Here is a 115,343-nt window from a genome sequence, read left to right as displayed (position 1 = left end):
AGGTTTTTCGTAAGTGGTCAAATTTGGCAATACATCCAGGTGCAAGAATAAAGTGCATGATATCCCCCGTCCATTGGCATTTTTTTTTGCGTGATCAGTCAAAATCCTTTTTTGTATAGTTAATCTTACTTCGTAATTGTATAAATGCAATGTTATTTGATTATTTTTTACTAAATTATTTTAATTTGTTGAAAGATTTTATTATATTTAACAATTAACTTATTGAAATGATGCATTTTTTCAGAATTATGATACTTTTAACCTAATGACTCTAGTTTATTGTGCGTTTTGGGCAGTGCATAGGAGTGTAACTTGGATGAGGCGAAGCCATAATATGGGTTCTGGTAGCTGTAAAAATTCCTAGGTTGTGCTTTACTTCACCCCAGGCTGCATTTTTCAGGACTGATAAGGTGAATGAATTGATAAATGATGAAAAAAAAGTGGGGTTTATGGAAAGGCTGAAACATTTGTTTCTACTTCTTCGTGTATCCCACTGGGCCAAAGCAGTCTTTGTGATGCTGGGATTTTGTTATACACCTACTCCTGGATATTTTATCCCTGCCTTACTTGCATCTTTGGCATTTTGTCTAATCTCCAGTGCGGTATACATTTATAACGACATTGAGGACAGAACGGAAGACAGCTTGCATCCTCACAAGCGCCATAGGCCTTTAGCAAGTGAGAAAGTTTCTGTAACTGAAGCAATTTTTATGTTGTTTTTATTACTTGTGACCGGACTTACTTTGGGATGGCTGATTTCTAAAAAATTGGCAATTATTCTCTGTGTCTATCTGGTTATTAATGTCGCATACAACCACTTGTTCAAATTGATTCCTGTTGTTGATGTGCTTTGTATTGCTGCAGGATTTATGCTGCGGGTATTAGCGGGTACTTTGGGTATTGGGTTATCTATTTCTTCCTGGTTAATTGTTGCAGCAACCTTATTAAGTCTGTTTATCGCTTTAAACAAACGGCGAATGGAAATGCAATTGGGTTTAAAACATGCGACACGACAGGTTTTGAAAAAATATAATCCGTTGGTACTCCAGTGGCTGATTGTAGCAATTGGATTTTCCAGTTTTATTACTTACGTTTTCTATATTATTTATGCCCGGGACGAATCTTTTTATTTTATGTTAACCGTCCCATTTGCTGCAATTGCATTGTGGCGCTTTGCCTGGCTGGCTACCCAGGATATTGAAAATGACGATCCTGTAATTGTATTTTTAAGTGATCGGCTGTCACGAATTAATTTATGGTGTTTTGTAGTGCTGACCTTTATGGCTTTAGCCCAATGAAATTCGGTTTCCGATGGTATGACAGTTTTTTAATTCTATTGCTTTTTTACCTGTTTGTTTTGCAAATACAAGCAATCTGGCCGTTCACCATCGATGATATGTTCATTTCCTTAAGGTATGCCAAACATTGGGCTGCTGGTAAGGGTATTTTATGGAATCTGCAAGCTCCTCCGGTAGAAGGGTATTCCAATTTTAGTTTTGTTGTACTAGGAGCATTAACGCTTCTTCTTAATGGAAATCCGGTAGTTTTCCTCAAAATGGCCGGAATAGCCGGCCTGTTTTTTACCTGTCGTTTTATTTATCTCATAAGTCGTTTTTGGTTTACCCCGCGTGAATCCCTTTTGCCCTGTGTGGGATTATTGCTCTATAAAGGGCAAATTATTTGGGCAGCCAGTGGTTTGGAAACAACAGTATACGAAGCGCTTTTATGTGGTGCTGTATACTATTGTCTCAGGGGAATGGGATATGGTCTTTTCCCTGCGTCACGGGGAACTTCAATAACCCGTTATTTCATCTTTTCAGGGATTTTTCTTGCTTTTGCGGGCCTGACACGCCCTGAAGCGCCTGCCTTTATGATTTTATTTTTAATCCTAATCTACTGGGACAGGCCCACAGAGAATTTAAGACACTATCGAAATAGTGTGCTGCTTTTTTGCTTCATGCTCCTGTTATTCTATGGTCCCTATTTTTTGTGGCGTCTTTATTATTTTGGATTTTTGTTTCCCAATTCGGTCTATTGCAAAGGGGTAGCCAAAACATTTACTTTCACTTTGGATCTTGCTTATCTTAAAATGATTTGGCCGTTAGCTTTTTTAGCCTTACCTGCCTGCCTGCAATCTGAAGACAAAAAACCTTATTTCTTATGGCTTCCCAGCGTTTTATATCTCATTTTGTTAGTCAATTCAGATCCGGTAGTAGCTTTTGAAAATCGACTTTTTTTACCTGCATTTGCTTTGCTTCTTCCCTTGGTGGTGCAAGGTATTCGGCTGTTTTTATATGGGGTGTGGCCAAGAAAGAATCTTCATTTTTCTTTATTTTTTTATTTGAGTTCTTTGCTTGTTTTGCTTCTTATAATTCCTAAAATGAGTCTGGCAGACTATCGCTACTTTAGTCAAAATCCTGTTCGAGGTGAGTTATTGCGCAATAAAGTAGTGGCTTGGTTAAATAGAAATACTTCTCCGGACGATTGGGTGGTTTTAGCAGATAGCGGGTTGATTCCTTACTCCAGCAATTTGAATTTTATTGATTCTTATTGTTTAAATAACTTAGCAATGGCCCACTATTCCACGAAAGATATGTATGTAGAATTCTGTGAGGCGATTTGGCAAAAAAAGCCGGCAGTTATCATTTTAACATCACTTATTAAACAGGGAAAAATAATCTATACGCCCAGTGATGCTTGTTTAAAAGAAAAATTGCACCAATACAACTATCAATTAAGGGCGACCTATGTGAGTAATAATCCCGACTCGATTTATCGTTATGAAATATATGAGGATCCAATTATTCTTCCAGCAAAAAAGAGGGAGTTTTAAATTAAGGATTTTCCTGGTGTTTATGATTTTTGATGTGATATACGCAAAATTTAGTGTACTATTTCGCTAGTAATAATAATGAGTGAAGGAAGATTCGCGTATGATACAAAAGATATCAGTATTTTTTCAAAAACTACATAAAAAATTACCCGTTCTTTTGTGCGATTTTCTTTCAATCCCCGTCGCTTGGTATATCGCCTATTGGTTGCGATACAATATGCAGCCCTTTCCGAAGATGTTAACTTCGACTCAATCTATTACGGGCCTAAGCATGTTAACGGCAATTCAGGTTTGCTGTTTCTTTTATTTTAAAACCTACCGTGGTTTATGGCGCTTTTTTTCCTTAAACGATGTAGTAAGAATATTAAAAGCCACCTTTACTGCCACAATATTAGGAATTCCTGTTTTATATCTCATGTCAATTCTGCATGAGGTTCCACGTTCTGTATTCCCCTTATACTGTATGATCCTTACTACAATTCTTTGTAGCACCAGGATGTTACGCAGGCTCTACTGGGACAAGCAAGCTAAAGGGACCAAAACTAATGAAATAAAACGGGTGCTTATCATTGGTGCAGGTATGGCGGGTGAAAGCCTTGCACGGGATTTAAAGCGCTCAAATCAATACATACCTGTAGGTTTTATTGATGATAACCTCACTAAACGTGGTTTGGAAGTTCATGGAGTACGTGTCTTAGGTACCACCAGTCAAATTGCCAAGTGCGTATCTGATTATTTAATCGATTTGATTTTCATTGCTATTCCTTCCGCCAGTTCTTCAGTGATGCGCCGGATTGTAACCTGTTGTGAAGAAAGTAATACACCCTATAGTACTCTTCCAAGCCTTAATGCTTTAGCCTCCGGAAGAGTGGAAGTTAATGCACTTAGACCTGTTAATATAGAAGACTTGCTTGGCAGAGACCAAATTAGCCTGGAGTGGGATAAGGTAACAGCGGGAATAACTGGCAAGCGCGTGCTGGTTACGGGCGGGGGAGGTTCCATTGGATCAGAGCTCTGCCGACAAATTTTAGCCCTTAAACCCAATAGCCTGGCTATTATTGAAAGCAGTGAATTTAATTTGTATCAAATTGAAATGGAGCTCAAACAAAACTTTCCTGATGTTTCTATAGAATTCATGTTGATGAATGTTACTGACGAAGTCGCCATAAACCATTTCTTTGTAAGTTTTCAACCTGAAATTGTTTTCCATGCGGCAGCATACAAGCACGTACCTCTTTTGGAAAACCAAATCCGTGTAGCCGTGATGAATAATGTACTTGGAACTCAAATTGTTGCAAAAGCGAGTGTGTCTGTTAACGTCGCAAAATTTATTTTGATTTCTACGGATAAAGCGGTAAATCCTACCAATATTATGGGAACCACCAAACGTGTGGCTGAAATATATTGCCAGAATCTTGATGGTAGGGCCAAAACCCAATTCATCACCGTACGTTTTGGAAACGTTTTGGGATCTGCGGGAAGTGTAGTTCCTTTATTCCAAAAGCAGTTACAAAACGGCGGCCCAATAAAGGTAACCCATCCTGAAATGCAACGGTATTTTATGACCATACCGGAAGCTTGCCAGCTAATTTTGCAAGCTATGGTGAATGGAAAGGGCGGGGAAATTTTTGTTCTGGATATGGGTGAACCCGTTAAAATAAGCTATCTGGCAGAGCAAATGATACGGCTGGCTGGAAAAGAGCCTGGAAAGGATATCATGATTGAATTTACCGGCTTACGCCCCGGAGAAAAATTATTTGAAGAGTTGTTCCACGAATCAGAACAATTAGCGCCAACAGAGCATGAAAAGTTATTTAAGGCAAAATTCCGAGAACTGAATTGGGACGAACTAATTCAAACCATGCGTTTGTTGCACACAGCATGTGAAGAGCATCAGGATGACGAATTATTGATTTTATTAAAAAGCTTGGTACCCGAATTAAATACCACTAACGCGTTATCCATATATTAGGAGGGCGACAAGTCCTCTCAAGCCTACGTGGTTAAAAAGTTTAGTGCCCACATATAATGCATTTCCTATATACCAAGGGCGGGCGATAATTCTCCCAACCCCACCGCATACGTGCCGCGACTTGTTCGCGGCATCTCCTAAGAGGGTTAAATTAAACCTAAACATGTCCATATAATCAGCGCCACTTAAGTGATATCATCCTATTGAGTCCAATATACTCAAAAACAAGGAAGAAAGATGGAATCATTTTACGTCTATATCATGGCAAGCAGGCAGAATGGTACATTGTATGCTGGTTCAACGTCAGAATTAATCAAACGCGTCTGGAAGCATAAAAATAACATAATTCCAGGATTTACAGCTACCTACAACGTCCATAAACTGGTTTATTATGAAGTTCACGAAACCTATTCAGAAGCTGCTCGACGTGAAAAACGTTTAAAAATTGGTGCCGACAATGGAAGTTAAATTTAATTGAGGAGCTTAATCCGGCATGGCGCGACTTATATAATGAAATTTGCTGTTAATTAAGAGCAGCAGCTGGATGCCGCGAACAAGTCGCGGCACGTAGGCGTTGGGGATTAGTAGTAGTTATCTCGGGTATCAAATGTTCATACTTCATAAACGGTGAGGATGACTTGTCAACACGCCCGATGGATATAAAAAATTTATAGTTTAAAAAAGAGGGTACGGAATGATTGTTTCTTTCGATGACTTTGCCAAAATTGATTTACGTTCAGGGACTGTAGTTAAAGTTGAGGAGTTTCCGCGTGCAAGAAAGCCCGCCTATAAAGTTTGGGTGGATTTTGGAAAAGAGATAGGCATATTACAAACCTCTGCCCAGGTTACCGTCCATTATACTCCGGAAACTTTACTAGGCCGTTCTGTAGTGGGGTGTGTTAACTTGGGGGAAAAAAATATTGCCGGCTTTACTTCTCAATTTCTGCTAGTTGGCTTTGCTGATGATAATGGAGCGATATGCCTCGTTACAACAGATCCCAAAGTACCCAACGGCCAGAAGCTGCATTAATTCCAAATCATTGACAGGTATATTGTTCTACTAACGCTGGCGGAGACTCTCATCGAGTGTTTGAGCTCCGCCATTACTCCAGTAACAGATTAAACTGGAGGAAAGAGGTCTTGAAACTTGACCCGGGTCTTCAAATGAAGCGCTTTTCTTCTGTTCTTCGATAAATCAAATATCTTATAGATGATGATGGGAACCACAAAGCTCACCATTCCTATATAGAAAGCCAGTTTGTAGGTAGGATCTTTATTCAATACCAGGAAGAATAGAGCAATACACATAAGGATAATTGCTAAAATTCCGGTATAAGGTGAATACGGGGTTACGTAGCGAAGATTTGCTGTAGTATACCCAGCTTGATACAGCCTGTTTCTAAATCTAATTTGTGATGTACACAAAGAAATCCAGGCCAATGTTCCAGTAAACCCAGATACCAGAAGCAGGGCGATATAAAGTTGCGTCTGTCCGAAAAAGTAACCTACGCCTAAAAGAATCCAAATGGTAATCAGGGTAGCTATAACTGCATTTTGCGGCACTGAATTATGGTTGAATTTGGCAAAAGTATGAGGTGCCATGCCATCCCGCGCCAAAGCGTTGAGGGCGCGTACCGTGCCATAAAAGCCAGAGTTTGCACATGATAATGTAGCGCTTAGGGTTACAAAACTGGTTACAGCACCAGCCCATTTCAAGTTATAAAAGTTCAGCGCATCCGCAAACACGGAGTTGGATAAACCTGCTTTTTGCCAGGGAAAAATCAATACCAGGCAAAATACGGGAATGATATAGATGAAGAGAATTCTTAAGGTCACATTTCGGATTGCATGCGGGATCATTCGTGCAGGATTTTCAGATTCCCCGGCAGCAAGACCAATAATTTCAGAACCTTGATAATTTACTAATAACAGCACCATAGCGGTCAAGAGGGACATGGTACCATTAGGAAGCAGGCCTCCGTCACCAAAGATGTATTTGGAACCAATAAACCCACCCGATTCAGAACTCTGGATAAGACCAAAGAAAATCAAAATAGCTAAAATAACAAAACCTAATAAAGCTAAAATCTTGATTAAAGCAAGCCAAAATTCGATTTCACCAAAAGTATCGACTTTGGCAAGGTTAATGTAGGTGATAAGAAAACCAAAACAAACAGCCCATACATAGCCATTTACTCCGGTAAACATTTCCATGATTATCCCCCCTGCAACACATTCCGCAGGGATATACGCCACCCAACTGATCCAGTACGACCATCCGACGCCGCACGCAACCGAGGGAGAGATGAAATCAGCGGTATACGTCACAAAGGAACCTGAAATAGGAATGGCCACAGCAAGTTCGCCCATGCACAGCATGGTTAAAAAAATAATCAAGCCGCCTAGTATGTAGGCTAGAAACACGGCAGGACCAACAAGATTTATTACTTCCCCTGTGCCTAAAAAATAACCCGAGCCGATAATACCCCCCAAGGCAATAAGTTGCACATGACGGTCTTTCAATCTTCGACTATAACCACTGTCTTTTATGGGCTTATCTGCTTCTATCTTGCTCTTATTCACGGACTGTTTGGTTCTCACAGGTTGTCATATTTTTGGGTGACGCTATGTTATATTCATCTTTAATAATTTAAAACTAAATTTTTCCTATTTACAGTAAATTTTTTCCTAAATTAAGATAAAAAATGAATCAGGACGCCATTATAAATCATTTTTTATCTATTTGAATATTTTTTTGATAAATTAGTGAAATTTATTACAGCGCATGCAGTGGCTTTATTGAATAACCAAAATTCAAACTGCTAAAAGAAAATCTATCCGTCTGCTATTTTGTAAACTAATAGCCATAAAATACTTCAGACAATGAACCCGAAAGTTGCATCATCACTTAACTTAAGTATACTTTTCAATAAGCCGCTGTAGCTCAGCCGGTAGAGCAGTTGATTCGTAATCAAAAGGTCGTGTGTTCGATTCACATCAGCGGCATTGTAGAATCAAGTGGTTACGATAATTAATTTAAAAAATAAAATATTAATGGGTACTTTGATGGGTACTTTATTCAGCTATATCCCAAATTAAAATGTGGATCTTTCCCAATTAAGGGCGCGGTGCAGAGCACCTTATGATGCATCTTTGTAATTTTCAAAATTTCTTAGACCATAAGCGCCGTTCATATATTGCGCTACTTTCTTTTATTATTTATATAAATATTTTATAATTATATAAAAACTTTATAATAAAATTCATGAAGAAAATTTATTATTGCTCAAGCAGCCAGAAGGACATTGGTACCTTTCCTAACAAATCAAAACAACGTATTGCGCGATTGCTTGATATGTTAGCAGAAGGTTTGAAGTTACAGCCAAATGACTTTAAATATATGGAGACAGTAGGGACAGGGGTCTATGAACTTAGAGTAAAAATAGATAAACAGAATTATCGTGTTTTTTACGTAGCTAAATTTGAAGAAGCCATTTATGTATTGCACGCATTTGTTAAAAAATCACAAGAAACACCGCAACAAGATATTGATAAAGCTAAGGAGCGTTATAACACTCTTTTGCGCCATCGAAAAGGAGAGCGATAATCATGGATAATGATGAATTTTTTGAAGGCTCAGGAAATACATTTAAAGACGTTGGCTGTGATGAGATTGAAGCTAAAAATCTACAATTTCGATCCCATTTAATGACCATATTAGTTCGTTACATACAAGAAAAAGGCTTCACACAAAAAGATGCGGCAAAGCAATTACATGTTTCACAACCACGGATTAGTAATCTATTACATGGAAAAATTGATTTATTTAGCGTCGGTATGTTACTCGATATGATGGAGCATGCTGGGTTTCAAATTTACAAAAAATTTGAGGGGATTACAAAAACAAAAAAATCAGAAAATCCAGACTGTTTAAGCGTTGTATCTCAAGCATTTATTATAGCAACAAACGAAATTATAGATATTTTCCACACATATCCAGCTCGCGTAACACTAAATACAGAGTTTTCTATGATCATGATGAAGATCTATCAAAATTTTATGCTAGACATTCTACCTGGAGCCCAATTACTCATAGATAAGAAAAAAATTTATAGCTTTTCTATAATTTGCCGTTCAGTATTTGACATTATTATTCAACTTAAATGGATTTTAAGTTTACCAGAGAATGAAAAAGATAAAGCTATTGAACGCTTTTTAAATTTTGAAGGTTTAGGGCTTAAAACCAATGGAAAAGTAACAAATAATTGGCAGAAAGTTATAGATCCAGATTACACTTCAAGAAAAATTGCCCAAGATATCGGACTAGATAGAGAAATAATGTCTTTGCCACTAGCAGAATCTTATAATATAAAGGATAAAAAAATATCAAAAATAGATTTAACTACGTTTGATTATCTATCTAAAGTAGTTCATTGGAACCCAACTATTATCAATAAACTAATAGGATATAATTCTGATCTGAAACTTGGTCATACATCTGAGTATTTAAGGATGGCAATAATTTCATCTGGAACATTTATTAGTTGTGCAATAATTTTTACAGAATTGTTTGTTGAGAGTTTTTTCAATCAAGAAACTGAGAATGTAAAAAATAAAACAAATCAAATACAAAGAAAATTCCAACAGTTTCTTACAAAGCTATAAAGCTAGACATTTATACTTTGGAATTGCTACAGAAAAAATTAATTTCACGTTTGAAGTTATTTAATTTTTCTATTTAAATAGATTGCACAAGCAATTATTTTGCATTCTATTATTTGATTATTAATCTGAATATTTGCCCAATCTTCATTTAAAGCAATTAATTCAAAGGATTGTTCTGTTTGGGAAACAGATATTTGCCTGTATTTACGAATTATTATTTCGTCTTCATTTCCCATTTTTGCTGCGACAAAATCTCCTGGGTTGAGTTTTGCATTAGGATTAAAAATTAAAATATCATTTACTCTGAACTCAGGCTCCATACTATTGTCTTTAATTTGCAATGCAAAAGCATTTTCATCTATCGGATTTGCTACATCGGGACTGACAGGTACAAAAGTTATTTTTTCGGGATGAAGTTCGTTTTTAATTTTTTGGATATTAAATACCGGATCGCATGCTTGTTTGTAGTCCAGTAATGGTATTAATGTCCCAATTCCAGAGTTTCTATTTATTTCTCCATCTCGATTATCTGATAATCCCATCAGAAAAGCAGGGGACACTTCCAAAGCTTTTGCTAACTGCGTAATTTCTTCTGGGCCAGGAGTTCTTTCTCCACGTTCATAATTGTTGATTCGGGAAATATTTAAATTTTCGGTTAATTCCGCCAATGCTTTTCTGGTCAGACCTTTGGTTGTCCGTTCTTGTTTTATCCGTTGTCCAATTTTTTCTTTGACGTTCATATCTTTACCAAGCCTTCCAATTTTTGAGAAATAAACAATTAGCAGATATTGACAGAAGTTCAATGCATGTTAAATTATACTCCTTTTGAGCTAAAATGCTCTTTATGAGTATTTGTAAGTAATCCATCGTTTAAAAGATAACACAATAAGAGCTTTATGACGATAGAATGGGGCGAAATGGGTAAAATGGATTTTATTATAGATCATCAACTATACTTTGATCCTCATCAAATAGTTAAAAGTCAGAGTTTTTCACGAGATCAGCTATATGGTTTAGTCTGTGTGAGTGTTTTTACTATTCAGTCTGAAGGGATGTATTTAATTTTAAAATGCCAATTAGCGACAAGGCATTATTCCGTCCAAAATAAAGCCGCCATAAACCCGCCACAGAAAGCCACCATAAACCCGCGCGAGGAATTCCTTGTAAATACTGGCTTATCTGAGTTTGAGCCATTAAAAGCCGACATAGGCGAATCTCAAAAAGCCGCCATACCTCATAAAGATAATATTTATATTTGTTTATTATTGCAATTCGAAAAATTTTTGCTGCTTTATCCTGAGAAAAATTCCTATTTAGCATGGAACGCTTTTTAGCTTCTAAATCCTGACAATTCATTATTCAAAAAAATCTTCAACACATTAACACCGGAAATTCAAAACATTGAAGAAAAACAAGTAAATGATATTTGGTTGGGAAGATGAAGTGACCCCGAATCAAAACCAGGAGAAGAAATATGCAGAGAATAGGCAAAGTACTCGAATTGGGTCAACAAAAGAGATTTTCTGAAATCAATGTGAAGTAGATACTGAACCAACAAAAACAATGTCATTTCATTCATGTAATGCCAATAGTCAAGCCAAGGGCATGGATGATTTTTCTCAAAGCTCGCAGCTCTATGGCTATATCTGGTGAACGCTGTTTAAACAATGATGCATTTTGGTGAATTTCGGTGAATTGGTGGTGAATGAGTGGTGAAGAACCAATCTCTAATGCAGTAGGGTAAAGGATTATTCTTTCACCACTTGCTTCACCATGTGTTCACCGTCATTTTTTGCTTTTAATTTGCAAAATAAATTAAAAAATAGTTATTAATCATATAGATATGATGCATATTTTTGTGATGCGATAGGTGTGTGTGTGTATTGTATTCTAAATTCATTTTTCCTGGAGATAGAGATTTTTAATCTGTATGGGAAGTTCTGATCTGAATATTTCTAGAGCGCAATGCAATTGCGTGAATGTGATTGACAATTTATCAAAAATAATTGCATTCATTTGTTGATTGTTAATACTCGTTATGATTTAATAAGTACTCGAAACGAGTAATTAATTGGATTGAGTGAGTATACAGGAGTAACCATGAGAGGACATCAATTTAAACAGCAAATATTGTTCATCAGGGATGTTGAGCAAATTATTGGCCGAAACAGACTGACGCTACGGAGATGGTGGGCAACTGGAAAATTCCCTAAGCCTGTGAAGTTGAATAATAGTGTACTATCTTGGCACTATGATGTTATTGAGCAATGGATACATCAAAATCTTTATTTGAACAATTAATTTACTATTCAACTTTCTGTGGCCTATGAACAAATACAGTCATACTCATCAAACTCATTCACCGAGACGCCCCATCTTTTATTCCTCTAATGTTTCCATCTGTGCTAGTGCTTTAATGCGGCGTTGCTCACAATGGATACTATTAATCACTCCATCACTTCCAATAGGTTCAATGCCGAGTTCGGTTAATGAACGAATTAGATCTTGCATAATGGACTTTTTATTCAAAACAAATGTAGAGGCAAAACATCTCCAAAATTTCCATCCAGCACGTTCAAGGATTCTTTGCCGATTCATATCGTCTTCCCACTTCGACGCATCATGGTACCGATCCCCATCACACTCGATTGCTAATCGGGTGTCATTATGACCTTCTACTACCATGTCCAATCGGTAATTTCCGACTTTCACTTGTGGTATAACTCGATAACCACGTTCAACGAGTAAATCATAGATTTCCATTTCGAAACCTGACTCACAGAGTTCACGAAGATTTTTTACTTTTATTTCATCCTGAGCAAAAGGCGAATTAAAATGCTCAATCAAACCACGCCGTAAACGATCCACGGTACTTAAATCCTGGAGTTCAACACTTCGCACCAAATACATTCGATCACGAGCTCTAGAGGCAGCTACATTAAATCGTTGAGCATATGAGTCACGCGTATCGGCTTTAACGTTTTCCCGGGTAGCAACCATTGATAAAAACATAATATTTCGTTCTTTACCTTGGAAGGTGAGAGCATCCCCACAAGTGATTTGGTGATTTGTTATTTTATCGGGTGAGATCTTTTGTTGAATTAGTTCCCAAATTTTTCGTGCTTGTTCATTACCTAACAACGAAACTACACCAATTGTCCTGTTTGCCATGTTTGGGTCGTCACAGATTCTACTTATCTCATCAACAATAAATTTTGCCTCTGCAATATTTTCCTTATTATTACGAAATCCATCCTCAATAATAATATCTACTAATGGTGGATCTAGCCGTTCTGATTTTGTTGGTAATCGTAATGGTTTGAGTTCATGGTTGTAAAATTCACGTTTTGAATATTCAATAATAGGAGTTACACAACGAAAATGCTCACGTAACATAACTTGTGAATCAGCAAAAACAACTTTACACAAATCATAGATTGATCGCTCAGGTGACATGGCTTGTCTATATATTTCAACTTGATTTGTTAAAAACTGAACCATTAAATTATTTATCTTTTCTTCTTCTAGACCAACGCCATCAGGTGAAACTTGTTTATCATCACCAACAACAAGTAATTTATTTGCACGAAGAATAGCCGGAAGTGCGCTCAAATCTGATTGGGAGGCTTCGTCAATAATAACGAGATCAAAACATCCAAGTTCAGGAGGTAATGATTCAGAAATTCTATAATGAGGCATTATCCAGCATGGTATTGCTTTATTGGTTAGTGCTGCTGCATTTTTAGCATCACGTCGATAACGAATTGCTCTTTTACCTGTTCCTTTTCCTATTTTTGAAATTGCCGATTGAAATGCCTGTAAAGCAGCTCTAATGTCTGGTGTTGCATTCTTGGATAATTTTAACCATGTACGTTTAGCTACAGTATCTTGATAGGTTTTTGCTAACTCCCTTTCAATCTCATGTCTTTGAGACGTTAACTTTTTAAACTCATCAAAGTGATTAATTGAATGAAAGTAATTTGCTAAACGGCGAAGGCGCCAAGCTTGTTGCCAATCATCAGGAAGTAAATGATCTATTGTACCCTCTAATGGATTTTCCTGGAGCTTTTGTGCCCATTGAGTAGCGCCAGATTGCGATATTAAATCAGTTATGGATTGTACGTCATCAAAAGCAGGTTTAAGATTTTGAATACGTCGTAATTCTTCAATCAAGCTCGTCCATTGGTTTTGTAGTTCAATATCGTTAAGCGATGGATCACCCAATGTTTCAGAAAGAAATGTTCTGATGGCATTTGAAATTGGACCATCAAAGTCCAATGTACTTTTGAGGATATTTTCTCTATCGAACCATGCTTTCGATGAGTGATAGTAATTTATATTTTTTTCAAAAAAATCTACTAACTCAAGCAAACGATGATCATTTTCAAAAAGATCATTATATAAGTAGTTTTGTAATAATGAAGCTGACTGTTCTAAAATCTCTGATTCAAGCTCCTTACTCTTTTTAATTGCAAAATAAATATCCAGATCTTCTTTTATCAGTTTTAAAGAGTTAGCTTGCTCTTCATTAACTAATGTGAAGATTGACATTCCTGTAACAATTGAATTCCATCTCAAAATCAGTTCATTAGTTCGGTTACAAAATAAAACATAACGGTATACATATAGCCATTCTTCTTTGGTCTTGGCTGGTTTATTTAAAATGAAAATCTCATCAATTTTTTTAATTAATGATCGTTTAGTTAATATCCCACTTATACCAAACGGTTGCTTATCTTGGCTTTTATTGGCAATTGCTTGAATAACGTCCTCGGTTAATTGAAGATCTTTGGGTATTGAAAGAGGTTTTTCTAAAAAAGAATTTTTTTCAATACGTAATTCATTAACGTCAGCAGAAATTTTTTCGATAATATCTATTATTTGAGCTGTATCTGTACTTTTCAAAGAAAGGGCTAATGATTTAACCCAAGATTTATTTGCAGCTTCAATCTGCTTTCTTAGGTTTTGCAACTCATAAATGCACTGCAGAACGGATTCAATTACTGAAATATCTGTTGATATGTCTACAAACTGAAGAGAGCTGTCAGAAAAAACCTCTTCTTTCAGCGTCTTATTTTTTAATAATTTGGTATGTAAATTTAAAATGGTATTAAGTTTCGGAATTTGTTCAAGATTAGGTAATGATTTATTAAGATAAATAAGATCTGTTTGTAATTTACGCCGAGCTTCTCTCAAGTGAACTATGTCAGTATTATCGAACCTTGGTTTATTTTCATCTCCTATGGTAATTAAATCGTCAAGCCAATTAAATTCTCCATCTGCTTCAGCTATTTCCTGTGCAGCTTTTTCAGGGCGAATTTCTTGACCATCCATATAGATAGACTGAATATTATTTATAGCCCAATTTGAAATTGATCGATCAACCCATGCTAATTGAGCATGGAGTTTATCAATAAATAGCTCGTCATTTCGAATTTCACTTTCTAATTCAACACGATTAATAGTTTGTAGCTCTTGAGCAATTTTAGAAATCGCAAACTCAAACTGTTTCATTCCGTCTTGTTCATTAGTTAAGAGTGAAATAGCAAGAGGTTGTATTGAGGGAGGTAATTTTTCTTTCAATACAGATAGGGCTGGTTCTTTCATCGATGTAACAAGTACACGTTTACCATTCGCCATATAATGAGCAATAATATTTGCAATAGTATGTGTCTTACCTGTACCCGGAGGACCTTGCACAACAACTCCATTTGAATGTTCTAGTTTTTGAACTATTTTTACTTGTTCTTCATTAAAAGGAAGAGGAAAAAATAATTCTGTAACATCCGCACTTTCTGAGTTTGAGGAATAACTGATGCTTGATAAGCCTCGAAAGTTAGTAAGCTTTATCTCTCGATGCTCATTTAAAGGCTCAGTGATAATTTCTTTGATAATGCTTGTTATTTCGGGGTTCGTTTCATCTTTAAATTGTTTTTTGAAATTTTCTAAGTCTTGAATATAAAGACTCTTACTACGAGGTCTGGCAAATAAAATCCATGTATCAGTAACTTTTAATTCTTCACTAGCCTCGGGTAGTTTGCGATCATCTTCTTTGGTTTGGTCCGGCCAATAAACACCTTTAGAATCCAAATGTGTAACTGCTAATTGTAACTGTGGTTCATATGAAAGTCGTTCAAATGGCGATAAGTCTTGAGATTGCTGTGAAATCATATCATTGTATGCTTTCTGAAAGTCAGTTACCCCTAGATTATCTATAGACATATACACATCAATTTCAAACACTGGCTCGACAGATCGCCTTGGACGAATTTCAATGGACATATCTTTTTGATTTAATGAAATTTCAGCCGACTGAGTAATTAGAGGATATCTAATATTGAATTCTGTTCTTTTCCATATACCAAGTCCAATTCCCCATACTAATTCAATTTGTGTATCGGTAATTGCTCCTTCAAGTTGTTGTTTCAGTGTAAAAAGCTCAGAATATAATTTGATTGTAAGTCTACGTTTTTTTTCTTCGGTTGACCAAATAGTCCATTGATTTTTAAGGTAATTTTGAAAGAGAGTTTCTATAGTATCGCGATCTTCATATTCAGATAAAAGAATTATATTCTGTTGTTTTTGTGAATTCTCAGTAACAGGATCGATAGAGTCATAAATTTTATCTGACTCAACAGCTTTTTTTAACTGAGGTTCTGTTTCAACTTTATTCGATAAATCTAACCATACGATTAATCGATCATCTTCCGGTATTGGTGGTGATGTTTCGGTTAATCTTTCAATTCGTAACCATACCTCATCTTGATCGTCTTCACTTGTGTCGAAATGAACTCCTGGTAAAGAAATTAATTCATGCTCGAAACGTTGGAATATTGCATGCTTACTGACATCTTTGATTGGGTTAAGTTTTAAACGAGCAGATTGCTGAGCAAACTCAATAAGAGATAAAAAGCGTTCCTGTTCTTTAGTTCTAGTTAGTTGTTGAATAGACTCATCGACATCCGCATTGGAGTAATTTTGCATTAATGACCTCAAATCTTTAGCTCGTTTGTTTTATCTTGGATGTTGATTAAACAACATCAAACCCATAGAAATTCTTATCACACAATTCCATAGTATTTTTAGAAGTTATGTGTGTTTTGATCTAAATTTGATCGAGTGCGCAATATTACATCAATGATGTGTTTAATTCCATCTATACGAAATGCATAAGTTGCTCATATGGAATGGTTACTAAGAGTAATAATTTGAGCTTTTTATCAGGTATCATATTGTATATAAAGATAAAGATTTGCTCAGGCCCCTATATGTCAGCCTAATTGAGTATATAAAAAAATAATTTTTATTATCTTAAAATACCTATTCGTTTCAAATTTATATTATAATTTGAATATCAGCAGATGATATCTTTGGATTTTTAATGAAGGATGTAGGACTAGAAACATTACTTGCATTAGATGGTACAGAATACACAGAGGAAAATGGCTATTGGTATAAAATCGAGGCTTTTTTAATTGAGCCAACTGAAGAGCGGCCTCACGGTATTAGATATAATTTAACTCTTCATGATAATCACAATCAGCGGATTTTAGGTTTTGATAACGCACATGGAATTAAAGTTAAGGGAAGTGGTCGGTACTCTGGACGTATTATAAAGTATGATCATGTTCATACATCAATAAGTGATAAGGGAACTCCTTATGAGTTTGAGAGTGCTGAGCAACTTCTAAAAGACTTTTTTAAAGAAGTGAATTCAATTATTCAACTATTGAATAATGGAGATAAAAAATGAAAACACTACAAGTTGGTATTATGTCACGAGAGAAATTTCAAAGTCGTACTATTGAAATTGCTGCTGGACGTTATATTCCCAAAAAAAATGAACCAAAGATTTGGTTTAGCTCTATCAAATCACTTTGTGAAGTATTAAATGAAAACAATATGAGGCTATTAAAAATAATTGATGAGTTAAAGCCTGAGTCAATTAAAGAGCTTGCTATCTTAAGTGAGCGTGAGCCAGGTAATTTGAGTCGTACATTAAATACAATGGCACGTTATGGAATTATTGAAATGAAGAAGATTGGTAAAAATTCTAAACCAATTGCTAAGGCTTTAAATTTTAATATTCAATATAGTGTGGCAGGATAGAATTATATCTTTTTTGCTTTCCCTGCAATTAGCTCATAGAGGTCTGATCAATGTTGACAATTAGTCCACTATCTTTTAATTGTTTCAATTGTTCCTGAAAACTAAGAGCGGGATTGAGGTATTTTATTTTTGTTTTATTGGTCGTAGCGCACATATAAAAAAACCGCCAAGGTTACGCAAGAGCCGAAGCTCTCTAGGCGTGGCGGTTATGTTATCTAAATTATGCATTCTTTATCACAGTTTTGTAAAGCGGCCGTGACTTCAGAATTGTGTCCAATACATTCTTGAATGCATATAGCCCATTTCTCAAGAGCTTCTTTTCTCTGAGGTAGCATTTCATTTTTATTATAGGTTGCCATAATTTTCGGCATCTTATGCCCTAAACATTTTTCAATTACAACTGGATCTACATGTAAAGACTCACCCAATTGTGTGGCAAAAGTACGACGTAGATCATGAGCAGTCCACTCAGGTATCCCAACTCGCGTTTGAATTCTTCTGATTGCTCTAGGAAGGGCATGTTTATCAAGAGGTTGATCCTCAATCAAACCAGGTAAGACAAAAGATGAAGTAGTCACACTTTTCAATTCTTCAAATATTGATTTAGTTAAATTTGTTAAATGAATTTTAACTGTTACTGCACCTTTGGTATGTTCTGGAGGAATTGTCCATAGTGAATTGGCAAAATCAATATTTTTCCACTGCGCTAGTCGGATTTCTGCAGTTCTAACTCCAGTAAGGATTATTATTTTGATCGCATTTTTTGTTTGTAAAGACATATGGCATAAATCACTGTTTAAAAAATGCCAAATTTTGTTTATTTCATCTAGGGTTAGATAACGTTCTCGAGGTTTTTCAGGCCCACCGATATCACGCGCACGTATATGGGTAGCAGGGTTTTGTTGCATTCTACCTCGGCTTACAGCGTAATTAAATAACTGTTTTAATGTACTCAAGATCCGATTAGCAAGAATAGGGGCGCCACGTTTAACGATAATATCCAAAGCCATTGAAATGTCTAATGGTTGTATTTTTTCCAATTCTAAATCGCCAAGAAGGGGAATGATATCGGCCTCAATTTGATATTTAATTTGGAGTGGCTGCTTACGGTTTTTTTCAACATAATTCTCATACCAGGACGTTACAAGCTTTGCGACGGTATACTTTTCTCTATTTAGTTCCTGCTCTATAAGTAGTTTTGGATTAGTTCCAGTGCGGCGTATTTCTCTTAACTCACCAAAGCGTTTTCTGGCTTCAGCGAGTCCCATGTTAGGATAATGGCCAAAGATAATATAATCTTTCTTATTATTTATCTTATAGCGATAGATCCAGCTTTTTGTTCCGGCTGGATAAATTAAAATACCAAACCCTCCACCTTCAAATTTTTCAACTCTTTTCTCTTGAGGTTTTAGTCTCTTAATAAAGGTGTCTGTAAAGTTAGTCATGAATAGTCCTAATTAATATTCAATGGGTACTTTAGTGGGTGCTTTTTTCTGTTCTTACATGAAAATAATGATAACTCTTTGATACTGATAATAACGATAAAGTTATTTACTAGCAAGGGTTTGTGAGGGGTTTTGAGTTTTTTTAATACTAGTTGATATCAATAAAAAATTGTTTCGTAATCAAAAGGTCGTGTGTTCGATTCACATCAGCGGCATAGTAAAATCAATAGCTTATGCCATTAAAACGTAATTTTTGAATAATTAAAAATTAAAACGCCGTTCCACCATCAAAATCAAAGGTGGAACGGCTGGTACAATTAGAACAGCTGACCAGCAAGCGTAGGTCAGGCGCTTCGCACGACACTCCCTTTTCTTCATTAGACACTAAAATCAAAACGGTTACATACACTGTCTTTACCGAATCTAATCAATCAAATATGAGTTAATGGCATGTCGGGCGAAGCGCCCGACCTACGCTTACTGTTTTTACTGATTAAATTTAAGAGAGGGAATTAAAACAGGGTGCAACTTGGCTGGGGTGGGGATAGCTGGTTTTCAAGCAAAGAAGCACATTGATTTATCAAGCGTAAAATCATCTGTGCTCTACTTTCGGTAGAGGTAAAGCTAAAAAAGCGTAAATTACAGCCAGATGTATTATCCAAGGCATGTTTCATGCCTGCTTTGAAATCTTGCATCATCCCTGTAACAGTTTCATTAAAATAACAAGTTTTGATGTTTTTTTCTGGGTTTGTGCCAGTAAGGAAAGCCAGCATATCACCTACATCGTCTTTGATCTTATCAATGTCTTTTTCTGAAATAGAGGTTCTTAGTGTATCACTCTCATCATTAGAAGTAATCAAATAGGAAACTGCCAATACTGAACTCTCTAGTACGTCGGGTTCGCGTGGAAGTGTAAATTCAACTTGGTTATGGTTGGTATAGAAATACAGCACTTCATATAATTGTAATAATAAGATACCGATACTGGCCTCTTTTTCCTTTGGATCTGATATTTTAGGCAATTCATCAAGCGCAAATACAGTTATAAGGTGTATTATTTTTAGGGGGTTTACTGAGTCAAAGTGTATAGTTCTTGTCATTAGGTAGTCTTTGAATGACTCTTGCGCTTCATTTTTGGTTAATTTTCTATCAGCTTCCAGAAAGCGTTTGCATACTAACATGCCGTGATGATTAGTAAAACTAAGCAAATATTGAAGTATTTCATTCGGTAAATTATCAAAAGGATTTATAGAGTCGGATGTTAGCATTGTAGTCGTTTTCATTTAGTTCATCGTTCAGGAAGTGTTACAGATTTCAGTGGAAAATACTACCATGGTGAATAGTAATTGTACATTCATTTCATGATAGCAAGCGCAGGCACGGTCCTTAAAATCAAACAAAATTTTTATTAAAAGCTTGCTTTTAAGGACGCCAAGCTCTCATTAGAGTTTTTGCAACAAGAGCAGGATAAAGTCTGAAAAAATCGTCTGTCCGCTCACAGGTTAGCATTCAAATTGATCTAATAATTCGACCTGTTCGTTAAGATTTATCATCAGATTTTGCCAATATACAGGCTTATTAAACCATGGAAAACTCGAAGGGAATGCGGGATCGGCCCAGCGTTTTGCGATCCATCCCGAATAATGCAGCATACGTAGTGTACGTAATGGTTCGATTAAATGGCGTTCACGCGGGTTAAAGTCATGAAATTTACAATAACCTTGTAAGATCTTATCCAGTTGCACATCCATTTGTTTTGGTTCACCTGAAAGTAACATCCAAATATCCTGTATCGCAGGGCCCATGAGACAATCGTCTAAGTCAACGATATGAGGACCTGATTCGCTCCATAATACATTTCCTGCATGACAATCGCCGTGCAAGCGGATTTGATCAATATCACCTATAGACTTAAATATCTGATTTACTTTCTGTAATGCTGTTTCAACTGTTTTGCAAAAATTAGATGTTAAGTAATCAGGAATAAAACTTTGTTCAATGAGAAGTTTGTAGGGATCATGGCCATAACTTTGGGGATTTAATTGGATGCGATGGTGAAATGACTGGCATGCACTAACTCTATGTAAGCGCCCTATAAAGCGCCCCATCCATTCTAGTTGTTCGCTATTATCCAATTCTAGTGCGTGGCCGCTGCGCCTAGGAAAGAGTGCGAATCTGAAATCATGATGATGGTGTAAGGTTCGGTCGTTTATAATTAGGGGGGCAATAATGGGAATTTCATGTTGTACTAATTCAAGTGAGAATTGATGTTCTTCTAAAATAGCTGCTGAACACCAGCGATTCGGTCTATAAAATTTAGCAATGAGGGGCTCAGCATCTTCAATTCCTATTTGATAAACGCGGTTTTCATAGCTGTTGAGTGCGATTAGGCTGCCTGTGCAAAGAACCCCCGTGCTTTCAATTGCATCCAAAATGGTATTGGGATCGAGTTGCGCATAGGGGGTTTGATTTTCGTGATTCAAGTGCAAATTCTCTGATAGATAAGTATAGAGATGTATTATACAGATTGTATTGCAGCAAGCGTAGGTCAACAGCTTGAGAGATTATCAAGAAATACTCTTTTCCTGTTAATTGATTTACCAATGGGTTACACGCTTTTCATAGAAAACATGAGCCCATAAAATGATGAAATAACGGACCAAGAAATTTGTGAATCTGCCTATATAAAACTTTTTTTCGGTATTTCGGTACACATACAAAATGATATTTGCAGTCCATTTAGAGTGGCTTAACTCATCGTACGATGATAGTACCATTGGTTAACTCCTGTGTAACCGTCAAGTCCACAGGTGTATTCTGGCACCGTCATTAAATCTAAAGGCATAACCTTCGAAGTCTCACTGGTTAATCCAGTGACTTACCTGTCATAAAGGCTAAAATGCCGAAAATATGGCTATCAATTTCTTCAGCCACCCATTCTTTGATGAAATTTTATAGCCTTTATAAAGGGGAACTATATCTATAGATTTATTTTTCTTAGTAGTTATTGTACCGATCAATTGATTTTCGGCATCGATATTAATTATTTTCGTTTGAAAATAGCCCTTGATATAAATTTCTCCCCCTGCTTGACGCCTGTATTCTAAATGACGATAACGTTTATCATAGGTCGGGCGAAGCGTTCGACCTACGCTTGCTAATATGGACTATAATTATCAATTCATATTTATATGCAGTGTTTGTAAACAGTAAAGATGTCCTCGACAATTCTCTCAGAAAGGTGAATATATGGCATTTATAGAGGCATTTGTAGAAGAAATAGTTCCTGTGGCACAACAACGTCTTGTTACCATCAGAAATGATGCTCCCTTACTGGAAGCTGCTAAGTTTCTTGATGGCCGACACATCAATCTTGTTGTGGTTTGCGACAAGGGAGGGGCAATGGTTGGTATTATTACTCGGACAGATGTTGTTCGTATGATGGCTATTTGTCAGGGTTGTAATTGTACTGTTCCTGTTGCATCGGTGATGACCAAAGAGGTTGTCTATTGCCTCCCAACCTATCGGCTGCGTGATGTATGGATGACTATGAAGGAGCAAAATCTATTGCATGTTCCTATCGTAGATGAAAAGTTTAAACCCATTGGTGTAATAAACGCGCGTGATGCGCTTTTGGTTCTTATGGAAAAAGCAGAGATAGAGAGCTCTTTATTACGTGATTACATCATGAACGTTGGATATCGATGATTTGATTCTATCCGCTGTGAAGGTTAAAAAAAACATTATCGACATGCTGGACAAAGAATGGTTCAAGCGAATAAAGTTATGAAGTGGCCTCGATCAAGCTCATATTCCATCTATAAGGATACCCACAAACGCTAACGGAGTCTGCCTACAATAGAACACACGCGGTTTCGCCCCGAATTTTTTGCTTGATACAATGCTTTATCAGCTTCATCTAAGAATTCTTCTACTGTAGAATGTGTAACGTTCGAAATATATGCTCCTATTGAAATGGTGTAGTTAATCTTTTGTCCAGAGGGCATGTCTAAATGATTATTTTCTGCGAGAGAGCGAAGCTTTTCCGCAGCCTCAAGCGTATTTTTCTCCGAAACATTAGGTAAAATAATAGCAAATTCCTCGCCGCCAATTCGACCAACCAAATCAGTACTCCGTAAATCCCTCCGCAAAAGTGTGCTAAAATGCTGTAAAACTAAGTCACCTATTTTATGTCCGTGCATGTCATTTACTTTCTTAAAATAATCAATGTCTACCATCAAAATAGCTATATTGTATTTCATACGTCTAGCACGTTTAAATTCTAACTCACCTTGCTCAATAAAATATCTTCTGTTATTTAAACCTGTCAGAGCATCTTGATTAGCATGTTGTTCTAATTTGGCTACCAAGGATTTTTGCTGGGTTATATCCATAATTTGCGCAATGAAGTATTTTACTTTTTGATTTGTATCATGCACTACGGAACCTGTTAATAAAATCCAAATAATGTGGCCGTCTTTATGATAGTATCTTTTTTCTAATTGATAACTACTGAGCGTTCCATCCAATAATTTCTTCACGTACTCCAGATCGGTCTGGAGATCATCAGGATGGGTAATGTCTATGAATGTTTTTTTCGACAGTTCCTCCGATGTATATCCTACAAGCTGACATAGTCCCTTATTGACCTGTACAAAACGGCCGTCAATGTCAACAATTGCCATCCCTATAGCAGCAGCTTCAAATACAGAATGAAAACGTTCTTCAGATTCTCGCAGTACATCCTCTCGAACTTTTCGTTCAGTAATATCGGTTGATATACCGCACAAGCCATATATCTTATGGTCATTGCCTTCTTCATATAGCGGGGTTTTTACCTCCCAAAAGACACGAGGATGCCCATCGCTATCTGTGGAGTGAATTTCTTCTTGCGTGGTGATTTGCTGGTAAAATACCCTGTTATCAATCTCATGCAATCGTTTGACGGTGGCCTCAGGAAAGAAATGATTATCATCCAAATTCGCCAGTTCTGATTCAGAACATTTAAACAGGCTAAGCGTTGGTTTGTTAGCATAGATATAGCGATGATTGAGGTCTTTCATATACACATATACTGGGATATAATCTAGAGCATCGGACAAACGTTTTGCGTTTGATAAGGCCGCTCTCATCTTTTTTCGTGCTAATCTGAAATATTCCCCCACTAACGAAAAAATAGCCCCATTAACACAAAAGTAAATAAGCGTTACAATGGAAGTATGTTCGTCAATGTAAACAGGTTCAGCAAAACTAGAATAATATAAAAACAAACAACTAAAAAATGTTGCAAATATTCCTAGAAAAAAACCGCCCCATAAAGCAGGGAGCATCACTGCGAGATAAAAAGGTCCAAACCCTAAAAAAATAGAATAAAAATTCCATGCTAAGATGCGGACTAATCCGAAAATAATAACCAGAATGCTTGTTAAAATAAGCTTGACAATTATATTTGCATCCGAAAATTGTTTCAAATTGCTTCCTATCGCAAAGGTGATACCCATATGGTAAATCTAACACAAAATTACAGGTATGCTAGAATGGCCAGATAATGAGCCTACATTGTTCGAGGAAGATCCGAATGGTTCTTCATTCTTTTAGGAATTACGGGATTCAATAGCTATACAAAATACTCCGATGATTCTCTTATTTGTTATAACAAATACAGGGCATTCAATGTTTATTTAAATAGGTTAATGCATGGGCAAAGTACTATTTTGCCTCAATGCTCTGGTTAACGTTGAATAAAAATGATGATGAATTTCCAAAGTAATCTGCACTGCCAAATTGGCGGTATCCTTGATTTGTTTCCCGACTTATAACTTCAGCCATAAGGGGTAGAATCAAGGTGACTTATCACAAGAATCAAATTACGGTTTTTCTGAACTGCTCAGGATCATCAGATGTAGCAAACATAGTCCGGGCTTTGCCGGGACTATGCTTGCTTTGACCTCTAATGCTTTTAAACGGTCTTTAAAATTGACAAGAACATAGCGCAACCAAATACTCTGAACGCCGCTAGGAAAAATAAAAAACATTTTGTTTACGAAGCTCGTTGCTCATGCGTTGCTAACCCTGGGCCGGAATGTTATCGCGTATTCCTTGACAGCTAGTTCCATCGATTCATCTACCATTTTTGAGATTATGTTTCTTAAGCTTTGATAGAATAAAGTCTCAATACCCCCGATTTAACTGCTGACTTATGGCGATAAAATGTATCTCTGGATAAGCCCATTACTTTACATGCTTTGAAACATTTCCTAATTCTTCAGCAAGGTTTAATAGGCTAACTTTATGTTTAATGGTTTTAACTGTATTATCTATCATGAGCGTTTTCCTCTTGGTTTTGTTTAAAGTTCGCACCTTCTATCAACCGGAAACTCTCACTTTTTCAAGTAAATGTGTCAGATTAAGTCGAAACTAATTCAACTTAAATGGAATAATTTATCTACAGTCCCTATTAATACTAAACTGTTTTTTTCAACTAATGGAAATACAAATGATTTCATATCTTTATTTAATAAATCAGGATCATAATTTAATTTATATTTTTATTAGAGGCGTATTATTATTTATTTTATGTACTCTTTTACTTCGATTTGGTAATCATCGTTTTAAATTAAATAATTCTTTTGATCTTGTAATCGTAGTTATTTTAGGTGGTTTAATCAGTAGAGGAATAACTGGATCAGCTACTTTGATTTCTACTTTGGTTGCTTTAATTTCTTTAATCTTGATGCATAAAACCATAGCAATATGTTGTCGAAAATATCCATCAGTTGAAAATTTTTTTAAAGGAAATCATTTTATACTTATAAAGGATGGTATTTTACAAAAGAAAAATTTAAAAAAATTGAACATAACCGAAAAAGATATACTTGAGCAATTACGTCAACAATTGAATCTTTCCTCTTATAAAGGAGTTAAGGTTTCATATTTAGAACGAACAGGTCATATTTCCTTTGTAATAGAGAAGTAATAACCGCAAAATTAAAAAGTTTAATAATTTCCAATTTAATTCTCTTTATTGCTCTCTATCAAGATGGGGTTTTAACTAGGGCGGTCTAATTATTCTTTGTGGTACTGATACCTGGTATAAAAGGATAGTAATCTTATTATGGAGAAGTGAATTTTGTTTTTCTCATTACATGTAAATTACATTGTGTAAATATTTTCCTCTGTAAAGAGTAAACCCGTATTATCGCTTTATAAACTCTGCCAAAGCAATTCAGTTATTGAATCCCTCTCTGACTATGTGGATTATAGATGTAGTTAAATCATAATTAAATTGAACTTTAATAGAATGGACATTGCTAACTTGTTCTATACCTTAATTGTAACAGTTATTTATTATGATTTGGGTAAATTGCAAAGAGATTAATCGAAATTGGTTTATTTTTTCTGCTTGTTTTACAAATTGCAAGATGAGGAGCATTTTCCGTCAAAAAATTTCCGCGTAGTATTATAAACAAATTTTGAATGAAGCTTTTTTCATGGATTTAACTTGAACCAATTTAAATAAGAACGAATTAGATTAATATCCATAATGACAACCTAAATTTTAAAAGAGAAAGGCAAATGATAATATGATTATTTTTACAATCCTGTTTTTTGAGTTGCCTCTTTAATTAGGAGCTCCAATGCAACGAATCACAGTGTTTAAAATCTGTTTAATTTTTCTGAGCCTCAGCAATTTTGAAGCTCATGCTGAGTCTACACTTCAATCGGGGAATATTCGTACTCGGGAGTGTAAAGACATTCGCATTCCAAGTGCAAAAAAAATACAAATCAGTAATGAAGGAACTCTTTTTCATTTTAAATTTACCCTTCCTTCCTGTGGGCATGCTTCATATCAAGATCTATATCCTACAGCGTATATCGTACAACAACTTGTTGAGGATTTTTATAAAAGTAAAACGGTTAAACTTACTGTAATCCAAGATCCGCCATCTCAGCCACTAGCCAAAGACACTTTTCTTCTTGAGGTAGAGCAATCACTTTTTGACGATAGTTTTGCTTTTAGAGAGGAGGTGCAGCTTGTTTATGCCCATAATCACATCCATATGGTTAACCAAGCTCACATTATTCCCGACAGTGTGATTAAAGCGTCAGAACCCTACCAATTCTTGCGTGATATACAATGGAAAAATGATTGTCAACAAGAATCAGCAGGCTGGTGCTACACCTGGGATGGATATTTCTCAATAACTTGGGAATGGGATGGCAGTCAAAATATAGAGGAAATGAAGCACTATGTAATCCAAAACATTTTGCCCCAAGCTTTTGAAGAAAGTTACCTTAGATATGAACGATACATCTATGAAATAGCTAACGCCTTAAGATAAGTGAAAATAAAAATATTCGAATACATAAATAGGGCGAGTAAACAAAAAAGCGTACCTGACTGTAATCAATCAGAGTACGCTTGCAAGCCGGATTAAGATGAGTCACTTAAGGCTTGTAACAAATAAAATATACTATACAGGGTTTAGTTTCTTTTTTTATTTGCCTTTAACAAAAAATGTTTGGTTCATTATCAGGTAATGATCCATTTTGCGATGACGGATCATGGGGGCTATACCCTGTGAATAATGAGTCTACCTTTCTCTTGAAAAAACCCAAATTGTTGACAAAACGCCGATAACTCTGACTCATATCTTCAATGTATTGAGCCATGCGAATGGTATTTGCCAGTTGGAATTTGACTTTAGGATGGATGGCTTCACTGGCATTAACCTGTTGTAACACATCCATTAAATCTTCAGTGGATAATTCTTTTTGGAAATCTCTTAATGCCAAAAGCCCTTTACGTACTCGCATTAAATAGCGAGTTGGCTCACCCGCTTCAAGCGCTTTTTGGATATGCTTTGTTAGCAGGAGATCAAAGCTGGTATCAAACAGCTTGTTTTTTATAGCCGCTTGGGGAATGTCGGCCAAGACGCTCGCTAATTGATTTAATTCTACCTCATTGGGGGGTTGCAAAGACATTTCACCAAAATCATATAAACCCAATTGATGATTCTGATGGCGCAATTGATTACCATGGCGGTCGGAATCAAAACAACCACCCTGAAGTATGTTAATGAGCTCCATCGTGATGATTGCTTTAGCAATCGCTCGGCGAATTTCCTTGTCTTCAGGAGTTTGGTTAGGAAGCTCATTAAATTCGGTTCCATAAATACGTTCAATGAATCGATAGCCTTCGCCGCTTTTAATCAAATGAGCTGGAATTATGGTAAAAGTATGTGGTTTATCATCAACGCTCACTGTGATGGAACGAGCGTATAGCTCGGCTGCAATCAGGTTTTGCTGCTCACTTAACTTTCTGTCCATTTCAACTTTCGACAGTTCTCTGGCTTCTTTGATAATCGATAGAATACTCTCCCGAATGGGTTCCATATCAACATGCGAGCAAGACTCAATGGTCTTTTGCAAATGCATAAAACCTTCTTGCGCATTTTTTGCTGCATTTTCACGCAACATCAATAGCACTACATCCTGTCCATTTTCTAACTCTGCTTCAAGAGCCAGGTTATAGGAGGCCGAGCCTAAAAGAGCGCCGACACGTTTAATCATTTTGCGATCGTCACGTGAAACCACCTCGCGCAAGAGCCGCCACAATTGCCAACGATGAGGTGGGTTCGCCCGTCCCTTCAAGTGATCCAGATCGCGGCGAATAGGCTCAGGTGTATTCGGATGACTATGAACTGCCTGAGCCAGTTTGATATAGGCCGGTCCCATGTGCTCACATAGCATGGCTAGTTTTTTACCCGCACTGGGTGATTGCCTAGCCCCATTCGATTGATTGGTGGCTACTAACATTCCTGCTAATAAATGGCTGCGAATGTATTTATCCGCTGAACCCAGATAAGCTTTCAACAAGGCATAAGCAAAATTTTCTTCTTTATCTGTTTCGGCATGCGGGAATAATTTATGGGCAACGTAGGAAAAGGCTTCTTTGTAGGCATGTTCCATTTCAGCAGCTGTTTTTACTTTGTTGGCAGGAATAAGCAAGTGATCCACAATAACCGCTCGCTCTTCCAGGCTTACATCCCAGAATTGCGCGTAAAAAGTCCTTAACATGAGCGTAATAGTTCTGGACTGTTTATTTTCGCTTTCGGCCATATTACCACTGTAGCCTAACAGGGCTGCCAGGCTGTTTATTTTATGATGGCTTAATAAATAACTGGAAAATCTATCTGTTGTTTGACGACTGATAGGAGAAGAAATAAATTCCAAAAATTCCTGTATGTCGTTTTTGTCTTCGCTCAGCTTCCGAGAGGCCGCGGCCAGGCTACTAATAGAGAAATCGATCTTTTCTTGTTGATTAGTAGATAGATATTTATCTGGCTCTAACAAAATACCTAAATGTTCAGTCACTTCCCACTGAGATTCGATGGCATTGGCTAATCGCGACAGCATTAATGTGACATCTCTTTTTGCCATATTTTTATACAGATGATTAATCACAGCTATCATCTTTTCTTTATATTCCTGAGATTGGTCATCCTGACCGTATTTATCTCTTAGGTCTTTGACTAATTGTTCAATGGCTTCATTACGTAGAGAAATATAGCTAATAGGGAGACTGATTGCATTTTCTACAAAGAGAAGCTCTTCCAATGCCTGAATACGCTCATCGGGATCTGATATCTCTTTTATCCGTTCGATAACCAGCCGAGCAAAATGCTCTTGCACCTCTGGGGAGGGAAAGAGCAGTTGTGAATCAAACATACGATAAATAAGAATTAAATCATTCGCTGTTAAATGGTTGGTTCCAGTGGCTTCTTGCGGTAAATTCCAGAGGAATGATTTGAATATGTCGGCACGATCAACAGGATTACTCACATACTGCATAGCAAGTTTGAGTAAGGCCATTGTCTCTTTGGTTAATATCTCATAATTTCCATACTCTTTGATATGTTCTTGAAAAAAGATAGGTGCAATAGAATAGACCCGCGTCCCATCATCCACATTTCTATTAGTTAAAGGGAGTAACTGTTCCAAACAATCAAGACTGAATGAGTCAAAAGGCAAGCGAAAAATCTGAATAAATGCCCGAGGCGGAATTTCATAAAAATCCATTGAGCTAGCATTAAGAAATTTTAGTTGTTCTTCCGTGGTAAATAAATCAAATTTTTTGTCCTGAAATTGCTGATTAATAACAAATTGAACATAGGGAGCGTTATAATGTAATTTGGATTTTATTTCATTTGAAGCCTGTAGCAAGTGCTCCAGATCTCGTTTATCTTCTCGTCCCAGGAAAAAGCTTTTTACAACGGCTTTCTCCTCTGGAGTCCCATTGATGGCTATATTTGTAAATTCAGTCAGCAAAAATTGAATGGCTAGATTGTCAACATTGCGAGCATTATCTTCTGAAGGTTTGATTAATACGGGCCAGTTCAAATCATAATATTGTTTCAATTTATCTTCAAAAGAGACCTCACTAAAAAACATCTCGAAATTGACGTTAAAATTCTTAGTCACCTTATCAGATAAAAATGTCAATATAGCGTCACAATAATAACCACTGTAGGAATCAAGCTCTGGGGGCAATGTAGTAATTGGTTTGGTTTCATCATAATTAAGGATGAAAGACAATAGTTTTTTGTCAGGCAATAAAGACCATACGTTTTGATCACGAGTTACGCCGAGGTGCCATAATGTCTCGGCAATAATAGAACTCTCATCTTTTTGTGCCCATTCAAGATGACTCGACCAAGGCACTTCAGCAACATTATTCTGCGGTGCAAAAGTATTCCACTTAATATGTTCACCAATAATTGAACCAAAAAATCGTTCGTTTCCGACAGGCATGCGCTGATGGATTGCTTCAAATTGATAGGTATGAACTCTTGCTCGCCCCTGGGGATGTTTAATATGATCGGTGAGGGTTTTTTGTAACGCTTTGAGTGACTCTGCTGCCTCTTTCGCCTCCTCAAAGCTTTTTGCTTTAACAAACGCTTCAAATGCATCGTTTAAGACCCTGAAAGGTCCAAGTGGAGGGAGTTGGACGTTACTCTTCAAATAGTTTCGACCAGTAAAATGTTGATGGACAAGAGCCAGATAAATTTGTTCAAAAGCTGGAATTCGTAGCTCAAAAGCACGTTCAATCAATTCTTCCGCTGCTTTTTTCACTTCCGCATTCTTCAAATTAATATCCATCGCATACAAAATCTGACAGAAATCCCGAACCTTAATTCCAACACTAGAGACTATTTCATAGGGTAATAACTCAACGGTTAGCTCTGCTAATTTGGATTCTAAAAACTTGAGTTTCGCTACAGTATTCTTGCATGCATCACATTTTTTTTTAAAGAAAATTTCTCGTTGAATCGGGGCGACAGCTTTTAAAATAGTATTTGGCAAAGACGTGTGTTGTTTTTCATTGCGTTCATTTTCTTTGATAGCCAGCAAGGTTAACAAATTTTTAATACGTTGATGATAATCGGCTAATCCCGCTTGTTGAGAATCATAAACCAAATAAGATGGATGGACATTACTAACATCCCATTTATGTTGCTCTTGAAAGTTAATGCTTTTTCTTAAGTAACTAATACCTGCTGGTATATTATGGCATTGTTCAATCGTTAGTTTATCGAGTTTGAATTGTTCACTGGCTGAAATTTCATAATAAATTCCAACACCTTCGTGTTTTATGTAAAGTAGCTCATTGGCTAAAGCGAACTCTAATTCTTCAACCGTATAAACGCCATTTTGCATTTGCTTAAGAAAATCGCTGTGAATGACGATCGCGGGTTTAGAAAATCCGGCCAGCGATTTAACCAATTTATCGCCTGTCGTTGTAATAAAGAGTTCAATGGATCCTTCGAAATTGGCGGGGCGTAATTTATTAATCAGTTCAGTAAGAAATGCCTTGGTTTCTTCCAATTCGACTCCATCTAACGAATACAACTGATGTTCTTCCATCAGCAATGCTCTCCGTCTCTCTATGTCGTCGTTCCCTGTCATCTGATAATATTTATTCGCGTCCCGGATTGTAGAGCGTAGGTAATAATCAGCATCTGTAAATGGGATGGATTTCCATGTTGCCCCTTTCGGATAGGAAATATAAAAATAAGGTAAAGAATGATAGTCCTCTGTAAAACAGGCTATCCTATTCCATGGGTCAAAAAGGATTCCCCCCCATTGGCTGATGTCATTGAGAGGACTATCGGGATTGCGGTCAATGACCAAAAACGTATGCCCATCTGTAGGGTTGCCCTCATCATCAAAGTAATCAATACTAATTTTCTCAACGCGGATATCACTGTCAATTAAATATTCATCATATAATCGTTTAAGGGCAATGGCGGCATGTTCCTCACAAAAACCCGTACTGACTTCTGGTCTATCAAAATATTCGGCGATGGCAAATATATTTGATTTTTGGATTGTTTGTATAACCTTTTTATCACTCATTCCTTGAAAAAGCAGAGCGTTTTCACGGTTAAATTGCTTTTGAAAGGCATCTCGATGTTCAGCCAATTCAAGGGTTTTTTTAAACCGATAAGCTAATTCTTTATCGGTAATCGTTAATTCTTTTCCTTGGCATAAAATTTGGATGAGATCATCGGCATTTTTTTCAAGATAGTCATCTATTTCAGTGACGTTAATATCACTGCTTCCTCTTCCCAGCAGTTTTTTTGCTCTTGCAATTTTTTCACATAAAATTGAAGACTGTTTGAGAATAATTTGCTTGAACTCTTGCCTCTGATTCTTGGTTAGATTGTGCGGCGATTTTACCTGGTTCTCGAGACAAAATTCCTTAAAACGCTCATTAATAAACTCAAAAATATAGTACTCGATTTGCTTTTGTCTTACATAGCTTTCATGCGCCTCAGATTTCCTATCATGGGCTTCAAGATATTCCATTTCGTATATGCATGCTTCTAATTGCTCATCTTCCGGGGTATTTGCCCGTCGAGCCTCCTCATACGCTTTTATTTTGCTGCGCTCAATCTGTTCAAATTCTTCATATCGATTCGCTGCCAAAGGAATTTTTTGATTAATTGAAGCGTTAATCTCAATGCATTTGTTTAATAATTTTTTTCTCAGCTCTTTATCTTTCATGTGAATTCCCACACATTGCATTTCATCTTATGAACCTAACTTAATGCATGTTTAAATCTTTTTGCTACGCTATTGATACTGTTGTTATTTGAAAGAATGTTACACACACTATATGAAAAAATGACTTTGCAGAAACAGCAACTTCTTCAAACGACAGCTAGCTATACTGTCTTAGGTAATGTACGTGACTCTCAGCCAGGTGAGACTTAGCTAATCACAGACAAAGTGAAGGTTTGGGGGTCGGGAGGAGTAGTAGCTATTCGAAAGATGTCAATAACTTCCAAAGTTGGAAATTGCAATAAATGTCTTCCTCGAGAAGAAAGAGTAATGCTGTTCTCTATGTTCCGCTCATACATTTTTGTTTTTGAAGCTTCAATTTGTGTCCTCTTTTTAAAAACCAGCTCAGGATTAACGGTACTCATTCCTAAGTTGTTAGAAGCTGAATCTAAAGTCTGGAAAAATAAAATAGGCATGCAAATAACATTTTATACGAGCATTGTGTGTAATTATTGCACTATTGGATTAATTTTACAATAGAAGAAAAAACTTTTTTAAATTTTAAAAGATGCCTGGAAGCTTTAATGTCGTTTGATTACATATCTTGAACTCTTAACCAATTATCATCACTAGTTTATAAGGTGTTTCTTCTTTGAATTTTCTCCAAGCACGCTGGGACTCTCGAGTTATCGCCAGAACTTCTATAGAATTAGATGCGGCAAGTGTTATGTGATTCTTTCTGTTCTGTATCATCACAGATATTTTGCCTACGTTTCATTTGTGTAAAAGAGATATCAAGAATCCCAGCAGAATTATGATAATTTTTTTGTGCTTTCAGAGATGGTTTTCTACGGGGTAATTCTAAATCGTCCTTTGATAATATCTTGTTATTATAGGGTAAGTGAAATTCTCCATGGCTTTTAACTTCTACCTTTGTTCCAGGAACGATAAATGCAGCAAATTTGCTTATTTTTTCTTTTATTTTTTTAGTGACTATAAAAATATAATTAGTATAAAGTTTATTAAGAGTGTACCGGATATTCGCTGAAATAATCGAGGTAGGTAAAGTTGCGCGAGGATTGCCTTCAACAGAGTAAGAATTGATCAAATGGGACCAATAACGAGAGCTATAATTTAATTTATTAAAATAAAAGGGGAGAAATTTTTTAAATTCTTTACTGCTATGAAACATGAACCATCCCTTATTTGCGTCGAGGAAGTGGTAATTTTTATTATCATCTTTATAAAAACCCATGGTGTGTCCTGAAGCACCTAACAATGATAATTGAAAAATTTCCTTGGTGTTTTGCTTGGTTAAAGAAATTAATTTATTAGCAATTTCTTTGGTGTTTTTATGGAAACGTAATCCCTGGATGCTGAGCTTCCAAACAGGTTGAGCAGAAAATTTGTGTGCAATTTTACCCTCCCACAAGCGAGAACCATATAAATCCTGTAAACTGCAAATTCTTTCCGTTAATGGAGCGAGGTGATTTGCATCTGAAAAAAAACGCCGTACTTGTAGGGTGACTGGTTTAAAAGGTGGTTTTTGTGGATTAATTCCAAACGGGTTTTTTCCATTAATCAAGCAAAGAGCCCATTCCGTAATATATCCAGAGCATTCCCCTTGTGAATTACCACATCGGATATCTTTGGATTGTTGAATTGGCAAAATTAAGACTCCACCCATAAGGTGAATTTCTTGCAGCATTTTATCAGCGCTCTGAGCTGCCTTATAATTAAATGCTCTTGTTCGGGATTGAATATTTTTTTGTTTATTAATGACTTCAAATATTAAGTTTCTGACTTTAATCAATTTTAACTGATAAAACCCTTGAGAGGTGCTTTTTATTTCAGCATCTAATTGCTCATAAATTTTATGATAATAATCGGGTAATGACACATCAAAAGATTTTCTTAATTGCTTTAATTTTTTTTCAACAAATAGATTTTTTGCGGAATAGTAGGGAATTGTTCTTTTTAAGTTCTCTAATTCAATGATGGCTCTATAAATACTCATTGTATCTTTATTTTTGACATCTTATTTTCGAATTTTAAACAAACGTTGAATAAAAACAAGTGTATTCCTCCTTTATTACAAGCGGGATTTTAACGTTAACAGTTAGCAACTTGAATTAATATTTCACTGAGGCTCACCTTCTAATAAGAGCGACTTTTACATTCCTGGGTTCTTCTGCCGGTAGCGTGGCTCGTTTGCTTACAAACGAGATTTAAACCTTAATGGGTCGTTCAACAATAGAAGAATTTTTTATTCTTAGATAATCATACAACATGAAGTTGCTCTGTTTGTACGCTCTTCTTCATTATCTCCATTATCTTCTCTATCCATAGCAATCAAGTGGTTCAATTCATTACTCAATTCTTGGGGGAGATTTGCTGGATCCAATTTGTATTTTTTCACTGCAAATAAGGATTGGCTCAATAAAGAAGAGGAGTAATTGGTGTTCCATACTAAAAATTGTTCCGGGGTCCATTTACCAAATGTATCACCGGTGGGTATTTGTGGAGGAACAAAATGCGGGTCAAGCTCCATGTAATACTCAAAAAATAGATTTAATGTATTGGGAAAGCACGGGGTAATGTAGAATCGGCCCTTGGCAGCGCGCTCAATGACGGGGATTGCAAATTTTAGTGCGTCCTGGGGGGATAATTCCTTATTATTTCTTAATGCCATGTTATAACCCACAAACCAATAATTGCTTTCACCCGTGAATTTGTTATAAATATCTTCCCCGACCGTTTGAGGGGTTATATTACCGTATTTGGAGCTTTGCAGGGTTATTGCCATATTCAGGGTGCCGATAATGATTTTTTCCAAGCTGAGGTCTGTATATTTTCCGGGTTCTTCCAATAGGGAAATAGCTACACCTAATGTCTGATCCTCAACTGTTCCCCCATAGTTACTGGTTCTCATATCAAGCAGGAGTGCTTCAATGAATTTTGGATAATATTTCTGTTCTAACTGATATAAAAAAATTAAAGACATTTTTACTGTTTAATGACGCAAAACGGGATGAGATCATATTATTTTAAAACCAAATAGTCAATTATTTATCCTTTTTGATTGCTCAGCGACCCAATACTGAGAGTCCTCAGAGGCAAGCAAGTGTTCCCATTTAATTGGAACGAGATTATTTTTAAACGATTTAGAGTAATGCTAGACAAGTGAAAAATAAAATAAACATTACAAGTAAATATTTCTTGAGTTAACCGGGTTGTAACTGAAGTTTCTTCCAGACCTTATAAACTTAAAAAACAAACTTAGACGAAATCCCTCATTCATTCGGCACTTTATAGCGACTCCGTGCTAAAAAACACGCGGCCTGATTTATCCACCCATCATAGGCTTAAGATGAGCCTCTTGTCGTTCTGCAAGCTGCGCTTCGAGATTGAGTAATTCCTTTGTTCTTAGTGCCAGGAATGTCTGCATTGCGGCCAAATCCATTTCGAGTAATTCCGCTTTAGCAACCGGAGTTCCTGCTCTAAAACTTTCCGCACCATTTTTGAATCCCTTACAGATCGCCACCTCTGAACCTAATCCGGAATCCTTGCCGTACCAATCGAGATATTTTTCTTCTGTGAAATAACAATAGAATTGGGGTTTGCAGTCGATTCTGTCTTCAAACTTCGGTGAAGGAGAAAAAGGTTCACTGCTGCAATATGCTTTGGCAATGCACATCGGCAGTAATTTTTGGGCTCCACCAACTCCTTCTACAAATAGTTTATTAATATGATTACTACTATCCCAATTTGCAAGAAATCCCCCAACCCTTCGATAATAATTCACTTGAAGTTGCAACTGATGAATGAGGGTAGATTCAAGATCAAAGTGGGTTTCTCCGGTGGTTATTTGTCCATTTAGACTGTAGGAAACACCTTGTTGGCGTAACCTGTTATATTGATCCAATAAAAGTTCCAGAATTTCTTTACCTTCTTCGTTTGCAGGGATGCACTCTATAATTAATGTCCACATGTGTTTGTCAAAAGCCCAAAGTGCATATTCAAAACCGCTAATTGCAAAAAAAGTTCGACCAGAGCAATCAGTCACTTCATTTCTATGGAAAAGTAAACGGATATTTCTCTCAAGTGCGGCCCTAACAGAATGGTAGTCTCCACGCACTACAAAATCTAAAAAGGTCGCTTTATCGAGTTCATATTGTAATAATTCTTTCTGTTCCTTGGAGCTTCTATAAAAATTGAATAAATCTAATTTAGGTAATTTATTAGTTACATTAACCCACATTTCAGTGGGTAAACTGCTGCTTTCAGTACTTTCTATAAGAGGGTATTTTTCTTTCATTTGAGTTTCCAACAATGACTACAAGGTTTAACTCAGGGGTTGTCAAAAATCAGGATATTAATCGAAATAAAATCAGGAATCTACTCCTGGTAGCGTCGTTTTAAAAAGGAGCAAATCACTTGAAGTGGGAGAGTACGCTTCGATTTATTGCTAAACTCAATTCGATAACTAGTACTTATGAGTATTAACCCATCGATGAGCTAATAAAAAAGCTTTATCTGTTACAGATAAGCATTAGTGTTAATCACATCGAAGGACTAGGAAAAGGAATTCTCCTTAATTGGATAAATAAAGCACTTTTTATTTAAATAGACATTGCCTTTAGCCTTTTTACCCTTTCCGCAGTCAATGGATGCGTTGAGAACAAGTTCGCCAACTTTGCGCCATTTAACGGATTAATAATAAACATATGTGCGGTAGATGGATGCGTTTCTGCTTGAGCAAAATATTGCTGCTGGCTAGCGTGTTCAATTTTTAATAAAGCGCTGGCAAGCCATTGGGGATTGCCACAAATACGGGCGCCACCGGCGTCTGCTTCGAATTCCCTGGAGCGAGAGATTGCCATTTGAATCAATCCTGCTGCCAGAGGAGCGAATATCATCATTATCATTCCAACAACAGGATGAACACCTTCTTCGTTTGATTTTTGCCCAAACATGGAAAACCACATGAACATATTAGCAATTCCACTAATTGCTCCCGCGATTGTCGCACTCACTACACTAATTAAGGTGTCATGATGAAGGACGTGAGCCAGTTCATGGGCTAAAACTCCACTTAACTCCTCTTTAGTTAATTGATCTAATAAGCCAGTAGTTACTGCTACACTGGCATTCTCGGGGTTTCTCCCGGTGGCAAATGCATTTGGAGCAGGATTATTGATCAAATAAACTTTGGGTGTTGGAATTCCTGCCCGATAGGCAAGATCTGATACAATCTTGTAAACAAAATTATTGCTAGTCAGCGGTTCAGCCCTATACATCCGCAAAACAAGAGCATCTGAGTACCAATAAGCTGAAAAATTCATAATCCCGGCAAATATTAATGCAATCAACATTCCTGTAGAGCCACCAAGCAATGCGCCGATAACTACAAGCAATGCAGTGAGTGATGCCAATAAAATAAAAGTTTTTAAATTATTCATCATGTTCAACTTACCCATTTTTGAATCATTCTTGATGAGTATAATGAGGTCAAATATTTATACTTCAAGTCTGTTAAAAATCATAAAGAATCATTAGTAGTACTATTTTTTAAGCAAAAAGTTAAACCAGGCAGCGGATAAAAATAAATAATTAAAATACTTCGAGTCAAGACTGTTTTTTTATTATTTATTTGTATAACATAGCTACGTCTTAATTCTTTTTAAATATCCCTTCTCTGTGGATATCTATTTTTCGCTGAAATGAATTCCCAATCCTTAAATTTATAAGAATCCCATATTTTATGGGCTAATATCTTTTTTAAATTCCGAATATCTTATTTAAGTTATTCACAATTTCTGTGGATAAGTCTGTTTATAGTCTGTCAAATTTCTTGTGGGATTTAGAAGTTATTTGGATGATTCATCCTTTAACAAGGTGTTTTTTCTTCCAGATTACATCCAATATCAAAAGCAGATCAGATGTTTGCACCGGGTAAAAGAGTTTGGGGAGGATGGTATGCGATGCCTATGTACTATTTTTGTTCTTTTAAAATTGATTTAGGTAAAAAAATACCAGTAAATATTTAAACTATAATTATCCTATTGGTGTTTTAATTTTTCAATCGGTATAAAATTATGACTCACGAAAAAACGGATCAATTAGAAAGTTCCTTAATCTCTCAAATTGGCTATTACACCCCAGCTTCCAAAAATAACCCTGCTGTAAATCAAAAAGCTTATGACAGACAATTTGTACAGCAACGTCTGGATGAAGATGGGATAGAGCGCTTACATAAGAATACTAAGAATAATGAAGACCAGCATCGAGCGAAGGTTGCTAAGTATAAGTTAGACCATGGAATGCCTGGGGAGCCAGGTAGCGATGATTCAACTTTTTTTAGAAGGGAATTCGTAAAGCTTATGGCTGCTAAAAATGCTGTAAAAGAGGGGAACTTTGAGGGTGACCCCGAGATCCGCAAAACAAATCCTGAAAAAGCAACAATCAGAATGGAAGATTTTCTTGGTAAAGAATATACCCGCTTATATCAATTAGCACTCGAAGAGGAGATGAATAGCGAAGAATACATGAATGCCGTGTTTCGGGCATCTACCTCTCATTTTGAAGGAGAGAAATGGACAGAACGTCCAGTTGTTGTGGTTGCAGGACCTTCTGGTAGTGGAAAATCTTTTGCTGCCAAGGCCGCAGTTGAGAAAGCAGTTAAACTTCTCCCCAAAATAGAGGGTGATGCTTCTGGAAACGATGTGGTAGCTATTGATGGCGGTGTTGCTCGCGAAGTTTCCCAAATGAGAAAGTTAGTTATTCAAGTTGCTAATAATAAAGGTTATTCTGGTATTTCTAATTTACATTCACAAAGCAGTATCTTAGAAAATGTCAAGGAGAGGATGCGGGATACTCTTTTAGCTGCCCCCTCAAAGAATGGTACGGCTCCTTTACTTGGTGTGGTCATTCCAGAAACCTTTTCTAGCCATCTTAATCCTGTAGGAGGGCCCAAGCTACTTAAGGACATTAACAAATTGCCCGATACGCGGGCTGTATTCTGCCGAGTAGATGGCGAACATCCTGGTCTATTTAAAAAAATTGTTTCTTTTATGGGCTCAAGGCGAGCATGGAAAACAGATGATTTCGATAAGAAAATAACATTGGATTTAAATAATACCAAGATAACAGAATCCAAAGCCTATGGTGCAGGTGGTTTTAAATTCGGACAATTGGGATCAAAACTTGCGGAAAAATGGTTTAAAAGTCATGGACGTGATAATTTGAGCATGGTTATTACTAATGATCTTATTCTCAAAAAAGAAGATCCCCCCAAGTCCAATAAATGGGTAGATGCAGAACAAAATGATAAAGGGGCCGTTTTAATTTCCAAGCGAGTATTTGAGAAGTGGGAAATTGCGCAAGAAATTTTGAGTGAGGAACAAAAGAAAGCCCCCCCAATGACACTGGAAGTTTTCATCAGCGAATTTCCAATTTCCTCCCTAATCAATACTTCGGCAGAATTGGATTTAGCCATAGCCAAGGAAGAAATTCGGCAACGCATAGCAGTAGTGTCTAAAGAGTTGGAAATTGCCAATCAAAAATATATGGGAAATCATCCGAAGAAAGAAAAATTACAAGAAAAATTGGAGCGGTTAAGTATCATTATTGGGAATATGGAAATAGTGGATGGAAAAGATATTAAAGATATAGCGGATTTAAGGGTACAGCTGTTAGGTGAAATCAAAGAAATGGAGAAGCATGGGGACTTTGGCTTTTTTAGCAAAACAAAGAAAGCATTGAGTCATGCCCTTAAGGCCCTGGACAAGTTATCTAACGAATTAAAAGACGCCAAGAAAACCAACATGGAAGAATTCCAAACTTACAAACAGGCGATGCAGCAAGTTAGACCTCCACCATCATCTGATATGAAGCATACAGAAGATGCAACGATAAGCCCGCAATTATAACTTGGCTCTTTACCTGCAAGTGGTGTTGTAAGCGAACTTATAAAATCAGAAAGTTATTCCCGGCTTGCAAGGCAGGGTGCCGGTTTTATTTCTTTTTTTGGATAAATACTTGGAGAGAGTCAAGCAGGGATTGGAGTTGCACAGGGATACCCTTGGAGGTGACCGATTTTTTAAAAAATGAAGCTGCGCTGCGCGCATCATCACTATCCAACACGATAAAATCGATAACTTTATTCTCTGAATCTATTAAGGTATATAAATAAAAGGTGTTGCCCGAATCTCTAACCGTATATTTTTTTATTTTCCAATTACCTTCGACTGGATTCGCAATCCATTTATTATAATTTTTAATTAAAAAAGAGGGATTATTGACTATATAATTTATCAATATATTCGATAGTTTGATACTTACCCCTCGCTCTATTGCCAACTGCTCCAGATTCTCTTTGGTTAACGGGAATGCCTGGTTCCATCTTACTAATGGGAGAAGAATATTTTTAATGTAGATGGGCCGCATGAGCATGAATAAAGGAATACCTAGATTAAATAAAAAAGCTTTGGGCCAGGTGTATAGTTTAATCAATGGCATAAGCCTGAGCTCCCGTTTTTGATTTAAACTATATAAGTTTAATGCATTTTTATCAGGATAAGGTGTCTTTCTACCTATTGCTCCTATAGAAAAAGGGGATTAATTTAGATTAAGCTTGTTTATAAGCATTTATTTTGCAGAACAAGGATTTAATCGGGACTCAATTAAACTGTCCAATGTGGAGGTATAATGGCCATAAATTTTATTAATTTTACACCATACCCCTAAATGGAGTTTATTGACCAGTCCTATCAGTAGGAGAGCTGAGTGCGATGAAGCGACGAATTGCAAGAGAATTCGGTATGGACAGGGTGATTCTATTTTTATTTCTGGGATTTTGGCTGACTTTTTCTACCCATGTGTTTGCTAAAACCACGGTAGAAGTAGTCGATACGGATCCGCCTGGAAATGTAGTTACCTTGAGTAAAAACCAGAACTTTTATCTCCACTTGCACTACCAGTCCGACCAACCCGTTAAAATTTGGGTCAAACCTTATTTTCAGGGTAAAGTGGTGTCTGCAGGGAGCAATCCCTCCCGTGTCTACCCACCCGGCAGTGGAGGGGCACTTGGCTGGTTTTTCCTGTTCAATCCCGGGGAGCAGGTAGACGAGGTTAGAATTCTTGCAGGGGATGGTTCTTTAGGAGAAACTCCTGTTGTCGCGACGTACCCCGTACAAGTCACTGGCAGCGACCAACAAAATACAGTTCATATCAAGCCTGATTGGGTAACACAATTGAGTGCACTTGATGCTGCGGCGCAAAAACAAAATTATACAAGACAGATGAATACGCCACTATCTTTTGGCGACAGGATGCTAGCCTTTATTTTCATGCTCAGTATGTTCGCACTTGGTATTCTGGGAATTATTACACCCTTACTGGGTTTATGGAGATGGGAGGGGGGGTGGCGTATTGCTGCGTTTGTTCCTGCAGCACTGATGGCATTTGTGGTGTTGCGACTTGTCATCGATATCTCAGCAGATCCTTCTTCACACAATTTATGGCCATTTGAGATCCTGGAGACCGGGGCGCTTAGTGTGGCTATTATGGTTGCTTTGACGGTATTAAGAAAAATCACCAGGGCAGGGGGGGTGTCATGATGCCGCACTGGCTCAGCGTATTATTCCTGCTATTAACCGGTGTGTGTCTATTAGTGGTTGCATATCACGGGTACCGTGTCGGAGAACTTCGGGGGGGTACAAACCTATGGTGTGGTGTCTATCGACCCACACGTAAGGATAATCCACTTATTTTTTACTTTTTTCTGATTTTATATTTCAGTGCCGGTATGTCTTTGTGCCTATGGGGATTGCTCTCGCTGTTAGGTATGGCTCCTGATATCAAATTCCGCTAACAGCAAAAGTAGCGTTTTAATGGGCGTCTGTTGATTCACGCGAAGATTAAAGAGTTCACCAATCAGTATTGTCATTTTACTCCTTGGTAATCAGTTTGTTTTTTTTAGCGGATAGCAAAATGGACAAACGATCGTAATGATGCACTTCAAAGGCATTATTTTTTTTAAGAGAGGGATTGGGATCAAATTCTCCGTTAACAAGGGTTATTTTTTTTTGAGTAGAACAGATAGTGTGTGATGAATTATACAGACGCTTTATCTGTTTGCTTTTACGAAGCGACTCTGCAGCCCTTATAAAAATACGTGTTAGTTTCTTGGCGAGCTGTTCTTCATCATTTAGATCCTTTTCAAGATTTTTCTTTTTTTCTTGCAGCCACCAGCTTTGAAAAGATTCTTTGCCATGTATTTTTTCAAATTGGTTTAATAGCTTATAAGCAATCACAAAAACGTGTCGTAGCGATGCTGACTGAACGTCCAGGGAGCCAAGGGAATTTAAAGAGCAAAAGAGTATCCAGGCCTCCTGCATTTTTTGATAGGGAATGGCTTCTTCAAAAAACGGCATGTCTCTTTTTGTTTTCAAGGCATCTATTAATTCCAGCAAAAAGGAAAGAGAATCGTCAGGCCTGTGGGGGCCATTATAAAAATTATTATCCCAGGCTTTGGAGGATTGAGTATAATCATAATTATAAAAAATAAGCGTTCGCTTATCTGCTTTTAATAAAACATTGTAAGGTGGGTTCCATTTCTTTATTTCCTCTGATTCCAGTAGTGCGGCTTCCAAGGGGGTATCGCATTCCATGGTTTCAATCTCCCAAACCTGTGCCAACATTTCGAGTTTACGCCTGTCCCTATTTTTAATTCCTCGAAAATAAGAGTTTACCCGGGTTTTTAACGAGGTGGCTTTGCCAATATATAAAACGGATCTATCCTGGGCTAACATGCGATAAATGCCTGGTTTAGACGAAATTTCAAGTCTTGTCAGGCGGTTGATGTTGTATTCATAACAAGAAGGCTTTGGCAGGGCCTTTTGGGTAAGCCATTGAGAAAGGGTTTTATAATCGGTTACCTCCTGTGACCTCAGTAAGGGTATTAGCGCTTGCCATATACTGCGAGTCATTTTGATGTGGGAGAAGATTTCATTTTTTGGGGTATTCTCAAGTTTTAAATAACCCGCCATGGCTTTTAAGTTATGACTGGGAAGATTGGGGAGTAAACGTTTTGCTATTTTTTGAGAGCAAAAAAGTTGAAAATTTAATTGTTCTGTTTGCGTGTGCTCTTGATAAAAATGTTTTAAAAAACTGTACTCAAACTGAGCGTAATGGGCAATAACAATGGGATTAGCACCCAGTTTTTTTAAAGTTTTTTGCAATTTATTGAAAATAACCCGTGGATCCATACTTTTAATAAGATCAGTCTCGGAAAGCTGAAGCATTTTTCTTATTTTGTTGGGTATTTCCTCATCCAGTTTCAAGGTCCATTTTTCAATTTTTGATTCAATCTTGCCGGGATCAAAGATACTCCAACCGATTTGCAGCAAACGGCCAGTACTGGGATGCATTCCTGTGGTTTGGCAGTCAATAATTAAAATTTTTCTTTGAGCTAATTCACCCATCTGCGAACTATGTGGAGGAAAACTTAGGATAGAGGGGAGATTTAAGTACATCTGGGTCTTAAAGTCAAAAACAATATGGATGCATTCCCATGTTGGGCTGTTATTTTTCTGGGCTCCAAAATAAAGACACATCATTTAATATGGATTTGGAAATGAGTTCTTGGGGATTCTCAACAAACCAGTCTTTAGGCATGCATTGGCTATAGGTTTCATGAAGAAAACGATTATCCAGCAAGACAATTAATCCGCGGTCATTTTCTGTACGAATCACTCTGCCTGCGGCTTGAATTGCTTTAGCCATGGCAGGATAGATGTAGGCGTATTCTTTTCCTGCCTGATAATGAGTTTCGTAATATTCTTTCCTCCGTTCCCGTTCCCAGTCAAAAACAGGGAGGGGAGGGCCTATAATGAAGGCGCCAATGGCTAAGTCCCCCACATAATCAATACCTTCGGCAAACATTCCTCCCTGTACTGCAAAGAACAAATGGTGTTTTTCCCTTTGTTGAAGTTTCTGCAGTAGAAATTTTGCATCAAAAGGGGACATTACCCGTTCCTGGCGTAAAAGGTGAAAAGTGGGTGGTACTTTAATTTGGTGAAAAACCTGTTCCAGGAATTCAAAACTTGGAAAAAAAACAAAGTAATTTCCTGGCTTTACTGAGACGATTCGGGTGATTACTTCATTTATTTTTACAATATTGGACTTACGGTCTTTGAACTTTGTCGAAACTTGAGGAATGAGAAGTAACTTGCGGTTTTGCGGTGCAAACGGTGAGGCGAACTCTTCCGTATGTAAGTCTGGAGTATTTAGCCCAATTAATTGGCTGTAATAGTTAAAAGGCTTTAGGGTCGCTGAAAAGCCAATCACTTGCTGAAAATTAAGATAGTGTTCTTTTAGAAAACGAGACGCATCACAACAGCTGATTTTTAAAAGATTCCGTTGGGGGTGGAAGAAAATAAAAAACTCCTCATATCCTTGATTCACAAATTCAAGCGCGGCAGTAAACTCAGACCAATAGTTGCATAATTTTAAAATAGGGTCATTTTCCTCAATAACTAAGTCAGACTCCAAATAACTACTCAGGAATTGATTGAGTTGTTCTTCCTGTTGTTTTAGGTCGTGGACAGAAATTTGGGCAAGATGAGGATGAGCTATGCCAGGCAAGGCAGATTGGTGAATGAGGTCGATGCATTGGTTGATTATTTTTATTAATTTTTTTTGAAAAATGTGGGGATATTTATGCAAAGCATTTAAATAAAATTCAAAAAATGAAACGTTAAGTTCGGGGGAAAAATAATCCATACTGCGGCTGGGTAAATTATGGATTTCATCAATGACCAAATTAGGCCTTTCAGTTTCTCCAAGAGCAATTGCGGCTACGCGGGAATTGGCATGCGTAGTTGAAAAAACATAATTATAATCACCTATCACTACATCGGCAAAGGGGACGCAAGCCATTTGCAACTCGTAGGGACAAACAAAATAGGATCTGGCAAGCTCCTTAAAAAAGGATGCTTCTAAATTATTTTTTTTCCGGGCTTTTGCTAATAAATCATGCTCAGTACATTTTGTATAATGATTTTGGGCAAACTCACATTGTTTGCTGGTGCACACAGGTTCTTTTTTCATGCACAATTTTTTTTTCGAGGTAAGCACTAATGATTTAAAAGCGGCCCCTTTGGATTGAAGGAGGGTTACTGTGTTTACAGCTATTTGATGTTGGGTATTTTTAGGCGTGATGTAAATCGTTTTTTGTCCCCTGCTTAAGGACTCTTTTAATGCGGGATAAAGAATACCCATGGTTTTACCTAGGCCTGTAGGCGCTTGAATAAGCATCGGCTTTTTTTGCTTCATGGCACTATCTACCGCTCTCATTAATTCCTTTTGCTGAGGCCTTGGTTGCTCAAATGGAAAAATAAGCCTGGTACTGTGTTTTTGACGACGCTTCACCCTTCGCTTAGCATCTTTAATCTCCTCTACCAGTTCACCTAGACGCGTGTCTAGCCAGGTTTCAAAGCGCTCGATGTTTAAATCCAAAGGCAGCGGATAAGCTTTATGGTTACGCAAGGAAATAATCATTAAATTTAATTGCGGAAGGGTTTGTGTTTTTAACCAATGGATATAGCCATAGGTTTGCAGTTGCAACCAGTAGGGATGGGTAAAGTAATGATCGGCCAGCACGTCAATTAATTTTTGGGGGTCAAAAGCTGTTTTAATTTCCTCAATCCGCAAGGATTCACCCTGGTACACTCCATCCATACGGCCTGTAAGATGAAACAGGTGGCGTTTAAAGGAAATTGAATGCTGGATTATCACTTCTGATGCATAGTCAGGGTGTTCCAGATGTTGTTTGGCCTGAAACTTTTGATGGGCCTTTATCGCCAATTTGGGTGCGGGGCCAAAGCCTGAATAGGTATCGATACTGCCGATTCGGGGAGAGGGAAGGGCTAAATCAGTAATTGAGAAAGGATACTTCTTCATGAACCAGAAAATGAGTGCGTGAGATTAATAAAAAAACTGCCTTATAGAAAAATAAATCATAGCATAAGGAATAAATTTGCTCAAAAAATTTCTCTTTTGACTATAATATAATTGGATGCCACAAGGAATTCTCATGTTTTATCGTTTATTACTCTATTATTTTCGTCTTAAACTGATTCGTATTCTTTTTGAGTTACTCATGAATCATCAAAAGGTGCAAAAGTCACCCAGGGCAATGCAGCTTTTAAGCGTTTTGGAGTCATTCATTACCCAATACGTTTTTAAAAAAGGCCCTAAAAAAATATAAAGATCGGTGCATCGATTTTTTCAGTTGCCTGATTCATATTTTTTCCAAGTGAGTTTTTTTTGCCCTGCTATACTTTTGATATGGTTACTGACCATTATCAAGTATGTCTTCTGAAAAGTTTGAACCTGTTAACCTATATGACTGCGGTAATCATTGGGGAGAAACTCCCGAACGATTGCACAAGACAGCAAAACAGTTTGTTGGTCAAGAAACGTGGTTTGAAACACAAATAGACCATGTCATTGGATTAAATGGAGATGAACCCGGAAAGGGACCTGGCTTAATTCTGGATGAAGAACAAGACATTCACATGGTTTGGACCGCGGGGCTTACTGGATGTATGGGATTAGCCATCCTTGGCAAGAATCCGGAAACTGGTAAGACAGAGGTATTTTTTACACATGCCAGACAATATGAAAAACCCGATGCGACCACTGATCCTGAAAATCCTATGTCTATGGCGCGGGAGTTCGTGAGATCACACGAGGAAATTCGCGTTTTCTGGGGAACTGATTTTTATAAAGGGTGTACTCCCAAGGAAGGGCAAGCTGCCCGTCAGGAAGCCCAAAGAAAATTAAGTACTCAACTGGGATGTTGGGTAAGGGATAATGATTGTGTGGTTGCAAGTGATTTAACCTTTTTTCCTAAGGTAGGACTCATGTTACCGGACAAGCCGCAAACCGCTTATAAAGAGTTAATCAAGGATAAGGATTTACCTGCGAAAATAGCTTTCTCTGAAAGCAAAAAACTGGATAAATTTATTCCCGATCCTGAAGTGGAAAGCAAAATTCGATTACATTTATCAACAATAAAAGCCGCAAGAAACAAATGGGCTCGCTGGGTTCATTTGGATTCAGTAAGAGAGTTGAAAATAATTGCTTTAACTCATATTGTAGAGGCTTATAAAGTAGGTAATTACGATGTTTTAAGGCATTATGCCCAACATGCGCATAACCAAACCTCTCCTTTCGCTGATCCTGATGCGAAAAGTGTATGGCGCTCGCAAGAAGGCACTACACGTAAACTTGCCGAGATGGCACACAAAAGTGCTTATGAGATAATAAGTGCTATGGGACAGAATGGTTGCGGCTTAAATAAAGATGGCGAGCCCATTGCTAGCTATCGTCACTATCAACCCAGTCCCAAGTTAGACCCTCTTCGAATATAGGAAAAATTTGCCTGCCTGGGTGTACCAAGAGGAGGGTTCATTTAAACGTTGACTGTTCTGGATAAAATTTCAAAAGACTTAAGGATTTGCTCCGGAGTATGAATAGCGGTTATAAAAAAACGTAACCGAGCTGAGTTTTCAGGCACCGCGGGATAAATGATGGGTTTTACATTGATTCCCTGATTAAAACATTCCCTTGATGCCCGGATACATTTTTGTGAGTCTCCCAAAATGATGGGTAAAATGGGAGTCTGCTCATTTAATCCTATATTAAAACCATACTGCAGTGCGGTCTCTCTTGCTAATTGGCTCAATTCATGCAAGCGGTGAATTCTCGCAGGCTCCCTCGCCATGATTTTTATGGACGATAATGCTGCCGCTGTATTAGCAGGTGAAAGTCCTACGGAAAATACAAATCCTGGACAGGTATATTTTAAGTATTCAATCAACTCCTTTTTTCCAGCAATATATCCACCACAACTTGCAAAAGATTTGCTTAAAGTTCCCATCCAAATTTCTACGTCAATAGGATCTATGTCATAATGTTCACTAATACCTTTTCCACTTTTTCCAAGAACACCCATAGAATGGGCCTCATCGATCATCAGCCAGGCTGCGTGGCGGTTTTTTACGTTAATAAAATGCTTAAGAGGCGCGATGTCTCCATCCATGCTATAGACCCCTTCGATAATGATTAGAACTCTCTTATAAAACCCGCGATCTCTGGTTAAAATAGTTTCAACTGCTTCCCAATCATTGTGAGGGAAAGTCATGCGTGTTGCTTGGGAGTAAACCGCACCTAATACAAGGCTGTTATGTGCAAGCTCATCATGCAAAATCAGGTCATCAGGTCCATAAAGATGGGCAATGGTCATCACATTGGTCGCATGGCCGCTCGTAAAAACAAGAGCATCTTCAACCCCTAGCAATGCTGCTAATTCATTCTCCAGTTCCTGATGAATAATTTTTTGTCCTGATACAAGCCGGCTTGCAGACACAGAAGTTCCATATTTTCTGGTTGCCTCACAACTTGCAGAAATGACCTCGGGATGGGAAGCTAAGCCAAGATAATTATAGGAAGTGAAATTTATGTATTCTTTCCCGTCGATGAGACAGGTATTTTCAGATGTGCCTTGCTGAGCATCAAAAAAAATATTATCTCCTAATTGTGCTTGCATGTTTTTCAAATGGAGATAGGGGGGATAGTTTTTAAAATCGGTATCACTTCTTGCGGTTGTTTCTATTTTCTTTTGCTTTGGGTTGGAAAAATTCTTGAGTTTATTTAAGTCAGGTTTTACTTGTAGTTCATTAACACACTCCAAAAGATAATGTGCTAATTCCCTAATATTCTCAAAGTTAATGATGAGTTCATTATCAATTTGAATTTGAAATCCATCTTCAATGTCTGCAATAAAATGTTGGATATGTAACGAATCAAATCCAAAATTTATTAATGGGGAGGTGATATCAATATTCTCTTTAGGCTGGTTTAGAATATTGGCTATATTATTTTGCAAGAAATCTTCAATTTCACCAATGGTTAAGGGCTCTTTACTCATCATAATTACATTTTCCTGATTGCCATAGGTATAAAGGGTTTAATCCATTATCGGCCACCAATTTTTTTATGATGTTTCTTCTTAATTTGCCACTGGTGGTTTTAGGGATTTTCTTCGGTGGTATTAATGCAATGAAATGGGGGCTTAACCCAAAGCCTGAGCTAATATTGGCTTTTATTGTATTTGCAATCTCCTCAAGTTCATGGGGTGGGAAAAGTTGCCTGACTTCGGCCACTATTGCCAATTGTTCCGAATCATTGCCATTTATTGAAACTGCAGCGATACAACCCGTTTTTAAACGAGGGTCTAAAGAGCCGATAAAGAGTTCAATATCATACGGATAGTGATTTTTGCCGTTGATTATGATGAGCTCTTTTATTCTTCCGGTAATGTATAAATTACCTTGATGCAAAAATCCCAAATCTCCAGTTCTAAGATATTTTGTTTTATCCGCTTCTTTTAAATCTGCATGAAAAGCGTCCCGGGTTGCTTCATCATTTTCCCAGTAACCTGATGTTACACTGGGTCCATGGAGCCATATTTCTCCGATTTCACCCTCCGCACATATTCTAAAAGGAGGTTTGGAGACTATAAGTGTAGGTACCATCGGCTTCCCGCATCCAACCAGGACACTGGTTTTATTTTCTCTCCCATCAGATAACACAATTTTATTTTGATGTAAGGAGTCCATATCGACATGTAACAAGTGTGGGTTTTCGTTTTCTTTTTTGTTTCCACTTACAAAAACAGTGGATTCAGCCAAACCATAAATGGGATAGAAAGAATGTTTTTGAAATCCATACTTACTGAATTTGTTATAGAAATGATTTAAAGTTTTATGATGAATGTATTCCGCTCCATTATAAGCAACTCTCCAGGAATGCAATTTTAAATTATCTTCGATTAATTGTTCGTCAATTCTTTTTTCGCAAATTTCATATGCAAAATTGGGTCCGCCACTGATATTTGCTTCAAAATCAGAAATAGCTTTCAGCCATAAATAGGGATGTCTCAGGAATGAAATAGGGGACATCATAAAGATAGAAAAGTCGGCATACACAGGGAATAATAAATTTCCTATCAATCCCATATCATGATAGGGAGGTAACCATGAAACCATACGTTCATGGCTTGTTTCACCTATCGTTTCATAAACAAGGCTTAAATTATCCAGCAGGTTTCCATGTCTTACAATGACACCTTTAGGCATGGACGTTGACCCCGAGGTATATTGTAAATAGCACATGTCGCTACTTTTAAATGATTGAGGTTTATAAAATTCAGCCCTGTCAGCTGAAGCTTTATTGATATCAATCCAGCGAAAGTTTTCAAAATCCCACTCCATTAATTCATTTATCTTTCCGGAGAATTTACTTACAAATTTTTGAATCAGGGGAATAGAGGCTAAATTTTTAATAAATCCCAGTTTTTTAATTTTCTGGGTAATTTCTGTGTTGGACAAAATAATCGAGGGTTTCGAGTTATTAATTATGGCTTGTAATTTTTCAACAGTGCTTTTATCAAATGGGGGATATGCAGGTACTGCAAGTACTCCGGAAAATAAACATGCCCAAAAGGTGATGATATAATCAATTCCGGGTGAGAAAATAAGTAAAACACGCTCTCCTGGTTTACTGTATTCCTGAATTAATGCGGCTATAGCATGAATTTTTTGTTGAAGCTCGCCATAAGTAAGGCATTCGCTATTCTCAAAAAAACCTGTTGCCGAAAAATAATATAATGGATCTGACGGTTTTTCACGACAACGCTCCGAGAACAGATCCACCACATTGTCAAATTTTTTCCTTGTACTCATAAGAACAGCCGAACAATTTTTGTATCTAAATATCTATCTTAGTAGTGTAGTAGCTTTTTTAAAATGTACAAAAAATAAACCGATCGTAAATATTTAAATGGTAATTTATCTTAACGACACAATAAGAATTAAAAATTGTCAATTTGTTTGAGTTTTGCTAATTAACCATCTATAGTTATAAAATCCTTATTTAATTGGAACGACTCACCAAGTCCTCTTAGTTGTGATTATGAACCAGCCCGAATTGCATTTGTACCGTGATTTAACCAATTCGGAAAAGCGATACAGCCAAGCCATAGTGTGGATACCTTTATTAGTAACACTGTTTAGTATCATTTCCGGGATATTATTCGACATCAGCCTAGGAACATTAATATTATTTTTGCTCTGTTACAGCGCTACGGTGTTAGGGGTGACGGTTGGGTTTCATCGACTGCTCACTCATCATTCGTTCAAAGCAAAGCGGGCGGTTAAGATTGTGTTTGCGTGTTTGGGATGTATGGCGTATGAAGGTCCCCCATTTTTTTGGATAGCAGCCCACCGCAGACATCATAAATATACAGAAACGGAATTTGATCCCCACTCACCTGTTTCACCAAAAAAAGGGGCTTGGTACAGTTTTTATCACGCGCATATGGGATGGATGTCTCAACATACCTTAGAGAACTGGCGATTTTATTTGGGTGATTTGCTTCATGACCGCGATTTACGGCTTATAAATAGATATTACGCTTTAATCGCTTTAAGTGGAATAATTATTCCAGGACTTATCAATGGATTGATGTACATGAGCTGGTACGCTTTCTGGGAAGGAGTCATTGTTTGTGGATTTGTAAGAATCTGTTTCCAACAACATGTCACCTGGTCCATTAATTCTGTTTGCCATATTTGGGGTAGAACAGACTTTAAAACACAGGATAACAGTAAAAATAACTGGATTTTGGCATTCCTTGCATATGGAGAAGGTTGGCATAATGGTCATCATGCTTTTCCAAGTTCCGCCAAGCATGGATTAAAAAAAGGACAAATTGATATCTCTTACCTGCTAATCTCTTTATTAGCGCGAGTGGGGTTAGTTCACGCAATCAAGATACCTACAGACGAACAAATAAAACAAAAATCCCTGAAAGAATAGGGCTTCTCATTTTTTTTATACTGCATCAATAATAGTTTTGAGTTCCTGAGATTAATTAACGCTTATCCCTTGCTTGCATGTTAACTGGTTTCCCAAGCCCCATTTATCTGTAACCCCTTAAAATTATTGATTTTCAAGGGGGTTTTCGCATAAAAGAAAATCAAAAAGAAATGTAATTGCGCAAATTGCGTATGTAATTTAATTCCCCTTAAAGGGATTGCGTGTATCATTGGAAATGAATAAAGCTTCTTGAAGCATATTCTGGTACAGCAATGACTCTGTCATAAAACAGAGAAGGAGATTAAATGATAACTTTTAATAAAATGACCATCGCTTTAGCCGCAACAACCCTCTATCTGGCTAATTTTTCTGCTACCGCCGCAGATCAAAATCACCTCAATATTTTTTTAGTTTCAGATCCACATGTGGACATAACAAAGCGGCAAGCGACTCATATCAATCCTCTTCCAGGAACTTCAGAGGAATTGGATCAAAAAAGTTTTAAAACCCTAATCGCTAAAATTGGAGAGCAAATTGATTTACGCCAGGACATGAATCAGACATTGATATTGCTCGGCGACTTACCCGCTCATAATGCGTACAGCCGTAAAACAACCCGGGACAATATTAATTTGGTTCTTGAACAACTGAATGAAAAGATAAACCCCACTCCGTATTATTATGTTTTCGGAAATAATGATTCCCTGCAAAGAGATTACGGTCCGTTTACTTACAACACTGAATCTGTCTCTGACTTGTTCAAAGCTATAACAGGAAACGGGGATGGATTTCTTTCAACAGGGCTAAAATGCCCTTTTTATGAAGCCTCATGTATCAATAATGAGAGTACTCAATACGGTTACTATTCTGCATATTTAGGTAACCACCTCAAACTTATTTCGCTAAACAGTGTAGTATTTGTATCAAGACCGGGATTTTCACCTTCACGTGAGGGGGCTGCGGAAGAGTTGCAGTGGTTAGAAAAAGAGCTAAAATCAAGCAAAGCAAATCATGAAAGCGTGCTATTAGCCATGCATGTTCCCCCACAAAGCTGGGAAACCACTTATAAAGACTCTTTCCAAAAAATTATAAAATCTTATCCAGAAATTGTAATTGGTATGTTTGCAGCACATACTCACTTTGATGAAATCCATGCAATTAAAGTGGGAAGTTATGTAATTCCAATTGTATATTCGGCTTCCATTGGTTCAGATCATGGTAATGCTTCCTCTTTTAAAACACTCAATGTGTCAAGGGCAAATGAACAGGCTCCATGGAAATTAAAAGACTACATAACCTACAATTTCATTGGTGATACTGCTGCAAAGAGTCAACTCACCCCATATTATGATTTTAATCAAACCTTTTGTTCGGGAACGACTACATCTGTAGGGAGTTGTCTGAAGAAACATATTGATAATAATAAATTTGATTCTGCCGCCAGTACGTTAATGAGTAAGCATTATACAGCGGGTAATCCAAATAATAGTGTCAAAATTGATCCGTCCTCAAAGTGGCTCATGATTATAAAGTAATAATTCAAAAAACTTCGCGAGAGCTATAAATTGAACAACTGCCTTGACCAAGGCAGTTGCTTTTTAATGTGAAGAATGCATTTTCTGGAAACAAAGAGCAGCTTAGTTAACATATGAGGTAATGGGTGGGGTAGTCCATAAAGCGCATTGTGGTGCTGGAATTTCATACGCTGTTACCACATTGTCAACAATACTGTTGAGAATGGCTTTTTTTGTATTTAACGAATCTTTGGTGACAGTACAAACTACATCTTTTTGAGAGATATAAACAGTACAGCCTCCTTCGTCCGCCGCATTGCGGGTATAATCCACATCTCTTGTAGTCATTTTATAAACTTTTTTCAATAGTGCTTCGGAAGTTAACTCGACACTGAATGGGTTGGCTACATGGAACTCACCCCAGTTAGCTATTCCAAAAGCTGCAGTATTTACCAAATCAGGAATGCCATTTACATCCAAATTAATGGTGCTTGTATAATCTGGAGGAACAGGCAGATTAAGTAAGCCGAAATGAAAATCTGAGGCTAAAACCTTACTGAATTCGGTTGTAAATATAGAGGCTTGCGCACTTGGATCATTACGATAAGCGGATTTGGTACTTTCAAATACGAACCAAAGATGATTATAGCTATTAGTACACAATTGAACATCAGAATAGGATAGCTGATGTGTGAACCCTGATTGGCATACCGACAAGAAACATGTTGCTGCAACTAAATGTTTTAACATGAATAAACTCCCTTTTATTTTATTAAACTAATTAATATATCTTAAGTTTATTGTCTAATCTATAACAAGATGTAAAATGAGAATCATTTAATTGCATTTTATGACTGGACACCCTATTTAGCTTTTAATTTTATTAGCTAATCCTCTTGTATTTCTTGCAGTTTTTCCTGTTTTCCAAGGTCACGGACAAATTTTTCCAGGATGCGGTTGGGTGAGATATTTGCTGCGATTGACTGTCCAAAATAAAATCTCCATGTTATTATATGCATCCAACTGATGTATAATTCGACTTTTATTTTATAGAGAGGACATAAATTATGTTTTTAAAGAAGTTCCCAGAAAACTTACTCATTAAAAAAATTAAAATTAGCGGTCCTTTTATTAGTGTTTATGTTCCTGAAGACGAATTAGAAAATTTTCAACAAAAATATCATGGTCTGATAAAGCGATATTCCGTTTTATCAATCGGTGAAGGGTTGATGCATGATTATGCTCATTATACTCATAACAAGAATCTCTCTTTCTTTACGGGAAAAAAATCAGACGAGAAGAATGAACATTTCCATTTTATTTTACCTGCAATAGCCAATGAGGCGAACTTAAATACCTTTCTAAGTTTTTTTGATGATAAAGACCTAAGTTATGAACAAAAGCAAGCCCTCTTAAAAGAATTTAGGGAGTATTCCACTACCCCGTCTCTAAAGACATCTTTGGAGCAAATCAATTCTTATAAGTACACTCTATCTGCCTTGCTCTATGAAGATCCTTACCTCACAAAAATAATGCCCTTATTCTCTGAATTTGTTCGCAAGCTGGAGCCTTATTTGGGTGATAATCCCGATGAGCCTGTGAATATTGATCCATCGATCAAACTTAAGGTGGGTGGCCATCAAGTATCTGCCCGTGACGCAGATCTTAATTTAACTCTTTTTATTAACCATATCGAAATTTTGTCCTCTCTATCTGATATCATTGAAAAATTAGAAAAACAAGGGAAAGAAGCAGTCTCTTCCGATACCATAAATAAATTAAACCAACTTTTTGAGTCTGCATCGAAAAAGCCACTCCCTAATTTTAGTGCAGCACCTTATCTCTTCAATGAAATGGTGGCGCATTTTCCATTTTTAGATGGAAATTTAAATAATTTATATCTAATGTTGAAACAACAATTAGAGAGTACGTTAGAAACAGACCAACTGGTTTTTAACCCACAAGTCATTAATCTTCCTTCTGAGGATATTGCCTATACCCAGGCAATATTTTTCTTAAGTAAACAAGGAAACATAGGACTTCAAATCATGGATACTATGGCGCGTTTACAAGAAGGCAAAAAGAGTTTAAACCCTTATTGGATTAATAGCGGTAGCAAACTGCAGGGCATCGTGAATGCTGTATTAAGTCTCGAAAAGACTGGAGATGATCTTAAGCAAATGGCTCTGGATCCCCACTCCGAGCTCTATTTGGCCCTCAATAAGCAACGGCTATTACCCTTAACTTTCTTAGGCAGCTTCGCTGTTAATAAATCCAAAACCCTGATAAAAGTGGAAGATGAAATCACTCATTCCCCCACCTGCTCATGAGACGGTTGTTATTCTAATTAATATAAAATAGGGACAACTTGGGTGGAGGCATTATATACTGCCTCTTCCCATTTTTTAAAAATCTCTAACACAGCGAACTGCTTCTGCGGTTGATTTCGTAAGTCCCAGTTGACTGGACGAATTTGAAAAGTTCTGCATCCAGCCAGAAGAAGTATTAAACTGGGTTGAACTCCAGAAAAACCCATTTAAACATCCTGTTTGTGCACATCCTATAAGGGACGGCAAATTTTCCACAATATTGGGGGTTCCTGCGGTACACCCTGAACCATTTGAAGCGGGCCCCATTTGACAAATTGCGGGTAAATACCAATTTTGGTAACAGGTTCCAGTGACGCAAGGGGAGTTTCCTGAAGAGTCAATAGTATAGTCCGAACAGAGGCCGGCTGCATAATTTGTACTTGTTACACCCGCTTGAGGGGATAATGTCACAGAAATAGCCACAGTATTTGCGTCACCCTCTGTGATACTGGTTGCTCCTGTCAGAACACAGGACCCTGCTTGACACACATCGCTGGAATCCCAGGGAATGGTGAACAAAGGCGCATTATTGGTTAATGCTACCTCAGTTCCGCCCACACTGGTATCAATTGCTGTAGTATCATTAAGGGAAAAGACATAACCTTGCTGATAAATACTTCCAAATTCCAATACATCCAGTGCTATGTTTAATGTATTGGTATTTGTTCCCTTGAGGGTCATTGTCATGGTGGCCGATGATGCTGTTGCCCCAGGAGTTATTGTCAGAGTACAGGTTCCAGTGGGTAACATGGTTCCGCAATTTGCAGGACTAATTGTGGTCCCAGTGGGAAGAGAAGGGGCTATAGAATAAGTGATGTTAAATGCTGTCTCCGACCCATAATTGGTAATAGTAATCTGTCTGGCATTCCCGCTTTTGGCCAAGGCCATGGAGGAGGCAGTTGTAGACAGGGTGGTAGTTAGAGGGGCATCAACAGCAATTGTCGCCGTAACCTGGTTGGTATTACTCCCTTGTATTGGAATAGCTTGCGCAGCATGGGCGCTATTTCCCGGAGTAAAGATCAATTGGCATGAGCTGCCAGGGTAAATGCTGGTACACTGACTGGCATCTTGTGTGACATCAGCCCAGCTCACGGGTAATGTAGCCTGAACATTGAGGGCAGTAACAAGCAATGATGCATTTGTAATTGTTACGTTTTTGGATATTCCGCTTGAAGCTGTCAGCGTCAAACTTGTGGGGCTTACATTTATAGTGGTAGTTGAGGGAGCGTCAACCGAAAGGGTGGCAGTAATTTGCGTGGTGTTACTTCCTTGTATAGGAACATTTTGTGCACTATGGGTGGTATTTCCCGGAGTAAATATCAATTGGCATGAGCGGCCAGGAGCAATACTGGTACACTGACTCGCATCTTGAGTTACATCAGACCAACTTGGAGGCAATGAGGCTTTGACATTCTCCGCGGTCACATTCGCGGAGGTATTTTTTATAGTTAAATTTCCTGGAACTCCGCTGGTTGCCGTGAGTGCCAAACTTGATGGAGTAACGGTAAGGGGGGCGGCCGTGGAAGCATTAACAGAAATTGCGGCAGTAACTTGTAGGGTATTGTTTCCTTTTATTTGAATGGTTTGGAGGCTATGTGTTGAATTGCCCGGGGTAAAAATAAGCTGGCACGAATGACCAGGGGCAATGCTTGTGCACTGGCTGGCATCCTGGGTCACATCAGCCCAATTTTGGGGCAAGGTAGCCTTGACATTGAGCGCGGTAACACTGGTTGATGAGTTTGTTATCTTTAAACTACCAGACATTCCACTCCCGGCAGTCAAGAGCAAACTTGTCGGACTAACCTTAATACCAGCTATGTTTTGGCTCAATTTGGTAATATTCAAGCTATTGCCTGGGCTTGGTTGATAACACTGCATGGAATTTCCGGCTTGACATACCACGGGACCTCCGGAAACATTTCCAGGTAAAAGAGCTCCTTTTACCAATAAAGCCAGGGTGCAGGATTTTTTATAGACCAGTGTAAATGGATTAGGGCAAGTTGTGCCAGAAATTACTTGAGTAATCCCGATAACAGGCTTCATATACAAAGTGTGGGTACGACGGGATTGGTTAGTAACACGATATTTAATTATTGCCGTATCAGTGTTGGAAAGTGAAACAGTAGGCGGAGCGCTTGGATCGGATATAAATGTCCACAGTGGCTTACCTGCCTGAACTGAAGTAGTCAGCAGAAGTACTATTGAACTGAGAGTAATCCAGCAGATATTTTTTATTTTCATCAATTATCCCTATGAAAAATGATTAAAATTATTTGATTTTCCAATACGAGAAAATCATTCCGGGAATGAAATGTTTTTGGAGTGTGAGTTTTTTGAAAATGAAATTTTTAAATCATCATATCAAAGCCCTGGTGGGAGTTCAATGGAATTAAATCAATAAAATCAAAAGCTTAATTTAAATAAAATCCGTGGAAATAAGTGCAAATAATGAAATATCGACAGCGAAAATGCGGCAAATTTATGAACCAGTAGGGTGATTTAGCTGAAATAATTGTGCTTGTTTTTCTAATAATTGATCCATTACGGAATCTATGCCATTCTCTGAGGCTTCTACAAGTAAAGCAGAGAAATCTGCTTTATAAAGACGATTTAGATTATGCACAACCCTATCCCGGGAATGCCTTTGTTCTCTTAGTTCAGATTCGTCCAAGGCTTTAAGACAGGCCTGCATTTCAATGGAGGGATTAATGTATTTAATACCTTCCTTGATCAGACTTCGAGTTATAAGCTGAAACATCTCATATTTCATCGCCTCTTTATACAGGGGATCGGCACCGACCTTACTACAGCTTTGCAATAAGGCCAGCAAGTAATTGGCAGTTAAATGAATATCTTCTTGTAGGTATAAGTCAATCACCGTATCAATATCATTACAAAAGCTTATAATCCCTTTGAGTATATTATTATTTTCAGGCTTACTAAAGTCTGCCCATCTTGAAAAACTGTCTATTTGGGCGTGCAGGGAAGTCAGTACTTTTTTTATCCATTTTAGCTCGTAGGCATCAATTTCTTTTTGCCTGCCGGTATTATCGATAGTTAAAAGTACCTTGCTATGGGGGCGTTGATGTTCTCTACCCATACCTTTCTCAGAGGTTTCTCTATGGGTTAGAAATAGGGTGTTTGTGCCTTTGGGTTTTTCAAATTGCTCATGCAGTACATATTTATTTGCAATTACATCGACATATAATCTATGTTCCAAAAGAAGCTTTTGTTGTAATTCCTTTGCAAATCCCAGACCTTCGCATACACACAGCACAAGGGTAAGGCGAGGTTTTATCAGGGGGTCCTTTAATGCCGGATCCACCAATAGTTTCCTAAAATATTGGGCCACATCATCCAGCTTATATATTTTGGGTTCCCCTGATTGGCGATCAAGTACGCAATCGGTTAACTCTTCCCGCCCATGGGCAGAGAAATAGATTTTTGTTCTATTTGTTATTGACCCAGGAAAAAACTTAGGATCGTTCATAGTTTTCAGATCACTTCCATCAGCTATTTTCACTAAAGTGACAGGAGTATCGTGGATTATAAGCTCATCGATCGTTGCAGTAATTTGGTCTTGAGTCAAATTGATGTAAATGAGTTTGTCATAATTGGAATACATGGAGAACAGGCCTTCAGATTTATATCCATAATTAATTATAAGCTTTAAATGACAAAAAAAATCCAAGGTGATCATGTTGCAGCCTTAACTAGGGAGAATTGATGCAAAAATATGCTAAAATGAAAGCATAATATACTCTATGGTCAAATTATGTTGAGTAAAAATGAAATTCTTTTAAAGTTATCTGATTATCAAAATTCAGTAAAAAAGGTAGTGAATCAAATTGAGAGCCTTAGTATCCATATAGAAATCAATGAAGAAAACTTTTTTAATACCCAGGTTCCTTTTGATATTTTTTTTGAAAATAAAATAAAAGAAATTCTGGACCTATTCACCCAATTAAATGACATTAAAAAAGAACACTATAAATTGATCGACCAAGCCCGATTCAGACCTGCCAAAATAAAGACCGGGAACGTTAAAAATCAAATTACCCAACACGTGGATACTATTGAAAAACTTGAAGAAAACCTGGAAGAAAAGCTACAGGAGGTGCTCGATATTTACATGCAAAATCGATATTTGATATTCGCACGGAGCGAATATCCAGTCCGTATTCAAAATATAATCGGTACTCTGGAAAAAACTTTGATGTTTTTTAAAGAGCATACAGACAGGAAAAATTTTATAAAAAAATTGGCTGATATAGTAAGTGACGGCAAGCTCGCACAAAGCTTTTGTAGACAAAATGGCTTGCAATTACAGGTAATTGATAGCTTATCCCAGGAAATTGTGCATTTAAAAGAAGATAACGCATCGCTTACACAACAGCTCCAAAAAGCTTTAGGCGAGAAGGAAAAATCAACCCAGGATGAGGGAAAAGGACTGACTTTTTTTACCAAACTCTCTTAATATTAAACAAGGGAGTTCTTGGAGTGTTTTGATGTAGAAATTGGGAATGAACTTTATCAATTGATTAAAAAGAAGCAGCGACCCCTGTGTTCTAAAGAAGAGGATCGCTTTTAGGATTTTGCTGAAAGATTAATGTTTATCAAAGCTCAAAGCATTCTCTAATCCTTCTCCAAGTTTTGCTAGATCCAAACCGGTTTCAGCGGATCCGTGCGAGGGGGCACTAGAAGCTAAAGAGGAAAATAAACTTGAAAACTGAGCGATTAAGTCACTCTGAAGAAAAAGCACACGAACTTAGGGCTTGTTTACAGGTTTTATAAAGAAAAAATATGCTACTGTTGAATGCAGCAGCATATTCCTCGTTTCATCTTATCAGGAGTAAGATAATACAATATCCATAAACCTAACTTAAAAATCTGAAGTTAAATTCCGTTTCCACTTCAAAATCCTGAGGATAATTTTCCCTCACTCTCATGTCGGCGGTTGTTCCAAAAACGGTTATATAACATTCGCCGTCTATTTTTAAGTTACTTACCTGGTCAAATTTCGATTTGGGTAATTCATAAGCCAACCCAGCTTGTACACGAGATTGTGTGAAAGAGCACTTTTCAAAAAAATCCCCTGCATCCCAGGGGGAGACCAGTTCAGCTACGATTTGTGAAACTCCTTGGGTTGAGGCATGATTTGCAATCACTTTGACTAGCTGGGTGCCGATTTTTTTATATTTATCCGTTAGTGGGTGGTTATCGGAGCTATCTTTAAAAGCACGTCCTTTAATATTCCAGGGTGCAGTTAACAGATCATGAATATGATAAGAAATAGATTTATTCCCCCATAAAGTGTCTGAAAAATTCCCATGATTTCTCTTTGCTCCCAAAGCACATCCCTGAAGCTCACCGGAATTATCAAAGATTAGAAAACAGTCGAGTTGGTTGCGATTGGATAATAAATGGAATTTCATTCTCTCGAAGCATACTTCCCATGCATGAACCAAAGTCGAATCTTTAGTATCATATTTTTTTTTATAATCCTTAATTGTCTCTTCCCACACCTGAAAAATGTTTAATAAATTTTCTTTAGTATTTTTATATTCATTAGAAAGTAATATTTTTGCTTTCATCGCTGTCCTTATAAATAAATAATCAAGAGAAAGAGGTACTGTACCTACGCGCCAAAATAAATCCGAAAGCAGCATTTCTTTTTTCAATTACTCGAAAATAAATTTCTCCTTGGGATTATCCTGGATGGCAGCACATGGTACCTAGCCAGGAGGCGAGTGTCTATGTGTTTGAACAAAGGAAAACCGAAGCTCAGTGTACTAAGAACTAAAGGTTCCAGAGTAGTAGTTTTTAGAAAAAGGGAATAAATAAAGAGCATGTTGTCCCATGCACCTTTATTTATTGAAATCTAATTGAATCGAAATAAATAATAAATTAAGAAACAGCATAAAAACCTATATAAAAGGATCACTAAATATCTGTTTGGAAGGCACTCCTGCAAGAAAAATCCGAGTTTTGAGTTTATTGGTTATTTCTTTAGGGCCGCAAACATAAACCCGTGTATCCTGGGGATTATTAATGTGGGTTAATACTCTTCGATCAATTAATGCCTCAGGGTAACATCCCTGGCTTTTTACGACACAAGGATCGTAAATGAACGTATTGAATTGTGTTGATAAAGCGTCCAATTCTTCCTTACAATAAATATCCTCATCAGTAAGGCCTCCATGAACTAAGGTGATGCGTCCCTGATGGTTTTGATAAAGTGCGCTTTTGAGAATGGCAATAAGCGGGGCCAGGCCAGTTCCCGTTCCTGCCAATAAGATATTAAAATCCAAATGCTCGGGATTATGATAAAAACAATGTCCAAAAGGGCCCCTAAGCGTCACCTGAGGATTCTTTGCTGCATTATCCATCAGCCATTGTCCCATGACTCCTCCGGGATAAATTTTAATTTGTAGCTCAATAACACCTTCCTGGCTCGGTATGTTGGCTATTGAATAGCTCCGGATAGTTCCCTCAGGATTAATCAAACTCAGGTATTGCCCTGGAATCCAGGGGGTTGGATCTTCCACCCCAAGTTTCACTTGTACTACATTGTGGTTAAGTGGTTTCAATTCGAGTATTTGTGCTTTAACCTCGCATTCAGCACTCTCAGGGGCAACGACCTGCAGTGCTGTTTCGGGTTTTGCCAGACAGGCTAGAAAGTATCCTTGGGATTTCAACGTTTCGGGTAATCCTTCTTGCCAGGATGGATGAACCACGCCATCTTTAGCCTTTATCAAACAAGATTGGCAAATACCCGCCTGACATGAATTGGGATAATTCACCCCATGACGCAGAAGACACTGTAATACATTTTCCCGAGGCTCCAGAGGATAAGATTGATTATTAAAGTCTATGATGCTCATGGGCGCCCCAATACTTCATCACGAACACTGTTGGCGATAGCTGCCACTTGTTTAATATCTTGTTCTGCTGCTCCTAATTCCCTGAGGGTTGCCCCCAAATGCTCAATAACAATATCGACATGCGTATCATTTAATCCGCGTTGAATAAGATGGGCATGTCCTTCGCGCATGCTTTTGCCACTGTAGTGGTTAGGACCCCCGAACACCATGGTTAAAAATCCCTTTTGCTTCAAAATTTGTTGATCCATATCGATGTCATCAAAAAAATGGCTCACACGCTCATCCATCAACATTTTACGATAAAAAATATCAACAGCAGCATTTACTGCATTTTGACCCCCTAAACGCACAAATAATGATTCAGACATGGTATACTCCTTAAAGATGTATTTGCAATACATCTTATAAAAAGAAATAATCAGAGTCAACTGACAATTGGGAATTAATGATGCAACTGACGCAATTTACAGATTATTCATTACGTGCCTTGATTTATATCGCTTTGAGGAAGGATTCTTGTACGATCAAGGATATTACCGAGGCTTATGGAATATCAAACAATCACATGATTAAAATCATTCATAATTTAGCCAAGTTGGGATTGATTAAAACCATCCGTGGTAAGAATGGTGGGATTTTAATGGCAGCCGAACCTGAAACCATTAATTTAGGTCAATTAATTGCGCAACTGGAACCGCATTTTGACTTGGTACCTTGTTTTAATAGGGAAAAAGCCAACTGCTGTATTGCTCCTGTATGTAAATTAAAAGGGATCTTGCATGAAGCTCAATCTGCGTTTATGGAAGTTTTAGGACGCTATAGTTTGGCTACCGTGTTGCACAATCAACATGAGTTGTCTGTTTTTCTGAACATTAAGCGATGAAAAGCCAGATCTGGAATGAACCTTGGCATCATGCAATTTTTTGCGCGAGCAAAAGAGCAAACAAGCCAGCTAAGGGGCGTCCGAGTTCATCTTTTTTATGCAAATGGCCTACCATTTCTTTATATTCCAGGATTGACCAGCCACTGTCCTGGTATACATGGTAGAGCTCCTCTTTTTGCGGCATAAAGGTGAAGAATTCTGGCAGTGAATAAAGTTCTGATTGAATGGGAAATACCAAAAAATGATAACCCTTTTTCCGGGTTGATTTTTGGAGTTCCGAGAGCAATTCAGGGACTCGATGGGCATTTAAAAATTGCAAGGTGACTGTCGAAATCATTAAATCATAACTTTCCGGCTCAAGATTCAGGGGGCGGTTTAAATCACGCAATACTGTATTGACCCCCGATACATTTTCTTTCTGGACAATATCTTCAAGGGTCGCCAAAGCCGCTGGATTGTGATCTATGCCGGTGACCTGATGCCCCATTTTGGCCAAATACAATAAATTTCTTCCAGAGCCACAGCCTGCATCAAGAATCGATGAGGGGGGCAAGTGACGTAAATAAGTCTCATAGACATAGACTAAATCACCATGTGCCGCCCCTAAACCGTATTTTTTATTAAAATAGCGGTGGGGCATACAATAAAACTCAAGATTTGCCTTAAATGGTTCGCGGACAGGAATTATTTTATGCCACGCAGCAGGCGGAATCATTAATTGGGGATGTTCTTCGTTGATTTGAGTGCGCGATAGTTCCTGCCCCTGACCATTTAGGAATACAAAATCGATTGCTCCTTCAAGCAGGGTAAGCTGCCCCCATGTTCCTTCCTTGGTACTATGTTTTTCAAGGAAAAATTTCAATTTTCCATGGCTTTCAACCTCTATGTGTTTATAACACATTAACTCACTGTATTCTGCTATCATGATGCACCCTTGTCTCTGGTTTATTAACAATTAGCTTATGGGTTGCTGCTTTTATTCTCTGTAAGCTCGGATTCCAGTTTGGTCAAAAGAGTACGTTCGCTTGCCAATTTATCCGCTAGCTCATGGTTTACATCCCGGTGCTCTTCCTCATCAAGGCGTACAGCTAATAGGACCTCCCGCAAACGTGCATCAGAAGCTAACCCCCAATAGATTTTAGCAATATCCGGGGCAGGGCTATTTTCAATGCGTCCCTCATCCAGCTCCTGTAAATAATGCGTATAGCTAATCACTGCTTCCTCTTCAAGATAGCCGACAAAGCGATGGGCTGTTTTAGAAGAGAGCACATACATCACTAAATATAAAACTACGAAAAGCGCTTGTGCAACGAAAATAATGAATCGTTCAAACCAATTAGGTTTGGCAATATACATAAAAGTAATTAAATGCATCCGTTCGTTTTCTGCTTCTTCCAGCAAAGTTTTAATCCAGCCCTCATCATTTTTTATTTTTCTCAAGCAGCGTAAATGCAGAAGTGCAGCGCCAACCATGCCGGGGACCGCAGCAACTGTTTCAAGGACTATTGCCCGATTTCCATATCGCTTTTGAAAAAAAGTATCAGCAAAAAACCGAAAAAATTTCACCAGACCATAGGCAATTTTGTCACTGATTGTTTTAGCAGGTTTATGGATTGCCGACATGATTTTCTCCTTTATGAGATGGTATACAAAATTATTATAATAAAGATGTATTTAAAATACAACTTTAAAAAAACGAACTATCTTGTTGTTTTTTCCTGTGGAATCGTAACGAGTCAGTTTCCGCACGTATTGCCTTGCAGCACTATAAATACGACCCTTTAGAGGATTGGGCTGAATTTACCTGGAGTTGTTGCACATCAAGCTCATCCCGCCAGATGAGCTTGATGCAGATTAGGGTTTAAAGGTTCTTTTTGATAAAACATCCAAACTGTGCAGATCTTTTGTTCTTGTGCTAGCGGCTGCTGCAAAGTCAGAACCAATTCCAAATTCATCTCGAGACAAGATTTTTTGTTGGGTAGTATCATAAACAGGTAATACCCAAAATGGATCATCAAAAGCACGAATCTTGGCTCCAAGTAATTTTGCCAATTTTTTCCCAAAGGCGTCGCTAATGACATCAGAACAGGTATATAACCATATTTCAGTGGATGGGTCCCAGGCTTTTTTGAGTTTTGCCAACAAGGTTTTTGTGGCCGCATTTTTACTTATTTTTGTTATAAGCGCGGAATCTAATCCGGCTGATTTTATATCATTTCCGAGATTTGCCTGCCATTTTCCCGTAGTGGTTAAAATACCTTCAAATCCTATATTCCCACTTTGAGCATATAAAAAGAGATTAAGCCTTACGACTTTTGATGGATAAGATGTCCCAAAGCCCGCAACTTTTGGTGCAAAATAGGTGACGGTATTGATTAAATCTTCTAATGAAGTCTCAACTTGGCCATAAGGTTTCGTGGCCTGGTTGTTCGCACTTGTCGCAGCAGGGCTAATGGCATCAAAATCTTCCTCGGAAGGAAGCCATTTATTATTACCTAAACCCTGGACTTCATCTGCTTCACTGGCCCAGGGTTTGGGAAACTTGCCATAGCAGGCCAGTTCAAAACTAATCACAGCTCTAGTAGTACTTGTAGAGCCGCTACCACCACCTTTGTCAGAGTAGCTGGCAGGAATAATAGAAGCACCAGATTCTCCCAAGCTTCCCCAGTTCATTTTGGCTAATACATCATCTGCCCGACTATTACCATTAAATAAATTGCGTAAATCATCAGGTACCCCAGGCATTGTATCGCCTGTTCCGGTTGAGCTGCCATTACCAGAGCCATTAAGGGATGAACCATTAACCTCTGAACCATTAATTCCTGAGCCTGAAGAACCAGAGGGTACTCTTGGAGAACGCTTATCCATATCTGTAGCGGTGTTCAATAAGGCTCCACCTTCGGAAATATTTTTGGTTGCGCCTGCATTTGCTGAGGGTAGCCCCATTGCAGCCAAAGCCAGTTGGGCAGCAATTTTTTTCTCTTCGATGTCTTTTTGAGCTGCGACAGCCAAATTAGCTGCTGCTTGTTTTCCTGCTTCAATGCCTGCACTGGTTGAATTACTGCCTAAAGCTTCAGCTAATGCAGCAGTAGATGCAAGTCCAGCCATATCGCGAAACATATTGCCATTTTGCACGGCATTTAAAATGGCTCCAACTCCTGTAGGATCAGGCAGGGCTGTGGGATTCATAATATTTAAAACAGGAGCTCCCAGTTGTCCAGGGGTAACATCCACCGGTTGAGTGCGGGATTCCATTTGAATTGCCGCAATTTCAGGCGGTTGTAGCGGAATAGGGGAATCTTGCCAGTTCCAGAAGCGAGTCGCATCCAGACGTTCTGCGCAATTAGAACGACCTAATACTGCTTCAGCAAAGACTCCGCCCGTTGGAATAGGGATAAGCTGTTCGACTGCGGAATTGGCGCCTAATATTAAGCCGCGATCCTTTAGCCAGCCCTGCCATTTTTTATGGGCCTCATCTTCTGTGTCTGATTCCGTATTTTCAATTCCTACTGCGGCCACAAAGCTTGGCATACGAAATACTAAATAATTGCTTGCGACCATCACCGGATTGGGATCAATTAAATCTCCTATGGGCTTTCCCTCAAAGGTATATGCTGATAAAAGCAAAGCAATTTGTGAAGGATCCAATGCCCGCCAAATCGCTTTACTATAGTGCAACCGGTTTTGCTCAAGATGCATTTTCAACTCGGTCTCATCACTTTGGTCGACTAAAAAGCGGCACAGTTGTACTTCTACTGCATTAGGGCTAATTTCCACGGGTAAACTAATAGGAAATTTGGCGCTGTTATAACTTAACTGTAGGGTTAATCTTCCTGTTAGGTAGCTTGTATTTGCTGAGGTAATCCTAATCGCAGCTAACTCTTGAATTGGGATTGAATCGTTAGAAACCCAATTAATCGGGCTAATGCTGTTTAATTTAATTATATTGCCTGATTGCAAATCTACATTAACTGCGGTTATGGAAATGGAGGAACGATTTTGGGCAATAAGATCCAGCGTTACTCCATAAAAAATGGTATCTCCAGGTAAGGATACATTGTTTGTTCCAGGTTTGGCGATACCTGTCAGGAGGATACGAGAAGCCCTTACCAGTTCATCATTTACCCAATAAGGTTCGTTAGCTAAGGGAGGAATGGGCTGGGTTGTAGGTTCTGCTGCCGGTGGAGGCGTATTCCCCCCCTCTTCAGCCGTATTTGTTGCGTTAGTAGCGGCGCGCATGGCAATGTTCAGTGAGGCGGCGCGATCGATTGCAACTACCTGATCAAACACAGAGCGTCTTGGACGAAGAGGTAGGGCCGGTTGAATAATTACAGAACCAAAATCCCGGGTTAATAATTCTTTTGCCCGTTGGCTAAGTGCTGCATTAGCGAGAACTCCCTGATAACGTTTTATAGTTTCCTCATCAAATTGAATCAATTTCATTGGAACAAAAAGACAGCGTTCTACCTGTTGCAATTGTACATTTACCCGATAAATTTCAATGACTTCATAATATTGGATCGTTAATGCATGCATGTGGTTGTAATTCGCAATAATTCGGGTAGATACGGATTGATGTTCCTCTTCCGAAACTTCTTTCACTATGGAGGCTCGACGATCGCGTACAGAGGAAGCAGCCTGCTGGGTTGCATCAGCAACACGTTGATTCATGGTTGCCGCAAGATTGCGTGTACCTGAGGAGGTTGAAAAGCTTTCGGCATTAGAACTTGAATTAGCAGAGGAGCCGCTACCTCCAAGGGTTAAAGGACCTATGCTTAATCCCAACCCACCTCCGCCTGCAGAAGTAGTTGAACTGCCGCTCGTTTTGGAAAAGCCGCTTTGAACTTCTGAGGCTACGGCATCCTGGACTTCACTAATTGCACGATTATGGGTGGTAGTATTAGTTAAATTTTCTGACTCAGAGATTGCTTCTTGTCCAGATGCCTTAACTTGCCGCGACCAGTCCATGACCGCAATACGAGTACTTTCACCGGGTGCCAGGGCAACACTATGTAATAGATTACCCAAAGTTACCCCTTGAGCAAACCATGATTGGGCAAAGGTCAACATAGCACCGACAGCAGGTGCCTTAAAACCAAAATCTGCGGCAACAGTGGGGGATATATCAATGGGACCGGCAGTAGTTAAATCAGTTGTTTCCTGAGGGGTAACCTGGTCAATAACTACGGAGCGATAATAATGCCGCTCGGTTGGATATTCGCCTAAGCGGGGCACTAACTCGCTTCCCTTTTCCTCTTCCTGCTGGTTTAAATCCGGAACTCCAACACTCAATATAAGTTGAGCGGCACAAAAGGGAGGCCAGCGTCCTAAATCACCAACGGTTTCAACTTGCAAGTTATTTTTTAATTCATTGGCAAGGGTATTATTAATATCCCTAAAGACATCAATTTCGGCTCCAACTAAAGCGGCAGGAGTTTGCGGGGCGTCGGCGTCTATGAAACTTGATGAAATTCTCCCTGAGCGGGCAACGATGGAATTTCCTTCCCCATTTGCAGCTGAGGCAATATCCTGAGCAATCTGGAATATAGGGCAAGTTGCTAAATCGTAAACTGTTTTAATGCCCAACTTCTTTAAGGTTTGTTCGGTTTGGTCTGAAATACCCAGCAAGGAAGAGACAGGTTGACTTAAAGCGTGCAAAGCATCCATTTTGGTAAATTGGAATTTTAATCCATCTCGGTATCCCATTTTGAACTCCATTTCAAATGTGATATCTAAAAAGTATACACCATTTAATAAGGCGTGTACAAATTTTGTGCAAATAATTTTGCAGGGGATTCTTTTTAAAAGAGGGAAACTATGCTGTTCTCTCTGTAAGCCATTACAATTAAAAAATCAAAAAAATATTTTTTTTAATATTCTCCAAGCCCTTACCATCGATTTAAACCTATGTTGCCCTGGGGTGGGATTTACAGTTTGTTTTTCTCTGTCTATGATATTTGTACGTAAATCAAAAATAAATCATTATGTCACCACGCGGCGGAAAAAGAGAAGGGGCGGGGCGTCCCCGGAGCGAGCCCACCAAAGCAGTTCGTCTACCGGTGTCCCAGCTTGTTGAATTGGAGCGTTTAAAGAATCGTGCGGATTACAAGCTGCCGGTATTTGCGAGTAAAATTCAGGCGGGTTTTCCATCACCTGCCGATGATTATATTGAGGGTTACCTCGATTTAAATAGCAAATTCATTAAACACCCTTCCTCTACCTTTGTTTTACAGGCTACCGGGGATTCCATGATAGATGCAGGTATTTTTTCAGGTGACTGGCTTTTAGTGGACAGGAGTCTGGAACCTGCTGATGGACGAATTGTTATTGCGGCAGTCAATGGTGAGCTCACGGTAAAGCGTCTTTCAAAGAAAGGGGGGAGGGTGCAATTACTTCCTGCCAATCCCAAATTTAAACCCATTGAGATTACCGAGGAGAATGAAATGGTGATTTGGGGCGTAGTGACTTTAGTACTTCATGAGCTCCCCTAGCATGTTTGCCCTTATTGATTGCAATAATTTTTATGCCAGCTGCGAACGCTTGTTCCGTCCTGATTTAAAGGATATGCCTATTGTGGTGTTATCCAATAATGATGGATGTTGTATTGCGCGTTCGAATGAGGCTAAAGCATTGGGTATTGCAATGGGTGAGCCTTATTTTAAAATTAAAGAGTTGTGCAAACAGCATGGAGTACAAGCTTTTTCCTCGAATTACACTCTTTATGGCAACATTAGCCATCGGGTAATGTGCACCATCGAGGAAAGTTGGCCGCATGTGGAGGTTTATTCAATTGATGAAGCATTCCTTGATTTAAGTAGTTTACCACCTGATTGCCATGATTCTTTTTGCCAGCAATTACAGAAAAAAATTTTAAAAAATATAGGGATACCAACCTCCATAGGCATTGGCCCTACTAAAACCTTGGCTAAAGTGGCTAATCATCTATGTAAAAAGGTTTACAAAACTCCAGTATTTAACATTACTTCAAATCGTGAACAGTTGTTGCAGCAAATTGCAGTCGGGGATGTATGGGGGATAGGGCGGCAATGGGAAAAGAAATTGATCGCTCGCGGCATTCATACTGCCTATGATTTGGCAACAACCAATACCCACCTTTTAAAGAGAACTTTTAATGTGGTATTGATGCGTACTGCAATGGAGCTTCAAGGAATTGCCTGCGGAGAATTGGAGGAAATAGAGCCAAAGCAAAGTATTATGTCATCCAAAAGCTTTGGGCAGATGCAAATACAACTCTCGTCGATTGCAGAGTCAGTCAGCAGTCATTGTGCGCGTGCAGTGGAGAAAATGCGTCGCCAACACCTGGTGGCGCAACGCATGTTTGTCTTTGTACATACCAATCGGTTTCGTGAGGATTTGGCCCAACATTTTCAATCCATGGAGTTTCATTTTATTAATCCAACAGATGATTTGCGGTTAATTACCAAGATTGCAAAGCGGTGTCTGCAACGAATTTTTAAACCCGGTTATTATTATAAAAAAGCAGGGGTGTGTCTTGAGGATTTGATTCCTAAAGATCCAAGGCAATTGGACTTGTTCCATCAGCCGAGTGAGGGACAACTCCAGCAAACGGAACAGTTAATGAGTGTTTTTGAACAAATCAACCAAAAATACGGGCGAAGCACCATCCGTTTGGCAGCAGAAGGGTATTCCAAGCCCTGGGCCATGCGGGCCGAACTTAAATCACCAGCTTATACCACACGCTGGAGTGAGGTCCCACGAGTAAAGTTATACTAAATTCCTGTTAATTTCTTTTGAGTAAATATTTTTTCATAGATAAGAAATCAATGGAGTGTTTATGGACAAAAAAATTTTTATTTTTACTTGGCAATTGGATTGTAACGGGTGCTATTGTAAGGGACCCTAAAAATAAAAGGAGGTACGCTCAATGAGAAAAAATAATAAAGTCCATACCCTATTTTACTTGTTAACGTTAATTCTTGTTTCATCGATTAGCTGGGCCAAGTCAGGTATTGTAGTGTTTCAAAGTGATTTTGGGATAAAGGATGGGGCGGTCAGTGAAGTAAAAGGAGTGATGTATACCGTTGATCGTGGACTTATCGTTTCCGATTTGACCCACGAAATACCTGCTTATAATATTTGGGAGGCCTCTTATCGCCTTTATCAAACCGCCCCCTATTGGCCTGAACACACTGTATTTGTAAGTGTGGTTGATCCCGGTGTTGGAACCAAACGCCGCTCAGTGGTTGCCCTCACGAATAAAGGCCAATATTTTGTAACTCCAGATAATGGCACCTTGACCCTCATTGATGATTTTTTTGGGATCAAAGAAGTTAGGGAAATAGATGAAACCAGGAACCGTTTAAAAGGATCAACGGCTTCACATACCTTTTTTGGCAGGGATGTGTATGGTTATACTGCAGCAAAATTGGCTTCCGGCAAAATTTCGTTTTCAGAAGTTGGTCCTGTGTTGAAAGCACCTGTGATAAAACTTCCTTATCAAAAACCTGTCATTGAAAATAACAAATTACGGGGAACAATCGTAATTCTTGATGCCCAATACGGAAACGTTTGGACCAATATTGATAAAAAATTACTGGAGGAATATGGCTTTAAAATTAATGAACGTTATAAAGTGACAATATCTCATAATAAAATTGAAAAATACTCCGATACGCTAACTTATCAAAAAACGTTCAACGAAATTCCAAAGGGTTCAAACTTACTTTATTTAAACAGTTTGTTGAATTTGGCAATTGCAAAAAATCAGGGGGACTTCGCTAAATCGTATCACATCGGTTCAGGTCCGGATTGGGTAATCACGATTAGCAAAGAGCCAAATAAATAGCTGCTAGGAATAAGTCTTTTTCCATTTAGAAGAGATGTTTTATTTAGAGTCCTCTGGAATGTATTTGGGATTTCTTCTAAATGGAAAAGGATAAAACCCTCTGTAAATCAGGCTCGATTTTGTTCTCTTGTTTGACATCAAACTGTTTAATATTTATACTGCTCTGATGTTTTGATATAAAAGTCCTTTCCACTTAATGATTCATTCCTTTTGCAATAATCTTGCGAAACTACTCAAATCGTCCGGTAAAAAAGCATTTTTGCTAGGCATCGGGGCAACGTTAATGTCAAAAAGTCTATTTGCAGATGTCAGTTATCCGCAAGAACGGTTAGAACTTGAGAATTTTTATAAAGCAACCCATGGTTCAAATTGGATTAGGCAAGATAATTGGCTTTCTGACTCCATTCCGTATTGTGATTGGCATGGAGTAATTTGTGATAACAATGGACATGTAACGGAACTTCAACTTTATGACAATGGATTAGAAGGCTCACTGCCAGATACTTTATGTAATTTAACGGAGCTAAAAACCCTCTATTTAAGTTTTAACCACATCGGAGGACCTATTCCTGCGACAATTGGCCAATGCAAAAAACTTGAAAATATTTGGCTTAAATCCAATCAGATCAACGGGAAGATTCCTGAGAGTATTGGTGAGGTTGAGAACTTGAAATGGCTTGATTTGCATGTCAATAAATTATCGGGAGGGATTCCGACATCTGTTGGAAATTTACACCAACTTGAAATATTACGCCTTGATGATAATGAATTAAGCGGCGCTCTTCCTGAGTCTCTTTATATGCTTCAGAATTTAAAAGAACTCTATTTATTTAACAACGCCCTATCCGGTGCCATCCATTCTAAAATAAGCGATTTAAAGCAATTGGAACATATTTATCTGGGACATAACCACTTCACCGGGGCTCTGCCGGCTACAATTACCCAACTCGATTCCCTTAAAACATTGCGTCTGGAGCATAATCAGTTCACTGGCATCCTTCCTGGTGACATTGGCCACATCGCTAACTTGCAAGTACTACGGCTAGATCATAATCAATTCACGGGCAAGATTCCTGAGAGCTTGTTAAATCGGGAACATGAACTTCAAGTAATCGATTATTCAAATAATAATTTTGAGTAATTTTTCTGCCTGGAAATAAAAGAAAAATGGAATGGCTGATTGAAAGCCCTGCCAACCGCACGCCGATATTTTTTAAAAATACCGGTAAGCAGGTGGATTTTCTGATCTGGGCTTGAAGACCTCGGTGTTTTTGTATTGGGTCATGACTGTAGGGCGGGGCGCCTATCATTGCCGCGCAATGGAAAACCTTAATGGATTTTCAATAAACCCGTATCTATATTAAGGTGAGTTAATTTAAGTCTATGGAAAGCAATGAAGAATCAGATGCATCAGCATATATTACATCAGCATCATACTTCAGCTGCAAATATCCTTTCCAAATTTTTGGCCCATTTTTCTTGAAAGTTTTTCTTATATTTTTTGAGAATTAGGCTTTTTTTGCCTATCTTTTCTTAAGGGATTCATGAAAGGAGAATAAAATGACTCAAGGAGATAAATCCAAATACACAGACAAACAAAAAAGAAAAGCCGAACATATAGAAGAAGGGTATGAAAAAAAAGGTGTTTCCAAGGAGGAGGCGGAACGGCGTGCATGGGCAACTGTAAATAAACAGGATGGTGGTGGTAAGAAGCCTGGTGGTTCCGGCAGAAAGAAGACGTAATGGCCTTTTCTTTTAAGTATTACTTGAAGGTTTTAAGATTCATCAACATAAATTGAGATTAGGGAAGATTATGAAAAAGATAATTATGGGTGTCTTACTTCTAGGTTCTTGTGTTTGCTTCGCTACAGAACCTACTGATATGAAATCTAATTGGATTTGTACTACTAATGCCAGCAGTGCCGATAACTACAAAGATAGGGTTGCGGACGACAAAATGGCGCATACTCCAGGCTCTGCAGAAAAATCTTTTGCTTTTGCTGCTAAAAACTGTCGGGACTGTACCAAAATTACTTGTGAATTAAGCAAATAAAAAGAAACACTTACATTTATTTTTTTGGTAATCAATAAAGGAGAGTAAAATGAATAAGGATATATTTGAAGGAAAATGGGAAGAAATCAAAGGTAAAATGAAACAAACCTGGGGTAAGTTAACCGATGATGATTTTAAAGTTATCGAAGGAAACCATCAGGAAATTTTTGGAAAACTCCAAAAACATTACGGTTATTCAAAAGATGAAGCTGAAAGAGTCGTTAAAGACTTCACTACAAAACACTAAATAATGAATTTTTAATTAAAAGCTTGTCAAGTAAAGACGAATCAAGGAGCTGGAAGATGTGGTCCAGCTTCTTTTAAAAAGCTTGGAAAGTTTCATAACCTCTTACTGTCTAAACCAGATTATTGAAATGAACCATTCAACCGGAACGAAACAGAAGAGTTTGGGTTAGAATCAATCTATCAAAGCAAATTTTATCGTCTTTTGAGTGCCTTAAGGAGGAGACATGAAAAAACTAATTTTAGGGTTTTGCTTGCTCGGATCGTCATCTTTATTTGCTGCTAACACCATCAATGTGACAGTAACTACAAATGATCAAAATGCCGCGGGGATAGGTTATGCAGTCAATGGTAAAAAAATAGGAGGTTCTGGTAAAACTTACACAGGGAAGGGCCCTGTTAATAGCGTCTATTCGTTTGGTTATAGAAAAAATTCACCTAACGGAAAAGATGTTTCTTGTGGTTCGCATCGATTGAAAAAAGATAGCTATGTCTTTTTAATTGCAAAAGGAAATAAATGTCGAAGCATTGTAAAACGCTAATTGAAAGCCTGCGGAAATTATAAATTTTATAACACATATAAAAAGGTAGGGCTGAAAAGCCCTACCTTTTTAACTATCCCATAATTGTAAAGTCTTTATAAGGAAAGTTTATTTTCTTCTTTAGCACATCGCATGCCATAACATGCACCGATACAACTGGATACTCCTCCCAGGAAAAATAAAATAAAAAGTATCCAACCACTCCACATTAAATGTTTGGGATTAGCATTCAACATTTTTTGAGGCGTGGGATTTTGTTGCGAAGTTACAGAAACATTCACATCAGCTGTAGAAATCTGAGTGGGAGCTAAATTAGGGTCTAAATTTTCCTGGTAAAATGAAACATAATGAGTCAATGGCATAATCAATAAAGCACTCAACATTAATGCCAAACTCCAGGTAATAAACCCATACAATACTCCACCATGGCAATAGCAATGATAGAAACGCCCCAAATAGCCGGCAACAAATCCGGCGACCCCCATGGAAGCAATAACACCTATTAATAAACCTAATACGCCGCCGATGGAAACAGTAAGCGCATTATCAGCTGATGAGGTATAAGCACTCAATCCGATTGCCATACTAAAGATATTGAGTAAAAACCCCAATCCTACACCCACAAAAGCCCCTGCAATAATTGCAGGCCAATGAACACTGGTTAACGTAGTTTTAAAGCATTTTTGATTGTCCATAATATAGGTATCCTTATATTAAATGTGAGAAATCAACCAGATTAATAATAATATACTCACTGGAACACCCAACAACCATGCAATGATGTATCCCATGATTTTTCTCCATAAAAGTTAAATGCTACTAATTCTCCCTGAATTTCTATTTTCCCTATGATTATAGAATAAAAATTATACTAGGGAGGGTAAGTAAAGGAGGGCGTTCTTTTATTAGCTATAACGGAGTATCCCTCCTAGGAGTCTTGGGCTATCATATCCATGTTCATTATGAAGCGTGGATAAACATGAGCGGTGATAAAAAATTAAATATCAAGGCAACCGGGATTATTGCCCTTGCTGTTATGTGCAGCAGGGTATTGGGACTAATTCGCGAGGTTTTATTTAATGCCTTGTTTGGCAGCGCTTCTATGGGAATTTTTCTTATTGCTTTCCGGGCACCAAACCTTTTGAGGGATTTGTTTGCAGAGGGGGCGCTCTCCATTTCTTTCATTACTGTTTTTTCTAAAAAAATGGAAACTGAAGGAGAGCATTCCGCATGGGAGCTGGCGGCAAAAATGCTTACATTGACCAGTATTTTTATGAGTATTTTATGCCTCCTTGGAATTTTTTTTGCCAAATACATCATTTTTATTTTAGCGCCTGGGTTTTCAGCAAAGGATGCTGAAACAACAGTGTTCCTCACGCAATTGATGTTTCCTTTCATTTTACTCGTATCTCTTGCTGCTATTGTAATGGGGATGTTGAACTCTAAAAATGTTTTTGGCATGCCCGCTTTAGCTTCCAGTTTTTTTAATGTTGGCTCTATTCTTGGCGGTGCTCTGTGCGGGTGGTTTATTGACCCCACTTTTGGAGAGAAGGCACTCATCGGTTTAGCAATTGGAACGGTGATAGGGGGGCTTTTACAACTGGGAGTACAACTTCCCAGCCTAAGAAAGGTTGGTTTTCACTTTAAACCTAATTTTCAATGGTTTGATTCGGGTGTCCGGAACACTTTAATTTTAACTATTCCAGCGGTGATCGCCGCAAGTGCAGTGCAAATAAATGTACTCATTAACTCAGGATTTGCCTCCTATCTTGGGAAAGAGGCAGTGACATGGCTTAACAGCGCTTTCAGGCTTATGCAATTCCCATTAGGGGTCTTGGGAGTAGCTATTGCGACTATTACCTTACCCGTTGTATCCCGGCTTGCCGCAACAAATAATCATTCTCAATTTGGATATACCCTGGCACGTGCGCTTCGCCTCTCCGTGTTTTTGACCATGCCAGCTGCTGTGGGGCTGTGGTTCTTCGCTCACCCCATCATAAATTTCATTTATGAACATGGAAAATTCCATGCCGCGGATTCATTACAAACTGCTTATGCATTGCAATATTACGCTTTGGGGCTTGTAGCCTATTCCTCCATTAAGGTACTTTCGCCTGCCTTTTACGCCATTGATAAGAAATGGACTCCCATGATTGTCAGTTTTGCAACCATCATCTTAAACATATTTTCGAATTATTTCTTAATTTTCAAGTTGAATATGGGGCATTGCGGACTCGCATTATCTACAACAATTTCTGCCACGGTAAATTTTTTAATACTGTATGTCATCATGGCTCGTTTGCATAATTTACAAAATATGTATTTTTTCAGTACCGTGTTTCGTTGTGCCCTTGCCTCAGCAACATTAGGGTTAGTGTGTCAGTGTATCTCTATTTATGGAACAAATTTCCTCTATCATCCTTCATTCTGGATACGAGGATTTTCTCTCCTCATTTCAATATCCTGTGCTGTCTTGACGTATCTGATTATGTGCGGACTTCTGAAACTGGAGGAGGTAAAGGGTATATTGATGATGATTCGCCAGCGCTTAGTTCTCTCTGGGTTAAAGTCAAAACAGATATAAACAGGTAATTCAAACAAGAAGAAATCTAAGACGGTAGAAGTCAACGCGAAATAATACCTGAAACGCCACCGACATTCTGCTTATTTATAATTTTTTATCTGCTTTCTTGATTACAAGCAATTGAATGGTCTGATCATCAATTGTTTACAAAAATGGAGAAAAATTGTATTTTCCCCCAGGATTTTTTGATACATGAATCAAATTATCCATACGCTTCACGAGATCGCAAAGCGTTTCACTTCATTAATTCAAGAGGTTTTAATATGGAATTGTTTCGAAAGATGTTTTTTGGCTTGTTGTTTTCAACAACCTTAATCACTCATGCTGCAGCTGTCCCCACAGAAGATTATGATTTCCAACAAGAGCGAATGAAGCTTACCCCTGATTCGGTAATGGCTATTTCAACTTTTGATAGCCAGGATCATGTTACTGCATACACTTATGCTGGTGTTCGTTTGTGGAATGTTCCTTTCCACGCCAAAATATTATCTTGGCAAATTGCTGGAGATTATGTTTTTATTTTTTCTAAAGATCGTAATGGAACAAAAACTTATATTACCTGCCTTAACCGACATACCGGAGCCCCTATTTGGCAAAAACCTTAAGCAGGTATCCCGTTTGCCTGGCAAACGGGATTAACTCTTCGGATTGAAATTAAACGAAAGATAAGCATAAGACGGATTTTAGGCCTACTCTAATTTTTAATTGCCATTTTATCCAATATTACTTTTGGTCCAAGCAATCCTAAGCTGATGGCAACTGTAATAACCAGAGCATTTAAACCATCGTAAATAGTTTGACCTAATAAAGTAAAGGTAATATTTTGACTATGGGTCAAAGCAACTATTCCACTGGTCATCCGGAATAAAAACACACCTGGAATCATAGAAACCACCGCAGCAAAAGCTAATGCAGCAAAAGGCATCCGTTTTCTATAGGCAACCAAGGTTAGGATTACGCCTACGAAAAGACATGCCAGAAAAGAAGCGGTTGCGATACTGGCACCATAATGCACCAAAGCATGCCATCTCAGCATATGTGCCAGCACTCCAATCACCATGGGCCAAACCAGTAGACGCAACGGGGATGAGAAAAAAATGCTGTACGCTATAATCGCAATCCCTGCAGCAATCATATCCTGCCAGAGGGGGACTATTTGTTGCCTGCCTGGATCAACGGGCAAGTTTACCCCCAAAAGGGCCATGCCAACCCAGACTCCCAAAGAAATGCTCACGCAAATCAACCCGGCTAAAGCCAAACGTGCCATTCCAAGGTGCATTCGACCATGGATAAAGTCCAGGGCGCTATTAAGAAAATGTGGGCCAGGAACAAGTACCATGCAGGGACATAAAGCGACCAGGCGCAAGGATGAACTTAAATGATAATGTACGGCAATTGCCCCAATAATTCCTGCGATGCTCGCGGCCACCAGAGGTTGAACAAACAGGTTTGCGGTAATTTTGGCCAAATAGCGGCGAGTTAATGCACCCAAAGCAGCACTGAAAAAAATCAATAAAGCAGCTGCCCATTCATTAAGACCAAAAATCATACCCAGTGCCACAGCTCCCATAGCGGCTGCCAGGGTAAACAGCCAAATTGAGGAAGGGGGTTGATTGCTAATTTGTTTCAGCTTCTCATATGATTGCGTCAGCGTCTTCTTTCCTTGATAAAAAGTTTCTAAAACTTTCATGGTTGCAATGACCCTACCCATATGCACGCTCACTGGATCGGTGACTGTAAAGCACTCAAATTGCTTTCCAGAAGAGTCTTTTACTTGCAACCACAATTCTCCCCATCGGGGTACAAGTAAGATATGCAGGTGCAATACCTTGGCTATTTTCTTTGCTTCACGAATTACCTGGGTCGTTGTTTGTCCATTGATAAAAAGCACTTTTGCAAAAGCCAAGATAATCTCTGCCTGCTGCCCCAGAGGCATAACCTTATTATTTGCGAGAGACATAAGGTTCCACCATCTTCTTGGGATCCACGATACGATCGAAATCAGCCTCGCTGATATACTTTAATTGCAATGCTGCTTCTTTTAAAGAAAGATCGTGATCCATAGCATAATGTGCGATTGCGGAGGCTTTATCATAACCTATCACCGGAGATAATGCGGTAACCAGCATCAGGGAGCGATCTACAAATGCCTGAATTTGTTTTAGGTTAGGTTCGGTGCCTTCTATTAAAAATTGTCGGAAATTCGTCATGCCATCGGTGAGCAAGGTAATTGACTGGATGAGGTTATAGATGATAAGTGGTTTATACACATTCATTTCCAGATATCCTCCTGCCCCACCAAAACCAATAGCCACATCATTTGCCATAACCTGCACACAAATCATGGTAAGTGCTTCGCATTGAGTGGGGTTGACTTTTCCTGGCATGATGGAAGATCCAGGTTCATTAGCTGGAATTTTAAGTTCAGCAAAGCCTGCTCGCGGACCACAGGAAAGGATACGGATGTCATTTGCAATTTTGTATAAAGAAACAGCAATGGTACGCAATGTACCGGATAATTGTACCAGTGCATCATGCGCTCCTTGTACTGTAAATTTATTGGAGGCACTCACAAAAGGCAGCCCGGTAAGCTTTGCAATCGCTGCAGCTGCTTTTTCTGCAAAGTCCGGTGCCGAATTTAATCCTGTACCAACTGCTGTTCCTCCTAGAGCCAAATGGTAAACATTGTGCAGTGCAGACTCGAGATGGTTCAGATTATCATCAAGCATGCCTACATACCCTGACCATTCTTGGCCTAGGGTTAACGGGGTCGCATCTTGCATATGGGTGCGCCCAATTTTGACAATATCTTTCCAGGCTTTGGCTTTGACTTGCATTGCTCTAGATAATGCGTGGAGTGCAGGAAGCAGCCGTTGTTTTACCTGCAGGGCGGAAGCAATATACATTGCGGAGGGAAAAGAATCATTAGATGATTGGGCCATATTTACATGATCATTGGGATGAACGGGTGTTTTAGTTCCCAATGGAGTCCCTGCGATCTGGCTGCAACGATTGGCAATGACTTCATTGACATTCATATTAAACTGGGTGCCGCTCCCAGTCATCCAAACATGTAAAGGGAACATCTCATGATGTTGTCCTGCTAAAATTTCATCACAAACCTGGATAATCAATTGTTTTTGTTTTTCATCTAAACGGGAACTTGCATGATTCGCTATTGCTGCAGCCTTTTTTAAAAAGGCATAGGCTGTAATCATCTCTTGGGGAATTAAATCGCGGCCGATACTAAAGTGCTGGAGGGAACGTTGTGTTTGTGCTCCCCATAGCTTGTCCGCATCAACTGCAATTTCCCCCATACTGTCCTTTTCTATACGCGTTGCCGGCATAATAAACTCCCTGTTAAATTACTCACTTGCCCAGTCCATTTTATATCTTATTAGGGTAGCATAAATTTTTTCCCTCACCTTAAATCCTGTCACAAATTAAACTCATCATTTTGCTCCATTAATTTGATGTCACTCATGAGAACCTTCAATTTCGGATTCATAACTTGCACAATGTTTTGATTACACTCAGTTTTATAGACTGGGCTATTAAAGGGCGGCAGCTATATTTACTGTAAGGTATTTTATTTTTCTAGCTTTGCCTACGTCACAATCTTTTACCCCAAAGCTGTGCGAATTTCATTTTCCGATAAATCTTAATGTCATACAAATGATCAAAGTGTAAATAAAGAGTTCAGTTAATACGTTAACTGTGCTATTATATAGCTGTGTGGTAATTAAATATACAAAAAATGAAAGACACAGTAAGCTTTTTCTTCTTAGGCACCGACTGTCATCGCAGCAAATATCAAGATGCAATGACGGTTTTTCATAATGCTGTTGCTTCCAACGCGAACAAAGCGGACTCGACGGTTGCAACGCATTTGTTCGATGGCGTGGGTTCAGTGCCCGATCCAACTTGTGCCGAGCATCCTACTCCGGGTCGCTATGTATACGATCCTGTGAGTAACAGAAAAGTTAGAGTTACAGACGAAATACTGGCCGGCATAAAAGACACTATGAAAGGATTAACTGGCCGTTTGCTTGGCGATGGAATGGATGATTTATTATTTGAAGCAACACTGTTTTTGCAACAAATTATTAATAATAATAATGGAGAAATGCCTAAAACAGTTAATTTGCACGGATATAGCCGAGGTGCTGATGCTTGTGTTAGATTGGCGAATTTGCTGGATACTTTGTATCCAGATGTTAAAGTGAATTTATTTTTGGTTGACCATGTACCAGGCCCGGGCCGGGCCAATGATCCGAATTCTTATACTATTCCCCGAAATGTACAAAGACTTGACACCGCGCTGATGCTGCATGAATATAAACCTGGTTTTGACCCTCAAGATAGAAACAGGTATGTTTTTGCCAGCCCGCATACAACAAAGGTCTCTATTAAGGTTTACCCGGGCTGGCATGGTAAAGCGATGTTGTTGACCCCTAATGAGGAAACGAATCATGTGCCCAAATTATTGCATGATGATTTCTATCGTTTTTGCCGAGAAACAGACAGTTTGGACGCGTCTGCTCCCATTCCATCCCAAAAGATTGTTATGGATAGTAACTGGAAAGACTTTCAGGATAAGGAAGGCAAAGAATTAACCCCTCAGGAACGGTTTGAACATTACAATGAAATGCAGAGTTCCTGGTGGTTCTATTCCAAAGGTACTGCCCTTAACACGCGCACTATTTTAACTAATTATAAGCATTACACCCAGGATCCCCGTTTATTTGTTAACCAGGAACATGGCGAATTGTTTGAGAAACTGTACCCCAATATATACAAAAGGTTTTATGGAGGGGAGCAAGTCACTGAAACAATTGTGCGCGCAGAGTTAGATAAATTAAAATCCGAGAATGAGGGATTTTACAACAAGTTGTGCCATGTCCATAAAATTACTGCGGGTCCATTACCAGCACCGCGGAAAGTGGTGCATTATTTTCGACGTCCATTGGGAGCGACTTTGATAGATGATGAACGGTCGTTCCTGGAACAAGCGATAATTACCGTAATTAATTATGAAAAACATCTTAAGGAAAATAACTCAGAAACTATCAAATTTGCTGTAAGAAGCCTGGAGGAAAGTTTAGAAGAAACAGAGAGCCTGACTGATGCTGAAGCAATTCCGAATTTAAAAAGGAAGATACAGCTTGTGTCTAAATTTCTTGAGGTTCGCGAGCACCAGAAGTCCTATTTATATGGCCAATTAGATAAGGTGTGTCATACGTTTGAATACATAGATAAAGTTCAGAGTCTCCTTAATAGCTACCTGGAGCATTCATCACTTCATTTAAAACAAAAAGAACTTATTCAACACGTCCTTGAGGAACTGGATGCCATCAAAGACGATACCAATTTGAATTATATGGAAAGAATGAAAGCCGCCAAATCAAAAGTTATGGGTCTTTCATTAGCCTTGCAGGTTTCAAGTGATCACGATGATGTATTTATGCATGATACTATGAGAACCGCTTACTACTATTTCTCAAAGGAAAAACACACCCTGCCCAATTTATTAAGATCGATAAACGAGTTAAATGCCCCTGGTTATTCTGAGACAAGTGTGGCGAAAGATATCGCGAAAAAATTTGAGGGATACTATAAACTAAATACCTTTTTAGAGAACGTACACAGGGTTTTATCAACAGTAATTGAGCTTCCCCGCTTTACTTTACCTAAAAAAACAAAATTAGCATTTGTTATTTATAACCGATTAAACGCTCTTGACACGCAGGGCCATGGAAATGATTTAAATGAAATTTCAAAAATTCTTGCCCAAGGACAACAAGACTTACATAAAAAATATCAAAAACACTATCCCAAGAGTGGAAAGATAGCTACAGGTACCTTCGATAAAATTATGGTTCAAGCGCAGGGGCAACTGAATAGGGAAGCACATGCTTTTCTTGTTACAGATGTTAAGCAGGAAGTACGTCCCAATATATAGCATCACCCATAAATTTCATTTTTTTACAAAACACTTGAAATTACTATCCGCACGATTCTCTGTGTAACCCATTTAAATTTTTATCCTATACTTATTAGGATTAAGTAATAAGGCTTAGTTTTGAATATGGATAGCCTGAACTATAGGAGATTGCCATGGCTAGAAACGATGATTCAAGTAATAGTGTTGCAATTGTGGCTATAGTAGTAATTGTTATTCTTGTAGCTGTTATACTTTTTTATTTCTTTAATCAAAATACTGCTACCACAACAGCTACAAATCCTTCTTCTATAACTACCTCTGTAACCAAAGAGGCCCCCAGTACTACTATAGAAGCTCCAAAACCCGATAAAACTACAGTAGAGACGCCAAAAACGAGTCCAACTGATACTAATACTGGCACTAATAAATAACCCTGAAGTCCTGCAAGGCAGGTGCGAATTTCTTATCCTCATCTGCCTTAACTTTATAATCTTTAAGCCTGAGTTAAGGAGGGTAATTTCAGCTGGCACACCTTCATTAATGAGATAGAGCCCAGAAAAGCTTTAAACTCACTTGCACCAGATGGCAAGAAGACCTCATGATTAAAGGAAAGAATTAGGGATTAGATGAAATAGTAAACAGGATACTAAAAATAATAGTTGGGTTTAAATTTAGATTTTTCCTGCAATCAATTTTTAAACTATTTCGGGAAGAGGAAATCATTTAAAAATTGATTGCAGGAATGAGGATTTAACGGTCACCCTCGTAGAAGCAAGACAATAATTAAAATTAAAAGAATAAGTCCTACGCCGCCGCTAGGATAATATCCCCAGCCTGAGCTGTAGGGCCAGGTGGGCAGCAATGCCAAAATCAGTATAATTAATACTATTAATACGATTAAATTCATATTCAAATTCCTTTTTTAATGAGAATGCTTTTTAAATATAGCTTATATTTACTGAGCTTTTATTTAAAAGATATTGGGGTTTTCCTTTCTGTGTGGGGGTTTTCCTTTTCGTACTAGGGTCTTCCTTTCTGAGCAATTACGATTTATTTCTTGTATTAAATTATTGTTTTTACCTTTGATATATTCTGCAGATTTTAATATTTCCTGAGCCACCAACTCAAGTTTAGCTGCGCTTTTCTCAATATGTGCTATTTGATGTAGCTGCTCTTCGTTTGGGTTATCATTACGCCATTGTTTGCATTGTTCAAAGCAGGTTTGGTTATTTATCTTTTGAGCCTCATGGTACTTAATGATCCCACCAAGAGTTTTTGGGTCTAATGGTTGAGAAGGTACCTGCATTTGCTGCAGATTTTTTAGTTGAGAAAGAGCTGATTCCAAGCGTTCCTCAATAATATCCAAATATATAGGCAACAGATTAAGTCCGTAGCACGAATTATTTTGGGACATAGCGATTTCATCACTGTGAGAACCTAAAATGAGTAAAATATATCCTGGTCAATAAATCAATTATGGTTTTACTGGATTTTTAAACAATTTCAAATGATGTTTTATAGGATTAATGAGATCACTTATCAGATTCGCCCAGCCGGCAACCCTGTATCACTTTCTATTTATTTAAAAATGCACTCACTTTGTCTAAAAGTTCTGAAATCCCAAAGGGTTTTTTTATAAATGCATCAGCCCCAGCTTCTAAGGCTTTAGAGGCCGTATTGCCTCCTCCATTACCACTAAGAATGATAATCTTGACTTTTTTGTTAATTTCTTTAACCCTTTTAATGAGATCAAGGCCATTCATGTAAGGCATAAAAATATCCACGATCAGGCATCCGGTATTCTCTTGCGAAAATTCTTCTAAAAAAACCTGGGGGTTATAATAAATTTGAGGCTGAAGCTCATATGTGGTACTAAATAAAAATTGTAACGATTCACATAATTCTTCATTATCATCGATAATAAAAATTTTAGATTGATTCATGCTGTTTCGGTCCTAATTAATGGGAAGTGTAAAACTAAACCATGCTCCATAAGCCATATTTGAATGAACATTGAGTTTGCCTCCATGCTGCTCGATTAACGTTTTACAAATCCCCAAACCAATACCGGTTCCATGAGGTTTCGTGGTGAAATATGAGTTAAGTATTTTATTTAAGTATTCGGCTGGAATCCCCGGTCCATTATCCCGAATGTGTACAATAATTTCTTCAGAGTGGAAATTAGTTTCGATAGATAATTGGGGGCAGGTGATGTTGCTGCTTTTAAAAGCTTCAATACTGTTGCGGGCCAAATTTAAAAGAACTTGCATAATATGAATTTTATTAATATTTATTAATGGAAGGTCTTCCTGTAAGTTTAAAACTATATCCAATTTAAAATTTAATAACTCATACTGTAACAGGGAGATGGCATCTTGTATCACTTCATTAATACTTCCTTTTTCTTTATATAAATGATCCTTATGCCTTAAAGTCCTCATATTATGGATAATTTCTCCTGCAAGTTCTGCTTGCATGGATATTTTTTCTAACGCTTCAATCAATTTAGGTAAAATTTCATTCGTTGATTTTTGCTTTATCAAGAGCAGGCAGGTCTGGCTGTAGGTAACTATTGTTGATAAGGGTTGATTAATTTCATGGGCAAGTGCAGAAGCCATTTCCTCCTTGGCGCTTGATCTGCAGGATAGACCTATTTCAGCTTGCCATTGATGTTTAAGACGTTCTTCTATCTTATAATTGGTGAGATTTTTTATTCGAATAAGTAACACATTTTTATTCAGATAGGGATAGATGGTAAGCTCAAAGCAAAAAAAGTCATTAACCTTAGTAAAGGAATTTTCAATGATTTCTAAAGCTTTTTCCCCTTTTAATGCCTTGGTACATGCATTGAAAATTTTAGATTGAAGTTTTGGAAACTCACTTAAACTTTGGACCAGATTTATTCCTACCGATATCTTTTTTGCAATTATTTTGGAGAACAGATAGGTAAATGATTCATTTATAATTTTTAAATTAAATTCAGAATCCAATGCCGCTAAAGCTTCATTTGTTCCTTCAAAAAGTTTATTGATTAATGTAAACGATCGTTCAATTTCATAATTAAAAATTTTCTGGGGTTCTCGTGAAAGGTTAAAAAGATAAAGTTGGATTAAATTATCCGAATTTACCCTGCACGTCACCGTAGCGTGAATGGATTCTTTTTTTAAATTGATTAAATTTAAATTTAGAGTCTGGTTGATTTGATTATTTAATAAATTACTTATCTTTTCTTTAAAAAGGAGTTTTGAACTTGATCTGATAAAGTTCAAAAAAGATTTATTAATTAACAGAGTTCTTTCAGAACCGAAAAATACAGCTGCTCTGTAATTAAGCTTTTTAATAATAAAATTTCTGTTAATGGTAATGATTATAGTTGGATTAAAGTCATAAAGTTCCTTAAATGTTTTTTCTGCCTCAACATGTGTTTTTTTTAGGGAAATAAAGCTATCCTTCATTTTTTTATATTTTAGCTCTTGAAGTCTGGACTTATTTTTTAATTTTTGAATTTCATTTTTTATATCACCTGACATAGATAAATCCTTTTATTTGAACACTTCCTTGGAATACTTCGCCTCAAAATTCTTTTTGAAGCTTTGAAGGGAACACATTTCTAAGAATTCAGTATGAGTTTGAAGATGGAATGACTAAATTCTATGTAACGAGCCAATTACATTAATTTTTCTGCAATGGAACCCTTGATATTGGTCAATTTATACAAAAGATATAAACACCAAAAAAGCATATACTCTGACAATAATCCTTGATAAAAACGCATTCCTTTAATTTTCGTACTGACTAGCCTTAATTTTTTAAGGGAAATCCATAGAATTTTATAGTAATTTTTCCTGATTTTACAATAGATTTTCCTTATAAATATGCGCTTATTTCTCTTAAATAAAGAGTAACTGCATTACCAGAGCAATCCCTAAAATAACCTTTGTTTTGATTATGAGAACAATATGATGTATTATTGAGCAACACTGTATGCCTTCCAAGTGCCTATGTACACCAAATCACCTGAGTTTTTCCATAAGCATAAAAAAATGTCTTCGGGGGTGGAGTTTTCAGATGTTGTAAATACTTCATCTGCAATTGAAACCTTATACCGGGGTGATAAAGATGTTGCAAAGCTGTTTTTTCTTTTGCCCACCCTTGTCCTGGGAGTTTTTGGTCAACATTTCCCTGGGGTAGTGAATATGGAGCAAATCAGATTGCACAAATTAACTAATTTGTCTGGTGATTTTCATATGGTGAGTATGACCGCAGATCCCCAAATTGGATTATCCTGGGGGGATGGGTTCTTTATTACCATCAATCCCGCTTTATTTTCAAGATACAGTGTAGATGTCCATGCAAGTTATTATAAAAATCAATTTAACTTCCCTGCCCGAATGGAGCGAGAAAAAGAACACTTAGCGCTGGCTGTGCCTTTTTGCAGCATCAAAAAACTTTCGACTCCCAGCAGTGAATGGGTTAATCCTTTTTACCTCAGTATATCACCCGATGATAAGGAAGCATTAATCGCGTTTAGTATAATCTATCGTGAGCTTGTTTCACTTTTAAGAAAGAAATACACCCAAGAAATTGAAAAGGAAGAAGAGATAAACGATTTAGGCTCTTACACCAGGGCTTATTTAGAGTTTTATGATCAATACAGCGGGAATAATAATCCTTTTAATAAAAGTATTTCAGAATTATTTGCATTATACCCCGAGTTTATGAACAATTTTTTCCAATCCAATCCCGAAATACCAAAAACAGGACTGTTAAAAGATCTTGTTTTAAGCTCATCGGAAACTCTGTTTAACAAACATCCTTATACTAAAATTATTGATGCTTCATACATCCATAGAGATAAAGAAGGTACAACATGTTATGAAGATGATTGGGCAAAACCCATTTATGGATAGGTAAGGAATAATAGAGGAGCTATCTATACCTGCATTCTTTTGTAAGTTATTATACTTAACGGCTTAATCGATTAGCAGAATGAGTCAAATTTCATCATTCTTTTTCGAGGCCAATCGTATATTTAACTATAGAGGATAAAAACATGAGACTCTTTGCAAACAATTCACCACCTGCCCAATCAGAGAAGACCGCATCTTCCGTGAAAAGCAAATCACCTTTTTTGGGGAGAGTTTTTCGGGCAGCATTGGAAAATATGCAATCAGAAGACTTATTATCACAATATTTGCAAAAGCAAGCCCGGCTCCATCCCGAAGAATATCGTGAAGCGATTCAAGCCTATGTGAGAGACAAATTAGCTTCCCGGACGGGTTTAATGCGTCATATTAGTTTTTTTGACCCCGATAATACTTCCACATTGGGTTTTCTAAATGTTGTTCAAGGATTTAGAGATTTAGGCTTTGATGCACTCTCTGCTTTTGGAATGACGTGCCTGGTTATGGGCGGGGGCATTATGGGTACACAACAACTCAATCCTCCCGTGAAGCAGGTGCATAAATTACAACACCCGCTGTTTCATACAACTGCTTTTAATGAAAATCAATCAAAACCCAATTCTGAAGTACATGATAGGCTTGTGGAACGGGTAGTAGATCAAATTATGATGGGACGTGATGAGATCGAGAAGAAGGATATTATAGCCTTTGCTGACGAAATAGAAAAAAAACATCCTGTAGCTGGTCCAAGTAAAATAGGGCAATATATACTCAAACAACTTCAAATTCTGGCCTTCACAAACTTACAAACAGTATGTGGGGGAAAGCTTACTAAAAAAGACTTGATGGATTTCTATCGAGGTACGCTTTTTTACGCAGTTGCGGAACCTGCCACTGTTGCTCATAGAGTCATGACGCTGCGTTAAAAATTCATTTTATTTTGTTGATGATTTGAAGGTGCCGACCCAGGCACTTTCTCTCTGCTGGGAAAAGCCTGCATGAGTACGGCTCGAATTGAATTTAAGGTATTAGAATAAAGACGAAAATAATTCCAATCAAACAGAGCGATATGGTGAGCATAATATCCAGTACTAAAGATACCTTTCCTGCAAGTGATAGTACAGCAAAATACTAAGGTTTTCTTTTATTTGAAATCATCCAGTCTTAAAGACTGTTTAATGGTCCAAAAATTCCTCCAGGGATCCTCTTTTAAATGTTTTAGCCGTTTTGGCATTGTTTTAATGGTGTAGGTATTGTCTTCGATACGATTGCTTAATTCTTCCCAGGAAAGCGGGGTGGATACTGGTGCATGAAGCCGTGCGCGAGTAGAGTAAGCACTTATAGCAGTTGCAGAACGCTGATTGCGTAAATAATCAATAAAAATTTTTCCGCCCCGTTTTGATTTAGTCATTTTGCTGATGTACTCTTTGGGTTTTAGTTGTTCCAGAAACTTTACAAAAATATGGGTGAACTCCTTTACCTCATCCCAATCATATTCCGGAAGGATGGGGACCACTACATGAAGTCCTTTACCGCCTGTACTTTTGACGAAAGAGGTGAGTTTATATTGGGCTAAATTATCCCGTACCTCTTTTGCCCCATTAACCACTTGAGACCAAGGCACATCAGGAGCAGGATCCAAATCAATTACGATTATATCTGGCTGCTCCAGGTGGTTAATGGTGCTTCCCCATGGATGAATTTCCAATACCCCCATCTGTACAAGCCCAAACAAACCTTCTTTATCCTTCAAATAAATGTATAGTTCTTGATCTTCATCTTCTGTGTCTTCGATAGGGTAAAGCTCTTTTGCTGTTGTTTTATTGTAATGGCGTTGATAAAAACACTGATTATAATCAGAAGGGCAACGTACCAGAGTTAAGGGTCTTAAGGATAAATACGGAAGAATGTAATCACTCACCATTTCATAATATTCCAGTAAGTCTTGTTTCGTAATATTATCTTCAGGATAAAGAACCTTATCCGGATTGGTTATAATAAAGCGGGATTTTTTTGATTTTGCGGGACTTTTTTCTTTTTTTACTTTCCCGACAGGGGTTTCAACTTCATGGATTACTTCTGTTGCTTTTTTATCAAGACGCATCCCTTTAAAACTGGGATGACGTAAATGGTTATCTTTAGTCCATTCGGTGAATTCTATCTCGCAAACAAGCACTGGATTCACCCAGTGCGCCCGTGTTGCGCCTGGAGGCTTCGTCGTAAAAGGATTGGATTGCGCCTTATTTTCCAATAAAAGTTGATGTACTTCATTTAAAGTACGTTCATTAAAACCCGTACCCACATTACCCACATGATTTAAGCCTCCTCGTTTATCGTAAACTCCCAAAAACAAGGAACCAAAGTGTGAGCGCGCAGATTGTGGGGGAGTATAGCCGCCAATCACAAACTCCTGTCGTTTGACGCACTTAATTTTTAACCAATCTTTGCTGCGTCTGGAAAGGTAGGTGCCATCAATTCGTTTGGAAATAATACCTTCCAAAGCGTAATCACAAGAGTGTTCGTAAAGTTCCTTTCCTTCATTGATAATATGATCGCTGTAATGAAGGTTGGGCACATTAACTGTTAAAATATTTTTTAAAATTGCTTTACGCTCCAATAAGGTAAGTCCACGTAAGTCATAGCCATTAAAATAAAGCAGATCAAAAATGAAATAGATAAATGGAGCCTGCTTTTTATTTTGAAGCGAGTTTTGCAGCAGTTGAAAATCAGAACGTCCTTCTGCATCTAATACAGTCACCTCCCCATCAAGAATGATTTGCTCAAAGGGTAATTGGTTCACGGCATCGGCAATGGGCTGTAGATCACTCGTCCAATCCTTGTTATTTCGCGATTTTAAAATCACTTTTGCGCCATTTTTGTAGGCCAGAATTCGATAACCATCAAACTTGATTTCATGAGCCCATTGGCTTCCCTCTGGGGGGGTATCTACTAAGGTTGCAAGTTGCGGAGAAATGAAATCAGGGAAATCTGCTTGGCTTAATTCTTCCGGCAAGATTATGGTGGGTTTTGCACTATTCTTTTTTTTTGATTTGGTCGATTTAACTTGTTCTGCACCCGAATGCCGCCAAATTTGGGTATAGTGTTTTGCAATTTCTTCCATGCTCTGGTTTGAAAGGACGCTTTTAGTGAGCGCATGTGTAATGTCATAGTCCTCTTCGCTTTCGGCGTATTCATCTTGAAATTTGATTAAAAACCAATGTCGTTCATCTTTAAATCGAATTAAATCCCAGCGCCCCTTTAATTTTTCTGCATGGAGATTAAACCGGAGATGTCCTTTTTCATAAGCCTGATAAGGATTTTCATCTAAAGGCTCCCATGTTCCCTTATCCCATAACATAACGGTTCCCCCCCCATATTGTCCTTTTGGGATAATGCCTTCAAAGGAACCATAGTCTACGGGATGGTCTTCCACATGCATCGCCAAACGTTTCACTTTCGGGTCAAGGCTTGGGCCTTTAGGAATTGCCCAACTTTTTAATACGCCATGCAATTCAATACGAAAATCATAATGCAGATGGCTTGCTGCATGTTTTTGGATCACGAATAGGCGAGAGTGTTCATGAGCTACTTTGCCTTTAGGTTCTGGAGTTTTTTTAAAATCCCTTTTTTTATAATATTGATTAAGGCTCATGACCTTTCCTTATTTTTTAGTTTGCGATTTACTCTTAGGTGTAGGAAGTGGTTTTTTCTTCTTCATGCTTTCTTTTAACAAGGTTACAAAATCAATTACTCCCTCATGACTTCGTACAGCTTTTGTCACTTTTTTGCCTTTTTGGGTTAATGCCTTGACTTGATTATCTAACCATTTCTGTAGTGTCTCGTGGTATTCATTATGATATTTTTCCGGATCCCATTTCGCACTCATATCCTGAATTAAGTCGACAGCCATTTTTATTTCTTTATCGGAAATTTTATAGGTTTTTAAATCTTCTCTGGGGACATTAATTTCTTCTTCAGAACGCAACTCATCCTTAAAATGGATAAGATAAAGAAGAAGCGCATGCTCATGAGGAAGAATAAGACTTAAATACTCTTTAGTGCGTAAAATGGTTTTCGCAACACCGACCTTATTTGTTTTTTTTAGTGCTTCACGTAAGAGTACGTAGGCTTTTTTATTCTTTCCTTCGGGGACTAAATAGTAAGGTTTTGTATAATAGAGGCTGTCGATTTCTTTTAAATCTACAAATTCTTCAATATCTATGGTTTTAAAAAGCTCCGGGCTTGCCTTTTCGAAAGCCTCGTCGTTTACGATAATATAATTGCCTTTATCGTATTCATACCCTTTAACTATGTCATCCCATGGCACCTCTTTACCAGTTTCTTCATCTACCCGTTGATAGCGTACCCGGGAATTGGTTTTAGAATTTAATAGATGAAAGTGTATTTCGTTGTTCTCTTCAGTGGAAATCAAAGAAATAGGAATAGAGACCAACCCAAAAGAAATTTCCCCTTTCCAAATTGATCGTGCCATCCTTAACTCCTATCTATATTCGTTAAAAGCAACATGCTGTATAAATAATAATAGGATGAAAATTGTATATTTTCCGTACATTTCGGGGTTAACCCCAGTTTATAGGGAGAATGTTAATTGTAACAGTCTAGCATTCCTCGTTTTATTTAGAATGCTCCAAACCTTGTAAATCTTGAGAGTGCAAAGTTTTTGGCACTACTTAATGCCTGATCCCAGGTTTTTTTCTTACATTGATGACTTGCTCTTAGGGACTTTGGGATAAAAGAGGTTGGTTGTGTATATATCAGCAAAATTTCCTGATATATCACAACCACCGGGCAAAAGTTTTTAGAAAATAAAGGCTATGGATTTTTTTATGGCTCTAAAAAAAGCTTTAATATAAAAAGATTAGTTAGAGGAGGTCTCCATTTCTTCAAGATATTTTTTCCATTCTTTATCTTTTTTAAAAACAAAATTCGCCGCTTCTTCTATAAAATAACTTATGTCGTCAATCTTTGACCAGGAGCAATATTCATTAATCATTTTAAAAGTTTCTTCGCTGAGCTGAATTTTGAGTTTTTCTTTTTTTGCTTCAGATTTTTGTTTAATAATAGCCATCGTTCACGAGCTCACATTTAAGGTAAACACTTAAAAGATTAGCATATTTGCGTTTGCTTTTAAATGAAAACCACAGGCCTATTGTGGATTACCTTTATAGAATTGCAGGGTGTGATTGTACAAACGTATTATTTCAATTTGCATAAAAGTAGTTTCGAATGGAGTGCAAATTTATCAAGGGGGGATATAGATGTGAATTCTTTTTTAGTAGACTCCACCGCCTATTATTCGAAAAGCAAAGAACAAAATAAAAAACAATGAAAAAGTAGAATTTATTCTTTATTTTGAGAAAAGAAAAAAGGGCTTCTGACAATAGAGAAGCCTGTTTAGAAATACTATTTAAAAGTGAAGTCTTGCACTACGTTTAATCCAGTTTTTCCGAATATTTTAATTGAGCATGCGCATCAGTTGTGGATTCACTACCCTGAGTGGATTTATTGGATTTACTTCTGTTTTTGGGAAGAGTGCTTTCCACCTTTTTTTCCATCTCATTAGCATAATCCATGCCTTTATTTTTTAACTTTTCTGGTACGCTAATAGAGAAGTTTTCCATAATAGCAAAAGCATTTTTCATGTATTCGAGAAAATAATTCACATTATTTATAAAAAAATTAATATTTTTCTTGCCCAGCTCTTTGGGGTTAAAAATGTCATTTGGGGAGAACTTGGCAAGTTCTTCAAAATATTTTTTATTTAATTCAAGTAAATTGTTTATGGGTTTATTGAACTCATTAAACATATTTTTTTCTTTTTCCTTAGACATAATACCCTCCCTGATAATTTGAAAAAATGATATCGATTGTTATGAAACAAGAATAAATTTTCATACTCTATTATAGATGAATAATCTGAATAATTTATTTTAGATAAAGTGAGATTTGATTCAGAATATCGGTAAATGTTCCTCATGGAAATCTTATTTTCATGGTTTTCCATTGAATAGATAAGGAAAACGGGATTGGTATTGTAATATTCTTTAATTTAAAAAATTCTAACGCTACGACCTAATTAAAGAATCTTCCTCATCTTAGAAAGACCAATAAGAATTTAAAAAAGGGAAGGTTGTAATTTATTATTATTAAAATCAGTACAAATCCCTATGGTTCTAATTTTTATCGGAAAATTTCTATTTTTTGACGGGAGATGCATTGCGTTTTGGCACAATTTTTATTCCTTTTTCCATGGAGTGAATCTTGGTTATTTCTGCTCCAATAAAGAAAATTTGGGCCGAATAATAAATCCAAATTAATAAAATGATTAAAGATCCCGCAGCCCCATACACTGAACCAATATGAACATGGCTTAAATAAAAACCGATTAAAGTTTTCCCCAAACTAAATAATAAGGAAGTAATTACTGCCCCTACCCACACATTATTCCATCTAAGTTTAATATCGGGTAAATATTTAAACATCATTGCAGAGAGGAGCGTAATCATTATAAACGCAAAGATATAGTTGATGAATAATAAAACAATAATATCAGTACCTAAATGCAGGTAAATATGCTTATGTAATATAGAGAGTAAGGTACTAAATACTATAAAAACCAACAATAAAAAAGCAGACACCAATACCATGCCAAAAGATAAAAATCTGTTCTTAAAGATGGAAAACCACGTTCTATGAGGCTTTGCTTGCACTTTCCAAATGATATTTAACCCTGCTTGAATTTCACTGAATGCCCCTGAGGCGCCAAATAATAAAATAATAATACTGATTATGCGTGCAACCAAAGCGGTGGAGGGTTGATTGGCATTTTCTATAATTTCTTGAACTTGTAATGCAATGTTTTTTCCCAGAAGCTCACTTATTTGTGCTATGAGTTGGTTTTTAGCGGCTTGTTCTCCCAGGAAATTACTCGATATGGAAAGAAAAATTAACAAAGCGGGTGGAAGAGAAAAAAGGGTGTAATAGGCAAGGGAAGCAGCAAGGCTTGCTATCCTGTCTTCTTGCCAGTTGCTATACAGCTTTTTTAAAAAATAGAATGCTCGAGGCATAAATGTTCCCTTTTATGATGATACTAAAATCATCTCCGTACCTGGATATCAGAAAGAGAGGCTATAAAGGTTTTTTTGATTCTTAATTTAAATGTTAATTCATTATTCAGAATTATTTCTAATTTTTTACTAAAAAATTTCCCTAGTACGACAAATCCTTAAAGGTAACTCGAGATGGTTAAATTCATTTATCATATTGAGTAATGCAAAGAGAACTCATTTTGGATAGGGAGATGGGGCCTAAACCATTTAGGCCCCCAAGATTTATCAGAATCATGGAGTATATCCCATTCTTTATCCAGCAATTGTCTCGCCCCCTAATACGGGCAAAACAAGACCATTTATATAGCTGGAATCAGCATTGGAGGCTAAGAAGACATAAGCTGGAGCCAGCTCTTCGGGTTGAGCGGGTCTTCCAATAGGAGTACCCTTACCAAAATTTTTCACCTTCTCCTCGTTTCTTTCAGCAGGATTCAATGGGGTCCAAACAGGCCCCGGAGCAATGCAGTTTACCCTAATCTTTTTGTCAGATAAATTTTGTGCAAGTGATTTGGTAAAAGCATGTATCGCCCCTTTGGTAGCAGAGTAATCCAGAAGTTCTTTATTTCCTTCCAAACCGGTTATCGACCCGGTATTGATAATGCAACTTCCTGGCTTCATAACAGGGACTGCATACTTGACTAAATAAAAATATCCAAAAATATTTGTCTTAAAAGTCTGTTCCCATTGGTCTAAAGACACCTCTTCCAATTCCGGTTGATGTCTTTGGAATGCTGCATTATTTACTAAAATATCCAGCTTTTTAAACGTTGAAATCGTCTTATTAATGCTCTGTTCACAAAACCCGGGATCACATACGTCACCTGGTAAGAGCAGAACTTTTCTATTAATTGCTTCAATTTCATTTTTTATTTTTTGTGCATCCCGCTCTTCTTCTTTTAAATAAATCAAGGCAACATCCGCACCCTCACGAGCAAAAAGATAAGCAACTGCACGACCAATGCCTGAGTCTCCACCGGTGATTAAAGCCACCTTATTGGTTAACTTACCCGCAGCCTTATATTCAGGTGCTTTGTACTGGGGTTGGGTTTCCATTTTTTCTTCAATGCCAGGAGGTGTAATAGACTCAGGTGGGAAGGGCGGTTTAGGTTCTTTTGGCATATCTATCTCCCTCAGTAAGGCTGCTTTCCATGATGAATTGAAATTCATAGTGATTTTTGTTGTATGAAGCAGCAAGGTTAATTCCATTTATACACATTAAAATCCAGGTAAAATTAAGAGAAACACTAAAAGTATAGTTATACAGTAAATGATTATCTATCTAGGTAATCCCCTAGGTAAATTCTGCCCGTTACCTTTTATGGTATTGGGAGCAAGAAATGCAAAGCCAATGTTGTTCACATTTAATTACTCATTAGAGACCATTAGTCCGTAACATAATGCATTAGTGAATTATGTTTTTAAAATGAGTGTAAACCCTGAATTTGACCAGGGTAAACCGGAGACTTTTTTTCAAATTTCATGAATTATTAAACTATAATGTACTAAAAATAAACCATGGATAGGAGAAGAAAATGGATACTCAAGCCCGAAGAAGTGATGTGAAAGGGCATTGGAGAAGTCAATAAATCAGGGATAGATTGTGTAAATTACGTTGAAACTCCTCCGTTCATAAACACATTTTAATCGTAATGTTCTATGAATCACATCACTTATTGACGAGGAAATACCATGCCCGAATTACCTGATGTGCAAGGCTTTGTTAATTATTTTAACCATACTGCACTGGATAAAAAAATTGCTATGGTCTCGTGTAACGATGAAGATTTAATTAAAAATACACGCTGTCCGGATCTCCAACAAGCCCTTCATCATCAGCAATTTAGGCAGGCTTCTCGTCGAGGAAAATATTTAATTGCTGAGTTTAAAAAGGCTCCCCACGTATTAGTATTTCATTTTGGGATGACAGGGAATTTAATTTTTGGAGAAAAACTGTCCCCCAATGAGATGAAATATGCTCGGCTCGTGATTGAATTTGAGGATCATTCCCAACTGATTTTTAAAGATGTGCGTCAATTCGGCAAGATTTGGCTGGCAAAAAATCCTTTGGAAATCAATGCTCTCAAAAAAATGGGGCCTGAACCGCTTAATCTGAGCCACAAAGAATTTTCTGAGTTATTAGCAAAACACCAACAACAGAATATTAAATCATTTTTGATGGATCAGGAAATAATTGCAGGCATTGGAAATGAATATTCCAATGAATTACTGTTTCAATCAACTATAGATCCCCATCAGAAAATTAAAGACATTGATGAGGAAAAACGCTCTAAGTTGTATTCAGACATGCAAACAATTTTAGCAAAGGCGATTGAGATTCGTAAAAAAAATAAAGATGCCCGCAAAAAAGACTTGCCTGAGGATTGGTTGTTATTCCATCAAAAAGAGATGAAATGCCCCAAGAACCCGAATCATAAACTTAAAAGGGAAACTATTGCAGGAAGAAGTGCTATTTTTTGCCCTCAACATCAACGTTAAAGAAAACATGGATTAAGCTAAATCAAAAATTCACCGTGGGAAAGCGAAATAGTAGAACTCACTGAGCTTCATCCTATTTTTCTGCCTATGCTACACTTCAATAATGAGTAAAAATTACACACAAAAAAAAGTAGGCATCCCAAGAGAAGTAGAAAGCGATGAAACCTGGAATGAATAGTGATGAATTTTTAAAGAGTATGATTTCGTTACGGAGGGAAAAGTCTGAATTTTTTAATTCGGGTGCAGAGGAATCTGTTAATTTTGTCCTCTGTACGCATGTATTACCGGATGGTATTGGTGATTTAGTTCATTTGAAAGATTTTGCCGATGCGGTTGCTTCAATCCCCAATGCCCAAGTTACACGTATCGCATTTGTCCTTGAAACAGAAATGGAAAAAGCTGCTTCAATTTTAGAAATCGGCAAATCCCGAGATTATTATCTAATTCCCTACAAGGTGGGTGAACATGGGGCATTAGTTGTAACAGATAAAGGACAAGAGTTGTTGAGCACCTTACAACAAACAGGTATTTTAGAGAATTCAGATTTCAGGATACAAATCTCAGCACCCTTACAGATTGTTGATAAAAATTTATTTTTAAAGGCTAATGGTTTTTTTACCCCCCAAGACTGGTTATCTTTTTTTGAAATTCGTCCTGGAGTATCTGCCTATCAAACCAAATCCTATGCCCAAGGTTTGGTGTATATGGGACTTGAAAAAAACAATAAAGAAACAGGGATAAAATTAAATGAAACAATAAGCCGGCTTAGTGAAGAATTAAATACCTCAAAAACCTCCAAAACAGCAATTAGTGATCAAAAAATTAAAAATCCGGTTATCAAAAAGGTAGTTTCACAAGCAGTTAAAGAGAATGGTTTTATAGCTACAGGCTATGTGCACTCCCAAGTGACCAAGCAAGCCTATCTCGCATGGATGAGTACCATTTCTGAACCAAAAAATATTCTAATTACCACAAATAATTTAAATCCTGGTGTTTTAAAAGAAATGGATGTGTCCAGTTTGGTGGAATCAGGCATTGGACAAATTGTTTTTTATGACAGTGACGGTAATGAATCGATTTTCAAAATTGGGGAGGGAAAAAGAAAAATCGATGTCTTGCAGATGAAAGAGTGCACCAATGAAGAAATAAATGCTTTATTTGCTATTGCAGATACCACTTGTGCAGCAGGAGATACCTCCATTGGGCAGGTCATGTCTTCCACTGCCTTGCCTTTTTTTGATGTGGTAGACAATAAAAGATATTTCCTAGATACCCAATTATTAAAATTCATTCAAGAGCTTGGTGATCACCAGCCTCTGCATGATTATCTTGAAGCGTGCATGCATCTGGTTACAGAGGAAGAAATCAACCAGGAAAAGTTGCAAAAAATGATTGCAATTTCAACGGAACAACGACCAATCCTCTTGCGACAGTGGGAGCGGGTTACTGCAAAGATTCGTGAGGATTTCAATGCTTATGAAGGATTATTCAACTTTATTGAAGAAAACACTTCTTATCAATTTTTTGCACGTGCAACTCAGGTGTTATTCAAGGATCCTGAACGTAGTGAAGCGGCCAATTTTTTAAAAAAATACCAGGATGATTTTTTTGATTATCTTATCTATACAGGAAAAACGGAGTTACTTATCAAATTGTTGGAAAATGGAAGCTTTGCTCACGACACGGTATTACATGCATTCCATGAAAAAAACATTGGGATATTCAAATTAATTTTAAATGCTGGCGATGAGCGTTTCCTGGCTTCTATTTTGCATAATTTAGATCAAACAAGGCATGAGGCCTTTTTATCCAAGCTTTTCATGTATTGCGCACAAAATGGCGTGGACAATGAGTGGATCAAAAACAAATATGCGGATAGGGTGGATTGCAGGGCATTGGATGCCTTTAGTTTTGACCTCACTATGGAGATTGATGCAGATTATATTGTTGCCCTATGCAAGAAAGCACTTGAAGATAATGATGAGGATTATTTTAAAAAACTTTCTCAAGAGACATTATTTAACTTACATCGAATTTTACCCGAAGATCTGGTCCCCCCAGGAATCGAAGCAATCCTTAAAGAAGCTACTGCCGACGAGTACTTTTCTGAAAAATATGATAGCGACTCAGAGGAGATGGTTTATCCTCCAGAATCATCTGATACTGTTCCGTTAAGACTTAAAGAGGAAACCCTGGGCATCCTTTTAAATCTTCCTGTAAGTGATGAAGACAAACAAGAATTGATTTTATTGCTGGAACAACCAGCAGAAGTGATTAGGCATGAAGTGTTTTCCTGGCTCAATGGAACTTTTTACGAACAGCAACTGCATCAGCAAATAGCCCACATTTTAACCCGGTTTGCCGAGGAGATTCAGCCTCAAAAGTCGGATGAGCCTATACCCCAAACCTATAGCAGCCACACATCATTTTTATTTTTTGGTACCCATTCGCTACCCAATAGAAGCTCAATGCCGGTTTTTTTAGAAAAGGAAAAAGTATTAAAAGCAATACAAACACTTTCCATTTCACCCCCAGATAAAGTCTATTTGAGTCAATTATTGGATGAACCTAAGGAAGCAATTTTAGCGGAAGCGGAAATGTGGCAGAACCATCAATCTTTTTATGATAAAAACATAGAAAAACAGATAGCCAGGTTATTAAATGATTATGCTATCCAGTTAGAAGACGAGATTGAGATAAAAAAACCTAATGCCTGAGTCGTACCCGATTTCTAATTTGCTTCTTTTTACTCTATTTCCGTGTTTGGTCAAATTGAAAAAAATCTTACACCGTCTATGCTTTATCAATCGAGAGCTATTTATGGATGAAAATAATGAACTCACTTAATGGATTTAAAGTTGCTATTTTACTGACCGATGGTTTTGAGCAAGTGGAAATGGTTAAACCCCGCAAAGCTTTGGAGGATGAGGGCGCTCAAACCTTCCTTATTTCTAATAAATCTAAAGTCCAGGGATGGAACCACGCAGACAAAGCCGATTCTTTTGATGTAGATGTACTCCTGGAGCATGCTGATCCTAAGGAATTTGATGCGTTACTCTTGCCTGGAGGAGTGATGAATCCGGATACCTTACGCATGCTGCCTAAGGCGGTGGAGTTTACGAAAAAGATAAACGAACAACAAAAACCCATAGCTGCTATTTGTCATGGTCCCTGGCTGTTGATCAATGCCCAAGCTGTGAAAGACAGACGGATAACTTCCTGGCCCTCAGTAAAAACTGATTTGATAAATGCAGGAGGAGTGTGGATTGATCAACCGGTAGTCCAGGATGGAAATTTAATTACCAGCAGAAAACCTGATGATCTTCCAGAGTTTAACGAAGCACTTATAAAACAATTCAGTGACTTTAACCACAAACACTAGGTTATTGCTGAAGTGAGCACATGAACATGATATACCGCAGTTGTTTTAAGGGCATTCTCTGACATGTCTGGATGCCAAACAACAAGATAATGCTTTTGAAGTCTGCAGGAAAAAAATTAAACGGGGTAGGGCTTTTATTCTTCCGGAGGAAGCATCAATAACGATTTAATGAGAATTTTCCATAAAAATCTAAAAAAAGAATCATTTACAGTTTAAATGTATTTTCGAATAGATTCTATTAAGGATAACTTTAAGTTCAAAAACTCCAAAATAGCTTAAGTAAAAATATAGACAGGGGTAGCAATAATGGATCATGGTGAGCTATAATTACACATAAATAACGTTGCCCCATGGTCTAATCATGAATAAATACGAACGAGAACAGCTTCAAAAAATAGCCAAAGCATTGACAAGTACTGAAGATTTGACACAAGAAGCTCGTTTGGATTTAGTATTCTCTGCACTTTTTGAGCTGGATAAAATTCAGAAGGGACAATTGGATGGATTATCTGAGGAGCAGCTCGAAGAGGTGTTTAGTGGGGATATTACTAAAACATTAATTGCTCAAATTTCTGCAACAAAAGACACAGATAACACAGGTATCAAAGATGTTAGAAGCATACTTTCGAATGTAATGAGAAATCCCTGGCGATTTGGTTTAAGTGGAAAAATGCAGCTGAACTCTTTTTTTCATCCTTACGCCGAAACGTCCATAGCTCCTAATCTAAGTGAAATAGCAAATGAACCTGAGGTCAGCAGATTGCTCGTCCTCAAAAGAAACTGGATCGCAAGAAACATATTTCCAGAGCAATATTCCGATAAAGAACCTGAAAATGCGCAAATATTCGTTGATGCCCTCAGAAAAGGTGATTATGCGCGCGCCTCGGAATTTGCCAGTTGGATATGCAAAAAATATTCAGATCCCCTGCTTAATCCCGGACGAGAGCTGCCCGCTGCAGATAATCTCATACCTTGTGCTGCCTATGAGTTGGCACAAACTGATGTGCGCGCTGAAGATTTAACCGCAATTGTGCACTTTATGGATCATGCTAAAGATGGTGACGCTCTATATAGTGCTACAACCATGTGGTCGGGACTCCAGAGCATGCATAATCGATTATGGGCCCTGACTAAGAAATACCCAGAAGAGCATCCCCAACAAATTTTGCAAATGATGAGAGCTGAACATGAGGAATTTTTAAACAAACCGAATCCCTTCAAAAGTTTGATTGAAGGATGTGATTTTGTAGAGGTGGTAGATCTATCAGCTCATTTTACTCCGGACAAAATTAATGCGTTTGCAAACCAAAATAGGGATTCTCTAACGGCTAATTTAATTGTTTTGAATACAGACGAGGCAACACTTCAAGATATTGAAGTCTTAGTTGATATAAAGAATCGAATCTTTGAATACATTCATTATTTAGAAAATCACAGATCCGATAAGACTTCAGTGACCTTTAATAACCGTCTCAATGCAGCCAATGAAATGCTTACTGTCCTTCAAAAAGGCGGAACGATAAAAGGGGACGTAATTCCAGCAATAAAAGAGCAGATGGCTGTTATTGAAAAAAATAAACCTGGACTGGCGGAATTGGGGTTTCTGGGTTACCTGGTTGAGCATTTAATTGATAGGTTTTTGCCCAAACCTACTATGCGCAAAGAAACCACCAAAACTTTGGAGGAGCTGCAAACCTTTGTTGAGCCTAAAAAGGATGAACCAAAACGGGAACAGCCTGAAGTCCAATCAAAGGATATAGAAATGGATGTATTTCCACCAAGTGAAGTCAAATTAAAATAACCCTGCTTTTGGCATAACTGTGTCACTTTCCAAAAGCATGAGGTTATATCTGTTTATAAGGCCTGTTCAAAACTGAATAAGGTCTTTATTTTGCCAATAAATTGATAATAAATGCCAATGAATGGCGATGCGCTCACGTCTGAACTCAAATATAGAGTTGCTGGCATAAAAGATGCGTGATGTTCCGCCTGCTTAAACTACCCTGTTTACTGCCTATCCCTAACTAAATTGGACTGAATTGATGACATGCAGCTCTGCAGATTTTCTGTCAATTAGGGTACTTAAATATTGAAACCAATGGCCACGGTTCAGATTAAAATCTAAAAAATGCTTTACGAATCAATAACTTTTGTATAGGGTTTATTGGGTTTTGTATTTTATTAATGGAATAACCAATTGCATGGAGGTGTTATGTTTTTAAAAAAATATTCAAGACTTGTTTCTCTAACTGCACTACTTTTTTTTACCGCTTCGCAATCAATATGGGCTTTCAATACAAAAGATGGCAATATTTATGATGCGAATGGAAATCAAATCAGTATTGACGGGATTGCATGGATAGGGTTTCAGGACAGTAATTTTCTTGGAGGGCTCTGGAATGTTCCCTTTAATCCAATCGGCACCCAAAATGGAGTAATTCAATTACTTACCTCACCATGGAATGTACCAGGGTCTAATATCCCAAGTATGGATAAAGGGGTATCTTTTAAAACAATTCGCTTGCCTATTCAACCAGGTATTTGGGGAAATGCCGCTACCGTGCAGCAGTCACCTTTTGATTTTGCAGTGACGGATATAAATAATCCCGAAGCAGGAAATGGACCTTTTTGTGATTGGACTAAGGGTGCAGATGCAAGCAGTCATTGCATCCAAGCAAAAAGTGCTCCGGATTTATTAACTGCTACCATCAATGAATTTAACAAGCAAAATATTTTGGTGATGCTCGATGTTCATCATCGGCCGGGATTGGGTGACAGTTATCGTGACGGTACGGTAGTTGCTGCCGATTACTCCCTAAAAAATTATCATGATGACCTTGCCAATTTTGTTAAAAATGCTCCCGCTAATTTGCTGGGAATTGATATTTATAATGAACCCCATCAACTTTTCTGGTACCAGGACAATACACAAACTACTCCCGTTCAACCAGCATGGATAAAAGTAATCGCTGCCGCCGCAACAGCAGCTTATGATTCCAATCAGAGCGTTTTATTATTTGTGGAGGGGCCTGGAGGTACTGCCGGTAATGATCCTTACGATCCGGTATACAGCAATACGTCGACGATTTGCCTGCCTTCCTCAACCAAAATCGATAACACAAGCGTCATCAGCGTAACCACCGACAGCAGCCGCTGTCCTGCCGCGAATCCCTTGCGTGTTACTAATATAGGTTCAAATTGGGGAGAAAATTTCCGCTCTTTACTTGATCCAATGCAATCAATAAATGGAGTTGGCGGATTTGATGTAGCCACATTCAGGACCCAATTAATTCAAGCGATTCAAACCAATAATTTTAGCGACACGGATCCTAATGTTATAGCGGATTGGTTGTTAGGAACCAATAACGACGGCAATCAGGGACACCTGGTCTTTGCTCCTCATCTTTATGGAGCACAAGTGGCAGGATGGCAGTCTGATGCCAATGACAGCCCTATACGCTTTGATTGGAACTTTGGCTTTTTATTGAATTCAGGTTTTCCATTTGTAATAGGAGAGCTAGGATACGATGTCCAGATACCCGCATCCGGTGGGGAAGACTTTTTTCTGGATTCGGTCGCCCCTTATTTGATTGATAAGAAAATAAACCATAATTTATTTTTTTGGACCTTTAACAATGCGGACTATCCAGTCGGACTACGCGCAAGTGATTCTGATTTAAGTCTTTTTGCTTGGAAGGAGCAGGATTTGCATAATCTCTTTTATGCGATTTTACCAGTGCAACAATATGGTACGTTGTGCGTCAAGGTCCCGGCTCCCACGGGATATACCGGAACCCAATTTCCTGTAATTACTGCTACAGCAGGTAATAACAGCTATAAATTTAATCTGACTGCATTTAATACCTTAACCTGTTTGAATAATGTGGTTACAGGAACTTATAGTTTATCGGGATCCACAATAAGTAACAGTGACGGTATCAATTATGTTCCGGAAAGTACGGTTACGGGAATTGTTTCTCAAAATACAGAGACGGATGTAACGGTAAACTATATGGAAGAGCCAACGGGTAATTTAAATATTAGTATTTCCGGGAATAGCGATTGCCCTATTAATTCAGAGCAAGTGTTTACTGTGACGTATTCCTCAGGCTCGAGTACACACAGTGTACAAGTAACCGGTACTCTACCTAAAAATGTTACCCTTCCTGTCGGAAACTACAGTATCAACGTTACTCCGTTGCAACTGCCAAATACGCAATGTATGGCCAAGTTTAATTCGACTGTAAGTATCAGTGCCAATACCACACAACAGGAGTTCATTCAATATTCTGTTGTCGCGAACAACGATTGTTCTATCAATGCCCAATGCAGTACTTGGGGAACACCTCAGGACTCCTGGTCGGGTAGCTCCTGTAATCTCTACATCAATACGAAATCCGCAATGACAAATCCTGCAGTATTCAGTATTGTTGCCAAAGGAATTACTGCCGTTACTTCGGTGTGGAATGCAACAGCAACGTTCCAAAATGAAACGATAGTAATGACTTTAACTGATGCAGTTTATATCCCAAATATCGGTTTTAACGCGAATGGGGTTATTAGTTTACCCTCCCAGGCAATGCTTACTACCAATGGGCAAACTTATACTTGTCCTGTTACTGCCGCAATTCATTAACATGAAGCAATGAGCTCGTAAGAGCTCATTTTACCCCGTCTAATGAAGTCCCGTCGGCTATTCTGACATTGATGGACCCGCTGCAAAGGGAGCGGATTCAGAATCATCATTAGATTTCATTTTTTGTAATTCCACTTTCAAGCATGTTTGTTGCTCAAAGCGCTGGAGTTCCTTAAGTTCATCATCACTATACATCCGAAATCCAATAAAGGGGGCCCGCAGGAGTCGTAATATTATATTCATAATATTCTGAGGAGGATTTACTTTTAATACATCCTTATTCACTTTTTCTATAAAGCAGGAAACTGCGAGCTGATAGGCTCCCATAATGTACTCTTTCTTGGTGGTTTCAGGAACTTGGCGCAAATTGTCTGCAATATCCTTTGCTTTTTTTAATTGGGCCATTAACTCTTTTACAGCCTTCAAAGGTTCTTCTAATTCTGGGGGTAGCTCGTTTTTCCCATGATGGTGTATAAAAAATTCACTACTTTGTTGTTCTAATTCGATTAAACTAGTTTGTGCGATTTGATAAAAATCATCTACTTTTCGCAGAACTTCTTTTAAAGTAGGTATCTTCACAACGTGCATATCACCCCTGATTTTCCTTAGTGTGGCCTCAAGTACAGCACGTAGCTCTTTTATCCCTGTTTCCCCCAGGGCTGCGCTGGTACCAATAGTATCCTCTGTAATTGCAAAATAACTCTTAAACCTCTGTATTTCTTCGTCAGATACTTTCCATGGTAAATTTTTATCCAATTGAGTCAAAGCAATGATAATGGAAGCTTTTGAGTTCGATTTGCGGATTTGCTTTGCATAATAACAAGCCTCTGTGTATGAATCCCTCTCCGATGGATCCAGGCATATAATAGCAACATCTGAATTGGGGACAATTTGAGATAGTATCTCTTGCGTAAATCCATTAAATCTAAATCGTGAACCCCCAGGAAGCGCGGTAATCTCGAGACCCAATTTAGCCTTAGAAAACTCCACACCTACCGAGGGAAAAAAATTTGGATTATAGTTTTTACCTTCTAATGCAGTTCGGATTAACGTCTTACCGGATCCTGAGCTTCCCAAAAGAGCAATTTTAATTGGGCGATTTCTGAATATCTCAATATTTTGTTGTGCCATAGGAAGTCAATTAATTGTTTATAAGTTGTGCTCATTATAATAAGATGGGTAAAAAAAATACACAGTGATTTCACATTAACAAAGAAAATTCTAAAAACCGGGGGTACTTCGAAGCAGGGTGGGTAATTGCGGGACTTTAGAGTAAATCATTCCGAAGATGATGCAAACAGCTGAATCAAAAAGGGATGTAAAAAAGAGGGGAGTTTGAGGGAAAATATGAGTGATTATTAATTTATCTTTTAAATTAGATTATGTTATGATTTGCCAATTTTTGTCACAAGAGGAAAAAAAATGCCTTCGAATCAATTGTCTTCATTATGTGATCTGATTGAAAAACAAGAAACGGATCACTTTGCTAAATTTTACATGTATGTCAGTTTATTGAATACCCTGACTGTGCGAGATAAAACATTTGTGGGTGGATTGCCCAAGTATACGGGTATGTTAGGAGGGGTAACGGAGTTAAAAATTGGAAAAGATCTACCAATCCAATTTACAGAACAACTCACCTATTATGCTCGAGAGTTTGATAATCCGCAACCAGGTGTCATGAAAGCAATACAAAACCTCGTTTGGGCTTATCTTCGCAAGGGTAAGCTTGCTGATCTGGCTCATATTATCGATAAGATGTTATTCCATCTGGCAGCAATACATGGAAAACAAGCCAAAAATAATGATATTTATAAAGACATTAATTTTAATGAGAATAAAGAAAGTCTAACCCAATTTATTGGACAAATTTCAGCATTTAACCATCAATTATTACAAACAGTTGATAGCGGTTGTAATAGCGCATTGTCTGTAATGTCTTTTGGTATAGGTTTTGTGTTAATTTTAGCATCAGTTGCTTCCATTACGCCTCTGATCATCGGGTTACCTCTCTTACTGGGTGGGGCTTATGGTGCTTATCATTATGTAACCAAAGCCATGGAACAAGCAGACATTTTGGCAAAACAATACAGTAGTATAGAAAAGCAAGCTGTTTCGATAGGGCAAAATGAGCAGTTCTATGGTAAAAATTCCAATCATTATGCATTTTTTACCACAACATACAAAACCTTGCCCTATACAGCAGTTACTATAGGCGAGCAATTATCTTTTGATGAATCGACACACAAAGCCTGTGAAGAATTCCGTACGAATTTAGACCGTGTTTTTTGATTTTGTTCCATAACATCATTGATGATGCTCTATTTCTACGAGCACGCCAAATGCTATATGAGCGTGCTTGTAGAAATTTAGAAAAAGGTAAGAAATTTGCATTATATTTTGCAGCTCGTGTTCCTGAGTTTCTACAACTTGCCAAATGCCATCAATAACAGGGCACGCAGGCCCTGGTTAATGCAATAAATCTTATCGGGATGATAGTGTAACGTTTTAAATAATCCGAAGCTCCTTCATTAACGAAAGTAATTAATACTGTTACTAGAATAAATGAGACTTACAGATTTTATTTATCATGCCCTACCTCTTGCCTGTATTTTATTCTTTGGATTAGGTATGATTGAGCCAAATAAAAATAAATTTATAGGACAATAATGAAAAAATTAGTTCTTATTATGTGCTTACTTTCACTCAATGCATTTGCAGATAATGAAGTTAACCCAAATTCCTACGCAAATAACAATTGTGGAAGTTTAAAAGATCCTGCAGAGAAAAAAGATTGTTTTGATATTGAAAAGAGAAATGAAGCAGAAGAGAACTTTAGAGAGTTCCAGCAAAACAGTCCTGAAGCCTATCAGGAAAATTTCTAGATTTCGTCTTTTTTTCTTAATGAAATATTTTATCTAGGATTTGGATCCTGAGTACTTGATGTGAATAAGTGCAGGATACAAATCCTCATTCTCCTTAGTTAATTCACAAATAAATTTTCTATAATCCTAACAATTGAGTTATTTTTAAACTATATATACATAAAGAAAACATTTTGTGTTCTGGTTCAAGGAGGAAATTATGAAACGAATAATTACATCTTCAACTTTACTCATCTCTTTAAGTTTAATGGGTTGCAACACCATGAATAATGTCAGTCAATACAGTAATTCAACCGTAGGAGCAGGGGTAAATTACGGGGCCCGCGTCGTGGGAACTGGGGTAGGTTATGTTGCCGATACAGGGGCTTTTGTAGGAAAGGGAGTGGGTACAGTGATTGACACCGGGGTTGGGACAGTAATGGGATCCCCTTCCAAATATACGAGTCAACCTGGGTATCATAACAAACATATCGTTTATCGTAATGGACATCGCTATATGCTGGAGAATGGCCGTTATGTTCTCGTGCATTAATACAGAAGGGCTCTTCTTAATTAATTTAGAGGAGCCCCCATTTTCATTATAAATTTTAAGAATTTTGAATAAAATTGATAAGTCTTCAGCACAGAACATCAAAATAGAATCGCTCAGTGTGGTTTGCTGCACTGGCTTACTCTAAAGTAGGTAAATCTGAGGGCACTACAGGCTCTAATTTTACTGTGTCCCTAATTTCCTGGGCTATGCAGTCAACCAGTTCTTTTTTATTCCCTAAGGGAATGTCTTTATGAACTTTCATTACCCTGTGTGTCAAAGACGTACTGTGGTTGGTGTTCAACTCTTCCAATTCCTCAGAGTCTACTATGCTGCTTGCATCTTTGAGGGTGAGTAAGCGGTCGTCAGTTCCGATAAAACCTAGTTCCCGGGCTTTTTGATTCATTCCTTCAAAGTCTTTCATTTCAGACCCTTGCGAGATCACTACCTCACATGACCAAACTCTTTTCTTAAATCCGGGATTTGTCCAGTCCTGGACATGTAAAATTTCATCCGCAGACATAAATTTTCCCAAAATTTTACCTGGTCCTCTTACTTGCACTAATTTCATTACATCTTCAGATACTTTAAGTGACCAGTCATCATCTTTTCCAATTCCAACAATAATGGTAAATTCATTGTTATTAGCCGCTGTAGTTTTTATAGAGTGATGCTTATAACCCTGAGGCGATTGTTCAATTTGCTTTCTATCATAATGGGTAAACATTTCTTCATTAAAGAATAAATGTTTTTGTGGAATTGTATATATTTTGGGTAAGCCCATGACCCAAATGAAACCTCGACAGGGAATGATCGGTAGCCCTGCAGCATAGTTCTGTACCGTATATCTACAGGGTGACGCAGAAAAAAAGCAGCTACTTTCATTACTCACAATGTAATCCACAATATCAGTACTGGGTAATTTTTGCTTTTGCACCGAAGACATACCAAGGCGATCAATTGACATCGCTTCATGAACCTCTTTTGTGCCCTCGGTTCCTCTGAAAATCAAATCTGGATCCGACGGCAAACTTTCATGAAGTTGAGCAACTCCTTCCTCGACTTCTTTAGATGACAATATGGGATAGCTCATGTCCAGTTTGTCCGGAACAAAAAGTGAACTGCGGGTGGATTTTAAGGAAGATAAAACGGATTTATTAAAAGCGCTTTTCACTCCTTGTGATACTCTGGATCGCATGTTTAGATACTCCTATGCAATAATTGGCAAAAATATTGCCATAAAAGTCGGTTAATAAACCAACTGTATTAAAAAAAGCATAGCAGATAAAAATGAGTCTGTATGTTAAAAGGCAATGAAGAGATGTTTGCTTCGGAATGAAGTCTGACAAAGTTATTGAAATATTTTATTTAATAACCTTGTGAGAGTAGTTTTAAATGCGATTCCATCGCTATATATGATGACCATGATGATGTCAATGATGGTCAATAATACGATTAAAAGTGCGTTTAATACCTTCATCATAAAAACTCCTTTGACAATGATTCGATATTAAGTTTGAATTAAAAATTGACCAGAAAGTTAAATTACAATCAAGTTTTTGTCATTTTATAATCATGAGAGAGTCATCAAAGTAAAAAATTTCTCTGCAGGATTAATGAGCAAATTACCAGCACTTGTTTCTTAAAGTGAACTCCAGCATATTTTTAGGTAAAATTTTACAAAAAATCTGATGTTTATCTAAAATAATTAAATGGAGGACTTTGAATCACAACTCATAAAATTACGGATAAATGTACTATGTCTATAAAAAGGATTTTATTTTGAAAAAAATTCTAATTGGCGTTTTGCCCAGTTTATTCGTGCTCTTTTTTCTTCCCTATAATGGCTACTCGTCACAAAGACTCCCTGTTCTAAGTGATTTTATGCAAATAAAAACGGTTGACGAACCGGACTTGTCAAAAGATGGGAAATGGGTGGCTTATTCAGTAGAAGAAAATGTAAGTCCTGTTGAAGCCATACGGAATATTTGGATGGTGTCCTATGAGGGCAATGTCTCCAAACAATTGACATCCAGTAAAAAAGAAAGCAATTACTTACCTAAATGGAGCCCTGATGGTCAATGGATTGCTTTTTTATCCGATCACAATGACTTAACGAGCCTTAAACTGCTAAATATACAAAACGGACAAATTATTCAATTAACTCATGCAAAGTATGATATCAGCGATTTTGCTTGGGCTCCAAATTCACAAAACATTGCCTTTATTGCTGAGGAAGTAAAAGATGAAAAAGAGTCTAAAAATAAGCCCATAGTGATTACTCGCTTCCTCTTTAAAAAAGATAGGGAAGGCTATCTTGGGGAGAAAAGGGCTCATCTTTATCGTATAGCGATTGCTACTAAAAACATAGAAATATTGACTCCAGGACCCTACCAGGAATGGGCTCCTTCCTGGTCACCTGATGGAAACTATATTGCTTTTGTCTCTCAAAGAGGGGTGGATCCGGATAGAATATTTAATTCGGATGTGTATGTGATAAATACAAAATCAGGAAGTAAGGCAGTGCGGCTGACGCAATCATCAGGAACGGAAATGAATCCGGAATGGGAATCGTCTCCCTCTTGGAATCCGGAGAGTACTAAAATTGTCTATTTAACTACCAGTGATAAATCCCATCTTTATGCGCCCACACAATTAGCTATTATCGGCCTGGAGCAGCAAGAGCAGCTTATTGCCCCTTTGGATCTCTGGTTTACGCAACCGAAATGGTCCGAAGATGGTAAAAAAATATATGCATTAGTTGAGACAAGTAGAAATACTCATCTCAGTGAAATTGACGTTCGTACGGGCGCAGTCAAAAATTTAACGCATGGTCCACGGGTTGATGGTAGTTTTGCAACAGCCAATCAACGCATAGTAGTGGTCTCTTCAGATGATCAACATCCACAGGAGCTTTTTGCAGTTGAAAATACCTTAAGACCCCTTACCCACCATAATCAAAAGCTTTTAGAGCAAGTCAAATTTGTCCCTGCAGAGGATATTGAGTTTAAAAGTTCTGATGGAACCTTAATCGAGGGTTTATTGATCAAACCAGCCCCTTATGAATCGGGTCACAAATATCCAACTCTTCTAAATTTACATGGTGGCCCAGTTTATCAATTCAGCCATGAGTTTAATTTTGATTGGCAATGGTTTGCAGCACAGGGATATGCCATTATAGCTCCCAATCCACGAGGAAGTTCTGGAAGGGGATACAACTTCTCAAAAGCGATTTATGCTGATTGGGGGAATTTGGATGTTAAGGATGTTTTAGCTGCTGTAGACTATGCAATTAACGAGGGTATTGCCGATCCCGACAAATTGGCTGTAGGGGGTTGGAGTTATGGCGGTATGCTTACTGATTATATAATTGCCAGCACCCAACGTTTTAAGGCGGCAGTAAGTGGGGCTGGAACGGGTAACATCCTGGGTAATTATGGAGCTGATCAATATACTCTAGAATATGAAGCAGAATTGGGAAAACCCTGGTTAAATGTCCAAACTTATTTGAAATTAAGTTATCCTTTAATAAAGGCCAACAAAATCAAAACTCCTACTCTATTTATGTGTGCCAGTCTTGATTTCAATATGCCCTGCATTGGTTCGGAACAATTGTATCAAGCCTTAAGATCACAAAATATACCTACCCAGCTAATTATTTATCCTGAGCAATATCATTCTATTGATAGGCCGGATTTTCAGATGGATCGTTTGGTTCGATTTAAAGCGTGGATGGATTTATATCTTAATAGTCCTAAAACCCATAGTGATAATTCCCATAAAAAATGAGGTGGCAGGCATGAAGCTTCCTGCCTTCCCTTACATTCTTGGCCTGGGTGCCTCGTTTTCTTGAAGATCTGATACTATTTGTTCTGCTTTTTCTTCACTGATGAGCCCTTTTTTTTGCATTTGCTGGACAAACTCTATAGCTTGCTCGGCAGTATTAAATACTAAAACAATTAAATTTTTCCCCTCATGTTCTTGAAAATGTTCTTTTTCTTCTTCCGACAAGTTTTGATAATGGGGAGAATTTTTAAAGTCTTCCAAGGATTCAAAAAACTGAGGCTGCTCATTTTGTTGCTTCATATAGTCTTTATATAATGCAAGGACCCTCTGTTTCTTTTGTTCATCATCAATACTAAAAATCACAGGTTTGGACATAGAAAAGCTCGCTAAAATTGAAACAAGTTGTGTAAAATATTATATTATTGGATTGTTTAATCAGGAGTGTTCAAGCGAATTCTTTACTTTTTTTTTACGATGGACAAAATGTAATTTCGCCTGTGAAGATTAAATACACTGTTCCATTTTTCCCGATAACCCAATCAATTCCTAAGGAAACTCCTTTTCATTCCAAAATTTAAAACTGGTCAAAGTGATTCCCTATAGGCTATAAATATTTATAGAGTGTTCAATTTGCTCTAAAAGAGTTCTTATGAATAAAGAAAAAGGCAATATTCTCTATGTAGATGACGAGGTGAACAATCTCACTGCTTT

Annotated in this window: 92 protein-coding genes, 1 tRNA gene and 1 pseudogene (2 of these 94 running past the window's edge); 49 read left to right on the top strand and 45 right to left on the bottom strand. The window is 37.8% G+C overall.

Translation table 11 applies throughout. The features are described from left to right. Positions 1-58, bottom strand: partial view of a hypothetical protein gene (locus KYQ_RS07510; RefSeq protein WP_010653189.1) — the 5' portion only. The gene continues 1,220 nt to the left of window position 1, outside the view; the window shows 58 of its 1,278 coding nt (coding positions 1-58); its start codon is at positions 56-58; its stop codon lies beyond the left edge, outside the window. A 391-nt stretch (positions 59-449) separates the two neighbouring features. Between KYQ_RS07510 and KYQ_RS07505 the strand changes: the two genes are divergently transcribed. The 5 genes and pseudogenes from KYQ_RS07505 to KYQ_RS07480 all read left to right on the top strand — a co-directional run bounded on the left by KYQ_RS07505 (position 450) and on the right by KYQ_RS07480 (position 5,835). Further along, positions 450-1,298, top strand: coding sequence for a decaprenyl-phosphate phosphoribosyltransferase (locus KYQ_RS07505; protein ID WP_172461323.1), 849 nt, complete (start codon positions 450-452; stop codon positions 1,296-1,298). Continuing rightward, positions 1,295-2,833, top strand: coding sequence for a DUF8728 domain-containing protein (locus KYQ_RS07500; protein ID WP_019349816.1), 1,539 nt, complete (start codon positions 1,295-1,297; stop codon positions 2,831-2,833). The genes KYQ_RS07505 and KYQ_RS07500 overlap by 4 nt, the downstream gene beginning before the upstream one ends. A 100-nt stretch (positions 2,834-2,933) precedes the next feature. Then, a complete protein-coding gene (locus KYQ_RS07495; protein ID WP_010653192.1) occupies positions 2,934-4,805 on the top strand; it encodes a polysaccharide biosynthesis protein in 1,872 nt (623 codons plus the stop codon). A gap of 237 nt (positions 4,806-5,042) precedes the next feature. Then, positions 5,043-5,332, top strand: a pseudogene (locus tag KYQ_RS07485) (GIY-YIG nuclease family protein). A gap of 167 nt (positions 5,333-5,499) precedes the next feature. After that, the gene (locus KYQ_RS07480) at positions 5,500-5,835 is read left to right on the top strand and encodes a tRNA-binding protein (protein WP_010653194.1); all 336 of its coding nucleotides are present in this window, start codon (positions 5,500-5,502) and stop codon (positions 5,833-5,835) included. An 89-nt stretch (positions 5,836-5,924) separates the two neighbouring features. Here the strand turns inward: KYQ_RS07480 and KYQ_RS07475 are convergent, their stop codons facing one another. Then, entirely contained in the window at positions 5,925-7,406 is a 1,482-nt protein-coding gene (locus tag KYQ_RS07475) for an amino acid permease (protein WP_035718331.1), read from the bottom strand. A 332-nt stretch (positions 7,407-7,738) separates the two neighbouring features. On the opposite strand from KYQ_RS07475, the gene KYQ_RS07470 reads away from it, so the two are divergent. The 3 genes from KYQ_RS07470 (at position 7,739) to KYQ_RS18275 (ending at position 9,470) form a co-directional block, all read left to right on the top strand. Next, a tRNA-Thr gene (locus KYQ_RS07470) sits at positions 7,739-7,811 on the top strand. A gap of 259 nt (positions 7,812-8,070) precedes the next feature. After that, positions 8,071-8,412 carry a type II toxin-antitoxin system RelE/ParE family toxin gene (locus KYQ_RS07465; RefSeq protein ID WP_019349813.1) on the top strand — a complete coding sequence of 114 codons (342 nt, stop codon included), beginning with the start codon at positions 8,071-8,073 and terminating at the stop codon, positions 8,410-8,412. Positions 8,413-8,414: 2 nt separating this feature from the next. Further along, positions 8,415-9,470, top strand: coding sequence for an XRE family transcriptional regulator (locus KYQ_RS18275; RefSeq protein ID WP_019349812.1), 1,056 nt, complete (start codon positions 8,415-8,417; stop codon positions 9,468-9,470). Between the two features lie 56 nt (positions 9,471-9,526). Here the strand turns inward: KYQ_RS18275 and KYQ_RS07450 are convergent, their stop codons facing one another. Then, positions 9,527-10,210, bottom strand: a complete 684-nt coding sequence (locus KYQ_RS07450; protein ID WP_019349811.1) for a helix-turn-helix domain-containing protein — start codon at positions 10,208-10,210, stop codon at positions 9,527-9,529. A gap of 156 nt (positions 10,211-10,366) precedes the next feature. On the opposite strand from KYQ_RS07450, the gene KYQ_RS18270 reads away from it, so the two are divergent. Both KYQ_RS18270 and KYQ_RS07440 read left to right on the top strand, forming a co-directional pair. Then, entirely contained in the window at positions 10,367-10,804 is a 438-nt protein-coding gene (locus tag KYQ_RS18270) for a hypothetical protein (RefSeq protein ID WP_019349810.1), read from the top strand. Positions 10,805-11,570: 766 nt separating this feature from the next. Further along, positions 11,571-11,771, top strand: coding sequence for a helix-turn-helix transcriptional regulator (locus KYQ_RS07440; protein ID WP_019349809.1), 201 nt, complete (start codon positions 11,571-11,573; stop codon positions 11,769-11,771). A gap of 78 nt (positions 11,772-11,849) precedes the next feature. Here the strand turns inward: KYQ_RS07440 and KYQ_RS18265 are convergent, their stop codons facing one another. Continuing rightward, positions 11,850-16,454, bottom strand: coding sequence for an AAA domain-containing protein (locus KYQ_RS18265; protein WP_019349808.1), 4,605 nt, complete (start codon positions 16,452-16,454; stop codon positions 11,850-11,852). 397 nt (positions 16,455-16,851) lie between these two features. On the opposite strand from KYQ_RS18265, the gene KYQ_RS07430 reads away from it, so the two are divergent. Beyond that, positions 16,852-17,223: a toxin-antitoxin system TumE family protein gene (locus tag KYQ_RS07430; RefSeq protein WP_019349807.1), complete on the top strand. Its 372-nt coding sequence runs from the start codon at positions 16,852-16,854 to the stop codon at positions 17,221-17,223. Beyond that, positions 17,220-17,579 (top strand): HVO_A0114 family putative DNA-binding protein, encoded by a 360-nt coding sequence (locus KYQ_RS07425; protein WP_019349806.1) that lies wholly within the window; start codon positions 17,220-17,222, stop codon positions 17,577-17,579. Before KYQ_RS07430 ends, KYQ_RS07425 begins: the two co-directional genes overlap by 4 nt. Positions 17,580-17,794: 215 nt before the next feature. Here the strand turns inward: KYQ_RS07425 and KYQ_RS07420 are convergent, their stop codons facing one another. The 4 genes from KYQ_RS07420 to KYQ_RS19700 form a co-directional block, all read right to left on the bottom strand. Next, positions 17,795-19,024, bottom strand: a complete 1,230-nt coding sequence (locus tag KYQ_RS07420; RefSeq protein WP_019349805.1) for a tyrosine-type recombinase/integrase — start codon at positions 19,022-19,024, stop codon at positions 17,795-17,797. Positions 19,025-19,536: 512 nt separating this feature from the next. Further along, positions 19,537-20,307 carry an F-box protein gene (locus tag KYQ_RS07415; RefSeq protein ID WP_231294629.1) on the bottom strand — a complete coding sequence of 257 codons (771 nt, stop codon included), beginning with the start codon at positions 20,305-20,307 and terminating at the stop codon, positions 19,537-19,539. Positions 20,308-20,526: 219 nt separating this feature from the next. Further along, positions 20,527-21,507, bottom strand: a complete 981-nt coding sequence (locus KYQ_RS07410; RefSeq protein ID WP_010653197.1) for a serine/threonine protein kinase — start codon at positions 21,505-21,507, stop codon at positions 20,527-20,529. A 136-nt stretch (positions 21,508-21,643) separates the two neighbouring features. Next, complete coding sequence (locus KYQ_RS19700; protein ID WP_081465856.1) at positions 21,644-21,763, bottom strand: transposase; 120 nt, start codon at positions 21,761-21,763, stop codon at positions 21,644-21,646. A gap of 510 nt (positions 21,764-22,273) precedes the next feature. Between KYQ_RS19700 and KYQ_RS07405 the strand changes: the two genes are divergently transcribed. Further along, a complete protein-coding gene (locus KYQ_RS07405) occupies positions 22,274-22,732 on the top strand; it encodes a CBS domain-containing protein (protein ID WP_019349804.1) in 459 nt (152 codons plus the stop codon). Positions 22,733-22,863: 131 nt separating this feature from the next. Here the strand turns inward: KYQ_RS07405 and KYQ_RS07400 are convergent, their stop codons facing one another. Continuing rightward, positions 22,864-24,495 carry a diguanylate cyclase gene (locus tag KYQ_RS07400; RefSeq protein ID WP_231294627.1) on the bottom strand — a complete coding sequence of 544 codons (1,632 nt, stop codon included), beginning with the start codon at positions 24,493-24,495 and terminating at the stop codon, positions 22,864-22,866. Positions 24,496-25,520: 1,025 nt separating this feature from the next. Between KYQ_RS07400 and KYQ_RS07385 the strand changes: the two genes are divergently transcribed. Together KYQ_RS07385 and KYQ_RS07380 are read left to right on the top strand one after the other, a co-directional pair. Then, positions 25,521-26,000, top strand: a complete 480-nt coding sequence (locus tag KYQ_RS07385) for a DUF421 domain-containing protein (RefSeq protein ID WP_010653201.1) — start codon at positions 25,521-25,523, stop codon at positions 25,998-26,000. A gap of 661 nt (positions 26,001-26,661) precedes the next feature. Continuing rightward, positions 26,662-27,366 (top strand): hypothetical protein, encoded by a 705-nt coding sequence (locus KYQ_RS07380; protein WP_010653202.1) that lies wholly within the window; start codon positions 26,662-26,664, stop codon positions 27,364-27,366. A 166-nt stretch (positions 27,367-27,532) separates the two neighbouring features. Here the strand turns inward: KYQ_RS07380 and KYQ_RS07375 are convergent, their stop codons facing one another. The 6 genes from KYQ_RS07375 to htpX form a co-directional block, all read right to left on the bottom strand. After that, on the bottom strand, positions 27,533-33,094 hold the full coding sequence (locus KYQ_RS07375) for an AarF/UbiB family protein (protein ID WP_010653203.1): 5,562 nt from the start codon (positions 33,092-33,094) through the stop codon (positions 27,533-27,535). A gap of 206 nt (positions 33,095-33,300) precedes the next feature. Continuing rightward, positions 33,301-33,567: a hypothetical protein gene (locus KYQ_RS07370; protein WP_019349802.1), complete on the bottom strand. Its 267-nt coding sequence runs from the start codon at positions 33,565-33,567 to the stop codon at positions 33,301-33,303. 233 nt (positions 33,568-33,800) lie between these two features. After that, entirely contained in the window at positions 33,801-35,108 is a 1,308-nt protein-coding gene (locus tag KYQ_RS07365) for a YopT-type cysteine protease domain-containing protein (RefSeq protein WP_010653205.1), read from the bottom strand. 255 nt (positions 35,109-35,363) lie between these two features. Then, positions 35,364-36,095, bottom strand: a complete 732-nt coding sequence (locus KYQ_RS07360) for a hypothetical protein (RefSeq protein WP_019349801.1) — start codon at positions 36,093-36,095, stop codon at positions 35,364-35,366. Positions 36,096-36,437: 342 nt separating this feature from the next. Next, entirely contained in the window at positions 36,438-37,409 is a 972-nt protein-coding gene (locus KYQ_RS07355) for a hypothetical protein (protein WP_010653207.1), read from the bottom strand. A 304-nt stretch (positions 37,410-37,713) separates the two neighbouring features. Beyond that, positions 37,714-38,556: a zinc metalloprotease HtpX gene (gene htpX / locus KYQ_RS07350; protein WP_010653208.1), complete on the bottom strand. Its 843-nt coding sequence runs from the start codon at positions 38,554-38,556 to the stop codon at positions 37,714-37,716. A 633-nt stretch (positions 38,557-39,189) separates the two neighbouring features. Here htpX and KYQ_RS07345 point away from each other — a divergent pair. Continuing rightward, complete coding sequence (locus KYQ_RS07345) at positions 39,190-41,022, top strand: hypothetical protein (protein ID WP_010653209.1); 1,833 nt, start codon at positions 39,190-39,192, stop codon at positions 41,020-41,022. Positions 41,023-41,107: 85 nt separating this feature from the next. Here KYQ_RS07345 and KYQ_RS07340 read toward each other — a convergent pair whose 3' ends face one another. Then, positions 41,108-41,611 carry a DDE-type integrase/transposase/recombinase gene (locus KYQ_RS07340; protein ID WP_010653210.1) on the bottom strand — a complete coding sequence of 168 codons (504 nt, stop codon included), beginning with the start codon at positions 41,609-41,611 and terminating at the stop codon, positions 41,108-41,110. A 272-nt stretch (positions 41,612-41,883) separates the two neighbouring features. Between KYQ_RS07340 and KYQ_RS07335 the strand changes: the two genes are divergently transcribed. Beyond that, on the top strand, positions 41,884-42,711 hold the full coding sequence (locus KYQ_RS07335) for a hypothetical protein (RefSeq protein ID WP_010653211.1): 828 nt from the start codon (positions 41,884-41,886) through the stop codon (positions 42,709-42,711). A 330-nt stretch (positions 42,712-43,041) separates the two neighbouring features. Here KYQ_RS07335 and KYQ_RS07325 read toward each other — a convergent pair whose 3' ends face one another. Further along, positions 43,042-44,577: a 3'-5' exonuclease gene (locus KYQ_RS07325; RefSeq protein WP_115264601.1), complete on the bottom strand. Its 1,536-nt coding sequence runs from the start codon at positions 44,575-44,577 to the stop codon at positions 43,042-43,044. A gap of 100 nt (positions 44,578-44,677) precedes the next feature. Continuing rightward, on the bottom strand, positions 44,678-47,056 hold the full coding sequence (locus KYQ_RS07320) for a helicase C-terminal domain-containing protein (RefSeq protein ID WP_010653214.1): 2,379 nt from the start codon (positions 47,054-47,056) through the stop codon (positions 44,678-44,680). A gap of 133 nt (positions 47,057-47,189) precedes the next feature. Here KYQ_RS07320 and KYQ_RS19130 point away from each other — a divergent pair, with 133 nt between their 5' ends. Then, positions 47,190-47,363 (top strand): hypothetical protein, encoded by a 174-nt coding sequence (locus tag KYQ_RS19130; protein WP_019349797.1) that lies wholly within the window; start codon positions 47,190-47,192, stop codon positions 47,361-47,363. 103 nt (positions 47,364-47,466) lie between these two features. Next, positions 47,467-48,531: a hypothetical protein gene (locus tag KYQ_RS07310; protein WP_010653215.1), complete on the top strand. Its 1,065-nt coding sequence runs from the start codon at positions 47,467-47,469 to the stop codon at positions 48,529-48,531. A gap of 41 nt (positions 48,532-48,572) precedes the next feature. On the opposite strand, the gene KYQ_RS07305 is transcribed toward KYQ_RS07310, so the two are convergent. Together KYQ_RS07305 and KYQ_RS07300 are read right to left on the bottom strand one after the other, a co-directional pair. After that, positions 48,573-50,093, bottom strand: a complete 1,521-nt coding sequence (locus tag KYQ_RS07305) for an aminotransferase class I/II-fold pyridoxal phosphate-dependent enzyme (RefSeq protein ID WP_010653216.1) — start codon at positions 50,091-50,093, stop codon at positions 48,573-48,575. After that, entirely contained in the window at positions 50,083-51,906 is a 1,824-nt protein-coding gene (locus KYQ_RS07300) for a fatty acyl-AMP ligase (RefSeq protein WP_010653217.1), read from the bottom strand. Before KYQ_RS07300 ends, KYQ_RS07305 begins: the two co-directional genes overlap by 11 nt. Before the next feature lie 229 nt (positions 51,907-52,135). On the opposite strand from KYQ_RS07300, the gene KYQ_RS07295 reads away from it, so the two are divergent. Together KYQ_RS07295 and KYQ_RS07285 are read left to right on the top strand one after the other, a co-directional pair. Next, positions 52,136-53,041 (top strand): acyl-CoA desaturase, encoded by a 906-nt coding sequence (locus KYQ_RS07295; RefSeq protein ID WP_010653218.1) that lies wholly within the window; start codon positions 52,136-52,138, stop codon positions 53,039-53,041. A 305-nt stretch (positions 53,042-53,346) separates the two neighbouring features. Then, positions 53,347-54,576, top strand: a complete 1,230-nt coding sequence (locus KYQ_RS07285; protein ID WP_010653219.1) for a metallophosphoesterase — start codon at positions 53,347-53,349, stop codon at positions 54,574-54,576. Between the two features lie 102 nt (positions 54,577-54,678). On the opposite strand, the gene KYQ_RS07280 is transcribed toward KYQ_RS07285, so the two are convergent. Then, positions 54,679-55,305 carry a hypothetical protein gene (locus tag KYQ_RS07280; RefSeq protein WP_010653220.1) on the bottom strand — a complete coding sequence of 209 codons (627 nt, stop codon included), beginning with the start codon at positions 55,303-55,305 and terminating at the stop codon, positions 54,679-54,681. 317 nt (positions 55,306-55,622) lie between these two features. Between KYQ_RS07280 and KYQ_RS07275 the strand changes: the two genes are divergently transcribed. After that, a complete protein-coding gene (locus KYQ_RS07275) occupies positions 55,623-56,885 on the top strand; it encodes a hypothetical protein (RefSeq protein ID WP_010653221.1) in 1,263 nt (420 codons plus the stop codon). 75 nt (positions 56,886-56,960) lie between these two features. Here KYQ_RS07275 and KYQ_RS07270 read toward each other — a convergent pair whose 3' ends face one another. Beyond that, positions 56,961-59,165: a hypothetical protein gene (locus tag KYQ_RS07270; RefSeq protein WP_010653222.1), complete on the bottom strand. Its 2,205-nt coding sequence runs from the start codon at positions 59,163-59,165 to the stop codon at positions 56,961-56,963. Positions 59,166-59,403: 238 nt separating this feature from the next. After that, the gene (locus tag KYQ_RS07260) at positions 59,404-60,624 is read right to left on the bottom strand and encodes a hypothetical protein (RefSeq protein WP_010653223.1); all 1,221 of its coding nucleotides are present in this window, start codon (positions 60,622-60,624) and stop codon (positions 59,404-59,406) included. 75 nt (positions 60,625-60,699) lie between these two features. Between KYQ_RS07260 and KYQ_RS07255 the strand changes: the two genes are divergently transcribed. Next, a complete protein-coding gene (locus tag KYQ_RS07255; RefSeq protein ID WP_010653224.1) occupies positions 60,700-61,401 on the top strand; it encodes a hypothetical protein in 702 nt (233 codons plus the stop codon). Between the two features lie 400 nt (positions 61,402-61,801). On the opposite strand, the gene KYQ_RS07250 is transcribed toward KYQ_RS07255, so the two are convergent. The 3 genes from KYQ_RS07250 to KYQ_RS07240 all read right to left on the bottom strand — a co-directional run bounded on the left by KYQ_RS07250 (position 61,802) and on the right by KYQ_RS07240 (position 64,176). Further along, the gene (locus KYQ_RS07250; protein ID WP_155808113.1) at positions 61,802-62,518 is read right to left on the bottom strand and encodes a GNAT family protein; all 717 of its coding nucleotides are present in this window, start codon (positions 62,516-62,518) and stop codon (positions 61,802-61,804) included. Positions 62,519-62,851: 333 nt separating this feature from the next. Next, positions 62,852-63,808, bottom strand: a complete 957-nt coding sequence (locus KYQ_RS07245; RefSeq protein WP_010653226.1) for an FAD-binding oxidoreductase — start codon at positions 63,806-63,808, stop codon at positions 62,852-62,854. Continuing rightward, positions 63,805-64,176: a group I truncated hemoglobin gene (locus tag KYQ_RS07240; protein ID WP_010653227.1), complete on the bottom strand. Its 372-nt coding sequence runs from the start codon at positions 64,174-64,176 to the stop codon at positions 63,805-63,807. Before KYQ_RS07240 ends, KYQ_RS07245 begins: the two co-directional genes overlap by 4 nt. Positions 64,177-64,256: 80 nt before the next feature. On the opposite strand from KYQ_RS07240, the gene KYQ_RS07235 reads away from it, so the two are divergent. Further along, a complete protein-coding gene (locus KYQ_RS07235) occupies positions 64,257-64,691 on the top strand; it encodes an Rrf2 family transcriptional regulator (RefSeq protein WP_010653228.1) in 435 nt (144 codons plus the stop codon). Positions 64,692-64,719: 28 nt separating this feature from the next. On the opposite strand, the gene tehB is transcribed toward KYQ_RS07235, so the two are convergent. The 3 genes from tehB to KYQ_RS07220 all read right to left on the bottom strand — a co-directional run bounded on the left by tehB (position 64,720) and on the right by KYQ_RS07220 (position 70,397). After that, a complete protein-coding gene (gene tehB, locus KYQ_RS07230; RefSeq protein ID WP_010653229.1) occupies positions 64,720-65,616 on the bottom strand; it encodes an SAM-dependent methyltransferase TehB in 897 nt (298 codons plus the stop codon). Positions 65,617-65,651: 35 nt separating this feature from the next. Then, a complete protein-coding gene (locus tag KYQ_RS07225; RefSeq protein ID WP_010653230.1) occupies positions 65,652-66,314 on the bottom strand; it encodes an alternative oxidase in 663 nt (220 codons plus the stop codon). Positions 66,315-66,545: 231 nt separating this feature from the next. After that, positions 66,546-70,397, bottom strand: a complete 3,852-nt coding sequence (locus tag KYQ_RS07220) for a DNA polymerase Y subunit UmuC family protein (RefSeq protein WP_010653231.1) — start codon at positions 70,395-70,397, stop codon at positions 66,546-66,548. A gap of 278 nt (positions 70,398-70,675) precedes the next feature. Between KYQ_RS07220 and KYQ_RS07215 the strand changes: the two genes are divergently transcribed. The 8 genes from KYQ_RS07215 (at position 70,676) to KYQ_RS07170 (ending at position 76,356) form a co-directional block, all read left to right on the top strand. Then, complete coding sequence (locus KYQ_RS07215; protein ID WP_010653232.1) at positions 70,676-71,182, top strand: LexA family protein; 507 nt, start codon at positions 70,676-70,678, stop codon at positions 71,180-71,182. Then, positions 71,169-72,446: a Y-family DNA polymerase gene (locus tag KYQ_RS07210; protein WP_010653233.1), complete on the top strand. Its 1,278-nt coding sequence runs from the start codon at positions 71,169-71,171 to the stop codon at positions 72,444-72,446. Before KYQ_RS07215 ends, KYQ_RS07210 begins: the two co-directional genes overlap by 14 nt. Positions 72,447-72,597: 151 nt before the next feature. Beyond that, positions 72,598-73,518 (top strand): SAM hydrolase/SAM-dependent halogenase family protein, encoded by a 921-nt coding sequence (locus KYQ_RS07205; protein WP_010653234.1) that lies wholly within the window; start codon positions 72,598-72,600, stop codon positions 73,516-73,518. Positions 73,519-73,801: 283 nt separating this feature from the next. Continuing rightward, entirely contained in the window at positions 73,802-74,659 is an 858-nt protein-coding gene (locus tag KYQ_RS07200) for a leucine-rich repeat domain-containing protein (protein WP_010653235.1), read from the top strand. A 419-nt stretch (positions 74,660-75,078) separates the two neighbouring features. Next, positions 75,079-75,261 carry a hypothetical protein gene (locus KYQ_RS07185; RefSeq protein WP_010653236.1) on the top strand — a complete coding sequence of 61 codons (183 nt, stop codon included), beginning with the start codon at positions 75,079-75,081 and terminating at the stop codon, positions 75,259-75,261. A gap of 70 nt (positions 75,262-75,331) precedes the next feature. After that, on the top strand, positions 75,332-75,571 hold the full coding sequence (locus KYQ_RS07180) for a hypothetical protein (RefSeq protein WP_010653237.1): 240 nt from the start codon (positions 75,332-75,334) through the stop codon (positions 75,569-75,571). Between the two features lie 49 nt (positions 75,572-75,620). Continuing rightward, positions 75,621-75,818, top strand: a complete 198-nt coding sequence (locus tag KYQ_RS07175; protein WP_010653238.1) for a CsbD family protein — start codon at positions 75,621-75,623, stop codon at positions 75,816-75,818. Between the two features lie 223 nt (positions 75,819-76,041). Continuing rightward, positions 76,042-76,356, top strand: coding sequence for a hypothetical protein (locus tag KYQ_RS07170; RefSeq protein ID WP_010653239.1), 315 nt, complete (start codon positions 76,042-76,044; stop codon positions 76,354-76,356). 95 nt (positions 76,357-76,451) lie between these two features. On the opposite strand, the gene KYQ_RS07165 is transcribed toward KYQ_RS07170, so the two are convergent. Further along, a complete protein-coding gene (locus KYQ_RS07165) occupies positions 76,452-77,051 on the bottom strand; it encodes a hypothetical protein (protein WP_010653240.1) in 600 nt (199 codons plus the stop codon). 284 nt (positions 77,052-77,335) lie between these two features. Here KYQ_RS07165 and murJ point away from each other — a divergent pair, with 284 nt between their 5' ends. Continuing rightward, positions 77,336-78,940, top strand: coding sequence for a murein biosynthesis integral membrane protein MurJ (gene murJ, locus KYQ_RS07160; RefSeq protein WP_010653241.1), 1,605 nt, complete (start codon positions 77,336-77,338; stop codon positions 78,938-78,940). Positions 78,941-79,203: 263 nt separating this feature from the next. After that, positions 79,204-79,545: a hypothetical protein gene (locus KYQ_RS18260; RefSeq protein ID WP_010653242.1), complete on the top strand. Its 342-nt coding sequence runs from the start codon at positions 79,204-79,206 to the stop codon at positions 79,543-79,545. Between the two features lie 89 nt (positions 79,546-79,634). Here KYQ_RS18260 and KYQ_RS07150 read toward each other — a convergent pair whose 3' ends face one another. Together KYQ_RS07150 and fumC are read right to left on the bottom strand one after the other, a co-directional pair. Beyond that, positions 79,635-80,900, bottom strand: a complete 1,266-nt coding sequence (locus KYQ_RS07150; RefSeq protein WP_010653243.1) for a threonine/serine exporter family protein — start codon at positions 80,898-80,900, stop codon at positions 79,635-79,637. Then, complete coding sequence (gene fumC, locus KYQ_RS07145; protein WP_010653244.1) at positions 80,884-82,287, bottom strand: class II fumarate hydratase; 1,404 nt, start codon at positions 82,285-82,287, stop codon at positions 80,884-80,886. Before fumC ends, KYQ_RS07150 begins: the two co-directional genes overlap by 17 nt. 410 nt (positions 82,288-82,697) lie before the next feature. Between fumC and KYQ_RS07140 the strand changes: the two genes are divergently transcribed. Both KYQ_RS07140 and KYQ_RS07135 read left to right on the top strand, forming a co-directional pair. Beyond that, on the top strand, positions 82,698-84,902 hold the full coding sequence (locus KYQ_RS07140; RefSeq protein ID WP_010653245.1) for a DUF5621 domain-containing protein: 2,205 nt from the start codon (positions 82,698-82,700) through the stop codon (positions 84,900-84,902). Positions 84,903-85,057: 155 nt separating this feature from the next. Then, positions 85,058-85,315, top strand: a complete 258-nt coding sequence (locus KYQ_RS07135) for a hypothetical protein (RefSeq protein WP_010653246.1) — start codon at positions 85,058-85,060, stop codon at positions 85,313-85,315. A gap of 326 nt (positions 85,316-85,641) precedes the next feature. On the opposite strand, the gene KYQ_RS18870 is transcribed toward KYQ_RS07135, so the two are convergent. From KYQ_RS18870 to KYQ_RS07115, 4 genes are all read right to left on the bottom strand, one after another. Continuing rightward, positions 85,642-85,791: a DUF3309 family protein gene (locus KYQ_RS18870; RefSeq protein ID WP_010653247.1), complete on the bottom strand. Its 150-nt coding sequence runs from the start codon at positions 85,789-85,791 to the stop codon at positions 85,642-85,644. A gap of 63 nt (positions 85,792-85,854) precedes the next feature. After that, positions 85,855-86,250 (bottom strand): hypothetical protein, encoded by a 396-nt coding sequence (locus KYQ_RS07125; protein WP_231294625.1) that lies wholly within the window; start codon positions 86,248-86,250, stop codon positions 85,855-85,857. A 208-nt stretch (positions 86,251-86,458) separates the two neighbouring features. Further along, positions 86,459-86,827 carry a response regulator transcription factor gene (locus tag KYQ_RS07120; RefSeq protein WP_010653249.1) on the bottom strand — a complete coding sequence of 123 codons (369 nt, stop codon included), beginning with the start codon at positions 86,825-86,827 and terminating at the stop codon, positions 86,459-86,461. 12 nt (positions 86,828-86,839) lie between these two features. Continuing rightward, the gene (locus KYQ_RS07115; protein WP_010653250.1) at positions 86,840-88,414 is read right to left on the bottom strand and encodes a sensor histidine kinase; all 1,575 of its coding nucleotides are present in this window, start codon (positions 88,412-88,414) and stop codon (positions 86,840-86,842) included. Positions 88,415-88,885: 471 nt separating this feature from the next. Between KYQ_RS07115 and lart1 the strand changes: the two genes are divergently transcribed. Next, positions 88,886-89,794: an NAD(+)--arginine ADP-ribosyltransferase Lart1 gene (lart1, locus tag KYQ_RS07110; protein ID WP_019349786.1), complete on the top strand. Its 909-nt coding sequence runs from the start codon at positions 88,886-88,888 to the stop codon at positions 89,792-89,794. 143 nt (positions 89,795-89,937) lie between these two features. Then, positions 89,938-90,714: a caleosin family protein gene (locus KYQ_RS07105; RefSeq protein WP_010653252.1), complete on the top strand. Its 777-nt coding sequence runs from the start codon at positions 89,938-89,940 to the stop codon at positions 90,712-90,714. 218 nt (positions 90,715-90,932) lie between these two features. Here KYQ_RS07105 and ligD read toward each other — a convergent pair whose 3' ends face one another. From ligD to KYQ_RS07070, 6 genes are all read right to left on the bottom strand, one after another. Then, positions 90,933-93,440: a DNA ligase D gene (ligD, locus tag KYQ_RS07100; protein ID WP_010653253.1), complete on the bottom strand. Its 2,508-nt coding sequence runs from the start codon at positions 93,438-93,440 to the stop codon at positions 90,933-90,935. 9 nt (positions 93,441-93,449) lie between these two features. Continuing rightward, positions 93,450-94,280 (bottom strand): non-homologous end joining protein Ku, encoded by an 831-nt coding sequence (ku, locus tag KYQ_RS07095; protein WP_010653254.1) that lies wholly within the window; start codon positions 94,278-94,280, stop codon positions 93,450-93,452. A gap of 387 nt (positions 94,281-94,667) precedes the next feature. Next, complete coding sequence (locus KYQ_RS07090) at positions 94,668-94,877, bottom strand: hypothetical protein (protein WP_010653255.1); 210 nt, start codon at positions 94,875-94,877, stop codon at positions 94,668-94,670. Between the two features lie 364 nt (positions 94,878-95,241). Next, positions 95,242-95,640: a hypothetical protein gene (locus KYQ_RS07080; protein ID WP_010653256.1), complete on the bottom strand. Its 399-nt coding sequence runs from the start codon at positions 95,638-95,640 to the stop codon at positions 95,242-95,244. A 363-nt stretch (positions 95,641-96,003) separates the two neighbouring features. Beyond that, a complete protein-coding gene (locus tag KYQ_RS07075; protein ID WP_010653257.1) occupies positions 96,004-96,876 on the bottom strand; it encodes a YihY/virulence factor BrkB family protein in 873 nt (290 codons plus the stop codon). Between the two features lie 294 nt (positions 96,877-97,170). Then, a complete protein-coding gene (locus tag KYQ_RS07070; protein WP_231294624.1) occupies positions 97,171-98,037 on the bottom strand; it encodes an SDR family oxidoreductase in 867 nt (288 codons plus the stop codon). 570 nt (positions 98,038-98,607) lie between these two features. Between KYQ_RS07070 and KYQ_RS07065 the strand changes: the two genes are divergently transcribed. From KYQ_RS07065 to KYQ_RS07045, 5 genes are all read left to right on the top strand, one after another. Beyond that, positions 98,608-99,414 (top strand): Fpg/Nei family DNA glycosylase, encoded by an 807-nt coding sequence (locus tag KYQ_RS07065; protein WP_010653259.1) that lies wholly within the window; start codon positions 98,608-98,610, stop codon positions 99,412-99,414. Between the two features lie 158 nt (positions 99,415-99,572). Further along, positions 99,573-102,131 carry a hypothetical protein gene (locus tag KYQ_RS07060; RefSeq protein WP_010653260.1) on the top strand — a complete coding sequence of 853 codons (2,559 nt, stop codon included), beginning with the start codon at positions 99,573-99,575 and terminating at the stop codon, positions 102,129-102,131. Positions 102,132-102,247: 116 nt separating this feature from the next. Next, positions 102,248-102,796, top strand: coding sequence for a type 1 glutamine amidotransferase domain-containing protein (locus KYQ_RS07055; RefSeq protein ID WP_010653261.1), 549 nt, complete (start codon positions 102,248-102,250; stop codon positions 102,794-102,796). Positions 102,797-103,157: 361 nt separating this feature from the next. After that, positions 103,158-104,597 carry a hypothetical protein gene (locus tag KYQ_RS07050; protein ID WP_010653262.1) on the top strand — a complete coding sequence of 480 codons (1,440 nt, stop codon included), beginning with the start codon at positions 103,158-103,160 and terminating at the stop codon, positions 104,595-104,597. A 411-nt stretch (positions 104,598-105,008) separates the two neighbouring features. Then, a complete protein-coding gene (locus KYQ_RS07045; protein WP_010653263.1) occupies positions 105,009-107,432 on the top strand; it encodes a cellulase family glycosylhydrolase in 2,424 nt (807 codons plus the stop codon). A 57-nt stretch (positions 107,433-107,489) separates the two neighbouring features. Here KYQ_RS07045 and KYQ_RS07040 read toward each other — a convergent pair whose 3' ends face one another. Further along, positions 107,490-108,563, bottom strand: coding sequence for a P-loop NTPase family protein (locus KYQ_RS07040; RefSeq protein WP_010653264.1), 1,074 nt, complete (start codon positions 108,561-108,563; stop codon positions 107,490-107,492). 291 nt (positions 108,564-108,854) lie between these two features. On the opposite strand from KYQ_RS07040, the gene KYQ_RS07035 reads away from it, so the two are divergent. The 3 genes from KYQ_RS07035 to KYQ_RS07025 all read left to right on the top strand — a co-directional run bounded on the left by KYQ_RS07035 (position 108,855) and on the right by KYQ_RS07025 (position 110,849). Further along, on the top strand, positions 108,855-109,724 hold the full coding sequence (locus KYQ_RS07035) for a hypothetical protein (RefSeq protein ID WP_010653265.1): 870 nt from the start codon (positions 108,855-108,857) through the stop codon (positions 109,722-109,724). 377 nt (positions 109,725-110,101) lie between these two features. Beyond that, positions 110,102-110,317: a hypothetical protein gene (locus KYQ_RS07030; protein ID WP_010653266.1), complete on the top strand. Its 216-nt coding sequence runs from the start codon at positions 110,102-110,104 to the stop codon at positions 110,315-110,317. Positions 110,318-110,516: 199 nt separating this feature from the next. Then, complete coding sequence (locus KYQ_RS07025; RefSeq protein WP_010653267.1) at positions 110,517-110,849, top strand: hypothetical protein; 333 nt, start codon at positions 110,517-110,519, stop codon at positions 110,847-110,849. A gap of 136 nt (positions 110,850-110,985) precedes the next feature. Here the strand turns inward: KYQ_RS07025 and KYQ_RS07020 are convergent, their stop codons facing one another. Next, positions 110,986-111,939, bottom strand: a complete 954-nt coding sequence (locus tag KYQ_RS07020) for a hypothetical protein (protein WP_010653268.1) — start codon at positions 111,937-111,939, stop codon at positions 110,986-110,988. On the opposite strand from KYQ_RS07020, the gene KYQ_RS19125 reads away from it, so the two are divergent. Both KYQ_RS19125 and KYQ_RS07010 read left to right on the top strand, forming a co-directional pair. Beyond that, positions 111,938-112,099 (top strand): hypothetical protein, encoded by a 162-nt coding sequence (locus tag KYQ_RS19125; protein WP_155807056.1) that lies wholly within the window; start codon positions 111,938-111,940, stop codon positions 112,097-112,099. The genes KYQ_RS07020 and KYQ_RS19125 overlap by 2 nt on opposite strands. 499 nt (positions 112,100-112,598) lie before the next feature. After that, entirely contained in the window at positions 112,599-114,635 is a 2,037-nt protein-coding gene (locus KYQ_RS07010; protein WP_010653269.1) for a S9 family peptidase, read from the top strand. A 30-nt stretch (positions 114,636-114,665) separates the two neighbouring features. On the opposite strand, the gene KYQ_RS07005 is transcribed toward KYQ_RS07010, so the two are convergent. After that, a complete protein-coding gene (locus KYQ_RS07005; protein ID WP_010653270.1) occupies positions 114,666-115,007 on the bottom strand; it encodes a hypothetical protein in 342 nt (113 codons plus the stop codon). A gap of 274 nt (positions 115,008-115,281) precedes the next feature. Here KYQ_RS07005 and KYQ_RS18255 point away from each other — a divergent pair, with 274 nt between their 5' ends. Next, on the top strand, positions 115,282-115,343 hold the 5' portion of the coding sequence (locus KYQ_RS18255; RefSeq protein ID WP_019349782.1) for a response regulator. 700 nt of this gene lie beyond the right edge of the window; 62 of the gene's 762 nt are visible here — the first part of the coding sequence; it begins with the start codon at positions 115,282-115,284; its stop codon lies beyond the right edge, outside the window.

Source organism: Fluoribacter dumoffii NY 23 (assembly GCF_000236165.1).
Classification (GTDB): domain Bacteria; phylum Pseudomonadota; class Gammaproteobacteria; order Legionellales; family Legionellaceae; genus Legionella; species Legionella dumoffii.
The sequence above is the reverse complement of the archived record's forward strand: the minus strand, read 5'-3'. Positions and strand labels throughout refer to the sequence as shown.

What these genes read in the sequence shown, in the direction of transcription:
- KYQ_RS07150 (WP_010653243.1), bottom strand. Translation starts at nt 80,900, where the DNA reads ATGTCTCTCGCAAATAATAAGGTTATGCCTCTGGGGCAGCAGGCAGAG.
- murJ (WP_010653241.1), top strand. Translation starts at nt 77,336, where the DNA reads ATGAGCGGTGATAAAAAATTAAATATCAAGGCAACCGGGATTATTGCC.
- KYQ_RS07360 (WP_019349801.1), bottom strand. Translation starts at nt 36,095, where the DNA reads ATGTCTTTAATTTTTTTATATCAGTTAGAACAGAAATATTATCCAAAA.
- KYQ_RS19130 (WP_019349797.1), top strand. Translation starts at nt 47,190, where the DNA reads ATGTTTTATCGTTTATTACTCTATTATTTTCGTCTTAAACTGATTCGT.
- KYQ_RS07090 (WP_010653255.1), bottom strand. Translation starts at nt 94,877, where the DNA reads ATGGCTATTATTAAACAAAAATCTGAAGCAAAAAAAGAAAAACTCAAA.
- KYQ_RS07200 (WP_010653235.1), top strand. Translation starts at nt 73,802, where the DNA reads ATGTCAAAAAGTCTATTTGCAGATGTCAGTTATCCGCAAGAACGGTTA.
- KYQ_RS19700 (WP_081465856.1), bottom strand. Translation starts at nt 21,763, where the DNA reads ATGGACTGCAAATATCATTTTGTATGTGTACCGAAATACCGAAAAAAA.
- ligD (WP_010653253.1), bottom strand. Translation starts at nt 93,440, where the DNA reads ATGAGCCTTAATCAATATTATAAAAAAAGGGATTTTAAAAAAACTCCA.
- KYQ_RS07365 (WP_010653205.1), bottom strand. Translation starts at nt 35,108, where the DNA reads ATGAGTATTTATAGAGCCATCATTGAATTAGAGAACTTAAAAAGAACA.
- KYQ_RS07310 (WP_010653215.1), top strand. Translation starts at nt 47,467, where the DNA reads ATGTCTTCTGAAAAGTTTGAACCTGTTAACCTATATGACTGCGGTAAT.
- KYQ_RS07320 (WP_010653214.1), bottom strand. Translation starts at nt 47,056, where the DNA reads ATGAAGAAGTATCCTTTCTCAATTACTGATTTAGCCCTTCCCTCTCCC.
- KYQ_RS07225 (WP_010653230.1), bottom strand. Translation starts at nt 66,314, where the DNA reads ATGTCGGCAATCCATAAACCTGCTAAAACAATCAGTGACAAAATTGCC.
- KYQ_RS07005 (WP_010653270.1), bottom strand. Translation starts at nt 115,007, where the DNA reads ATGTCCAAACCTGTGATTTTTAGTATTGATGATGAACAAAAGAAACAG.
- KYQ_RS07405 (WP_019349804.1), top strand. Translation starts at nt 22,274, where the DNA reads ATGGCATTTATAGAGGCATTTGTAGAAGAAATAGTTCCTGTGGCACAA.
- KYQ_RS19125 (WP_155807056.1), top strand. Translation starts at nt 111,938, where the DNA reads ATGTCCAGTTTGTCCGGAACAAAAAGTGAACTGCGGGTGGATTTTAAG.
- KYQ_RS07480 (WP_010653194.1), top strand. Translation starts at nt 5,500, where the DNA reads ATGATTGTTTCTTTCGATGACTTTGCCAAAATTGATTTACGTTCAGGG.
- KYQ_RS07325 (WP_115264601.1), bottom strand. Translation starts at nt 44,577, where the DNA reads ATGGGTGAATTAGCTCAAAGAAAAATTTTAATTATTGACTGCCAAACC.
- KYQ_RS07505 (WP_172461323.1), top strand. Translation starts at nt 450, where the DNA reads ATGGAAAGGCTGAAACATTTGTTTCTACTTCTTCGTGTATCCCACTGG.
- KYQ_RS07055 (WP_010653261.1), top strand. Translation starts at nt 102,248, where the DNA reads ATGAACTCACTTAATGGATTTAAAGTTGCTATTTTACTGACCGATGGT.
- KYQ_RS07250 (WP_155808113.1), bottom strand. Translation starts at nt 62,518, where the DNA reads ATGAAAGCAAAAATATTACTTTCTAATGAATATAAAAATACTAAAGAA.
- KYQ_RS07285 (WP_010653219.1), top strand. Translation starts at nt 53,347, where the DNA reads ATGATAACTTTTAATAAAATGACCATCGCTTTAGCCGCAACAACCCTC.
- KYQ_RS07380 (WP_010653202.1), top strand. Translation starts at nt 26,662, where the DNA reads ATGCAACGAATCACAGTGTTTAAAATCTGTTTAATTTTTCTGAGCCTC.
- KYQ_RS07075 (WP_010653257.1), bottom strand. Translation starts at nt 96,876, where the DNA reads ATGCCTCGAGCATTCTATTTTTTAAAAAAGCTGTATAGCAACTGGCAA.
- KYQ_RS07040 (WP_010653264.1), bottom strand. Translation starts at nt 108,563, where the DNA reads ATGGCACAACAAAATATTGAGATATTCAGAAATCGCCCAATTAAAATT.
- KYQ_RS07345 (WP_010653209.1), top strand. Translation starts at nt 39,190, where the DNA reads ATGACTCACGAAAAAACGGATCAATTAGAAAGTTCCTTAATCTCTCAA.
- fumC (WP_010653244.1), bottom strand. Translation starts at nt 82,287, where the DNA reads ATGCCGGCAACGCGTATAGAAAAGGACAGTATGGGGGAAATTGCAGTT.
- KYQ_RS07300 (WP_010653217.1), bottom strand. Translation starts at nt 51,906, where the DNA reads ATGAGTACAAGGAAAAAATTTGACAATGTGGTGGATCTGTTCTCGGAG.
- KYQ_RS07295 (WP_010653218.1), top strand. Translation starts at nt 52,136, where the DNA reads ATGAACCAGCCCGAATTGCATTTGTACCGTGATTTAACCAATTCGGAA.
- KYQ_RS07235 (WP_010653228.1), top strand. Translation starts at nt 64,257, where the DNA reads ATGCAACTGACGCAATTTACAGATTATTCATTACGTGCCTTGATTTAT.
- KYQ_RS07220 (WP_010653231.1), bottom strand. Translation starts at nt 70,397, where the DNA reads ATGGGATACCGAGATGGATTAAAATTCCAATTTACCAAAATGGATGCT.
- KYQ_RS07070 (WP_231294624.1), bottom strand. Translation starts at nt 98,037, where the DNA reads ATGCCAAAAGAACCTAAACCGCCCTTCCCACCTGAGTCTATTACACCT.
- KYQ_RS07120 (WP_010653249.1), bottom strand. Translation starts at nt 86,827, where the DNA reads ATGAATCAATCTAAAATTTTTATTATCGATGATAATGAAGAATTATGT.
- KYQ_RS07240 (WP_010653227.1), bottom strand. Translation starts at nt 64,176, where the DNA reads ATGTCTGAATCATTATTTGTGCGTTTAGGGGGTCAAAATGCAGTAAAT.
- KYQ_RS07020 (WP_010653268.1), bottom strand. Translation starts at nt 111,939, where the DNA reads ATGAGCTATCCCATATTGTCATCTAAAGAAGTCGAGGAAGGAGTTGCT.
- KYQ_RS07335 (WP_010653211.1), top strand. Translation starts at nt 41,884, where the DNA reads ATGAAGCGACGAATTGCAAGAGAATTCGGTATGGACAGGGTGATTCTA.
- KYQ_RS07465 (WP_019349813.1), top strand. Translation starts at nt 8,071, where the DNA reads ATGAAGAAAATTTATTATTGCTCAAGCAGCCAGAAGGACATTGGTACC.
- KYQ_RS07215 (WP_010653232.1), top strand. Translation starts at nt 70,676, where the DNA reads ATGTCACCACGCGGCGGAAAAAGAGAAGGGGCGGGGCGTCCCCGGAGC.
- KYQ_RS07375 (WP_010653203.1), bottom strand. Translation starts at nt 33,094, where the DNA reads ATGAAAGATAAAGAGCTGAGAAAAAAATTATTAAACAAATGCATTGAG.
- KYQ_RS07495 (WP_010653192.1), top strand. Translation starts at nt 2,934, where the DNA reads ATGATACAAAAGATATCAGTATTTTTTCAAAAACTACATAAAAAATTA.
- KYQ_RS07080 (WP_010653256.1), bottom strand. Translation starts at nt 95,640, where the DNA reads ATGTCTAAGGAAAAAGAAAAAAATATGTTTAATGAGTTCAATAAACCC.
- KYQ_RS18870 (WP_010653247.1), bottom strand. Translation starts at nt 85,791, where the DNA reads ATGAATTTAATCGTATTAATAGTATTAATTATACTGATTTTGGCATTG.
- KYQ_RS07135 (WP_010653246.1), top strand. Translation starts at nt 85,058, where the DNA reads ATGGCTAGAAACGATGATTCAAGTAATAGTGTTGCAATTGTGGCTATA.
- lart1 (WP_019349786.1), top strand. Translation starts at nt 88,886, where the DNA reads ATGTACACCAAATCACCTGAGTTTTTCCATAAGCATAAAAAAATGTCT.
- KYQ_RS07420 (WP_019349805.1), bottom strand. Translation starts at nt 19,024, where the DNA reads ATGACTAACTTTACAGACACCTTTATTAAGAGACTAAAACCTCAAGAG.
- KYQ_RS07245 (WP_010653226.1), bottom strand. Translation starts at nt 63,808, where the DNA reads ATGAGCATCATAGACTTTAATAATCAATCTTATCCTCTGGAGCCTCGG.
- KYQ_RS07280 (WP_010653220.1), bottom strand. Translation starts at nt 55,305, where the DNA reads ATGTTAAAACATTTAGTTGCAGCAACATGTTTCTTGTCGGTATGCCAA.
- KYQ_RS07450 (WP_019349811.1), bottom strand. Translation starts at nt 10,210, where the DNA reads ATGAACGTCAAAGAAAAAATTGGACAACGGATAAAACAAGAACGGACA.
- KYQ_RS07035 (WP_010653265.1), top strand. Translation starts at nt 108,855, where the DNA reads ATGCCTTCGAATCAATTGTCTTCATTATGTGATCTGATTGAAAAACAA.
- KYQ_RS07185 (WP_010653236.1), top strand. Translation starts at nt 75,079, where the DNA reads ATGACTCAAGGAGATAAATCCAAATACACAGACAAACAAAAAAGAAAA.
- KYQ_RS07050 (WP_010653262.1), top strand. Translation starts at nt 103,158, where the DNA reads ATGAATAAATACGAACGAGAACAGCTTCAAAAAATAGCCAAAGCATTG.
- KYQ_RS07305 (WP_010653216.1), bottom strand. Translation starts at nt 50,093, where the DNA reads ATGATGAGTAAAGAGCCCTTAACCATTGGTGAAATTGAAGATTTCTTG.
- KYQ_RS07370 (WP_019349802.1), bottom strand. Translation starts at nt 33,567, where the DNA reads ATGCCTATTTTATTTTTCCAGACTTTAGATTCAGCTTCTAACAACTTA.
- KYQ_RS18260 (WP_010653242.1), top strand. Translation starts at nt 79,204, where the DNA reads ATGGAATTGTTTCGAAAGATGTTTTTTGGCTTGTTGTTTTCAACAACC.
- KYQ_RS07140 (WP_010653245.1), top strand. Translation starts at nt 82,698, where the DNA reads ATGAAAGACACAGTAAGCTTTTTCTTCTTAGGCACCGACTGTCATCGC.
- KYQ_RS07175 (WP_010653238.1), top strand. Translation starts at nt 75,621, where the DNA reads ATGAATAAGGATATATTTGAAGGAAAATGGGAAGAAATCAAAGGTAAA.
- KYQ_RS07415 (WP_231294629.1), bottom strand. Translation starts at nt 20,307, where the DNA reads ATGAAAACGACTACAATGCTAACATCCGACTCTATAAATCCTTTTGAT.
- KYQ_RS07355 (WP_010653207.1), bottom strand. Translation starts at nt 37,409, where the DNA reads ATGAAAGAAAAATACCCTCTTATAGAAAGTACTGAAAGCAGCAGTTTA.
- KYQ_RS07010 (WP_010653269.1), top strand. Translation starts at nt 112,599, where the DNA reads ATGTACTATGTCTATAAAAAGGATTTTATTTTGAAAAAAATTCTAATT.
- htpX (WP_010653208.1), bottom strand. Translation starts at nt 38,556, where the DNA reads ATGATGAATAATTTAAAAACTTTTATTTTATTGGCATCACTCACTGCA.
- KYQ_RS18275 (WP_019349812.1), top strand. Translation starts at nt 8,415, where the DNA reads ATGGATAATGATGAATTTTTTGAAGGCTCAGGAAATACATTTAAAGAC.
- KYQ_RS07105 (WP_010653252.1), top strand. Translation starts at nt 89,938, where the DNA reads ATGAGACTCTTTGCAAACAATTCACCACCTGCCCAATCAGAGAAGACC.
- KYQ_RS18265 (WP_019349808.1), bottom strand. Translation starts at nt 16,454, where the DNA reads ATGCAAAATTACTCCAATGCGGATGTCGATGAGTCTATTCAACAACTA.
- KYQ_RS07165 (WP_010653240.1), bottom strand. Translation starts at nt 77,051, where the DNA reads ATGGACAATCAAAAATGCTTTAAAACTACGTTAACCAGTGTTCATTGG.
- KYQ_RS07060 (WP_010653260.1), top strand. Translation starts at nt 99,573, where the DNA reads ATGAAACCTGGAATGAATAGTGATGAATTTTTAAAGAGTATGATTTCG.
- KYQ_RS07500 (WP_019349816.1), top strand. Translation starts at nt 1,295, where the DNA reads ATGAAATTCGGTTTCCGATGGTATGACAGTTTTTTAATTCTATTGCTT.
- KYQ_RS07385 (WP_010653201.1), top strand. Translation starts at nt 25,521, where the DNA reads ATGATTTCATATCTTTATTTAATAAATCAGGATCATAATTTAATTTAT.
- KYQ_RS07170 (WP_010653239.1), top strand. Translation starts at nt 76,042, where the DNA reads ATGAAAAAACTAATTTTAGGGTTTTGCTTGCTCGGATCGTCATCTTTA.
- KYQ_RS07115 (WP_010653250.1), bottom strand. Translation starts at nt 88,414, where the DNA reads ATGTCAGGTGATATAAAAAATGAAATTCAAAAATTAAAAAATAAGTCC.
- KYQ_RS18270 (WP_019349810.1), top strand. Translation starts at nt 10,367, where the DNA reads ATGACGATAGAATGGGGCGAAATGGGTAAAATGGATTTTATTATAGAT.
- ku (WP_010653254.1), bottom strand. Translation starts at nt 94,280, where the DNA reads ATGGCACGATCAATTTGGAAAGGGGAAATTTCTTTTGGGTTGGTCTCT.
- KYQ_RS07260 (WP_010653223.1), bottom strand. Translation starts at nt 60,624, where the DNA reads ATGATCACCTTGGATTTTTTTTGTCATTTAAAGCTTATAATTAATTAT.
- KYQ_RS07025 (WP_010653267.1), top strand. Translation starts at nt 110,517, where the DNA reads ATGAAACGAATAATTACATCTTCAACTTTACTCATCTCTTTAAGTTTA.
- KYQ_RS07340 (WP_010653210.1), bottom strand. Translation starts at nt 41,611, where the DNA reads ATGCCATTGATTAAACTATACACCTGGCCCAAAGCTTTTTTATTTAAT.
- KYQ_RS07045 (WP_010653263.1), top strand. Translation starts at nt 105,009, where the DNA reads ATGTTTTTAAAAAAATATTCAAGACTTGTTTCTCTAACTGCACTACTT.
- KYQ_RS07275 (WP_010653221.1), top strand. Translation starts at nt 55,623, where the DNA reads ATGTTTTTAAAGAAGTTCCCAGAAAACTTACTCATTAAAAAAATTAAA.
- KYQ_RS07180 (WP_010653237.1), top strand. Translation starts at nt 75,332, where the DNA reads ATGAAAAAGATAATTATGGGTGTCTTACTTCTAGGTTCTTGTGTTTGC.
- KYQ_RS07065 (WP_010653259.1), top strand. Translation starts at nt 98,608, where the DNA reads ATGCCCGAATTACCTGATGTGCAAGGCTTTGTTAATTATTTTAACCAT.
- tehB (WP_010653229.1), bottom strand. Translation starts at nt 65,616, where the DNA reads ATGATAGCAGAATACAGTGAGTTAATGTGTTATAAACACATAGAGGTT.
- KYQ_RS07430 (WP_019349807.1), top strand. Translation starts at nt 16,852, where the DNA reads ATGAAGGATGTAGGACTAGAAACATTACTTGCATTAGATGGTACAGAA.
- KYQ_RS07255 (WP_010653224.1), top strand. Translation starts at nt 60,700, where the DNA reads ATGTTGAGTAAAAATGAAATTCTTTTAAAGTTATCTGATTATCAAAAT.
- KYQ_RS07210 (WP_010653233.1), top strand. Translation starts at nt 71,169, where the DNA reads ATGAGCTCCCCTAGCATGTTTGCCCTTATTGATTGCAATAATTTTTAT.
- KYQ_RS07425 (WP_019349806.1), top strand. Translation starts at nt 17,220, where the DNA reads ATGAAAACACTACAAGTTGGTATTATGTCACGAGAGAAATTTCAAAGT.
- KYQ_RS07270 (WP_010653222.1), bottom strand. Translation starts at nt 59,165, where the DNA reads ATGAAAATAAAAAATATCTGCTGGATTACTCTCAGTTCAATAGTACTT.
- KYQ_RS07440 (WP_019349809.1), top strand. Translation starts at nt 11,571, where the DNA reads ATGAGAGGACATCAATTTAAACAGCAAATATTGTTCATCAGGGATGTT.
- KYQ_RS07205 (WP_010653234.1), top strand. Translation starts at nt 72,598, where the DNA reads ATGAGAAAAAATAATAAAGTCCATACCCTATTTTACTTGTTAACGTTA.
- KYQ_RS07030 (WP_010653266.1), top strand. Translation starts at nt 110,102, where the DNA reads ATGAAAAAATTAGTTCTTATTATGTGCTTACTTTCACTCAATGCATTT.